Source organism: Pectobacterium araliae (assembly GCF_037076465.1).
Taxonomy (GTDB): Bacteria; Pseudomonadota; Gammaproteobacteria; order Enterobacterales; family Enterobacteriaceae; genus Pectobacterium; species Pectobacterium araliae.
Map to the genome: position 1 here is coordinate 4,149,622 of NZ_AP028908.1, position 115,343 is coordinate 4,264,964.

Below are 115,343 nucleotides of genomic sequence, written 5' to 3' on the forward strand. Positions count from 1 at the left end.
CCCGCGTGATGAAGGACGCATCGTCATTGACGACGATGACATCAGCCTGCTTCCTTTGCACGAACGTGCGCTGCGCGGCATCGGCTATCTGCCGCAGGAAGCCTCTATTTTCCGTCGCTTAAGCGTTTATGACAACCTGATGGCGGTGTTACAGATCCGTAAAGATCTGACGACCGAGCAGCAGGAAGATCGTGCCAATGAGCTAATGGAAGAATTCCATATTATTCATTTGCGCGATAGTCTGGGACAATCGCTGTCCGGTGGAGAAAGACGCCGCGTAGAGATTGCGCGTGCGCTGGCAGCGAATCCGAAGTTCATCCTACTGGATGAACCGTTTGCGGGCGTAGACCCGATCTCCGTACTGGATATAAAAAAAATCATTGAACATCTGCGTGACAGCGGGCTGGGCGTGTTGATTACCGATCATAACGTCCGCGAAACGCTTGATGTCTGTGAACGAGCCTACATCGTGAGTCAGGGCAACCTGATCGCCCACGGTTCACCGACCGATATTCTGACCGATGAACAGGTAAAACGCGTGTATCTGGGCGAAGGCTTCCGACTCTGATAGGGTAATATTTTCTCTTTGCAGTACTTATGGGACGTTAGCGCGATTTATGAAGCAAGGTTTGCAACTCAGGCTTAGCCAGCAACTGGCCATGACTCCACAGCTCCAACAGGCGATCCGCCTGTTGCAACTGTCCACGCTTGAATTGCAACAGGAGATTCAACTGGCGTTAGAAAGTAATCCGTTGCTCGAACAAACGGATCAGCACGACGAAATCGAGTCATTTGAAAAGGCAAACAGCGATTCACTGGATACCGGTGAAGCCCTTGAGCAACGGGATATGCCGGAAGAATTGCCGCTTGATGCCACCTGGGATGAAATCTACTCTGCAGGCACGCCGTCGGGCACCGGCACCGACTATCGCGATGAAGAATTGCCAATTTATCAAGGCGAAACTACGCAAACACTTCAGGATTACCTGATGTGGCAGGTTGAGCTGACGCCATTTTCCGACACCGACGCCGCTATCGCGACCTCTATCGTCGATGCGGTGGACAACACCGGTTACCTGACCGTACCGCTACAGGACATTCTTGACAGCATCGGTGACGACGACGTGACGCTGGAAGAAGTTGAAGCCGTACTCAAACGCGTGCAGCGCTTCGATCCCGTTGGCGTCGCCGCCCGCGACCTGCGCGATTGTCTGCTGGTGCAGCTTTCCCAGTTCGCTGACGACACGCCACGCCTGACCGAAGCTCGCCTGATCGTCAGCGATCATCTCGATCTGTTAGCCAACCATGATTTCCGCAGCTTGATCCGCATCACGCGCCTGAAAGAAGAGGTGCTGAAAGAAGCTCTGGCGCTGATCCAATCACTCGATCCCCGTCCAGGACAATCGATCAACACCGGTGAATCTGAATACGTTATCCCTGACGTACTGGTACGTAAAATTCAGGGAATCTGGTCCGTTGAATTGAACACCGACAGCGTTCCCCGTTTGCAGATTAATCAGCAGTATGCCGCGCTGGGTAACAGCGTGCGCAACGACAGCGACGGACAGTTTATCCGCAGCAACCTGCAAGAAGCGCGCTGGCTCATCAAAAGCCTGGAAAGTCGCAATGACACGCTGCTGAAGGTAACCCGCTGCATCGTCGAGCAGCAGCAGGATTTCTTCGATCAGGGTGAAGAATTCATGAGGCCCATGGTACTGGCAGACATCGCGCAGGCGGTGGATATGCATGAATCCACCATCTCACGCGTGACGACACAGAAGTTCCTGCACAGCCCACGCGGCATTTTTGAGCTAAAATATTTCTTCTCCAGCCACGTTAATACCGATAGCGGCGGAGAAGCCTCGTCAACGGCAATCCGCGCGTTGGTGAAGAAGCTTATTGCAGCGGAAAACCCGGTGAAGCCACTGAGCGATAGCAAGCTGACGGCGCTGCTCTCCGATCAGGGCATTATCGTGGCGCGGCGAACCGTTGCAAAATACCGAGAGTCTTTATCTATCCCACCATCGAATCAGCGTAAACAACTGATTTGATCTCAACAGAGAAGGAAGACACTATGCAGCTCAACATTACCGGACACCACATCGAGATCACTGAACCACTGCGTGATTTTGTGAATGGCAAATTCGCCAAATTAGAGCAGTATTTTGACCGGATTAATCAGGTCAATGTGGTATTGAGAGTGGAAAAAGTTCAGCAAATTGCCGAGGCCACGCTCCATGTTAATGGTGGGGAGCTGCATGCAACCTCCGAAGCGGCAGATATGTACGCCGCGATAGATTTATTGATTGATAAGCTGGCAAGACAGCTCAATAAGCACAAAGATAAACTCAAGCAGCACTAATCTTCTCCTTTGCCATTTGGCAAAGGAACAAACCCACGCTATCCGATGGATGGCGTGGGATCACCAGAAGTGAAAGCGTCGTTAAGTGAAAATAAAATGAGCCACGATCCCGTATTGCAACTCAGCACCGTCTTACGTCCTGAGTGCACCCGAAGCACCGTCCATTGCCAGAGTAAGAAACGGGCATTGGAAATTATCAGCGAGCTGGCCGCCTGGCAGCTTAACATTCCTTCGCAGATTATCTTTGATGCCATCCTGACCCGGGAGCGGATGGGCAGCACGGGAATCGGCGGCGGCATTGCCATTCCTCACGGCAAGCTGGAAGACGATAATGCGCTAGGTGCCATCGGTGTTTTCATCCAGTTAGAGCAACCGATCGCTTTCGATGCCATTGATAATCAGGCCGTTGATCTGCTTTTTGCCTTGCTGGTTCCGGCGGAACAATGTAAAACCCATCTGCATACCCTGTCGCTGGTTGCCAAGCGACTGGCGGATAAAACGGTTTGCCGACGCCTACGCGCAGCGCAAAGCGATGAAGAGCTGTACCAGATTATGACGGAAGCGGGTTAAACCAAACGATCATCATACTCACGATGACGGGCGATTCGCGGTAGAACGAGAGAATACTTGCAATCCGTGCGTTAAGCCGTCATTTTTTAGCGATACATCATAAAAATCATGGCAATGAAAATTCGCCATCACGTTGCCAGAGGGGAGTCGTCAGATGGTGCTGATGATTGTCAGCGGTCGCTCAGGTTCAGGAAAATCTGTCGCCCTGCGTGCATTGGAAGATATGGGATTCTACTGCGTAGATAACCTGCCTGTTGTTCTGCTGCCAGAACTGGCGAATACGCTTGCGGCGCGTAACATTTCCGCAGCGGTCAGCATTGACGTGCGCAATATGCCGGAATCGCCAGAGATCTTCGAGCATGCGATGGAGCAGTTGCCATCAAGTTTCTCGCCTCAGTTGCTGTTTCTGGATGCCGATCGTAACACGCTGATCCGTCGCTATAGCGATACTCGCCGCCTGCACCCGCTGTCCAGTAAGAATCTGTCGTTGGAAAGCGCGATTGATGAAGAAAGCGACCTGCTGGAACCACTGCGTTCACGCGCCGATCTGATTATCGACACCTCAGAGATGTCGGTGCACGAACTGGCCGAAATGCTGCGTACCCGGCTGCTCGGCAAGCGAGAACGCGAGCTCACGATGGTGTTCGAATCGTTCGGATTCAAGCATGGTATTCCTATCGACGCGGATTACGTCTTTGACGTGCGTTTCCTGCCAAACCCGCACTGGGACCCGAAACTGCGCCCGATGACCGGTCTGGATAAACCCGTTGCGTCCTTCCTCGATAGACATACCGAAGTTCACAACTTCATCTACCAGACTCGCAGCTACCTGGAGCTGTGGCTACCGATGCTGGAAACCAATAACCGTAGCTACCTGACTGTCGCCATTGGCTGTACCGGCGGTAAACACCGCTCAGTGTACGTCGCTGAGCAGTTAGCTGACTACTTCCGCTCACGCGGTAAGAATGTACAGTCACGCCACCGTACGCTGGAAAAACGTAAACCCTCGTGATAGTCGGCGAACCAGTAGAGCCAAGTAACTCATGACAGTCCGGCAAACGGTTGAAATCAAAAATAAGCTCGGTATGCACGCTCGCCCCGCGATGAAGCTGTTCGAGCTAGTGCAGAGCTTTGATGCACAAGTGATGTTGCGTAATGACAGCGGCACCGAAGCCGAAGCTAGCAGCGTGATTGCCATGTTGATGCTGGACTCGGCCAAAGGGCGTCTCATTGAGGTGGAAGCCACTGGCCCAGATGAAGAACAGGCGCTTGCCGCCGTCATCGGGCTGTTTGAAGCTGGGTTCGACGAGGACTAGCTATTTCCTTAGCGAGCTATCGACAAGCCTTCGTGACAAGGATCGCTTCACTTTCCTCCCCGAACCTCCTACTATCCACATATATCATATTTTCTTATACCCCCCTGCTCCTTTGAGCGCGGGGGTTATTTTTATATCATCTGAAAACATCAACTGGAGAGGAGTATGACGAAACCTAACCTGACCATCAGTGAACTGGATGCAGAACGTCTGGATAAGTTATTGGAGCAGCCCGCATTCGCGGACAGCGCTATCGCACAGGCGTTGAATGAGGAGCTGGATCGGGCAGACATTCTGCCTTCGGCATCGATTCCTTCACATGTCGTCACCATGAATAGTCGGGTGCGTTTCCGCGATCTGAATACCAACGAAGAGCACATCCGCACGCTGGTTTATCCAACCGCCGTGAAGGACAGTAAAGAACCGCTGTCGGTAATGGCTCCGCTGGGCGCGGCACTATTGGGAATGCATGTAGGAAATTCTATCACCTGGCAGTTGCCAAACGGTGAAGAAACGCGAATTGAAGTAGTAGAACTACTCTATCAGCCAGAAGCTGCGGGCGAATACCACCGCTAAGCCAGAGATAGAGTAACAGCCGTCGGACATTGCCGACGGCGACGGTTACTTATGCAGAACAGGCTTATTCCCCTGCAATCTTCATTTCTGGCAGCAACACAGAACCACACTGGATATTACTTCGGGTTTCGATATCGTTCCCTACCGTCACAATATTGCGCAGCATGTCTTTCAGGTTACCCGCAATCGTAATCTCGCTGACCGGGTATTGAATTTCGCCGTTTTCGACCCAGAAGCCGGATGCCCCACGGGAATAATCCCCCGTTACACCGCTTACACCCTGCCCCATCAGTTCGGTTACCAGCAGGCCTTTGCCCATCTGTTTCAACATGCCGTTGAAATCTAAACCTTGTCCGGCAATCCGCCAGTTATGAATCCCGCCCGCGTGACCGGTGCTTTGCATTCCCAACTTACGTGCGGAGTAGCTCGTCATGAGCCAGGTCTGCAACACGCCCGCCTTCACAATTTCACGCGCCTGCGTCCGCACGCCTTCGCTGTCAAACGGCGTAGAGGCCAGCCCTTTCAACAAGTGCGGCAGTTCCTCAATCGTCAGCCACTCCGGCAGAATCTGCTGACCCAGTTTATCCAGCAGGAAGGTCGATTTACGATAAACGCTGCCGCCGCTGATAGCCCCCACTAAATGACCAAACAGACCTGTCGCGACTTCCGCAGAAAACATCACTGGTGCCTGCATGGTGGGCAGTTTACGCGGTGACAAGCGGGATAACGTGCGGCGCGCGCACTCTTCGCCCACCCATTCCGGGCTGCGCAAGTCGTCCAACGCACGGCCAACGGTATAGGCATAATCCCGCTCCATATCGCCATTTACTTCGGCAATCACACAACTGGACATAGAATGACGGCTAGAGCAGTAGCTTTTCAGCAAGCCGTGGCTATTGCCGAACACCTTCACGCCGTAGTGACTGTTAAAGCTGCCGCCTTCGGTGTTAGTGATGCGCTTGTCAGCCTGTAACGCCGCCTGTTCTGCGCGAGCGGCTAATTCAATGCCGCGATCCGCATCCAGCTCGGTGGGATGAAACAGATCCAGATCCGGCGCGTCGAACGCCAGAAGATCCCGATCCGCCGGACCAGCAAAAGGATCGACAGAGGTATAACGCGCAATATCCAGCGCGGCCTGTACCGTACGGGCTATCGCATCCGGGCTGAGATCGGTAGACGATGCGCTGCCTTTACGTTGTTGGTGATAAACCGTGATGCCCAACGCACCATCGCTGTTGAATTCAACATTTTCAACGTCACCATAACGGGTACTGACGCTAATGCCCGTCGTTTTTGACACCGCAACCTCTGCCGCATCAGAACCGGCACGCGCCAGTTCCAGTGCCTGAGCAACCGCGAGTTCCAGCGCTTTACGCTGCTCTGCAACCTGAGTAGTTATCGTCATTGTTCTGCCATAATGAGTGGAAGAAAGCTCACCATCATCATCCCCGCAACGAGCACAAAAGGGGCGTATACTCTATATACTGCGCGCAGCCAACACACAGGCAACGTGAAGTATATAGAGCATAAAAAGGTGTAGCATAATGCTTTCTAGTCTAACAGGATCTACGGACAATTTCGCACAAAGCCCAAACCTGTTAGTATCAGCCTCTTTTTTCTGGTGGGCACGTTGTTCACCATCCCGGAGCCGCTACGCGTAGCGTTACGAATTGCTCCTGGACACTTTTTAGGAGCCAACCATGAAGCAAAAGTACGAAGACTGGCTGAACGATGCCCCAGATAACCAAGAAGACGATGAAGATGATGAAATTATCTGGGTCAGCAAAAGCGAAATAAAGCGCGATGCCGAAGCACTGAAAGATCTTGGTGCGGAACTGGTTGATCTGGGCAAAAACGCCCTGGAGAAGATCCCGTTGGACGACGATCTGCGTGCGGCAGTAGAACTGGCGCAGCGGATCAAGAAAGAAGGCCGCCGCCGTCAGCTACAGCTGATTGGTAAAATGCTGCGCGCCCGCGATCCAGAGCCAATCCAAACCGCACTGGATAAGCTGAACAACCGTCATAATCAGCAGGTGGCGTTGTTCCACAAGCTGGAACAGCTGCGCGACCGTCTGATTGAAGAGGGTGACGATGTGGTCCCCGATATTCTGGCGCTGTATCCCCATGCTGACCGTCAGCAGTTGCGTTCTCTGGTGCGTAATGCGCAGAAAGAGAAAGCGACGAATAAACCGCCGAAATCCGCCCGCCAGATCTTCCAGTATCTGCGCGAACTGGCTGAGACCACAAACTAACGGCGATCATGGGATGAGAAGTATGTCTCACTCATCCCATGTATTATCGGTAGCTCGTTGAGCTCACGATCCATTCCGATCGCGACAGCATCCCAGATTACAACCCGCCCAGATGCCAGGTTTTCACTTCCAGAAACTCATCCAGCCCCAAAACAGAGCCTTCGCGGCCTAATCCTGACTCTTTCACGCCGCCGAAGGGGGCTAATTCAGTTGAAACCGCGCATTCGTTAATGCCAATCATGCCGCTCTCCAACGCTTCTGCTACGCGGAACACACGCTGCAAATTCTGGCTGTAGAAGTACGCCGCCAGACCAAACGGCGTATTGTTGGCGCGATGAATCACCTCTTCTTCCGTTTTGAAACGGAAACAGGGAGCAACCGGACCAAAGGTTTCTTCCTGCGCCAGCAGCATCGCTTCGTTGGCATCAACAATCACTGTCGGCTCAAAGAAGCTGTGGCCCAGCTTGTGCCGTTTACCACCAACAAGCGCCTTGCCTCCCTTTTCCACCGCGTCATTGACGTGCTTTTCCACCTTCTCAACGGCAGCATCGTCAATCAGCGGACCGAGTACGACACCGTCATCCATCCCGTTGCCGACCTTCAGCTTCTTCACTTCTTCCGCGAGCAGAGAGACAAACTCATCGTAGACGCCATCTTGAATATAAAACCGGTTGGCACTGACACAAACCTGACCCGCATTGCGGAAGCGGTTAGTTATCGCACCTTTCACTGCGGCCTGGATATCCGCGTCATCAAACACGATATAAGGCGCGTTGCCGCCCAGCTCCATCGACACTTTCTTCATGGTATCTGCGGCGTTGCGCACCAGCGTTTTCCCTACTTCTGTCGAACCCGTGAAGGAAATTTTGCGCACTTTATCGCTCGCCATGACCGTATCGCTAATCGCCTGCGTGTCACCCGCCACACCGTTGAGCACGCCATCCGGCACACCCGCCTGCTGTGCCAGCGCCAACAGCGCAAACGCAGACAGCGGCGTGTTGTTCGCGGGTTTGATGACGCCAGTACATCCCGCAGCTAGCGCCGGCCCCAGCTTACGCGTCAGCATCGCCAGCGGGAAATTCCACGGTGTAATAGCAACAACGACGCCAACGGGTTCACGCGTGGCGTAAATCTTCGATCCGAGTTTCGCAGGCGGAATAATCTCACCGTTAGCCCGTTTTCCCTGCTCAGCAAACCACTGAATAAAATTCGCCGCGTAAACCACTTCGCCTTCAGCTTCCTGCACTGGCTTGCCCTGCTCGGCGGTCATCAGCTCCGCCAGATAGCGTTTATTTTCCAGAATCAGTTCGTACCAGCGATACAGAATTTCAGACCGTTCCTTCGCGGTTTTACGCTTCCAGCCAGGAAAGGCGGCATAGGCGGCGTCAATCGCCGCCTGCGTCTCTTTCTTTCCCGCTTTCGCCACGCTGGCAATCGACTCACCCGTCGCCGGATTCACAACCTCGAAGGTGGCTCCGCCCTGCTGCCATTTTCCCGCAGCAAAGTAGCCGATTTTAAACAGTTCATGATTCTGCAAATTTTGTCCTGACATCGTGTTACCTCCTGAAAAGGTCATATTCCATGACGTTATGAGGGAAGCTATGGATAATTCAGTATAGAAGGGATGGGCACCGCCTGCGGCACTCTCGGATTAATCGTTAGTGTTATCGCACCGTCTCGCCCACTAAGGCTAGTTGCTCAGCGCATGCTGATAATCACGCAGAATCCCGGTTAGTCGCCCGACAGGCGCCGTCACGCTCGGAGGAAGTTGCTGTTCTGTCAGCATCTGTTGATAACGTTCAAGCTCATCCAACAGCTGCGTGAAATAGCGGCTGCGCGTGGTATCACGTCGGGCTGAAATTACCTGCTCCGCGGTTGCACGAATCTGACGATGAAAAGCAGACAGCGCCGCGTTTTGCGGAATATCCAACGTTCTCAAACGTTGGTGCATGATGATCAGCCACAGCGCAAGGCGATACTTGGCAATGTCGTCAGGGAAACGGCTCAGCAGCAGGAACAGCTGTTGATACAGCGCTGGCAGGTGATTTTCTTTTCGCCGCGCGGTATTGGTCGTCAGCGCCGAGACGGCACCATACACAAAGCGGTTCAACAGCGTTCTCCCCGTATGTGCCTTGGTGTTATCCCGGATCAGCAGGATCACCATCAGCGCCAGAAAACAGCCGATGATCTGGCCAATCGCGCTGTCCAGAAACTGACTGATGTGGAACGTCATCGGGTTATCCAGTACCAGAATATTGATCGTGCTGGCTAATGCGCCCAGCGAACCCAGCCGACGTTTTTGTACCTCAATCCCAAGGAAGAAAGCCATCGCCCCCAGACTCAGGCACAGCAGCAGCATACTTTGCTGCGTTGACGGCATAATAAACATGAACATCAGCGCTCCCAGCGGCAGCGCGTAGATCGTCCCAAACAGAAAATCCTTCGCCATCATCTGTGGATTCGGCAAACGCATGGCAAGCGATGTCACCACCGCAATCATCACCATACACACACTGCCGGAAGTCCAGCCAGTGCTCAGCCAGAACAGGCAGCCCAGCGCCGTCGCCACGCCAGTACGTAAGCCGTTAATCATGGCATGGTGGGTTTCAGCTGAAGGCGCTTTAATTTCAACATCGCTGTTCAGCACATCAGCTTCAATCGCCGTGATACGCCCGTTGGTCCGCACGCCCTTCGCCAGCAGCAGATAGCGCGTTGCCGCTCCAACCCAACTGACCAACGTAGGCGGCACATCGCGGCTATCCGCCGCAATCAGATGGCGTAATGCTTTCACACGACAATGCACAGCGTGGGATGACTCAACGGGCTGATCCAACACCAGTTTCAGGCTGCTTTTTACCGGGGTCGGGACATCCTGCAACATCAGGTAGGTTTCACACGCCTGTGTGATCATCGTGAGTGATTGCGTATGCAGCGATGTTAAGCGGCGATTGCTGTTCTGCCAGCGTGAAGACTCCAGCATCAGGCTACTGCGCATGCCGTTTAGCGCGGTCGTTTTACGCACCAACGCATGCCATGCCGTATCTATCGCTTCTTTCTCCGCCCCGCTCATGCTGAGTTGCAGTAGCCGATACTGATCCACCAGCAGTTCACCGATGCTGCGGTCAACATCCTGCTTGATCGAGCGTGGCGAAAACAGTAAATCTGCCAGAATGGCACAGACGATGCCCAGCACAATCTCGCTACAGCGCTCCACGGCAAACTGCGGCGTCAGCAGCGGCGTTCCCTGTGTTGATACAATAATAATCAGCGCGGTATAACCTGCCAGCCCGAAGATATAGGCGTTTTCGACTTTAACCAGCGAGGAAACCCAGGTGCAGAGGCCTGCCCAAATACAGCACAGCATCAACATCACGACGGGCGCACGAACGGTGGCGATAATGATAATAAGTGCACCGATACAGCCGATAAACGTGCCGATGATGCGAAGAATACCACGATGGCGAATTGCACCGGAAAACGGTTCACCACCTGCGGCAAAGGCTGGACCGGCGGCAACAATTGCCGCCGTCAGCACCGACCAGCGCGGGGTTTCCAACTGGAGGTGGAAACCCAGAAACAGGGATAGCACAATCGCGAAGCTCAGCTTGAAAGCGAAGCGAAAACGCGCAAACTTCGGTGTCGCATAGAATCTGGATACTGTCAACGACGGGGTTTTCATCATCGCCTCACTTAGCCAAACTCACGCAGGCGATAAAGCAGACGAATGAGCGGCGACGGTTTTTTGTCGTTGTTGACCTGCTCGCCGGTAATCACCACGGTCGCCGTCGTGCCAGCCGGATAGAGATCGCCCATTTGTCGATCGAGACGGATTTTTACCGGCACACGCTGCGCCAAACGCACCCACTCCAGATTGGAATCCACGTTAGCCAGGCCTTTCGTGTTCGCACTGTTGCTGCTGTTATTGACCCCAGCCGCCACGCTATCCACCGTGCCGTAGAATATCTTTTCGCTACCCAACGGGGTGATTTCCGCACGATAACCACGGCGAACACCTTCAAGTTTGGTCTCTTCCATGTACGCCAGCAGGTAAAACGAATCCTTTTTCACCAGCGCCACCGCCGTATTACCGCGTTCGATAAACTCACCGCTTTGCACATGAAGGTTAGTGACCCAGCCATCGGCAGGGGCGCGTACCACGGTGCGCTCCAGCTCCAGCTTCGCCAGCGATAATACCGCTTGTGCTTTAGCAAGCTGGTGCGTGGCGGTTTCTAACGCATTACTGGACTGATCGATATTTTCCTGCGACATCGCGCTAACGCCCAGCCGTGCCCGACGCCCTGACTCCCGGCGTTTTTCCGTCACCAGCGCCTGATAGTAAGCAACATCGGCTTCCGCCTGCGCCACGGCCTGGTGGTAACGCGGCTGATCGATGACAAACAGCACATCACCTTTATTTACCAGTTGATTGTCCGTGACGCGAACATCGGTCAGCAATCCGCTGACGTCTGGCGCAATCGCCACGACATCCGCGGTAAATTTGGCATCACGCGTCCAGGGCGATTCGGTATAAAACGCCCAGACACGAAAAATGGCCACAATCGCACACAGCACAATCACCAGCGTGATGACCACACGGCTCATTTTTTTGATCAGCACGGCCTGTTGTCTAAACAAGGGTAAAAAGAACGCTTTCACAGACACCTCACAGACCGTAACGGAACAGTAAATAAAACAGACAGCAGAACAGCGCGCTGTTAAACAGCGCAGGGTGCCAGACGAAGTCATAGATCCCCGTCGGTTGCAGTAGGCGATTCACGACAAAAAACAGGGTCAGCGATACCAGCAAGACAAAAAATACGGGGGGAAATGACAGCCCGAACAGCACCATAACCGGGAGTGAACTCATCCTCTTTTCCTTTTTCTCGTAGGTCGCGGTAGCGAGCAGGTGTGCTACCGAGCGTTAAATCAATTGAGTGGTGCCGCCATTCAACGCAGACAGCGCTCGTTGCCAATACGAAATACGACAACAATGCCGAGTCCCAAAGGCGAACAGCCAACGGATGAAATAGCGTTAAACTAGTGAATAGCGATGTAATCAGAGACTGACTAACGATAGGAAATCATGGACGCCCGTAAGGACTATGCCTGCCCGCTTTCACCGTCAAGCAACGCTGTCACTTGAACGATGGCGGACAATGTTCCACCCGGCACCACCGGATAGGCTATATTATGGATGCTAATTATCACCTTATCTACATAGTGTGATCTAAATCACTTTTAAGCCAGAGTGAATAATGGAAAGACTAAAGAGTATGTCAGTGTTTGCCCGCGTGGTGGAATTTGGTTCTTTTACCGCCGCCGCTCGCCAGTTGCAGATGAGCGTATCCGCCGTCAGCCAGACTGTCACCAAGCTTGAAGATGAACTACAGATTAAACTACTTAACCGCAGTACGCGCAGCATTGGTTTGACGGAAGCGGGGAAAATTTACTATCACGGCTGCCGCCGCATGCTGCATGAAGCGCATGAAGTTCATGAACAGCTTTACGCCTTCAACAACACGCCAACCGGCACGTTGCGCATTGGTAGCTCGTCTACCATGGCGCAGAATGTGTTGTCCACCATGACTGCCGCGATGCTAAAGGAATACCCCGGTCTATCCGTCAATTTGGTCACCGGAATTCCCGCTCCCGACCTGATTGCCGACGGACTGGATATCGTTATCCGCGTCGGTCCACTACAGGATTCTAGTCTGTTTTCGAAACGCTTAGGCTCGATGCCGATGGTAATCTGTGCCGCGAAAAGCTATCTGGCGCAGCACGGCATACCGGATAAACCAGCCGATATGGTGAATTTTTCCTGGTTGGAATACAGCGTAAGACCCGACAGCGAATTTGAGCTGATCGCGCCAGAAGGTATTTCGACCCGCGTCACGCCACAAGGGCGTTTTGTCACTAACGACCCGCAAACGCTGGTGCGCTGGCTCAAGGCCGGAGCGGGCATCGCGTACATTCCGCTTATGTGGATTGTGGACGAAATCAATCGCGGCGAAATCGAGATTTTGTTCAACCGCTACCACTCCGATCCGCGTCCGGTCTACGCGCTCTACACCCGCAAAGACAACCTACCGCTGAAAGTACAGGTCTGTATTAACTACATGACGGAATACTTCAAAAACGTCGCCCTGACATATCAGGGCTATCGGCAGAATTATAGCGAGGAAAAAAACCGCGCGAATAAAGCGCGGTTCTGAAGGGAACTCAGGGTACAGAACGAATTACGCAGTGCCGCCGACGGTCAGGCTTTCCAGCTTCAGCGTAGGCTGACCCACGCCGACAGGCAGGCTTTAACCTTAATGACTACGGGTATATCAAGATTGTTTTTCGATCACTTCGTGGCATAATAAATATTCCCTGTACACATAAACAAGGATAGTTGAATGAAAAATATGTTTTGCGATATAAACTCAACATCAACATTCCCAAAATGGAATTTTATTGATGCTGGATTATGGTATTTATTTCCTGATGATGAAAGATATGTCACTGGTAATCCTAGGTTGTGGGCATATAAAGCCGCATATCTTCAGTATAATAAGGATAAGATAATTAGCCATGCTCATCGTGAAAAAATACCAGTGTTACTATTGGCTGGAGTTGCTGTCTCTGAAGTAGCGGGAACACCGGAAAGATTTAAAGCATATGGGGTTTTACAATACTATCAGATTAGAGATTATTTCAATAATAGCGGAAACACCATATCGAATAGAACTTCTGTCGGTAGTTTAGCTATTCAATTAAGAGCAGCAGCAGAAACACTCGGGATTGACCCATCTAAATTATCAACAACACAACAACTTCAATTATCCAATTGCTTATTAGATGATGATTTTAACATTAACATTGTTGCCAAACATCTTAAATCATTAATAATTTTTGACAATCCTAACATAAAAGATACGTTAAACATAAGCGATGAGCAATTAATAATAGCCGCATCTAAATAGCTTTCCGAAATAATAGATCATATATGGACGTCCCGTGGCGTACAAGTACTGACGTGATACGGTTTGCTGTCATATATCCGGCGTCTTTTTGGGAAAATTTTCCCGCGCCATGATGTCATCCGCACCCTGTTTCCTTATCACTTGACCGGTATTTTCTACCTGGATCTACTTCAGGTTATTACAGGGTTGGTTTACCGTTTTCTCATCAGTGCCTGCAAACTCAGGAAATCTTTTACTTTGTGCCGAACTAAATCATTACTTCATCGCAAATGCCTTATCCATATTGAAATCAACCGGTTCAGACAGCAACCGCCAGACAATACGTGTTAACTTATTTGCCAGCGCCACGGTGGCTTTCATTTTTCCCCGTCGCTCAGTGACATGATTAAGCCATCTTCCAAGACGGTCATCCCGCTTTTGGGCACAGCGCATGACCGCTCTGGCTCCATGAATGATGAGTGTCCGAAGGTCGCAGTTACCATTTTTAGTCATCGAAGTGAGGATGTGTTTCCCGCCGGAACTATGTTGCCGGGGAACCAGACCACACCAGGCGGAAAGTTGTCTTCCGTTAGCAAATTGTTCTGCATCAACCTCACTTAAAAAAGCGGCGGCGATGAGCGGGCCAACACCCGGTATAGTCATCAGTGCTCGATACCGGGGTTGCTGTTGACACAATGCTGCGATTTCATATTCTGTTGAACGAATATATTCATTCAGTGTGTGGATGTTTTCCAATAAAGTGGAAAGCAAATGGCGTAATACCGGAGACACAGGCTTTTCCGCATCTTCAATCAAATCGGGTAATCGCTGTTGCAAAGTGTGTATCCCAACCGGGAACTCGAAGCCCTGCTCAGCGGCCAGAGCACGAATTTGATTGGCGGCGGCGGTGCGCTGTTCGACCATCAACTGACGGGCACAACGCAGCGCTTTGATATCTTGCTGCTCAAGAGTTTTTACAGCAACAAAGTGAATCCCCGGACGAAATGCCGTCTCACATATTGCTAGAGCATCATTGGCATCATTTTTCTGATGACGAGTTAACGCCTTTACATGTTGGGTTGGAATGAGCCGGATGGCGTATCCCATGGATTGGAAAGTCCGCCCCCAGTAATGCGAGGTTGCACAAGCTTCCATTGCGATAAGTGTATCCGGCGGGAATTGACGAACAGTATCTAACAGCTTGCTGCGAGAAACTTTTCGATTCCAGGCAACGGTCCCATCATTCATCCAGACACAAAGCTGAAAAACGGATTTAGCCAGATCGATACCGACGACTTTTATCGTGTTCATGATGTTGTTCCTCTATAAATGGGACGGCTCAACATAAGTGTGGCAGGATTATGTTGAGGAGGGACGTCCATCACATCACTTGGGGGGGAACTCAGTCCAAGTTGAGCGATCTGATCAATCGCTGAATATCCCAAATCACCAACCGGACTGAGTCATGCCGATCATAACACCTATCCAACCCGACGAGCGTCAATTGATGCAGAAAACCATGCAGACGACACGCGACAAGAACCATTATCGCAGGCTTGCCGCTCTACTAATGCTTGATGATGGCATCTCCGTTTCCGATGTGGCTAAACACCTTCAGGCTGCTCGTTCCACCGTCGGACGCTGGATAAACTGGTTTACCCAAAGTGGCGCCGAAGGACTGGAAAGCCGACCCGCAGGACGACCGCCGAAATGGTCGCCAGAGCCTGTATTGCCGCTGCTATCTCATCTGGTTGATTACTCGCCACAGGATGTCGGATGGCTACGCTCGCGCTGGAGTCTGGAATTGCTGACCATGGAGATAAATGGTTTTTTCAACATTAATGCCTCACGAAGTACCCTGTATCGCTGGGTTAAGATGGCCGGTCTTGTCTGGCGTCGGGCTGCCCCCACACTGAAGCTCTCCGACCCAGATTACGATGAAAAAATGACCGCTATTCAGGCCGCGCTGGCTGTCAACAGTTCGGAACATCCCGTGTTTTATCAGGATGAGGTTGATATTGCCCTCAACCCGAAAATCGGCGCTGACTGGAGCCAGAAAGGTAACCAAAAACGGATAGTGACGCCGGGCCAGAATCAGAAACATTATCTGGCTGGCGCACTGCACGCGGACACAGGAAAGGTGACCTATATAGGCGGAATAAAGAAGACATCAAAATTGTTTATAAATCTGTTGGTTAAACTGAAACGCACATACCGGCACGCCAGCATTATCACACTGATAGTAGATAACTACATCATTCATAAAAGTAAGGAAACCCAGCGCTGGCTGGCAGTGAATCCGAAGTTCAACCTGCTGTTTTTGCCGACTTACTCGCCCTGGCTGAACAGAATAGAAGGGCTCTGGCATAAGTTGCATGAAACGGTAACACGAAATCATCACTGTCATTACATGTGGCAGTTATTGCAGAACGTAGCCCAGTTCATGGAGGCTGCTTCGCCTTTCCCTGGAAATGCACCGGGAAAGGCAAGGGTGTAGCAGTATTATGAAAAGCTATTTAGATATTCATTATCAGATATAGCCATTCCAAATAGTGGAGACGACTTGTCTATTGGTTTGACAAATGATATAGGCCCATGAGAAACATTATGGTCTCTTGTTATTCCATGTTCAAAAGCCAATACCATTATTTGATCTTCATGGCCATTTTGATACTTATTACCAATAGAGCTAAAAGTTGAACATCCAGCAGAAATAAGTCCCTGTTTTTTACCATTAACAGTCGCGTAAATTATATTTACCATAAAAATCCTTTTAAGATGTTATTTTACTTGTAACTATAGTTACGTTAAAAATCTCTAAGACCAAGTTAATTAACGTCTATACCTCTCATACTTAAAGCTGCTTATGCGTTGGCCGCCCTTGCTCACCCCAATCACTTACTTGCAGCGTATCCGCCAAAAACATAAAATAGATTTAATTCAATCAATTATAAACAATTTTGCCTTTGAATGACTAAACTGCCACGATTCAGACGTTTCAGCCGCGCTCATGAAGCGCGGTCTTAAAGGTAACTCAGGATATCAGAACGAATTACGCAGTGCCGCCGACGGTCAGGCTTTCCAGCTTCAGCGTAGGCTGACCCACGCCGACGGGCAGGCTTTGCCCTTCTTTACCGCACACGCCGACGCCGTTATCCAGCGCCAGATCGTTGCCGACCATCGAGATCTGCTGCATCGCTTCAATGCCGGAGCCAATCAGCGTTGCGCCTTTAACCGGCGTGGTGATACGGCCTTTTTCGATCAGGTATGCTTCAGATGTCGAGAAGACGAATTTGCCAGAAGTGATATCGACCTGGCCGCCGCCAAAGTTTGGCGTATACAGACCGTATTCAACGCTGGAGATAATCTCTTCCGGCGTGGATTTCCCAGCCAGCATGTAGGTGTTCGTCATGCGCGGCATCGGCAGATGCGCATAAGATTCGCGGCGACCGTTGCCCGTTGGCGCAACGCCCATCAGACGAGCATTCATCTTGTCCTGCATATAGCCTTTCAGAATCCCGTTTTCGATCAGGACATTGTATTGCCCCGGAACGCCTTCATCGTCCATCGAAACTGAACCGCGACGTCCGGTCAGCGTGCCGTCATCCACCACCGTGCACAGCTCTGACGCAACGAGTTTCCCCATCTGTCCGCTGAACACTGACGTACCGCGACGGTTAAAATCGCCTTCCAGACCGTGTCCTACCGCTTCATGCAGCAACACGCCCGGCCAGCCAGCACCAAGCACTACAGGCATTGGCCCCGCAGGTGCCGCCACCGCCGACAGGTTAACCAGCGCCATACGCACGGCTTCTTTTGCCCAGGCATCGACGCGCGCTTCGCCGTCAGCCACTTCCCAGAAATAGTCATAGCCGCCACGCAGGCCGCCGCCGCTGGAGCCGCGTTCACGTTTGCCCTCGGCTTCGACCAACACGCTGATCGACAAACGCACTAACGGTCGCACATCCGCCGCCAGCGTACCGTCCGTCGCCGCCACCAGCACCAGCTCATACACACCGGTCAGGCTGGCTGACACTTCCTGCACGCGCGCATCTGCGGCACGCGCGACCGTGTCGGCACGCTGCAACAGCGCAATTTTATCCTCACGCGTCAGGCTATCCAGCGGGTTCAACGTTGGATAAAGCGCATGATGCGATACCGCTCCCAACGTGTGCGCCGTGCCTGTACCCTGTTCCCGCACAATGCTGCGTGCTGCCTGCGCACTCTGGTGCAATGCGTTCAACGTGATCTGGTCGGCATACGCAAACCCGGTCTTTTCACCGTCAATCGCACGGATACCCACACCCTGATCGATATTGTAAGACCCGTCTTTGATAATGCGATCTTCCAGTACCCAAGATTCATGGTAGCTGGATTGGAAATAGAGATCGGCATAGTCCAGCCGGCGTTCATTAAGCGACCCCAGCACAGCGGCGAGATCGTCAAGATTCAATTTGCTGGCGGTGAGTAACTGCTCACTAACAAACGAAAGGCTCATAGTTTTTCACTCTTTATCAGATAATCGGCTGAGTACGCTGCGCTGCCCTAATGGCATTATTCGCCTTTCTTCTTGTTCGGCTCACGCAGCACTTCCTGAATCTTTGGCTGATCGAGGCTACCGGAAATCTGGTAGCGAATCAGCGAAATCTTGTTCCATAGCGGTGCCAGCACTTTACTGGCAGCAAACACCGCGGCCCCGACAACCGGGTTAACGGCAAATGCGGTCGCCACCCCCACCGTCGCGGAAATTTCTGGGGCGATAACCGCTTCCATATTGACCTGTCGCTTAGCAAGATCGAGATCGCCTTTTATCGCGATATCGGCCTCCAAACCGTCGACCAACATATCATCAGTATGCAGCACGCCGTCTTTAATCCATGCGGTACTGCGAATCGAGTCGAAATAAAACCCCCGACCAAACGTATCGCTAAAATCAAACCGCAGCTTACGCATCAGCGCATCGAAGCTCAATAAACGCAGCAGTTGCCCGGCCTGACCGGCACCGACTTCGGCAATTTCACCTTTACCGATGCGCGTGTGCAATATTCCGCTCAGGCTGGCAATATCCGGTGCCCAAGGCGTACCGCGCCAGTACAGATCGTAGTCCACATCGAAAGAACCGGCTTTCAGCGGTGAATCAACGCCAAACCAGTTGGCATTCTGCTCCAAACTCTCCCCCGTCAGACGGCCTTTTAGCGCCGTCCGCACGCCTTCTGCGTTTTCCTGCCAGGAGCCGTTTACTGTCAGACGCGCCTTGCCCGTATCAATAATGCCGTCCGTCAGCGTTAATTTTTCCTTTTCTGGCAGCAGCGTTCCCTGAATACGTCCCATATTCTGCCCGATAATCCAGCACTGGCGGCAGTTAACCGCCAGCGACGGCCAGTCTTCAAAGCTGATATTCGGGTCGTTCAGCGGCGATTTTTTCTCCGCCAGAGCCACCGGATTGGTCGCTTCATTCCCTTTCCACTGAGGATTGTAGTAGAGATAATTGATGTCGCTGCGCCACATGCCGCGATTGGGAATCGCAACCGTTCCGTCAATTTCGCGTCCTTTCGCCCGCACTTCACTGCCGCCAAGCGTATTTTTACGCGTGATTTCCAGATCGTGCCACTGCTGTCCCAACAGTTGCAGCTCAGGCGTCCGCAGCGTCACTACTTCAGGAAAACGCAGGGAACTATGTGCCTTTTTCCCTTCAGCTGGTGTCGAAGCACGCAGTGAAGGCAGAAGCCCCAGCCAGCTTTCAGCATCCAGCGGCGGAAGATCGAGCACCAGCGAGGAATCCCCTGGCAATGCAGGCGCCGCCGTTGCCCCGTTCTGCCAGCTTGCCCGTGCCAACGTCACGTTATCGCCTTTCAGCAGCCATTGGCTATTGAAGCGGTTATCCTTACCCAGCCGTCCCTGCATAGTAAAACCATTCAGGCCACCGCTGGCGTTGACTTCCAGCGGCAGGCTCTCGCCAGCAGGTTTATTGAGCGGGTTAGGTAAGTGACTACTCACTTTATTTAAATCAGATTGTACATCAATATGATAGGTTGTTTTACCCGAGTGCGGCAGGTTGACAGCAACCGTACTCTTCCAGCCTGCCGTGCCGGACAGCGCTTTGCTTACCGATGCCGGTAAACCGGGCAAGAGCGCAGGCTGCCAGTCACCCTGCAGGCCCACATTCACCAGAAAAGCCTTCGCTTGCTCTTCTGTTGTGAAGTTGACGGTCATCGGCTGATTCATCCAGTTCGCCTGGAGCGTTTCACTGCGTAAGTTACCGTTTTCATAGCGGAACTTACCCGTGAGATTCTTAATCGTGGTATCCAGCGGTTTGATATACAGGCTGTTATTGTTCAGCGCAATATCACCACTGGCGCGGACGTCATCACCAACAAGCGGAATATCCAGATGCAACGTACCTTTCACCGGCCCGCCAATGTTCAACTCGTCTAGCGCCGTACCCAGCGAGGATTTCAGCGGCGTCTGATGAAAATAGTTCCCCACTTCAGGCCCCGAACCGTCCAGTTCGCCATCAATGAGCAGCATCTCTTTTTCATAATCGGGAATGACCGCACTAATATTTTTACCTGCTACCTTGCCCAGCCAGATTTGCGGCGCAAACATCCACAGACCGTTGTTAGCAAAATCCAGATTGATATCCAGTGGCGTCAGCGCGGGCCAGCCCGGCTGAAACTCAAAGGTGGCCTCTTTAACCGGAACCCAGACTTCAAACTGGCCTTCGTTGTGGGTATACGGAAAATGCTGCGGATTGCCGGCAAAGATCAGCGTCGCGTTATCGACACGCCCCCCCTTCAGCGCACCGCTCAGATAGTCCACCAGTTCGGTGCCCATAAACCGTTCGGGATAATAGCGCCAGGTATCCGATGCATCGGTCAGCCGGATGCCTGCCAGAATATCCAGCTTCGGTTCTTGTTTGGCTGGCTGTTCATAGCGGAAATCACCATTAGCCCACAGTGATTTCGCCTGCACATCCAGCCCATGGCTCCAGAACGCCAGACCCTGTGCGTCGTCACGCCAGTCAATCGTGCCGCTGGCCTGCTTGATTTCCAGCGGTGCGCGGAACATATCCACATAGGGCAGCATGCTCTGTTTTAACGCGATGCTGACTTGACCACGCTCGGCGCTACCGCGCGCAGAACCGGAAAAATGATCGACACCCGGCAGCAGTTTCCACTGCTTCCAGCTCACATCCTGCCAGTTGGCGTGAAAGCGGCTTCGTTCCGGCTGTTGCAGGGGGATATCGACAGCAACGGTATTCAGCGTGCCCGTCGGGTGCAGTTCAGCCCAGCGCGCCTTCAAGGCTGGCGTCGTGGCGGACAGCAGTGGAAGCAGCGTGCTTACCCGCTCTAGCGCCAAATTGCTGGCTCGAATGCGGAGTTCTTCCTGCCGATCGGGTCCCAGCATGTGTTCATTTTTCGGCAGCCAGAGTGCGGAGAGCCGACCTTTCGGCCAGGTGATGCCATCCGTTGCCAAATTCAATTCAGGAACCTCCACCTGCCAGCCGTTTTCCTGACGACTAACATGTAGCGTCATGTCCTCGACATTCAGGCGATGTGCATCGCTACCTTCTCCCCAGCTTGCCGTCCCCTGATTGAGGAGCACATCACCACTGTGGATGCCACCATCACGGACGTTGAGCCACGCCGCCAGACTAAAATCAGCACTTTCCAGCCCAGTATTGTTTTTCATCCAGCGACTGAGCCAGGGCTTCATGTCGATATTGTCCGCTTGCAGGTAGAACGTGCCGTTGCCAAGCAGCCCCCGCTCATCATGCAAATCCATACGCATCTGCACGACACCATGCTGGCCGTTAAAGCTCGACAGGCTGATCAAACCTTCTGCACGGTGGCGTTTTTCGGAGTTCAACCAAGTCAGTTGAGGAATACTCAGCTCTGCACGGGAACCGGAGGGGGTAAGAAAGGTAATCTGGCTATCACGCAGGTCAAAGTGGTCAAACTGGCGCAGGAAAAGATCGCTGACCTTCCCTGACTCCATCAGTTTGCTATCCTGCTTTTGTCCGTTAAATTGGCTATTAAGATCGAGTTTTAATTGATGAAACGTGAGATCGCGAAACTGCCAGCGCCCGTGCAACAGCGACTGCCACACATCTAGTGCCAGCGTAATGCGGGCAACCTGCCAGTCTGACTCCGGCAGAGACGTACGAAATTGTTCAATTTCCAACGTAGGGCCAAAGGACTCCCAACGCCCCGTCATTGAGCCAATTTCTAGCGGGACGCCAGCAACAGACTGCGCCCAGGCCACCAGCTGTGGCCGAAAATGATCGAGCTGTGGCAGCACCAGTCTTAAGCCGCTGACTAACAGCGCAACCATCACGACAAGCGTGGCACCCGTGATGACTACGATTCCGGGCAGTCGCCTCACTAATTTCTCCTTCTTTCGTCGCCGACGACGAGCCCACGAATTTACATCATTACGACGTCAAACTGCTCCTGGCTATACAGGGGTTCGATTTGTACTTTGACCTGCTTGCCAACGAAAATTTCAACCTCAGCTAACGCGTGCGATTCTTCACTTCTCAGCGCTTCCCCGACAGCCGGTGAGGCATAGACCAGGAAACGGTCGGTGTCATAAGCGTGGTGGACGCGCACAATTTCACGCATGATTTCATAGCAGACGCTTTCTACCGTCTTCACCGTGCCACGACCATGACACGTCGGGCATTCATGACACAACACGTGTTCGATACTCTCACGCGTGCGTTTACGCGTCATCTCGACTAATCCTAGTTGAGAGAAGCCGTTTATACTGGTTTTGACCCGATCTTTACTCAGCGCCTGCTCCAGTGAATGCAGCACTCGTCGACGGTGCTCTTCGTTATTCATATCGATGAAATCGATAATGATGATGCCGCCAAGGTTACGCAGCCGCAGTTGTCGTGCTATCGCCTGCGTCGCTTCCGTATTGGTATTGAAAATGGTTTCATCCAGATTGCGGTGACCTACGAATGCTCCCGTATTGATGTCGACGGTCGTCATCGCTTCGGTCTGGTCGATGATCAAATAGCCACCGGACTTCAATTCAACCTTTCGGTCCAGCGAACGCTGAATCTCATTTTCCACATCAAACAGGTCAAAAATCGGCTGCTTGCCCGCATAGTGTTCAAGTTTACGGGTCATCTCTGGGATATATTCGGAGGTAAATTCCAGCAGCGCTTCATACGTCAGTCGGGAGTCAATTCGAATACGATCCAACGCTGCCCCGGCGAAATCACGCAAAATTCGCTGTGCGAGCGCCACTTCGCCGTAGAGTTTACATTTGGTCTGGTTGCGCTTTTTGCGTTCCATCACCTTGCCCCACAGACGCTTCAGGAACGCGGCATCCTGCGAGAGCTCTTCTTCACCGATCCCTTCCGCTGCGGTGCGAATGATGAAACCGCCATCATCATCACAATAATCAGCCACCGTTTTCTTTAAGCGCTCGCGTTCCGCTTCGCTCTCAATGCGCTGCGACACCCCAACGTGCGAGGCTCCAGGCATAAACACCAGATAGCGCGATGGCAGCGTGATATCGGTAGTCAGACGCGCGCCTTTGGTTCCCAGCGGATCTTTAACCACCTGAACCATGAGATCCTGCCCCTGACGCACCAGTTCGGCGATATCACGGACGTGAAAATTCTTCTGTTCGTCACCAGCAACGCATTCAGTATGCGGCATAATATCGGACGCGTGCAGGAACGCCGCTTTATCCAGACCGATATCCACAAACGCCGCCTGCATACCTGGCAGAACGCGACTCACGCGGCCTTTATAAATGTTACCGACAATTCCGCGTTTCGCATCACGCTCAATGTGAATTTCTTGCAGAATGCCGCCGTCGATATAGGCAACGCGCGTTTCTGACGGTGTGACGTTTACCAGTAACTCAGCAGTCATGTTTTCCTCTTGCACTCCGCAACGCAGCAAAATTACTGAATAGTTCGTGAGTTTCTACCAACGGTAGTCCAACCACCGCGTAATAGCTCCCGTTAAGCGACCGGACAAAGCACCCACCTTTGCCCTGAATACCGTAAGCCCCAGCTTTATCCATCGGTTCACCGCTGGCAATGTATCGTTCGATATCCTGCGGCGAGAGCGGACGGAAGATAACATCGGTTATCACCAGACAGCTCAAAATATCGTCTTTATCTGCCAGCGCGACGGCCGTCATCACCTGGTGTTGTTTCCCGGACAGGTTGCGCAGCATCTCTGCCGCATGGGTTTCGTCGTGCGGTTTTTCCAATACCTGTCCGTTCAGCACCACGATGGTATCTGCCCCCAGCACGGGCAAATCTAACGGTGCAATCGCGACGCCTGCGGCCGCTTTCTCATGCGCCAGACGCCGAACGTAAACGTCCGCCGCTTCCTCCGGTAAACGCTGTTCTTCCACCGCCGCATTCAGTACAGAAAAAGGAATATCAAGCTGCGCGAGCAGTTCGCGGCGACGGGGAGAAGCGGAAGCCAGGTAAAGCTGGGTCATGAATCACCTTATTGCACAGTAAACTGACGACGAATTTTACGCATCAGCAGGAACAGCCACGGCCAGAGTACCCCATCAACGACGCTGTTCCAGAGCGTTTCCGGTCGGAAAGAGACATTAATAACTAAAAATTCCGCCCAGAACACCGTGAGATCCATCAACAGCGACAGTAGCATGACGATTAATGCCTGCTGCCATAGCGCCATATTACGGAACAGTTGAAATTTAAAGGCCACCAGATAAGCAACAATGCTCAACGCCAGCGCCCGTACTCCCAGTGTAGATCCAAGAATCAGGTCCATAATCAGACCCAATATAAATCCTGTGCCGACATTTACCCGATGCGGCAATGCCATCACCCAGTAAATAAGAAATAGCGTCAGCCAAGAGGGGCGAAACATGTAGATTTCATCCGGCCACGGCATAATCTGCAACACCATGGCGATCAGAAAAGAAAGCCAGATAATCCAATTGCCATGTCTGCGATAACGGTTCATTGGCGACCTCTCTGCGACTCGGCAGTGGGCGCAGCGATATCAGGTGGAAGCGGCGGCCCCATTTCATCAGGTGAAGGTAACACCTGCGGCATCATCTGCATCAGGCGTTCATTAGCAACCCGATGCACTTCCGCTGGCGGCAGCGACGTATTGGCGTTATTTTCCACGCCCCACAGCAGCAATAGATAGCGTAGGCGCTGTAGCCCCGCCGTCGGACGTGCCTGAATAATCGTATAGGCTCGCTGCGTATCAGCCTTGACCGATGACACAACACCAACGGGATACCCTTCAGGGAAACGCCCGCCCAGACCCGATGTGACTAACACGTCACCCACTCGGATATCGGTATTATTAGGCAAGTGCTCAAGTTGCAGATCGTCGGTACAACCATTACCAGCGGCAATCACGCGGATATCATTGCGCAGCACCTGAATCGGCAACGCATGGGAAACATCACAAATCAATAAAACCCGGCTGGTAAATTGGCCAACCGCCACAACCTGACCCACCACGCCTTTATCACTAATAACCGGTTGCCCTTCATACACGCCGTTCGCCAGGCCTTTATCAATCACCACCTGATCGCTATAAGGATCAGTTCCGGTAGACATCACCTGCGTGACCATCTTCTGCTCATCCTGACGCAGCGGCGAGCCCAGCAGTTCGCGTAGCCGTGCATTTTCCTGTTTGAGTTGACCTAACAGCAACAGGTCACTGTTTTTCATCAACAGTTCCTGACGCAGCGCGGTATTTTCAAGGCCTAATTGCTCGCGAGTTGCCAGTGAGGCAGACATGTTGTCCAGAGCCTGACGCGGCCCATTTGCCAGAAAATAGAATGGGCTGACGGCGGTGTCCATGTACGTTCTGATTTTGGCGAACGAACCGAGCCGACTGTCCGCAACGATCACGACAATCGCGGTAACGACAGTAAAAAAAAGTCGTAATTGCAGGGAAGGTCCCCTGCTAAAAAGCGGCTTCATAAAGTTTGCGTATTCCTCGACAGCAACCTCAAATCGCTCCTGGCGATTTTTAACGTCACAAAGCAGCGCCCCATAGGGCTACAGGCAAATAAAAAAGGGGTAACCACGAGAGATGAAAAACGCAGGCGTTCATCCATCCGGTCCCCCCCTTTTTCCAGACAAGATTACTCTTCGCTGAACAAATCGCCACCGTGCATGTCGATCATTTCCAGCGCCTTACCGCCGCCACGGGCAACACAGGTCAACGGATCTTCAGCCACTACAACCGGAATGCCGGTTTCTTCCATCAGCAAACGATCCAAGTTACGCAACAGTGCACCGCCGCCAGTTAACACCATACCGCGCTCGGAAATATCGGAGGCCAGTTCTGGCGGGCACTGTTCCAACGCGGCCATGACGGCGCTGACGATACCCGTCAACGGCTCTTGCAGCGCTTCCAGAATTTCATTGGAGTTCAGCGTGAACCCACGTGGAACACCTTCAGCAAGGTTACGGCCACGCACTTCAATCTCAAGGACTTCGTCGCCCGGATAAGCAGAGCCAATTTCATGTTTGATACGTTCTGCCGTCGCTTCACCGATCAGTGAACCATAGTTACGACGAACATAGTTGATGATCGCTTCATCAAAGCGGTCACCACCAATACGAACGGAAGAGGAGTACACCACGCCGTTCAGTGAGATCACCGCCACTTCCGTCGTACCACCACCAATATCCACCACCATGGAACCGGTCGCTTCAGATACGGGCATGCCAGCACCGATCGCAGCCGCCATCGGCTCTTCGATCAGGAACACTTCACGGGCACCAGCACCCAGCGCAGATTCGCGAATGGCGCGACGCTCAACCTGTGTCGCACCGACCGGCACACACACCAGTACACGCGGGCTTGGGCGCATAAAGCTGTCGTTATGCACTTGCTTGATGAAGTGCTGCAACATTTTTTCTGTGACCTGGAAATCGGCAATAACGCCATCTTTCATCGGGCGAATCGCCACGATATTCCCAGGGGTTCTGCCCAGCATCTGCTTGGCATCATGGCCGACTGCTGCCACGCTTTTTTGGGAACCAGCACGATCCTGACGGATCGCAACCACAGAGGGTTCATTCAGTATGATGCCCTGCCCTTTAACATAAATTAGGGTATTGGCGGTACCCAGGTCGATGGACAAGTCGTTGGAAAACATGCCACGAAATTTCTTAAACATAACGAAAGGATAATCCTGCAAGCTGGGGGCGAAAAATAAATCCGCCTACTTTACCAACCACACGAAGCAGCGACAAGGCACGAAAAGGCTCTGCTTCGGTGAAAAATAAGTCTGCATTGCGCACATCGACATCAGAGAGAAGACACAGAATGCTGTCTCCTCAGGCAGCAAGGCATTTTACCCCTGCCCACCCGACAAAATTGCACTAACACAGGACATAAAATCTAACATTTAATCGGATTGGCGCTAACGTGAGCACACACTAACCGATTTAACAAACGCCTCATTCTACGTCAATTTGAACAGGACGTTTATACTAAACACGATGCTGCGGTGAATATTTTTTCAGCTCATCCGTTATGGGGACTGATGCGACAAAAAAATCGCCTTGCCCGCCATAAACCCCTTTGCCCAACAGCATCCGCCACTCCTCTTTGGTACGTACACCGGAGGCAAACACCCGGGTTTGCGTGCCTTTACAGGCCTCGGTCAAACTTTGCACAAAAAGCTGATTTTCCGGGCGACGCTCAAGACTGCGGACCAACGCGGGGTGAAGCTTGATGACCTCCACAGGGAGCGACTTGATATACATCGTGCTGACCAGCGTCAAACCCGCCTGCGTGACCGCCAGGCGACAGCCTAAGCCCAGGATCACAGTGAGAACCGGACGCAGGCGACCGATATATTGACAAACATCTGCCTCAGCAAGTTCAAATAAAATGCACTGCCGCTGCGTTTTCGGACATTGCAGTAATGTTTCTTTCAGCCAGCGCAAGAAAGGCTTTTGCAAAAGTGAGTCCACACTTATCGGTAAAGCCAGCGTTTCTCCGGGCCAGTTCGCCGACAAATCAACAATACGAGCGACAAGTTGGCGATCATAGCTGGTCGCCAACCCCAACTGTTGAACCAGAGGCATGTACTCTGCGGCAAGCAATTCCTGTTCTCCGTCATAAATCCGGCTCATCATTTCACGATGATGTACCACGCCCTCTTTGGTGACCGCAGGTTTCTGGTAAAGCCGCGGACCACCGCGCGCCAATGTTTGTTCCAACAACGTCCGCCATTTCACGCTGCCACGCCCTTTATCCGGCACCTTCCTGTCAAACACGCACCAACTGTTACCCCCTTGCAATACCGCATTACGCGTTGCGTCCTCCACGCTTTCCATGACCTGCTCAGCGCTTTGTCCGCCGCGATAGGCGCAAATACCAATGTGGAGAACCTCCTCCCGATCGATAAATGGACAAGCGGGGAGAATATCGATGGCTTTCACCAGTTGCGTGGCAATCGCATTGGCATCCTTTAGCGTACTGTGAGGGAGTAATACGGTGAAGTCGCTGCTGAAATAACGTGCCAGCAACGCAGAGGGATAACGCATGACAAACGTCGACAGCAGGTTGACTAGCGTAAAACGGTATTCCTGAAGGATATTGTTATCACCATGCATCTCCTGCAACGTTTCAAAATCTGGCACGCGGATCATCATAACAATACCGTGTGTCCCCACTTCTTCACCATCTTCCAACTGCGTGGTCAGTTGGTTGTCAAAGAACAGACGATTGTTCAGTCCGGTTTCGGCATCCTGTGCGGCAAAGGCACGGATTAAGGTATCGACCCGCCCGCGTTCCTCACGCGCTTCCACTAAATCGGACAACAGTTGATCGAGTGCCCCGCTGGTATTGACAGGCCATTCACGTACCGACCCCTGCATCACCGATTCACGTTCGCCTTTGAGGATACGCTGCGCCCGCTTTTCCAGCTCTTCCTGCCCCGCAGTTTGCTGGCGGAGCCATCGGATGGAGAAATACAGCATCAGGAGCATCACGCCAGCTGCCAGCAACACCGACAGCGTAGATACCACAAAGCGCGGTAAACCCATCAGCGGATCGGCATATTTTAAGGCGATCGCCATGTTCGTATGTTGCATCAGCGGAAATTCGACCTCATGGTAGAGGTGCGTACGTTCCCAGTTGGCCTCGGGCAGCTGTATTGAATAGAGAGCCGAATCGTTATCCTGAATCTCCAGCACGATAATGCCCGCCGTTTTCATCATCCCCGGCAGCCAATACTGGATATTTTCAGGCGATTGCACTAACAGCGCCTGATCGATACTGGCCGTGACCTCGCGTAGCTGCTGCTCGGTTCGCAACTGACTATAATAACAGAGGCTAAATATGCTACTGAAAAGCATAAGCAAAATGGCGAGAACCGTCTGCAATACTATGAGTATCGAGAACCTGGTCGTAAATCCCATCCCTGCGTCCTATTCCAAATAATTGTTATTTCTGCGAGTTTGTTGTTTTTTATCAGTTCGCCTAGGCCAGCTACATAGTACCTTCATTAACAACAGTACCTTCTTAACAAATAGTACCTGTAATAACTATACCCTAAATAATTCGAGTTGCAGGAAGGCGGCGAGCGAGGGCATCCCGATGAGCTTACTCAAGTAAGTGATTCGGGTAACTCAGCGATGCCAACACACATGCGGCTTGAAGTATGACGGATATATAGTCGTTAATGACTTCCCCATTTTAATCCTGCTACAGGAGATAGCCCATGCAGGCTTTAGTTCTTGAACAGTCAGACGGACTGACCCACGCTCAGATTCGCGAGATTGACGCGGAGCAGCTTCCCGCCGGGGATGTGACTGTTGATATCAGTTGGTCCGGTATTAATTATAAAGATGCGCTTGCCATTACGGGTAAAGGCAAAATTATTCGTCACTTCCCGATGGTTCCTGGGATCGACTTCGTAGGTACAGTACGCCACAGCGACAGCGATCGGTTTAGCGTCGGCCAACCCGTCATCCTGACGGGTTGGGGCGTAGGTGAAAACCACTGGGGCGGGTTGGCACAACAGGCGCGCGTGAAAAGCGAGTGGCTGGTCCCTCTGCCCGCTTCGCTGGATGCGCGTAAGGCTATGATTCTTGGGACCGCAGGCTTTACTGCGATGCTGTGCGTGATGGCGCTGGAAGACGGCGGCATCACCCCGGAAAGCGGCGACATCATTGTGACGGGCGCCAGCGGCGGCGTCGGCAGCACGGCAGTCGCCCTGCTTGCGGAGCTAGGCTATCTGGTTACTGCCGTCAGCGGCCGTGCTGACAACACTGATTATCTGAAAAAGTTGGGTGCCAAACAGGTGCTGGACCGCAGCGAATTCAGCGGCAGCCCTCGCCCGCTAGAGAAACAACGTTGGGCTGGCGCGGTTGACACCGTCGGCGATAACGTGCTGGCAACGCTGCTGGCGCAAATGGATTACAACGCGACGGTCGCCGCATGCGGTCTGGCTGGTGGTGTTGCACTGCCAACGACCGTGATGCCATTTATTTTACGTAATGTTCGTCTGCAAGGCGTGGATTCCGTGATGGCACCGCTGGCTCGCCGTCAGCAAGCGTGGGAGCGTCTGGCAGCCATCCTGCCTGAGTCGTTCTATCAGCAGGTCACGCAGGAAATCGGGTTGGAAGACGTCCCTGCCGTTGCCGCTGCGCTGCTGGAAAACAAGGTCACTGGCCGCACGCTGGTGAAGATCAGCTAACACTTTTCGTTGACGTCCCCAGCCACCTTTATGGTGGCTGTAACACCCTGCAAAAAAGTATTTCCTCTCTCCTGCCGCAGTTTCTACCGCAAGTCATCTATAACTAAGTGAACGGTAAGCATTAAAAACGCCACTTTGTGTCAACAATAATAATGACTGGCGGGAGTTCACATGCACAAACATCGCAAATTCACGGAAGCCGACGTTACCCCAGAGGCCCTCTTCTATCAGCGTCGGCGCGTATTAAAAGCACTGGGTATTTCTGCGGCGGCGCTCTCATTGCCGCTTTCCGCACAGGCTGACCTGCTGGCCTGGTTTAAAGGCAGTGATAAACCCAAAGCCCCGCTGGGTAAACCGCTCACGTTTAGCCAACCCGCTGACTGGAAGCGCGATCTGCCGCTCACACCAGAAGATAAGGTCACGGGCTATAACAACTTCTATGAGTTCGGGCTGGACAAAGCCGATCCGGCGGCCAATGCGGGTGGATTAAAAACCGAAGGTTGGACCATCAAAATAGACGGTGATGTCGCCAAACCCCTCACGTTGGATATCGACGATGTACTCAAACGCTTTCCGCTGGAAGAGCGGATCTACCGTTTTCGCTGCGTAGAAGCGTGGTCAATGGTCATTCCGTGGGTTGGATTTGAGTTAGCCAAGCTGATTAAATTCGCCGAACCCACCAGCAACGCACGCTATGTGGCGTTTCAAACGCTTTACGATCCGGAGCAGATGCCGGGGCAAAAAGATCGCTTCATGGGCGGTGGGCTGGACTATCCCTATGTAGAAGGGCTGCGGCTGGATGAAGCCATGAACCCTTTGGCGCTGCTGGCCGTCGGCGTTTACGGCAAAACTCTGCCGCCACAGAACGGTGCCCCCATCCGGTTAGTTACACCGTGGAAATACGGCTTCAAAAACATCAAATCCATCGTACATATCCGCTTCACCCGCGAAAAACCGCCCTGCACATGGAATCTGGCGGCCTCGGACGAATATGGTTTCTATGCCAACGTTAATCCACAGGTGGATCACCCGCGCTGGTCACAGGCGACAGAACGCGTCATCGGTTCAGGTGGTTTGCTTAACGTTGAACGTCAACCCACGCTGTTGTTCAACGGCTATGCCGATCAGGTCGCCTCGCTGTATCGCGGCCTGAATCTGCGCGAAAACTTTTAGCTAATTACACAAAATTTTAGCTAATAACACAAAACTTCTCGCTACAGCATCCTGTCAGGATAGGGATCCACATCAGCATGAGACTGACATTACAACATATTAATCGGCTAAAAGTGCTATTCCATCTGGCGGGTTTTGTGCCGCTGCTGTGGCTGATATTATCAGTCGACCAAGGGGGATTCAGCGCCGATCCGGCCAAAGATATCCAGCATTTTACTGGCAGAATGGCGCTGAAATTGCTGCTGGCGACGCTGTTGGTCACGCCACTGGCGCGCTACGGTAAACAGCCGCTGCTGATTCGCTGCCGACGCCTCCTCGGGCTGTGGTGCTTTTTCTGGGCGACGTTACATCTGGTGAGCTATGCGCTGCTGGAGTTGGGTCTGGATCATCTAGCGCTGCTGGGTAACGAACTGATATCCCGCCCATATTTAACGCTGGGAATCATAAGTTGGCTGATTTTGCTGGCGCTGGCGATAACCTCACCACAAATCATAATGCGCAAGTTGGGATCGCAATGGCAAAAATTGCATAATTTCGTCTATTTAGTCGCCATCCTTACGCCCATCCACTATCTTTGGTCAGTTAAAACGCTCTCCCCGCAGCCTATTTTGTATGCGATCGCGGCGCTGATATTGCTGCTGCTGCGTTATAAGACATTTCGCCAATGGTGGCGCTAAGCGCAGTATTAACACAGGAAAACCGGTTGCTAGCCACCGTAAAATTCACGCTTACTCACGAACTGACGCCGGAATATCTCCGCAGATAAGACCAGTATTTAGCTGCGAATTGCCGCGATATGGTTATAATGCACGACTTTACTTTCTCGGACCGGACAATTTGCGTCACGAAAGGTGACAAACGAATAGCTTCGCGCTATTTTGTGCGACACGGTTTTGGCAATCTTGGTCAATCGCGGGAGATAGCAGCACAATGGCAGAAAATTTTCACATTTTGCTCTTGAATGGTCCAAACCTGAATCTGCTAGGTACCCGAGAGCCAGACAAATACGGCAAGACGACATTAGCAGACATTGTCAGCGAACTGGAAACACAGGCGCAGGCATTGAACGTGAAGTTTTCCCATCTGCAATCCAATGCGGAACATGTCCTGATCGATACCATCCATCAGGCCAGAGGAAACACGGACTTCATTCTGATTAACCCAGCGGCATTTACCCACACCAGCGTTGCGCTGCGTGATGCCCTGCTGGCGGTCGCGATTCCGTTTATCGAAATTCATCTGTCCAACGTGCACGCACGTGAGCCTTTTCGTCACCACTCCTATCTTTCTGATGTTGCGGTAGGCGTGATATGTGGCCTGGGGGCAGAGGGTTATCAGTATGCTTTACAGACGGCGGTAAAACGCCTGTCAACTTCCAATTAAACAAAAGAGTACGGAACCACATCCATGGATATTCGTAAAATCAAAAAACTGATCGAACTGGTTGAAGAGTCCGGCATCGCCGAACTGGAAATTTCTGAAGGTGAAGAATCAGTACGTATCAGTCGTGCCCCAGCAGCGGTTAACTACCCGATGATGCAACAAGCCTACGCGACGCCGATGATGCAGCCACAGCCTGCTCTGGCCGCCGCCGTTGCACCAGCGCCAGTGGAAGCTGCCGCCGCACCGGCTGCCATCAGTGGACACATCGTTCGTTCTCCAATGGTTGGAACCTTCTACCGCACCCCAAGCCCAGATGCTAAAGCGTTTGTGGAAGTGGGTCAGCGCGTCAACGTTGGCGATACCCTGTGCATCGTCGAAGCCATGAAAATGATGAACCAGATCGAAGCCGACAAAGCCGGCGTGGTTAAAGCCATTCTGCTTGAGAGCGGCCAGCCGGTCGAATTTGACGAGCCACTGGTTGTCATCGAATAACGAGGCTTATCATGCTAGATAAAATCGTTATCGCTAACCGCGGAGAGATCGCGCTACGTATTTTGCGTGCCTGTAAAGAGCTAGGCATCAAAACCGTCGCCGTTCACTCCAGTGCGGATCGCGATTTGAAACACGTATTGCTGGCGGACGAAACCGTGTGTATCGGCCCTGCTCCGTCAACAAAAAGCTATCTGAACATCCCAGCGATTATTTCCGCTGCGGAAATCACCGGTGCCGTCGCGATTCACCCTGGCTACGGTTTCCTGTCCGAAAATGCGGATTTTGCCGAGCAGGTTGAACGTTCTGGCTTTATCTTCATCGGCCCACGCGCAGAAACCATTCGCCTGATGGGCGACAAAGTGTCTGCCATCACCGCAATGAAAAAAGCGGGTGTGCCAACCGTACCTGGCTCTGATGGCCCGTTAGACGGTGACATGGATGCTAACCGCGCCCATGCAAAACGCATCGGCTATCCGGTCATCATCAAAGCCTCTGGCGGCGGCGGTGGTCGTGGTATGCGCGTCGTGCGCAGCGACAAAGAGCTGGAACAATCCATCAACATGACCCGTGCGGAAGCCAAAGCGGCTTTCAACAACGACATGGTCTACATGGAAAAATATCTGGAAAACCCACGTCATGTGGAAATTCAGATTCTGGCTGACGGTCAGGGCCACGCCGTCTATCTGGCCGAGCGTGACTGCTCCATGCAGCGTCGCCACCAGAAAGTGGTGGAAGAAGCGCCAGCACCGGGCATTACGGACGAACTGCGTCGTAATATCGGCGAGCGCTGCGCCAAAGCCTGTATCGATATCAACTATCGTGGTGCGGGTACGTTCGAGTTCCTGTACGAAAATGGTGAGTTCTACTTCATTGAAATGAACACCCGTATTCAAGTGGAGCATCCGGTTACCGAGATGATTACCGGCGTGGATCTGATCAAAGAGCAGCTGCGCATTGCTGCTGGTCAACCGCTGTCCATCAAGCAGAAAGACGTCAAGGTTCGCGGTCATGCGGTGGAATGCCGTATCAACGCGGAAGACCCGAACTCGTTCCTGCCAAGCCCGGGTAAAATCACGCGTTTCCACGCACCGGGTGGCTTTGGTGTTCGTTGGGAATCGCATATTTACGCCGGTTATACCGTACCGCCGTATTACGATTCCATGATCGGCAAGCTGATCACCTACGGCGAAACCCGCGAAATCGCGATTTCCCGTATGAAGAACGCGCTGGCTGAACTGATCATCGATGGCATCAAAACCAACATCGAACTTCAGATGAAGATCATGAGCGACGAAAACTTCCAGAGAGGTGGCACTAACATCCACTATCTGGAGAAGAAACTCGGCTTGCAGTAAACCCCACGCAATCGAGTCAAAAGGCCAGCCGATGCTGGCCTTTTGTTATTTTATTCCTGTGTATATTCCTTAAATAATCCAATTAAGAGTCGAACATCCAGATCACATTTTCAGCGATACCTGACATTGGCTATTTAAACGGGAAATAAGAAATATTTGAAGTCGCTAAAGCAAGCCGCAATTATTTCCGTGTAGCCAAAATAATACTGAAAGCCTTAACCAGAGCGATCAATTCACTGCCGACATCAATGTGCATGTCTTCCAGGCTTTCATTGGTCACGGTTGAGGTCAGCGTCAATCCACCAGCGGTAACCAGTTGCACCGTCGAGTTTGCGGCACCTTCCCCTGAGAAAATTATGCGATGTGACTTCCATCATTAGCCAATTACCTCAATATCAATAAGAAAATATACCCACTTGGTATTATTTTTTAGAGAGATGTCTTCTATTTCCGCTCTGATAAGTTGCTCAAAAAACCGAAATAAAATAGGTAAGGCAACACGCTGCCCCCTCTTTTCACCCCCCAATGGTAGCCCTGGTATCTCGATTCTTACACGATCGGTATGACCGCATGGCTGGCTTTTACGCTTCTGGCGTAATTCTTACTAGTCAATTGGCCCACATGCCGTAAAATTCCCGCTTTCGTCATCACGACGTTCATAACGATGCCAATCCTCCCATTTACGGTGGAGAAGAACATGGATACACGCTTTCCTCAGGCGCACAAAGAGGCTCGCTGGGCTTTCGGCCTGACGCTGGTTTATTTAATGGCCTGGGTGCTTGCCGCCTATTTGCCTGACAACACACAAGGGATCACCGGTCTTCCACACTGGTTTGAGATGGCCTGCCTGCTGCTGCCGCTCGTATTTACACTGCTGTGTTGGCTGATGGTGCGCGTTATTTTCCGCGATATCTCACTGGAGAGTGACGATGCAAATTGAAATTTTATTGCCGCTGATTGGCTACCTGCTGCTGGTCTTCGGGCTGTCGGTCTATGCGTACCGTCGCCGTCAGGCGGGTAACTTTCTTAACGAGTATTTCCTCGGCGGCCGTTCAATGGGCGGGTTTGTCCTAGCGATGACGCTCATCGGCACTTACGTCAGCGCCAGCTCCTTTATCGGCGGGCCGGGTGCAGCGTATAAATATGGGCTAGGCTGGGTGCTGCTTTCGATGATCCAGCTTCCCACCATGCTGCTGTCGCTCGGGATTCTGGGGAAAAAGTTCGCCATTTTGGCGCGGCGTTACAACGCCATCACGCTGAATGACATGCTGTACGCGCGCTACAACAGCCCGCTGCTGGTCTGGTTCGCCAGCATCAGCCTATTGGTCGCGTTTATCGGTGCGATGGCTGTACAGTTCATCGGCGGTGCCCGTCTGCTGGAAACCGCAGCGAACATCCCTTATGACATCGGTCTGCTGATTTTCGGCGTCACCATCGCGCTATACACCACGTTTGGCGGTTTCCGCGCCAGCGTGCTCAATGATGCGATGCAGGGCATCGTGATGTTGATCGGCACCGTCATCCTGCTGGTAGGCGTAATTTATGCCGCTGGCGGCTTGCACAGCGCGGTGGATAAACTGCAACAAATCGACCCGATGCTGGTGTCGCCACAGGGCAGCGGCGGCATCCTGTCGATGCCGTTTATGGCCTCATTTTGGGTGCTGGTCTGCTTCGGTGTTATCGGCTTGCCGAACACGGCCGTGCGCTGTATTTCTTATCGTGACAGCAAGGCGTTGCACCGTGGAATTATCATCGGCACCATCGTCATCAGCATCCTGATGCTCGGTATGCATCTGGCCGGTGCGCTGGGGCGTGCGGTTATGCCGAATCTGACGATTCCCGATCAGGTGTTACCCGCGCTGATGATTACCGTGCTACCGCCGCTGGCCGCAGGGATCTTTCTCGCTGCGCCAATGGCCGCTATCATGTCCAACATTAATGCGCATCTGCTTCAGGCCTCCGCCACGATCATCAAAGATCTCTATCTCAGCGTACGCCCGCAGCAGATCCATAACGAACGCCGTATCAAGATCCTATCCAGCATGACGACCCTACTATTGGGCCTGCTGGTGCTACTGGCCTCCTTACGGCCACCGGATATGATCATCTGGCTGAACCTGCTGGCGTTTGGCGGGCTGGAAGCGGTGTTCCTGTGGCCGCTGGTGTTGGGCCTGTATTGGGAGCGCGCGAATGCCGCGGGGGCGCTTAGCGCCATGTTCATTGGCGCAATTTGCTATACCTTACTGGCCAGCTTCAATCTTCAGCTAGCTGGGTATCACCCTATTGTGCCATCGCTGTTACTCAGTCTGATGGCGTTTATTATTGGCAACCGCTTTGGTCATAATCCACCAGCGCCGGTTACCGCTTCATCTTCACTTTAAATGTAATAGAGACTGCTATGCCGTGGATTCAACTGAAAATAAACACCTCAGGAAATGTTGCTGAACAACTGGGTGACGCCATGATAGAAAGCGGTGCGGTATCCGTTACGTTTCAGGATACGCACGATAACCCCGTATTTGAACCACTACCGGGTGAGACTCGCCTGTGGGGCGATACTGACGCCATTGCGCTGTACGATGCCGAAACCGATATGAACACGGTTATCGCCATACTGGAGCAGGAACCGCTGTTGGGCGCGGGTTTTAAACACAAGATCGAACAACTGGAAGACAAAGACTGGGAACGCGAGTGGATGGATAACTTCCATCCGATGCAGTTCGGCAAACGTCTGTGGATTTGCCCAAGCTGGCGTGACATTCCTGACCCGAATGCCGTCAACGTGATGCTCGACCCTGGCCTGGCGTTCGGCACCGGCACCCACCCAACAACCGCGCTGTGCCTGCAATGGCTCGATGGGCTGGATCTGGAAGGGAAAACCATCATCGATTTCGGCTGCGGCTCCGGCATTCTGGCAATTGCGGCTCTGAAACTGGGTGCTGCACGCGCCATCGGGATTGATATCGATCCGCAGGCGATTCAGGCCAGCCGGGATAACGCGCAGCGTAACGGCGTTTCCGAGCGTCTTGAGCTTTATCTGCCGAAAGATCAGCCTGCCGATCTGTCTGCCGATGTCGTCGTTGCCAACATCCTTGCTGGCCCGCTGCGCGAACTGGCACCGCTGATTAGCGATTTACCAAAAGCAGGAGGCCACCTTGGACTGTCCGGCGTACTGGCGACGCAGGCCGAAGGCGTCGCAGAAGCCTACGCAGACAATTTCGCGCTTGATCCGGTGACTGAACGCGAAGAATGGTGCCGCATTACTGGTATCCGAAAAGCCGTTTAACACCGCTGTTATATGTCGCTCACCGTATGTATAACGGTGGGCGCACATCTTCCTTGTTATACCTCATTATTTATCCCGAAAAGCTCGCGTATGATGCCGATCGGCATTTGATCGGATTCATCCGCTCAACGATGCCATGTCATTATTTTCAAGGGATGAAAAATGAAAGGTAAAAAACTCTCTATCGTATTTATGCTGTCGGCCTGTTTTTCCGCTTTGGCGGCCGATCCGGTGCACTGGGGTTATGAAGGCAACGGCGATCCCGCACACTGGGGAAAACTTTCTCCAGACTTCTCGTTATGTGAAACGGGTAAAAACCAATCGCCCATCAATATCCGTCAGGCACTGAACGCTCAACACGCCCCCTTACAGCTGGCTTTCCAGCCTGGGGCACAGCACATTATCAACAACGGGCATACTGTTCAGGTTAACGTCAGTGCGGGGAATACGCTATTGCTGGATAACGAAACATTCACCTTGCAGCAGTTTCACTTTCATGCACCGAGCGAGAATGAAATTGACGGTAAACAGTTTCCACTGGAAGGCCATTTTGTCTATAAAGACGCAAGCGGTGCGCTAACCGTTATTGCACTGATGTTTCAGGAAGGAGAGGCCAATCAGCCGTTAGCCACGATATGGCAGCAGATTCCGGCTCAGGTTAATCAGGCGATGGAGATGCGCACGCCAATCGCGATTCAGGCCTTGTTACCTTCGTCGTTAAACTACTATCGGTTCAGTGGCTCACTGACGACACCACCGTGCTCGGAAGGCATTCGCTGGCTGGTACTGGATCATCCCGTCACCGCCTCTGCCGAACAAATAAACCAGTTCAGCCTGGTCATGCATCACGCCAACAATCGCCCCCTACAGCCGCTTAATGGCCGAATCATCATCCATTAAGCCACTTCGCGAGGCTGGCAAGGCCATTCGTCGGCCAGCCTCAGACAAATCAACGTTCTTTTTAGCCGCACAAACCAACGCATTTCACTAATAAAACATTGATAGCCTGCTGTATCTCCACTAAAAATGACCGCGCCTACAGATAAAATTCTGTAAGCAGATGAATATTTTACCGAGCAAAAAACCAACACAAAAACATAACACACTGTTAAATATGAATAATATTTTTATATACCTCTACGAACTGCATTTTCATTGATCGACAGCCGTAAATTGGTCAAAGTTTGGCCTTTCATCTGACGTAAAAAATGCGTAATATACGCGCCCTTGCAGGCACAGTATGGTCAATTTTTGTCTATGCATATTGGACAATTTCAGCTTAGTAATCGCTTGATAGCAGCCCCAATGGCTGGTATTAGCGATCGCCCATTTAGAGCACTCTGTCATGCGATGGGCGCTGGAATGACCGTGTCTGAAATGCTTTCTTCCAACCCGGAAGTGTGGCGTTCAGACAAGTCGCGTTTGCGAATGGTACATAGCGATGAACCGGGTATCAGAGCCGTGCAAATTGCCGGTTGTGACCCCGATGAGATGGCGGCGGCAGCGAGAATCAACGCTGATTCCGGCGCGCAGATCATCGACATCAATATGGGCTGCCCGGCGAAGAAGGTGAACCGCAAGATGGCAGGATCTGCGTTATTGCAGTATCCGGATTTGGTCAAACAGATCCTCTCTACGGTAGTGAAAGCGGTAGACGTACCGGTAACACTGAAGATCCGAACCGGTTGGGCACCAGAGCACCGCAACTGTGTAGAAATTGCCAAATTGGCTGAAGACTGTGGCATTCAGGCGTTAACCATTCACGGACGCACCCGTGCGTGCCTGTTCAATGGTTCCGCGGAATACGACAGCATTCGGGCAGTTAAGCAGGCCGTTTCCATTCCTATTATTGCGAATGGCGACATTACAGACCCGCATAAAGCCAGAGCGGTTCTGGACTACACCGGGGCTGACGCCCTGATGATAGGACGAGCCGCTCAGGGAAGACCCTGGATCTTTCGGGAAATCCAGCATTATCTGGACACAGGGGAGTTGCTGGCGCCGATGCCACTGGCAGAGGTCAAGCGCTTGTTGATCGAGCACATACGGGAATTGCACGACTTTTATGGTCCAGGCAAGGGATTTCGTATCGCTCGTAAGCACGTATCCTGGTATCTCCAGGAGCATGCCCCAAACGACCAGTTTAGGCGCACATTCAACGCCATTGAGGATGCCAGCGAGCAGCTGGAGGCGTTGAAGGCATATTTTGAAAATCTTGCGTAAACAGAAAAAGAGCTGACAGAACTATGTTCGAACAACGCGTGAATTCTGACGTACTGACCGTTTCCACTGTAAACTCTCAGGCTCAGGTAACCCAAAAACCCCTGCGCGACTCGGTTAAACAGGCACTGAAGAACTATTTTGCTCAATTGAACGGTCAGGATGTAAGTGACCTGTATGAGCTGGTACTGGCTGAAGTTGAACAGCCACTGTTGGACATGGTGATGCAATACACCCGCGGTAACCAAACCCGCGCGGCCCTGATGATGGGCATCAACCGCGGTACTCTGCGTAAGAAATTGAAAAAATACGGCATGAACTGATACTAATCAGTTAAGCATTTGAAAAAAGGCGCTTTACCTCTTGGGTTAAGCGCCTTTTTCTTTGCCTTCTATTTAGGCAGCAGCCTGAACGTGGACAGTCTGAGCAGTGGCATCTGTGAGTTGAGGAATTCGTTGTTAATGACTCATCCCTTCTTGTTTGTCCGTTTCTGACGCGTGAAAGAGTCGGTGCAGGTTATCCAGTCGTTCCGCTAACACGAACGTTAAAATCTCTTTCGATTCTGGGTTGTCCAATTCAACAATCGCATAAGCCAGCGCACGACACTGATCGAGCGCTTCTTCTGGCTCTAACGGCGTGTTATCAAACATGGTGCACCTCCTGAACAGGCAGGCGACCAGCGAAGACCATGACATGACCATCAGGGGAATGCTCCCGCGCCTGACGTTCGGTGGTAGCGATAATATGCACGACACGTTGGGAGGATGTTCCCAAAGCAAGAAAGCGATACTGAAATTCGGGGCGAGTTTGGGTAGACTGGATATCAGCCATAGTGTTAGCTCCAATAACATTGTGGTTAGAGGCTCGTAGGTGTTGGTAGCACCTGCGAGCTTCGCTTTTTTAACCTTGAATTACTCAAGGTGTCAGCCACTATAAAATTAAGTGTCAGCCACGTCAACGCTATTTTTTGTGCTTTATTGTGTATACTGTCTGCCACCAACCAGCATTAGGAATAGTCATGGCAACGAAAGCAGTAAATGCAAAATCAAGAAAGCTTGAGGCAAGAGTTCCACATGATGTTGCTGAAGCAATGGAACAAGTAAAAGAACCGAATGAAAGCACAGGGCAATTTATCGTTTCTGCCATGCAAGGTGAGATCAAACGCCGCCAGCGAAAGCAGCCTAAAGAAGAATCCAAAGACTGACTGGTGTTGTGGGTAGAATAAGCTATTCCGGCTAGTGCTTAGTTTGGCAGTTAGCTCACATCAGAAGCACGTATTACTAAGATCGCAGTATGTTAGCTAACGAGGAGCAAAGCAAACCTTTACATATCTAACTTACTATCTAACGATTTTTAGTTATCTATATAGAGTGTATTCTTCCATATAAAATGAAAATTATAGGAGTCAAAATGGATCTATTCTCACCAATACCTGGTATTCCATTACATAAATATTTCCAGTATTTAGCTGAACGGGAAGATCTTGGTCCTGTAAGGGATGTCATTAATTCATGGGGGATAGGGCTTTTAGACAGGCGTAATGAAAAAGAAAAATTTGTGAAAGAGTTCCAGACAACATTTAATTCATCATTTTGGGAATTGTACTTGAACAAAGTTTTCAAGGAACTTGGCATGAATGTTGACTACACTAAAGAAAGTCCAGATTTTTGTGTAAGCACGCCTGATGGTTATGTCGTAAACATAGAAGCCGTTGTAGCTGATCCACCGGTAATTACCACCCAACCTATCGATAAAGCTCATGAGGACCATCAAAATCCACTTGATGATGATGCATTCATAGATGATTGTACTATAAAACTTCTTGGTAGGCTAAAGAGCAAGCTAGATCTTTATAAAGGAGTAGGTGGAAAAAAACACCCTTATAGTTCCCTAGAGCATGTAAAAGATAACCCATTCGTAATTGCTATTGCCCCATTTAACCAGCAGTTTTCATTTTCGCAAAATAACATTTCTATTAACCAAGTTCTGTTCGGAATAGATAGGCCAAGATTAAATAGTGATAAAAATTTAGTCGTTGCCGAAAAGAACTCCATCATAAAACCTACGGGCACAAAGTTGGAACTAGGTATTTTTACAAATGATTCCTTTAAAGAGATTAGTGCTGTTATATTTTCCTCTACAGGTATGCTTGGAAAAGCCATAGTTGAAAGTGGTATTTCTTCCTACATTAGAGCTACTCGTTATCGCCAAATTTATAAATATGACTTCTATAAAAATGAAGGGGCTGATAATTTAGGAAAAAAACATCATCAATTAACACCAACTCATGATGTATTCTCTATACGATTTATAGATGGAAATTTCATTTGTGGTTCTGATATGCATCTTTGTAAATCAGAGGAATACAGAGAATCACACGTGGACGGATTGCATATATATTTCAACCCTTACGCAACCATTCCTCTCGAACCTTCTTTTTTCGATAATTATGATATTACACATAATTTTTTCAACCCTGAACTAAGGGAGTGCATCATGGAACATCATGATCAGTCATTGGTCTCACGTCAAATAATCGGTTACTAATAATTGATAACTTAAATTACTATCAATAACCAGCACTACTCTCCAAGAGTACAATATCCCCGCACCTCACTCATATCCGACTGTGAAATTTAGCCACACATTCCCACAAAACACATTCGGGTTTATCAGCGACCAACCCAGAATCAAAACACCTCAATCAGCTCAAACTCTTCAAACACCAGCAGCATATCTGGGGCGAAGGTGCCTTCTCGTTCGAAAAATGTCTGATGGCCTTCGCGCCAGAAAGCCAGGCTTTTATCCCCTTCGCCCTCTTTCGCCGCCATCTCAGCGGTGATATCGCAGTAGCGCACCAGCGTTAACGAGCGCGTGCGAATCACGCAGGAAGGCTGTCCGGCGCCGTCCAGAACGATGTTGTAATCACCGACCTGCGGCGTTTGCTCGTTTTTGAACGCGTGATACGAGCTACAGGTTGCCGTTTTATGCCCTTCCCGCACCAGTTGCAGCAGCTCATTCGCCAGTTCGGGGCTGTCGCCAAATGCCCAACGCAGCGCGTCTGGGTAGTTATCTAATCCTTGTTTATGGCTCATCATCTTCCTCAATATTACGGTAATACCGCACAACGGATTACTTTTAACTATTTAAAAATAAAAACTATTTATATAAATACAGACTGTTTAATAGACGTAAAAATGGCGGAACGCATCACAGGCATGATCCCCCTGACACATCCAATACTTGCCCCGTCACCCAACGCCCCTCTATAGATGCGAGAAACACGGCCATCGCGGCAATATCATTGGGTTGGCCGAGACGAGAAAATACCGAATACCGCTCTGCACGTTCGCGCACTTGGGTATCGGATAGCATCTCCTTCACCATTTCAGTGTCGATAACACCGGGAGCGATAGCATTAACGGTGATATCTCGTGCACCATATTCCGGTGCCAGAGACAGCGTTAACACGTTAATCGCGCCTTTTGACGCGGCATAAGCCACTCTGTTTGATGCCGCGATGCGTGTGCGTGCAGAAGAGATATTGATGATACTTCCCCCTGACCGCATCTCTGCACCCGCGGCTTGAATGAGGAAAAAGGGGGCTGTCACATTAACCGCCATGATCTTGTCATAAAGCTCATCAGAGGTATCAGCAATCGTCGCCAGCGGAGATATCCCTGCATTATTCACCAGAATATCCAACCCGCTCCCCGTCTCACTCAACACCTGACTGAATTGTGCCCAGAGTCTTCGACTGCCCTGTTTTGGATTACTCGCAAAATCAGCTGGGATGACGACAGCCTGTGTGCCGAGCTGACGCACGCGTTCCGCCGTTTCCTCAGCAGCATCGGAATATTCAACATCATGAATGCCGATCAACGTTGCCCCTTCCGCCGCAAACCGTTCAGCTATTGCTTTTCCAATTCCACGCGCACTACCAGTGATCAACGCGGTTTTACCTTTCAGCCTACTGTGACTTTCCATACTCACTGTCTCCAAGGTAACAATCTCAGCAACATAATATATTGTGACCAACGGTATATAGCTACGGCAACCACGCGTTACTCCCTTTATGACTCGACACCGCCATTAACGCTGTCATCCTCAATTACGTCCATCCTCACGAGTAACCGATTTCCCTCGGTCTCTTATGCAACGTGGTGAAAATGGCTTAAGCGCACTATATTCAGAACAAAAGTTCTATATTCACTTCTGATATAAATCATCACACAACGTGATTTATAAACAGATGTCTTGTAGAGTAGATTCGTTATCAGCAAAAGTTATAAGCGCATCACTGCACACTACTCACAGGAATTCATAATGAAAAAAATACGTTTTGCTTTACTGACCAGCGCCCTGCTTGCTACCAGCGTATTCGCTCATGCAGATGACCTTAGCACCATCAAGTCCGCAGGGGTTATCAAGATCGGCACAGAAGGCACCTACGCGCCTTACACTTATCATGATAAATCAGGCCAACTGGTTGGCTTCGATGTGGATATTGGCCGTGCAGTGGCAGAAAAGCTTGGCGTGAAAGCCCAGTTCATTGAAGGACGTTGGGACGGTTTAATCGCCGGTATTGATGCCAAACGCTATGATGCAGTCATCAATCAGGTTGGCGTAACCAAAGAGCGTCAGGCTAAGTATGATTTTTCCAAGCCTTACATTGATTCCAAAGCGGTGCTGGTTGTCCGCGGCGATAACACCACTATCAAAGATTTCAGCGATCTGAAAGGCAAAAAATCCGCCCAGAGCCTGACCAGTAATTACTCTAAGCAAGCCACCAGCTACGGTGCGGAAATTGTACCAACGGACGGCTTTAACCAGTCTCTGGATCTGGTTCTCAGCGGTCGTGCCGATGCCACGTTGAACGATAACCTATCCTTCCTGGATTTCAAAAAGCAGAAGCCGGATGCCAACGTGAAGATTGCGGTAACCTCAAAGGACGGCGAACCTTCCGCGATTCTGGTACGTAAAAATCAGGCGCCTCTGGTGGAAGCATTGAATAAAGCGCTGGATGAAATCAAAGCAGACGGCACCTATAAAACGATATCTGTGCGATACTTCGGGGAAGATATTTCTCAATAATCGCACGGTTACCAGAGCGCGTTGTTATAAAAATGATGGTTATCAACATGATAATTATCAAAATAACGGGTATCAACGCGCTCTGTAATTAGAGCATATCTTTATCGGAGCTCGTTTTCATGCCGCCTTGGCTACAACTCATGGCAGACTCCTTCTGGAGCCTGCTGTCTGCGGGACTGAAATTTACCGTCCCTCTGGCTATTTTGTCTTTCATCTTTGGCTTAGCTCTCGGCATTATCATCGCGCTGGTTCGCCTCTATGGTCCAAAGCCGCTGAAATGGGTGGGTGATTTCTACGTTTGGGTCATCCGTGGAACGCCATTATTGGTACAACTTTTCCTAATTTTTTATGGACTGCCCAGCGCAGGTATCACTCTGGATGCCTTTCCGGCTGCGCTTATTGGTTTCACCATCAGCGTGGGCGCCTATAGCTCGGAGATCGTCCGTGGGGCAATATTGTCTGTCCCGAAAGGCCAATGGAATGCCGCCTATTCTCTCGGCATGAATGGAAGGCAAGCGATTCGTTGGGTCATCTTCCCGCAATCCGTTTTCGTTTCGCTGCCGCCGCTCTCCAATACGTTTATCTCCTTAATCAAGGATACGTCGCTGGCCGCCGTCATCACCGTACCAGAAATGTTTTTATCCGCTCAGCGCATTGTTTCGGTTACCTATGAGCCTCTGATTCTGTATGTCGAAGCGGCGCTGATTTATCTGATGTTCAGCACGGTACTAAGCCAGTTACAGGTTAAGCTCGAAAAATATTATCAGCGCCACATCACACAGTAACGCTTCCTGCATCAGCCCACGCAATTCGCGGGGCTGATGACGCTACCACGCTCCTCATTTCTCCCTGCCTAACAGCTAACCCACACCTGAAAATATGCGTACAGACTGAAGATGTCCCACTCTCGATTCTGACGCACCAAAAAAGGGCGCGCTGGCCTCTTTGCATTTGTCACGGTGCGAGAATACCTATTTAGAATTACCCACTTAGATCAATAACTCTTTCCTTTCGCCTTAATTATCAAACAAATAGAAAATTGGCATTTTATTTGCTTCGCTCTGCTCACGTCGGCATCCCGACAGACAAGTAGGGTGCACCTTATTGTGTACTTCAAAAACAGCAAATAACTCTAGACGCTAGGATGATTATGAAAAGAATAGTGATTTCTACTCTGGTTGCTGGCGCGTCACTCTTTGCCGCCATCAACCAAGCCCACGCGGGTGCAACGCTGGACGCCATTCAGAAGAAAGGGTTTGTACAATGTGGAATCAGCGATGGCTTGCCCGGCTTTTCCTATGCGGATGCCAGTGGCAAATACTCTGGTATTGATGTTGACGTGTGTCGCGGCCTAGCTGCCGCCGTATTCGGTGATGCCAATAAAGTCAAATACACGCCGCTGACGGCGAAAGAGCGCTTCACTGCGCTACAATCCGGCGAAGTTGACGTGCTGTCACGCAACACCACCTGGACGTCTTCCCGCGACGGCGGCATGGGCATGCTATTTACCGGTGTCACCTACTACGACGGCATTGGCTTCCTGACCCACAACAAAGCAGGCTTAACCAGCGCCAAAGAGCTGGATGGTGCAACCGTCTGTATTCAGGCCGGAACCGATACTGAGCTGAATGTCGCCGACTATTTCAAAACACATAAAATGCAGTACACCCCCGTCACGTTCGACCGCTCCGACGAAAGCGCTAAAGCGCTGGAATCTGGCCGCTGCGATACGCTGGCATCAGACCAGTCACAGCTGTACGCACTGCGTATCAAGCTGAGCAAACCTGCTGAATTCATCGTTCTGCCAGAAGTGATTTCCAAAGAGCCACTGGGCCCGGTGGTACGCCGTGGTGATGAAGAGTGGTTCTCGATCGTCCGCTGGACGCTGTTCGCCATGCTGAATGCGGAAGAGATGGGCGTGACCTCGAAAAACGTCGACCAACTGGCAGAAAAACCTACCACGCCAGATATGTCTCACCTGCTGGGTCATGAAGGCAGCTACGGTAAAGATCTCAAATTACCGAACGATTGGGCATTCAAAATCATCAAGCAGGTCGGCAACTACGGCGAAGTCTTTGAACGTAATGTCGGCATGGGCAGCGAGCTGAAAATTAAACGCGGCCTGAACGAACTGTGGAGCAAAGGCGGGATTCAGTACGCGCCAGCGGTACGTTAATTATCAGAACAACTCGGCGCAGTGTATTACTGCGCCCCTCAGTACCCCCGTATCGAGGTTCCAGCATGCTACAACGCTCAACCGTAAAAGGTGATTTATCACTGACTAATCCAGCGGTGCGCGCCTGGCTGTATCAAATTGTCGTTGTTATCGCTGTATTGGCTGTCGCAGCCTACTTGTTACACAACACCGTGACCAATCTGTCGCAAAGAGGTATCACCTCTGGCTTCGACTTTCTGAATAAAAGCGCCGGCTTTGGCATCGTCCAACACCTGATTGACTATCAACAAGGTGACACCTACGCCCGTGTTTTTCTTGTTGGGCTATTCAACACGCTGCTGGTTTCAGCATTGTGCATCGTGTTTGCTTCAATTCTCGGCTTTACCGTTGGCCTTGCCCGGCTGTCCGATAACTGGTTATTACGGAAAATATCTAATATTTACATCGAGATATTCCGTAATATTCCGCCGTTATTGCAGATCTTCTTCTGGTACTTTGCCGTATTACGCAACTTGCCAGGCCCACGCCAGTCAATCAGCGCGTTTGATATCGCCTTCCTTAGTAATCGAGGCTTTTATCTGCCCTCCCCAGAAATGGGGCCGGGCACAGTTGTATTTTTTCTTTCTCTGCTGATCACCGCGATCGTGACATGGGTCGTCTTTCGGCGTAATCAACGCTATCACGCCTTAACCGGTCAACCACGCAGAACATGGCCGCTGACGTTAGGCTTATTACTGGTACTGTGCCTATTGAGTCATCTGATTTTCGGCCCCGCTTTTCACTGGAATGTGCCGGAATTAAAAGGATTCAACTTCCGTGGCGGTATGGTACTCATCCCTGAGCTGGCGGCATTAACCGTCGCACTGTCGGTCTATACCTCATCGTTTATCGCCGAGATCATTCGTTCAGGCATTCAATCGGTTTCCCACGGTCAACACGAAGCCGCGCGTTCTCTCGGTTTACCCAATCCCATTACGTTACGCAAAGTGATCCTCCCACAGGCGCTGCGCGTCATCATTCCGCCACTGACCAGCCAGTATCTCAACATCGTGAAGAATTCATCATTGGCGGCTGCGATTGGCTATCCCGATATGGTGTCACTGTTCGCGGGGACTGTGTTGAATCAGACGGGTCAGGCGATCGAGACCATCGCGATTACCATGTCGGTCTACCTCATTATCAGCCTGCTAATCTCGCTGCTGATGAATCTGTATAACCGCAAAATCGCGTTAGTCGAACGCTAAGAGGACATTATGACGATGCACCAGTATACGCAAGGCCGTCAGTCCCCTCTTTCCAAAGCGATGTTGTGGGCTAGACGTAATCTCTTCTCAAGTATCAGCAATAGCCTGTTAACGCTGTTTTGCCTTTGGTTGCTGTGGGTTGCCATACCACCGCTGCTCAATTGGGCGATCTTTCAGGCTAACTGGATTGGCACAACCCGTAATGACTGTACGCGTGATGGCGCTTGTTGGGTCTTCATTCATGCCAGATTTGGTCATTTCATGTATGGGCTGTATCCGGCAGAGGAAGTCTGGCGTATCAATTTTGCACTCGCCATCGGGCTACTCAGCATTCTGCCGATGTTCCTGAAAACCATTCCTTATCGCGGACGTTATATCGCCGTCTGGACGGTCGCTTATCCACTCATTGCTTGGTGGTTGCTCTACGGTGGTTTTGGTGGGCTCAGTCGAGTGGAAACGTATCAATGGGGCGGGTTAACGTTGACGTTGATCATCGCCGCTGTAGGTATCGCTGGCGCGTTACCGCTTGGCATCTTACTCGCATTAGGCCGCCGTTCTACGCTACCGATTGTCCGTATGCTTTCCGTCGTGTTCATCGAATTCTGGCGTGGCGTACCACTCATCACCGTGCTTTTTATGTCATCCGTGATGCTACCGCTGTTTTTAACGGAAGGCACCACGATCGATAAACTGCTGAGGGCATTAGTCGGCGTTATTTTATTCCAGTCCGCTTATGTCGCTGAGGTGGTTCGCGGTGGCTTGCAGGCACTGCCGAAAGGACAGTATGAAGCCGCTGAATCCCTGGGCTTAGGCTATTGGCGCATGCAGGGGCTAGTCATTCTTCCTCAAGCGCTGAAAATGGTGATTCCGGGTTTGGTGAATACGATCATTTCTCTTTTTAAAGACACGAGTCTGGTCATCATCATCGGCCTTTTCGATCTCTTCAGCAGTATTCAGCAGGCAACCGTCGACCCTACCTGGCTGGGTATGTCGACAGAAGGCTATGTTTTTGCCGCTATGGTCTATTGGGTTTTCTGTTTCAGCATGTCGCGTTATAGCCAACATCTTGAAAATCGTTTTAACACCGGACACAAGTCACACTGAGGCCATCCATGAATCAGACTGCATTCACTCAATCAACCGATCACATGATTACCTTAGAAAATGTGAGTAAGTGGTACGGGCAATTTCATGTGCTTAAAGACATCAATCTGCAGGTCAGGCAAGGGGAACGGATTGTGCTGTGCGGCCCTTCCGGGTCGGGGAAATCGACCACCATACGCTGCATTAATCATCTTGAAGAACATCAGGCAGGGCGGATTGTCGTTGATGGTATCGAAGTGAATAATGATTTACGCAACATCGAAAAAATTCGTACTGAAGTTGGCATGGTTTTCCAACACTTCAATCTTTTCCCACACTTAACCGTATTGCAGAACTGCACGCTGGCACCATGCTGGGTGCGCCATACACCGAAAAAAGAAGCGGAAGAGTTGGCAATGCACTATCTGGAACGGGTGCGTATTGCCGCACATGCGCATAAATTTCCGGGGCAGTTGTCTGGAGGCCAACAACAACGCGTGGCCATCGCGCGTTCGCTGTGCATGAAGCCCAAGATTATGCTGTTCGACGAACCGACGTCCGCCCTGGACCCTGAGATGGTGAAAGAAGTGTTAGATACTATGCTGGGGCTGGCTCAGGATGGGATGACGATGCTGTGCGTAACGCATGAGATGGGGTTCGCGAGAACTGTCGCTGACCGGGTGATCTTTATGGATCAGGGGGAGATTGTAGAACAAGCGCCACCGGATATTTTCTTCTCCAGCCCTCGTTCAGAACGCACGCAGGCATTTCTTTCACAAATACTGCACTAATCCAAAGTAGCCTGCCTGCATGCTTAGGCGGGTTTTCCCCAACATCACCATGATGAGGGATCTCGCAGCTCGCGTTATCACATAACTAACGCGAACTGAATAAAGCAGGAAGGTTTCTGCATCCTAAAAAACATCCTCATCTTCCATAACTGTCAGGTTATCTGCCGGATACGCCGCAATAAATGCACAGCGAGCAAATATATTGGGTACGAATCGCCCATCTCTCAACGCAACGCATAGCAAAAAGCCCCTGTCTTTCGACAGGGGCTTTCCACGTGTTTGATGCCTGGCAGTTCCCTACTCTCACATGGGGAGACCCCACACTACCATCGGCGCTACGGCGTTTCACTGCTGAGTTCGGCATGGGGTCAGGTGGGACCACCGCGCTATCGCCGCCAGGCAAATTCTGTTTCATTCCAACCGTTATGCTTCGCTCTCGCTCTCGCACAACCATCAGAACCAATCCTAAAACAAGCTAAATATCAAAACATGTCTCTATGAGTCATCATCACTCAAAACACCTTCGGTGTTGTAAGGTTAAGCCTCTCGGGTCATTAGTACTGGTTAGCTCAACGTATCGCTACGCTTACACACCCAGCCTATCTACGTCGTCGTCTTCAACGGCCCTTCAGGGGCATCAAGTGCCCAGGGAAGACTCATCTCGAGGCAAGTTTCCCGCTTAGATGCTTTCAGCGGTTATCTCTTCCGCACTTAGCTACCGGGCAATGCAATTGGCATCACAACCCGTACACCAGTGGTGCGTTCACTCCGGTCCTCTCGTACTAGGAGCAACCCCTCTCAATCTTCCAACGCCCACGGCAGATAGGGACCGAACTGTCTCACGACGTTCTAAACCCAGCTCGCGTACCACTTTAAATGGCGAACAGCCATACCCTTGGGACCTACTTCAGCCCCAGGATGTGATGAGCCGACATCGAGGTGCCAAACACCGCCGTCGATATGAACTCTTGGGCGGTATCAGCCTGTTATCCCCGGAGTACCTTTTATCCGTTGAGCGATGGCCCTTCCATTCAGAACCACCGGATCACTAAGACCTGCTTTCGCACCTGCTCGAGCTGTCACTCTCGCAGTCAAGCTAGCTTATGCCTTTGCACTAACCTCCTGATGTCCGACCAGGATTAGCTAACCTTCGTGCTCCTCCGTTACGCTTTGGGAGGAGACCGCCCCAGTCAAACTACCCACCAGACACTGTCCGCAACCCCGATTAGGGGCCCACGTTAGAACATCAAACATTAAAGGGTGGTATTTCAAGGTCGGCTCCATGCAGACTGGCGTCCACACTTCAAAGCCTCCCACCTATCCTACACATCAAGGCTCAAGGTTCAGTGTCAAGCTATAGTAAAGGTTCACGGGGTCTTTCCGTCTTGCCGCGGGTACACTGCATCTTCACAGCGAGTTCAATTTCACTGAGTCTCGGGTGGAGACAGCCTGGCCATCATTACGCCATTCGTGCAGGTCGGAACTTACCCGACAAGGAATTTCGCTACCTTAGGACCGTTATAGTTACGGCCGCCGTTTACCGGGGCTTCGATCAAGAGCTTCGCCTTGCGGCTGACCCCATCAATTAACCTTCCGGCACCGGGCAGGCGTCACACCGTATACGTCCACTTTCGTGTTTGCACAGTGCTGTGTTTTTATTAAACAGTTGCAGCCAGCTGGTATCTGCGACTGGCTTCAGCTCCATCCGCAAGGGACTTCACCTACGCGCCAGCGTGCCTTCTCCCGAAGTTACGGCACCATTTTGCCTAGTTCCTTCACCCGAGTTCTCTCAAGCGCCTGAGTATTCTCTACCTGACCACCTGTGTCGGTTTGGGGTACGATTTGATGTTACCTGGAGCTTAGAGGCTTTTCCTGGAAGCGTAGCATTGGTTACTTCATCACCGTAGTGACTCGTCATCACGCCTCAGTGTTAACGATGACCCGGATTTACCTAAGTCACCCACCTTCACGCTTAAACCGGGACAACCGTCGCCCGGATAACCTAGCTTTCTCCGTCCCCCCTTCGCAGTAACACCCAGTACAGGAATATTAACCTGTTTCCCATCGACTACGCTTTTCAGCCTCGCCTTAGGGGTCGACTCACCCTGCCCCGATTAACGTTGGACAGGAACCCTTGGTCTTCCGGCGTGCGGGTTTTTCACCCGCATTATCGTTACTTATGTCAGCATTCGCACTTCTGATACCTCCAGCAGCCCTCACAGGCCACCTTCGACGGCTTACAGAACGCTCCCCTACCCAACAACGCCTAAGCGTCGCTGCCGCAGCTTCGGTGCATGGTTTAGCCCCGTTACATCTTCCGCGCAGGCCGACTCGACCAGTGAGCTATTACGCTTTCTTTAAATGATGGCTGCTTCTAAGCCAACATCCTGGCTGTCTATGCCTTCCCACATCGTTTCCCACTTAACCATGACTTTGGGACCTTAGCTGGCGGTCTGGGTTGTTTCCCTCTTCACGACGAACGTTAGCACCCGCCGTGTGTCTCCCGTGATAACATTCTTCGGTATTCGTAGTTTGCATCGGGTTGGTAAGTCGGGATGACCCCCTAGCCGAAACAGTGCTCTACCCCCGAAGATGAGTTCACGAGGCGCTACCTAAATAGCTTTCGGGGAGAACCAGCTATCTCCCGGTTTGATTGGCCTTTCACCCCCAGCCACAAGTCATCCGCTAATTTTTCAACATTAGTCGGTTCGGTCCTCCAGTTAGTGTTACCCAACCTTCAACCTGCCCATGGCTAGATCACCGGGTTTCGGGTCTATACCCTGCAACTTAACGCCCAGTTAAGACTCGGTTTCCCTGCGGCTCCCCTATTCGGTTAACCTTGCTACAGAATATAAGTCGCTGACCCATTATACAAAAGGTACGCAGTCACCTAACGAGTAGGCTCCCACTGCTTGTACGTACACGGTTTCAGGTTCTATTTCACTCCCCTCGCCGGGGTTCTTTTCGCCTTTCCCTCACGGTACTGGTTCACTATCGGTCAGTCAGGAGTATTTAGCCTTGGAGGATGGTCCCCCCATATTCAGACAGGATGTCACGTGTCCCGCCCTACTCATCGAACTCACAACTTGTGCATTTTTGTGTACGGGACTATCACCCTTTACTGTGCGACTTTCCAGACGCTTCCACTAACACACAAACTGATTCTGGTTCTGGGCTCCTCCCCGTTCGCTCGCCGCTACTGGGGGAATCTCGGTTGATTTCTTTTCCTCGGGGTACTGAGATGTTTCAGTTCCCCCGGTTCGCCTCATTAACCTATGTATTCAGTTAATGATAGTGTGTCGAAACACACTGGGTTTCCCCATTCGGGTATCGTCGGGTATTACGCTTCATATCAGCTTACCGACGCTTATCGCAGATTAGCACGCCCTTCATCGCCTCTGACTGCCTAGGCATCCACCGTGTACGCTTAGTCGCTTAACCTCACAACCCGAAGGTGTCTTTGAGTAATCAAAGTCACGTATCGCGCTGCGATTATTTGAGAGACTCATTGACAGACTGATTCACCATTGACACCCGCAGGTATCAATGTTCATTCAGCTGTCATGTTTCAATTTTCAGCTTGTTCCAGATTGTTAAAGAGCAATATCGTAAACATGACTCCGAAGAATCATCTTTAAGATATTCATGATAATGTCTTTCACTCATTATCGGATTGGCGTCCCCAAGGGGATTCGAACCCCTGTTACAGCCGTGAAAGGGCAGTGTCCTAGGCCTCTAGACGATGGGGACACGAAAAATCCGTACCGGATCATAAACCCGGCACTCTCGCGTCAGCATGAGTTTACACTCATCGCATCAACAGGTGCGCTTGCTCAGTATTTTCATCAGACAATCTGTGTGAGCACTTCACTCAACGCACATCTTTTTGGTAAGGAGGTGATCCAACCGCAGGTTCCCCTACGGTTACCTTGTTACGACTTCACCCCAGTCATGAATCACAAAGTGGTAAGCGCCCTCCCGAAGGTTAAGCTACCTACTTCTTTTGCAACCCACTCCCATGGTGTGACGGGCGGTGTGTACAAGGCCCGGGAACGTATTCACCGTAGCATTCTGATCTACGATTACTAGCGATTCCGACTTCATGGAGTCGAGTTGCAGACTCCAATCCGGACTACGACGTACTTTATGAGGTCCGCTTGCTCTCGCGAGGTCGCTTCTCTTTGTATACGCCATTGTAGCACGTGTGTAGCCCTACTCGTAAGGGCCATGATGACTTGACGTCATCCCCACCTTCCTCCGGTTTATCACCGGCAGTCTCCTTTGAGTTCCCGACCGAATCGCTGGCAACAAAGGATAAGGGTTGCGCTCGTTGCGGGACTTAACCCAACATTTCACAACACGAGCTGACGACAGCCATGCAGCACCTGTCTCACAGTTCCCTAAGGCACCAAAGCATCTCTGCTAAGTTCTGTGGATGTCAAGAGTAGGTAAGGTTCTTCGCGTTGCATCGAATTAAACCACATGCTCCACCGCTTGTGCGGGCCCCCGTCAATTCATTTGAGTTTTAACCTTGCGGCCGTACTCCCCAGGCGGTCGATTTAACGCGTTAGCTCCGGAAGCCACGCCTCAAGGGCACAACCTCCAAATCGACATCGTTTACAGCGTGGACTACCAGGGTATCTAATCCTGTTTGCTCCCCACGCTTTCGCACCTGAGCGTCAGTCTTTGTCCAGGGGGCCGCCTTCGCCACCGGTATTCCTCCAGATCTCTACGCATTTCACCGCTACACCTGGAATTCTACCCCCCTCTACAAGACTCTAGCCTGTCAGTTTTGAATGCAGTTCCCAGGTTAAGCCCGGGGATTTCACATCCAACTTAACAGACCGCCTGCGTGCGCTTTACGCCCAGTCATTCCGATTAACGCTTGCACCCTCCGTATTACCGCGGCTGCTGGCACGGAGTTAGCCGGTGCTTCTTCTGCGGGTAACGTCAATCGGTAAGGTTATTAACCTTACCGCCTTCCTCCTCGCTGAAAGTGCTTTACAACCCGAAGGCCTTCTTCACACACGCGGCATGGCTGCATCAGGCTTGCGCCCATTGTGCAATATTCCCCACTGCTGCCTCCCGTAGGAGTCTGGACCGTGTCTCAGTTCCAGTGTGGCTGGTCATCCTCTCAGACCAGCTAGGGATCGTCGCCTAGGTGAGCCATTACCTCACCTACCAGCTAATCCCATCTGGGCACATCCGATGGCAAGAGGCCCGAAGGTCCCCCTCTTTGGTCCGAAGACGTTATGCGGTATTAGCTACCGTTTCCAGTAGTTATCCCCCTCCATCAGGCAGTTTCCCAGACATTACTCACCCGTCCGCCGCTCGTCACCCAGAGAGCAAGCTCCCCTGTGCTACCGCTCGACTTGCATGTGTTAGGCCTGCCGCCAGCGTTCAATCTGAGCCATGATCAAACTCTTCAATTTAAGATTTGTTTGATTTGCTGAACTCGTCAGCGATGCTCAAAGAATTAAAACTGTTTATTCGTAATGAATTTCACTGTTGTTCACTCTTCAAGACTTTTTATATCGTTAAGATACGGTCTTGTGAGTGCCCACACAGATTGTCTGATTATATTGTTAAAGAGCAGTGCGTTGCAGCCTTAACCGCTTCGCGAGGTGGCGTATATTACGCTTTTCACCTTCAGAGTCAACGTTTATTTTAAAGCGCTTTCTCTTTCTTTATCGACCCGGTTGTGAGTCACAGCGCCGTGTCGATGGAGGCGCATTATAGGGACTTCTCAACCTGCCGCAATAGGTATTTTAAGGAAAAATGACCGTTTGCTGCATTCCACAGCAAAAGCCCACCTTATACCTACTTTTACACAAACTTATCCACAGAAAGCATTCAACTCAAAAATTGACGAGCATCACGCAAACGTTTTCGCTACAATTCACCGCGTTCAAAATCGTCGCGTTTTGGCGAACGCTAACTGAATATTTCTCTTTATTCCGCAATCATTGCTCTAACAAAGACGATATTCACATACCGTTCTTTACTGACTACCCAAATCCAGGGGATAACATCATCATGCAACAACGTCGTCCAATTCGCCGCGCTCTGCTCAGCGTTTCTGACAAAGCAGGTATTGTCGAATTTGCTCAAGCTCTGTCCCAACGTGGCGTCGAGCTCCTTTCTACTGGTGGAACCGCCCGTTTGCTGGCTGATGCTGGCTTAGCGGTGACAGAAGTCTCCGACTACACGGGTTTCCCGGAAATGATGGATGGGCGAGTAAAGACTCTGCACCCGAAAGTGCATGGTGGCATTCTGGGACGACGCGATCGGGATGATGCGATCATGGCGCAGCACGACATCAAACCGATTGATATCGTCGTAGTGAATCTGTATCCGTTTGCTCAGACCGTCGCTCGTGAGAACTGCACATTAGAAGATGCGGTTGAGAATATCGATATCGGCGGCCCGACGATGGTCCGCTCCGCCGCCAAGAACCATAAAGATGTGGCTATCGTAGTCAAGAGCAGCGACTACAGTGCCATCATTAATGAAATCGACGCCAACGAAGGTTCACTGACCTACGAAACCCGTTTCGATTTAGCCATTAAAGCATTCGAACATACTGCCGCTTACGACAGTATGATTGCCAACTACTTTGGTGCACTGGTTCCGCCTTACCACGGTGATACCGATAAACCATCGGGTCACTTCCCGCGCACGTTGAACCTGAACTACATCAAAAAGCAGGACATGCGCTACGGCGAGAACAGCCATCAGCAAGCTGCCTTCTATATAGAAGAGAATATTCACGAGGCCTCGGTCGCGACTTCTATACAGCGACAAGGCAAGGCGCTGTCTTATAACAACATCGCCGATACTGATGCAGCGCTGGAGTGTGTGAAGGAATTTGCCGAACCAGCCTGCGTTATTGTTAAACACGCGAATCCGTGTGGCGTGGCGATTGGTGGCTCCATTCTTGATGCCTACGAACGCGCCTATAAAACCGATCCAACATCTGCATTCGGCGGCATTATCGCTTTCAACCGCGAGCTGGATGAAGAAACGGCACAGGCCATCATCAGCCGTCAGTTTGTCGAAGTCATTATTGCGCCATCTGCCAGTGAAGCAGCTTTGAAGGTTACTGCGGCCAAACAAAACGTCCGTGTCCTGACCAGCGGTAGCTGGCAGCAACGCGTTCCGGCTCTGGATTTCAAACGCGTCAACGGTGGTTTGCTGGTACAGGACCGCGATCTGGGCATGGTTGATGTATCTCAACTGCGTGTCGTAACCGAGCGCCAGCCGAGCGAACAGGAATTACGTGATGCCCTTTTCTGCTGGAAAGTCGCTAAGTTCGTTAAATCCAATGCGATTGTGTACGCACGCGACAATATGACCATCGGGATAGGTGCTGGCCAGATGAGCCGCGTTTACTCAGCGAAAATCGCCGGGATCAAAGCGAGCGATGAGGGGCTGGAAGTAAAAGGTTCCGCCATGGCATCTGATGCGTTCTTCCCATTCCGTGATGGTATTGATGCCGCTGCTACCGTTGGCATTACCTGCGTGATCCAACCGGGCGGGTCTATTCGTGATGATGAAGTCATTGCCGCCGCCAACGAACACGGCATTGCGATGATCTTTACCGACATGCGCCATTTCCGCCATTAATTCTGGAGCTGACCGAAATGAACATTTTAGTAATTGGTAATGGCGGACGCGAACACGCGCTGGCCTGGAAAGCGGCACAGTCACCGCTGGCGAAACATGTTTATGTTGCTCCGGGAAACGCGGGCACCGCACTTGAACCTGCGCTGACCAACGTCGATATCGCCGCAACGGATATTCCAGCGTTAGTCGCTTTTGCGCAGGAAAACCACATCGATCTAACCATCGTTGGCCCAGAATCCCCCTTAGTTATCGGTGTTGTGGATGCGTTTCAGAGCGCTGGTCTAAAAATCTTTGGTCCAACGCAAGGCGCTGCACAGTTAGAAGGCTCTAAAGCCTTTACTAAAGATTTCCTGGCACGCCATAACATCCCGACAGCCGAATACCAGAACTTCACCGAAGTGGAACCCGCGCTGGCCTATGTACGCAGTAAAGGCGCACCGATCGTCATCAAGGCCGACGGATTGGCCGCTGGCAAAGGCGTGATTGTCGCCATGACGTTGCAGGAAGCGGAAAACGCCATTCAGGATATGCTAGCGGGGAATGCATTCGGCGATGCCGGACACCGTATCGTGGTGGAAGAGTTCCTTGATGGCGAAGAAGCCAGCTTCATCGTTATGGTGGATGGCAAGAACGTGCTGCCGATGGCAACCAGTCAGGATCATAAACGCGTCGGGGATAAAGACACTGGCCCGAATACCGGTGGCATGGGCGCTTACTCGCCAGCTCCGGTCGTGACTGATGAAATCCACCAGCGGGTGATGGATCAGGTAATTTGGCCGACCGTTAACGGTATGGCCGCTGAGGGAAATACCTACGTCGGTTTCCTGTATGCCGGTCTGATGATTTCTGCCGATGGCCAGCCAAAAGTGATCGAATTCAACTGCCGCTTTGGCGATCCAGAAACACAACCAATTATGCTGCGCCTGCGCTCCGATCTGGTTGAGCTGTGTCTGGCAGCCTGTGACGGCACGCTGGATCAGAAAGATTCAGTCTGGGATGAACGTCCGTCTCTGGGTGTGGTATTGGCTGCAGGCGGTTACCCGGCTGACTACAATACGGGTGATGTGATTTCCGGTTTACCACAGCAGGATGCCGAAGATGGCAAAGTCTTCCACGCTGGCACCAAGTTGAACGGCATTGATGTCGTCACCAACGGTGGCCGCGTACTGTGCGTCACTGCATTAGGTAATACCGTGGCTGAAGCGCAACAACGCGCTTATGAAATAGCAGCAGGTATTCAGTGGCAAGGGGTATTCTGCCGAAAAGACATCGGCTACCGTGCCATTGAGCGCGAGCAAGCCTGATAAGAAAAAGTTCGGTAAACGATTATCGGATCAATACTGAAGCCCGGAGACATCCGGGTTTTTTATAGCCAGATTCTTTATGGCTAATAGCTATTTAGGCTGCCACTGGCAGACATCATCCACCACCACCAGCAGTAGCTGCGTTCCTTCTGGTGCTTCCAACCACGCGACGTTTAGCGCGCGTGTTGCACGCGCTTTTTGCTGCGCGATCCATTCACGCGAGTCTCTGTCAAAATCAGGACGAACGACCGTACCGTCACAAGACTGAACCTGCCCTTCCAGCCATTTCCCTTGCTTTAGCATAACCTTGCCTGCACGCAAGACATCACTCAGTTCCAGCATACGTTTAGCATCAAACTGGTAGAGTGCAACATCATCATCGGATACCGCTTCACGTCTTTCAGCCAACTGCCGCTGCATAAAGCTGACAGTTCCATCTTCTGCAAAGCGCAAACGTACATCTTCTTGCTGCGCTCCGAGCTGATTACGCTGTATCTCGCGTAGCTTATCCTGCTGGAATGTATAGCGCGTCACCACCAGTGCATTGCCCTGAAGCGGGTTGTACACGGTGGTCAGTGCCGTCGTATTCTGCGCATCATCCTTACGCCACAAACGCACAACACCACGATCGGCAACGTAACCGCTAGCGAACACTTCCGGCGGTGCGGTGCGGCTACTACAAGCTACCACGGCTATAAGCACGAGGCCTGCGCCACACAAACTTCGTAAAAGCAAAAGGGGCGAAAACGCCCCTCTGCTTAAACTTTTAACCGGCATGGGCTTATTTAACAGCGTCTTTCAGAGCCTTGCCAGAAACAAACGCTGGCACGTTGGCAGCAGCAATTTTGATTTCTTTACCGGTTTGTGGGTTGCGGCCAGTGCGCTCATTACGATGGTTCACTTTAAACGTACCAAAACCAACTAATTGTACTGCATCACCTTCTTTCAGAGACTCGGTAATTGCCGCCAAAGTTGATTCCAGAGCTGCTTTAGCCTGTGCTTTTGACAGATCAGCTTTGTCCGCAATTACATCAATCAGTTGAGTCTTATTCATAAGTTATCCTTACAGTGTGTTTATCGCTTGCTAAGCATCGAGTGCGACGGATATGCCCTTTCCCGTTTTAGGGTGTAGTAGCACTCTCCTGCATACACGCACCGACAGCCACTTTTTTTACGCCCCCCAAATGTAGACCAGACAGGGTGCGAATGTGAAGCCTTAAGACAGGCCATTTCAGGCCTTAAATCACGTTTTATCGCGTTATTGATGCAAATTTATCCCGATGTTACTACTTCCGGCCTCGCGCAGATCGGAACGGAGCCCTTTGATCAGCTCAATATCGCGTTCTTCACAGGCCGCCAACAGGCGAAAAATCTCCCATTGGATGTCCCATTCTTCTTCAATCGCAGGCAAAATCTTGAGCTCGTCGTCGGTCATTTCTTTGCCAGCCTGCGTCATTTCCAACATAGCAACCGTACGGATGGACGCTTCACTGATGGCTATCGCATGTTCCAGCGTTTCACCGCTTAAGCGCGAATGAATCAGCTCACCCAGTGCGATGCAGGCATCAATAGCCGGGTAAACACCGTAAAGATCGTAATCTTCCGCGGCGGGAACCGCTTCTTCCAGCTTTTCCAACTGGTTATCGAAATTAACCTTCGCATCTTTAACAACTAATGTTTCCCATACCAAATCGAGAATGCGGCGGTAAACCATCGCGTCTCCGAATTCTGTTTGACGACAAAATTCGTGGTAATTTGGATACATACGTTCACAAAGACATGCCATGAAAGTGACATGTTGCCAGCTCGCCAACTTTTCCAGACGTAAATGAATGGGGTTACGTAACATTTTTATGCTCATTAACGGCGACGGACGGCAGTGTACCTGAAATCACAGTGACGCCCTATGCCTGAATTCCTAAAGTTTTACGACAATACGCTAGCCGCTTGCAGCCGCTGCCAACGCACAAATGCGGGACGATTCGATGCGACAGCATCAGCCCAACGGGTCGGCTCCGGTAAACGGTAGCCGCGCATACAAGATTGCACCCAGTGCAATGCACTATCCTGACTGATCCGATGCCCTGTTGCCACAAACAGCGGATTACAGCGCGCTTTGCTACGCCATACCCAACCAATCTGCTCACTCTTATCCAGCAAGGGCTGTTGGCTACCGACACTCTCAGCCAACGGCTCAAATCGGCCACAAAGCCGACTTTTCGCCACGCCAATCGTGGGAATGTCAACGAGCAGACCAAAATGGCTGGCAACGCCGAGACGACGCGGATGGGAAATCCCATGCCCATCGACAAACAGCAGATCCGGTTTCTGTTCAAGCAACGCCCACGCAGCGAGCAGCCCAGGACATTCACGAAACGAAAGAAAGCCGGGGATATAGGGCATTGTCGTGCTGATACGCGCAATCCTGTATTCTACCAGTTCTAACGAAGGATAGCGCATTACCGCAATTGCGGCGCGAGTGACCGAACCTTCTTGCTCAAAGCCAACATCCGCGCCCGCGATAAACGCAGGCTGTTCAAAAGGTAGATCGTCGTACCGAATCACATCAGAAGCGCGGGCCAGCTGTTCGGCCCGCAGCTGTTGTGTATCAATCACATCACCTCCTGTGAATCATGCGTGATAAGCGCGGGACAACCGATGCACGGCCTCAACAAAAACGCCCGCATGCTCCGGCGGCACATCCTGATGAATGCCGTGGCCCAGATTGAAAATATGTCCATTGCCTTGCCCAAACCCAGCGAGGATCGAGGCGACTTCCTGCTCGATCCGTGCCGGATCGGCATATAACATTGAGGGGTCCATATTTCCCTGTAGCGCAACTTTATCGCCTACACGACGGCGTGCATCGGCAATGTCACTCGTCCAGTCCAGCCCCAGCGCATCGCAGCCTGTTGCTGCCATCGCCTCCAGCCACTGCCCTCCGCCCTTGGTGAAGAGCGTCACGGGCACTCGGCGACCTTCATTCTCGCGCTGTAAACCATCCACGATTTTATGCATGTAATGCAGGGAGAACTCTTTGTAGTCTCGTCCACTCAGCGCGCCACCCCAAGTATCGAACACCATCACCGCCTGCGCACCCGCGCGAATCTGCGCGTTGAGATAAAGAATGACGCTATCTGCCAGTTTATCCAGCAACAGGTGCAGCGTTTTAGGCTCAGCGAACATCATTTTCTTGATGACGGTAAACGCCTTGCTGCTACCGCCTTCCACCATATAGGTGGCCAGTGTCCACGGACTACCCGAGAAACCGATAAGCGGCACGTCACCGGCGAGGTTTTTACGGATCGTCCGCACCGCGTTCATCACATACCCGAGTTCCTGTTCTGGATCGGGAACAGGCAGTTTAACCACATCGGCATGCGACGTGATGGGAGAGTGAAAACGTGGACCTTCCCCCGCGTCAAAATAAAGCCCTAAACCCATGGCATCAGGGATAGTGAGAATGTCAGAGAACAGGATCGCAGCGTCCAGCGCATAACGCCGTAAAGGTTGTAGTGTGACTTCACACGCCAGCTCTGCATTTTTGCACAGTGACATAAAATCACCCGCCTGCGCACGCGTTGCCTTATATTCCGGTAGATAGCGCCCCGCCTGACGCATCATCCACACCGGGGTGACATCGACAGGTTGGCGCAATAACGCCCGCAAATAGCGATCATTTTTCAGGTCGGTCATGTTCTCTTCCTTTCAGCCTCACGACGGTTCTATACCAGATAGATGTGATGAAGCGGATGCGTTATAAAACGAACGTGTTATGAAACCAACACATTAATTAGCGTAAATAGTACCACGTCAGCCTTCGTTCTCGTGATGAGCACGGCACAACACTACTGTATCTTCGATAAGTCGACGTGCCACGGTGCCCAGCGGAGGCAACAGCGGAAGTTGGTCATAGCGGAACCAGTCTGCGTCACGCAACTCTTTCGGATCGTGCTTGATGTCTCCACCCGCATAATCGGCTGTAAATGCCATCATCAGCGAATGAGGGAATGGCCAAGGCTGCGAACTCACGTAACGCAGGTTTTTTATCTGAATTTGGCTCTCTTCCATCACCTCACGTACAACCGTCTGTTCTAGTGTTTCGCCCACTTCCACAAACCCAGCCAGCACGGTGTACATGTTCCCGCGATGCCGATTATGCTGCGCTAGCAAAATTTCATCACCACGGCGAATCGCGACGATGATACAAGGCGCGATCTGCGGATAATAGCGTTCTCTGCAGTGGTGACATAAGCACGCCAGCTCCGTTTTGCTCCGCACCATTTCATGGCCGCAGTAACCACAAAAGCGATGGGAGCGATAGAATTCAGCAAGTTGTACGCCTCGCCCCGCCAGTTGGAATAAGCCCGCGTCTTGATCGAGCAGTTGGCGAACCGATACCATGCCAGTATCCCGCCCCTGGCAAACCAGCCAGACAAGCTGCCCTTGCCATTCACCGATTTGACGAGCTACTTTCCCCTGTAACGACCACGCCGTCGCCGTTCCGCGCGGTAATTCTCCTTGGGGTAGCCAGATTTGTACTGCATCGCTCACTACCCACCAGCCGGTTTCATCACCTTTTAGCGTCTGTTCCATATCTTTTTATTGCTCCACTGCCACTTCACTGGCATTTTACATTCAGAGTGATTACATAAGTTTTATAACTGGGATTTCAGTTATTTCTTACCGTTCACGGAGTCAACAATGCTAAACCAGCTACAAAGTCTGACTGAATACGTTGGTGGCAATAATGCGTTAATCGACCAATGGCTACAAGCGCGTAAGCAGCTTCTGGTGGCTTACTATCATCTGGTTGGCATCAAGCCGAACAAGGAAACGCTTTCTCTTTTGGATGAAGAGGCATTGGATAATTTTTGCCAGAATCTGGTGGACTATCTTTCTACTGGGCACTTTCATTTATACGAAAAGATGCTGCATGAAGCCGCGACGCACAGCGAACAAGTCTTAGCGCTTTCCACCCAGCTCGACCTCGCCCTGCAAAATAATACGCAGCAAATTATGACGTTTTACGATAGCCATCTGGCGGCAGCCATTGACCATGATAACTGCCTCGAATTCCAGCAGGCACTTTCCAGCGTCGGCGAAGCATTAGAAGAGCGTTTTACGTTAGAAGACAACATGATCAAGCAGGTTTACGATAACTAGTCGTCATTTGACGTTATTTAAGAACATCATCACACACTGGAAAGGCAAAAGCGGCACGCTTTGACATCCGCGTTTTGCCGACATACAGTGTAGGGGTTTTATTGACCCGTTTAACAGACGGGCAAATCTTGTCGGAGTGCCTAGCGTGCTCGTGTTTTGTTTTACGAAATCAATCGTTATGACGAAACTTATGAGCGCACAGGCTGAGACCGTTAATTCGGGATCCGCGGAACCTGATCGGGTTAATACCTGCGAAGGGAACAAGAGTAATGCACTTCATTGAGCCCAAGGCTGTGTATTCCCACATACCTGCTCTGACGCTCAATATCATTATTACTCCCTCCGGCTCCAGACAAGCAATCTTCCCTTTACGTCTTACAGGAACTTGCTATGTCTACAGAACCCTTGTCTATAAAAACCTCGTCGGTAAAGACAGAGTTATCTACAGCATCCAAATCTGGTCGCCGTGAACAGCGTGCCGCCGCCCAGCAGTTTATTGAAACCTTACAGGGAACCGCCTTTCCCAATTCCAAACGCATTTACCTTACAGGCTCACGTGACGACATCCACGTACCGATGCGGGAGATTCAGCTTAGCCCGACGTTACTTGGCGGCAGTAAAGACAACCCCCAATACGAACCCAATGAGCCAATCCCGGTTTACGATACGTCAGGGCCTTATGGCGATCCGGCTGCGCAACCCGATGTCCGCGTTGGGCTAGCGAAGCTGCGCGCCAGCTGGATTGCAGAACGTCACGACACCGAAGCGTTATCCGGCGTCAGCTCCGACTTCACCCAACAGCGTCTGGCGGATGCGGGTCTGGATCATCTGCGTTTCGAACACCTGCCACGTCCGCTGCGTGCCAAAGCAGGAAAACGCGTCACCCAGCTCCACTATGCGCGGCAGGGCATGATTACGCCTGAAATGGAATTTATCGCCATTCGCGAAAATATGGGACGCGAGCGTATCCGCGGCGAGGTGCTACGCCAGCAGCATCCGGGGCAAAGTTTCGGCGCTCTCCTGCCGGAAAACATCACGCCGGAATTTGTCCGTCAGGAAGTGGCTGCCGGGCGTGCCATTATTCCCTCAAACATCAATCACCCCGAATCGGAACCGATGATTATCGGCCGTAATTTTCTGGTGAAGGTTAACGCCAATATCGGCAACTCCGCCGTGACATCTTCCATCGAAGAAGAAGTGGAAAAACTGGTCTGGTCTACCCGCTGGGGCGCGGATACCGTGATGGATCTCTCGACTGGCCGCTATATTCACGAAACGCGCGAGTGGATTCTGCGTAACAGCCCCGTACCCATCGGGACAGTACCGATCTATCAGGCGCTGGAAAAAGTGAACGGCGTGGCGGAAAACCTGAACTGGGAGATGTTCCGCGATACGCTGCTGGAGCAGGCGGAACAGGGCGTGGACTATTTCACCATCCACGCGGGCGTGCTGCTGCGCTATGTGCCGATGACCGCCAAACGCCTGACTGGCATCGTCTCACGTGGCGGTTCCATTATGGCGAAGTGGTGCCTGTCGCATCACAAAGAGAGCTTCCTGTACGAACATTTCCGCGAAATTTGTGAAATCTGTGCGGCTTATGACGTCGCGCTGTCGCTGGGTGACGGCTTACGTCCCGGCTCCATTCAGGATGCCAACGACGAAGCCCAATTTGCCGAACTGCATACGTTAGGTGAGCTGACCAAAATTGCCTGGGAATATGACGTACAGGTGATGATCGAAGGCCCCGGCCACGTTCCGATGCAGATGATCCGCCGCAACATGACCGAAGAGCTGGAACACTGCCACGAAGCGCCATTCTATACGCTCGGCCCGCTGACGACCGATATCGCACCGGGTTACGATCACTTCACCTCTGGCATCGGTGCTGCCATGATCGGCTGGTTTGGCTGCGCGATGCTCTGTTACGTCACACCGAAAGAGCATCTTGGTTTGCCGAACAAAGAAGACGTCAAACAGGGGCTGATTACCTATAAGATCGCCGCCCATGCCGCCGATCTGGCGAAAGGCCATCCCGGCGCGCAGATCCGTGATAACGCCATGTCAAAAGCGCGCTTTGAATTCCGCTGGGAAGATCAGTTCAATCTGGCGCTCGATCCGCAAACCGCACGCGCCTACCACGATGAAACGCTGCCCCAGGAATCCGGCAAAGTCGCCCACTTCTGTTCCATGTGCGGCCCTAAATTCTGCTCGATGAAAATCTCACAGGAAGTACGCGACTACGCCGCGAAACAGGAAGCAGAAGCCAAACCAGTTGAAGTGGGTATGGCGCAGATGTCGCAAGAATTCCGCTCGCGCGGTAGCGAGCTTTATCACAGCGCCACCAGCCTACAAACCGAGGAAAGCAAATGACGGGCTCGACGCCTTTTGCCCCAACGGCACAGCGGCTGGGGCTTTATCCCGTCGTCGATAGCGTGGAGTGGATCGAGCGATTACTCAGCGTCGGGGTGAACACGATCCAGCTCAGGATCAAAGATCGGGCAGATGAACAAACCGAAGCCGATGTGATCCAGGCGATCGCATTGGGTCGCCGCTATCAGGCGCAGCTCTTCATCAATGACTACTGGAAATTAGCGGTAAAACATCAGGCATACGGCGTACATCTGGGTCAGGAAGACCTGGATACTGCCGATCTGGCCGCCATTAAAAAAGCGGGTCTGCGCTTAGGCGTCTCTACGCATGACGATCGTGAACTGGCACGCGCGGTGGCGATCAATCCGTCCTATATTGCGCTGGGGCATATTTTCCCCACGCAAACCAAGGATATGCCATCAGCGCCGCAGGGGCTGGCTGAACTAACGCGGCACATAACCGATCTGCAAGACCGTTTTCCTACAGTTGCAATTGGCGGCATCAGCATCGACAGAGTACCTGCGGTGCTGGCAACGGGCGTCGGCAGCATTGCCGTCGTCAGCGCCATTACTCAGGCACCAGACTGGCGGCAGGCCACCACGACGCTGCTCAAAATGATTGAAGGACGGGAGGCATGACATGGTAACGACTCACCATCCAGCGCCTGCCGGACTGAGCGATAGCGAATTCATGCGCTATAGCCGTCAACTGATGCTGGAGGATATTGGCCCGGAAGGTCAGGAGAAACTCAAAGCCGCCCGCGTTCTGCTGGTTGGGCTGGGTGGGCTGGGGGCGCCCGCCTCGCTCTATCTGGCTGCCGCTGGGGTCGGCACGCTACTGCTTGCCGACGATGACTCACTGCACATCAGCAACCTGCAACGCCAGATTCTGTATCGCACCAGCGACACCGACAAACCCAAAGCCGTGTTGGCGCAGCGTCAGCTACAGGCATTAAATCCGCACTCAGAAGCGATTGCGATTACCGAAAGGCTCAGCGGTGACACGTTATACAGCGCCGTCAGCCGCGTCGATGTCGTGCTGGATTGCAGCGACAACATGGCCACTCGCCATGCGGTTAACGCTGCCTGCTTTAACGCCGGCAAACCGCTGATCAGCGGGAGCGCCGTCGGTTTCAGCGGCCAACTCGCTGTTTTCACACCGCCTTATCACGCCGGCTGCTACGCCTGCCTGTACCCCGATACGTCCGAACCACAGCGCAACTGCCGCACCGCCGGCGTGCTGGGTCCGGTGGTTGGCGTGATTGGTACGCTTCAGGCACTGGAAGCGATCAAACTGCTGGTCGGTATACCGTCCGCGCTAGACGGCAAGCTGAGGATGTTCAATGGTAAACAGCAGAGTTGGAACACGCTCCAGCTGACGCGTGCGCCCCATTGCTCGGTATGTGGAGGGGTGCATGAAAATCACGCTGAATGATGAACCCTTTGAATGCCCAGAAGCCACCACGGTTGAAGCACTGCTGAGCCAGATCAATCGGCTCCAGCCTGGCACAGCGCTGGCCATCAACCAAACCATTATCCCGCACGCCACCTGGTCACAGCATCAGGTGCAAAACGGTGATGATATTTTGCTTTTTCAGGCAATCGCGGGAGGATGACATGCTGCACATTGCCGATACGACATTAACTTCACGGCTGCTGACCGGCACTGGGAAATTCGCCACGCCAGAATTGATGCTGGCAGCACTTGAGGCTTCTGGTTCTCAGTTAGTCACCATGGCGATGAAGCGCGTTGATCTGAACGGCGGCAACGACGCCATTCTCGCCCCGCTACGCCAGCTCGGTATTAAGCTGCTACCGAATACCTCAGGGGCCAAAACCGCAGACGAAGCCATTTTTGCGGCCCGACTGGCGCGAGAAGCGCTGGGCACTCGTTGGCTGAAACTGGAAATTCATCCCGATGTGAAATACCTGCTGCCCGATCCGATCGAAACCCTGAAAGCCGCCGAACAGCTGGTAAAAGAGGGATTCACGGTGCTGCCCTACTGCGGTGCCGATCCTGTGTTGTGCAAACGGTTGGAAGAAGTCGGCTGCGCGGCAGTGATGCCGCTGGGCTCGCCGATCGGCTCCAATCAAGGACTGCAAACGCGTGATTTTCTCCGCATCATCATCGAACAGGCGCGCGTTCCGGTGATTGTCGATGCGGGCATTGGTGCGCCCAGTCATGCGGCCGATGCGCTAGAAATGGGAGCCGATGCTGTACTGGTCAACACAGCCATCGCGGTTGCCCGCGATCCTGTGGCGATGGCACACGCATTCAGACTGGCAGTCGATGCCGGTGGGCTTGCTCGTCAGGCCGGTCTGGGAAGTAAGCAGTTTGTCGCCAGCGCCACCAGCCCGCTCACCGGTTTCCTGCATCAGCAAACGGAAGGGGCGGAGCGATGAGCGTCGATTTCCAAACCGTCTGGGAACAGCTCGACTGGGATGACCTAACGCTGTGCATCAACGGTAAAACCGCACGTGATGTCGAGCAAGCGCTTGCTGCACCACACCTAACGCGTGACCATTTTATGGCGCTCATTTCACCTGCCGCCAGCGCCTATCTGGAACCGCTAGCCCAGAGGGCACAGCAGCTCACCCGCCAGCGCTTCGGCAATACGGTGAGTTTCTATGTGCCGCTATATCTATCCAATCTGTGCTCCAACGACTGCACCTACTGCGGCTTTTCGATGAGCAATCACATCAAGCGAAAAACGCTGGATGAGGCAGAGATCCTACGTGAATGCGCCGCCATCAAGGAACTGGGGTTTGAGCACCTGCTGCTTGTGACTGGCGAACACCAGCGTAAAGTAGGAATGGATTATTTTCGTCGCGTCTTTCCACTGATCCGACCGCTCTTCAGTTCGCTGATGATTGAAGTTCAGCCGCTGTCGCAAGACGAATATGCCGAGTTGAAAACGCTGGGGTTGGATGGCGTGATGGTCTATCAGGAAACCTATCATCCGGCGACCTACCAACTGCATCATCTAAAAGGACAAAAGCAGGATTTCCATTGGCGACTCGCCACGCCGGATCGACTTGGTCGTGCGGGGATCGACAAGATCGGGCTGGGCGCGTTAATTGGCCTGTCCAATAGCTGGCGAACCGACTGCTACATGGTCGCGGAACATCTGTTGCACTTACAGCAGAGCTACTGGCAGAGCCGTTATTCTATCTCGTTCCCTCGTCTGCGCCCCTGTACGGGTGGCATTGAACCGGCGTCGCTCATGGATGAAGCGCAGCTCATGCAGGTCATTTGCGCATTCCGGTTGCTATCGCCGGATATTGAACTATCGCTTTCCACACGTGAATCGCCTTTCTTTCGCGATCATGCCATTCCTATCGCGATTAACAACGTCAGCGCATTTTCCAAAACCCAGCCGGGTGGCTACGCCGACGACCATCCTGAACTGGAACAGTTTTCACCGCATGATTCGCGACGCCCTGAAGATGTAGCGCAAGCCATCATACGAGCAGGCCTCCAGCCTGTATGGAAAGACTGGGACGGTTATTTAGGCAGGTAGTCATTGAGCGGGTAACGCGGCGATATGCCTGATATTGGTCACTTAAGCGTGAAGTGAGAGGGAAACACGGTGATGAGGTTCCCGCAGGGACACCTCACACCGTGGTAGCCTTCGCATCTCGGGTATGGGCGATACGTATGATTTGGGAGGCGGTTCGCAGGCCGAAATGAGAATTACATAGAAGACAACATTCTCAGGATCGCGCTTCGCAACATGAAATTCACCCTATCGTCACTGATTTCGGTAAAGAATACAGTAGCGTCGTTGGCAAGCCTGAGCGTTACTAAGCTTGTTGACCGGAGCCGTTTGCCACTTATCGGTTCTGCACATCAACCCGCCGATACGGGGCTTATCCTTACCCGTATCGGCCCTTCCCTAAAATTATCAGGGTGCGTTCTGGTCAGGAAAAGTGTGCATCATCTTCGCGACTTCGTTGCCCACAATGCGCAGCCCTTCTCTCATTTCTTCCGTAAAGCGATTGGCATAATTGAGTCGAATACAATTGCGATATTTTCCTGAGGCGGAGAAGAGCGAACCCGCGGCTATCTGTATGCCTGCTTTTCTGACCTCACGACTGAGCTTGAGCGAATCAAAATACTCGGGCAGCTCAATCCACATCAGAAAGCCCCCCTGGGGACGGCTCACACAGATGTTTGACGGAAAATACTCACGCACCCAGCAAGTAAACGTACTCAGATTGGCTTTGTATTGGGCGCGCATCCGGCGTAAGTGAGGCTGATAGTGTCCCTGACGAATAAATTCCGCCACAGCTAGCTGGGGCTGCACCACTGTCGATCCCGTGCTGATGTACTTTGTATGAATCACCCGCTCCAGATAGCGCCCCGGAGCAATCCAGCCAACGCGCAAACCGGGAGCCAGGTTCTTGGAAAACGAGCTGCACAAGAGTACACGTCCATCTTCATCAAATGATTTTATCGCGCGGGGACGCGGATATTCATAAGCCAGCTCGCCATAGGCATCATCTTCAATAATCGCGATATCAAAATGCTGCGCCAGCGTCACCAGCGATTTCTTACGGGCGTCCGGCATGATGAAGCCAAGCGGATTGTTACAGCTCGGCACCAGAAGTACGGCTTTGATCGGCCACTGATCCAGCGCCAGCCGCAACGCTTCAAGACTGATCCCTGTTACTGAGTCGGTTGGGATCTCGATCGCTTTGATATCCAGACCACGAAGGATCTGCATCGTACCCGGAAAAGCGGGGGATTCAACAGCCACGATGTCGCCAGGCTGGCAAACGGCGCGAACGGCAACAAATAAGGCTTCCTGACATCCTGTCGTGATCACAATATCATCTTGCGTCAGTTGGCAGCCGCAGTCGACAGTAAGACGGGCAATCTGTTCACGCAACGCAGGTACGCCATATACGCTGTCATATTGCAGAATGCGGGCGTCCTGATATTGGCAGAGGCGGCTCATCTCTTTCCACAGCGGCTTAATGGTCGGCTGGCTCACATCTGGCATTCCGCTACCAAACTTCAGCACATTAGTTTCCAGACGCACGTTCACCAGCTCCAGCACCGATTCCCACTGCGTGATTTCAACCGGACGTTGGGCAGGACGCGTCAGCGCGGGTACAGGCGGCGTTGCCTTGCGCGGCGTGACAAAATACCCCGAACGCGGCTGCGGCATAATCAACTGTCGGGTTTCCAGCAGATGATAGGCTTGCTGTACGGTACTGATGCTCACACCATGTTCTGTACTGAGTGCTCGAACGGAAGGCAGGCGCTCTCCACTTTGATATAACCCTTGTTCAATCCGCTGCTCTAACAACCCAGCAAGGTGTTGATAACGCGTCATCAGTATCGTTCTCCATCATGATTCACAGCCGTAACCAGTACAGATTAAAATAAAAATCACCATTCAGATGCAATATCACACAATCTGTATGCTAAAAAAATGGATTTTTTGCATCTGTATTGAAAATACCTTTCACCTCATCATAGCGATCATTCACTGGTGAGGGGGAAAATATGGAATTTCATGAGAATCGATCACAAAAACCGTTCCGCGAGTCACCGTTCTGGCTCATGCTGATTTTGCCATACCGCTTGTGGAAAGCCTGGCGGATAAGGACACAAACACTGAAAATACTACGGAACATGAGTGATAACGGGCTTAAGGATATCGGGCTGAAGCGAAGCGATCTCGATCGATTTAGATAACATAACGACAAAAAACAGTAAAAATATTGCCGATACAGATAGTGCATCTGTATCGGTACGCGGGATTAAAAAGATGGAGAGTTTAGTGAGGTAAAGTGTCCGCCGATTTTGCTTTCATCTGCATTCCAACAACCGCCGATAGCAGGCAGCCAATGGCAAGATAGGCCGCCACCGCGTGCCATGAACCATCCATAAACTCCACCAACAGAACGGCGATAAAAGGCGTAAACCCGCCACCGACTACGCTGGCGACCTGGTAACCCACGCCAGCTCCGCTATAGCGGTACGCCGTACCAAATAGTTCGGTAAACATCGGCTGCTGTACGCTAACGATCATATCGTGAGCAGCATTCGCCAGCATGATGGCAAAGAACAGAATTATCAGCGTGTTATGACTTTCCAGCGCCATAAAGAATGGCACTGCACTCACCGCTCCAATCAACGCGCCAGTCACATAGATACGACGGCGGCCAAAGCTATCTGCTAGGTAAGCAAAGAAAGGAATGGACACGCAGCTAATCGCCCCCACCACCAGCCCAATATTCAGAAAAATATCCCGTGATAGCCCAAGATGAGTGGTGGAGTAATTGAGTGCAAATGCGGTGACGATATACATCGTCAGTAGCTCACCCAGCCGTAGTGCAATAATCAGTAAGAATGCTTTCGGATGCTGGCGCAGTGCTTCCATGATTGGGAATGAACGCAGTTTGTTTGCTCTTTCTCCCAACGTTTTATTTGCCTCAAACTCCTGAGACTCATCCATCCCGTTGCGCACCCACCAGGCAATAGCAACCAGAATCAGGCTGAATAAGAACGGTAGACGCCATCCCCAGGTGGTAAATTCTTCATTGGTGGTCAAATTACTCACTACCGATACCGATCCAGTTGCCAGCAACAGCCCGACACCAAAGCCAACCTGAACACCACTGCTGTAAAACGCTTTCTTTTTCTTCGGTGCACTCTCTACTGCCAATAGTGCCGCACCGCCCCATTCGCCACCAACCGCAAAGCCCTGAATTGCCCTCAGCGTAACCAGCAGCACTGGCGCCCACCAGCCAATAGAATCAAACGACGGCAATAGTCCAATCAGCGCAGTAGAAATACCCATCATCCACACTGTAATCATCAACATCCGTTTACGACCCAGCTTGTCGCCGAAATGACCAAATACCATGCCGCCTAACGGGCGGAACAAAAAACCAACACCGAACGTACCAAACGCCGCCAGCGTCCCCATCGTCGGGCTGACCTGCGGGAAAAATTCGGTATTAAATACAAGAGCGGCAATAATTCCGTACAGTAAGAAATCATACCAGTCGACAACGGCACCCACAAAACTGCCCCAGGCCGCACGCTTTGCCCGATGTTGAGAATGTCTTACTGATTGTGTTTGTAGGGATTTATCGGAAGAAAGCGAATCATCCTGATGGGGTAATGAGCCGCCAGGCTGTGAGACTGTTGGCGTAGTTAAGGTGTCCATGTCGGTTCCGTTCTATTTACTTTACACTACTGTACAATAAAAAATTTCTGGAAGATATAAAACGCTGGGAGCGTTTTTTAACAACGCATAGCGTTAACCCGTCAGGGTAGCCGTAAGGAACCCGCCATAAAAAACCCCGACCATAATGGCCGGGGTTCTCGTTATTTACCGCATGGTAGTTCAGCGTACAGAGACTTATTCGTCGTCGCTGCTACCAAAGCCTGCATTCAGCAGCTCGGCCAGGTTAGCAGAAGCTTCATCGGCACTCACTTGAGGCACGACTGGCGCTTCACCCGCCTGACGGCGGCGCATACGATCCTGGTGGTACGCATAACCCGTACCCGCTGGGATCAGACGACCTACGATAACGTTCTCTTTCAAGCCACGCAGTTCATCACGTTTACCGGCAACAGCCGCTTCGGTCAGTACGCGAGTGGTTTCCTGGAACGACGCCGCAGAAATGAAGGACTCGGTCGCCAGAGATGCTTTGGTGATACCCAGCAGATCGCGGCTGTACGTTGCCGTGATCTTGCCATCCGCTTCCAACTGACGGTTGGCAATCTTGATGCGAGACACTTCTGCCTGTTCGCCTTCCAGGAACTCCGTACTACCCGCGCTAACGATGGTGCCTTTACGCAACATCTGACGAACGATAACTTCGATGTGTTTATCGTTAATCTTAACGCCTTGCAGACGGTAAACTTCCTGAACTTCGTTGGTGATATAACGCGTTACTGCATGTACACCACGCAGACGCAGGATATCGTGCGGAGACTCTGGGCCGTCAGAAACAACGTCACCACGTTCCACCACTTCACCTTCGAACACGTTGAGCTGACGCCATTTCGGAATCATCTCTTCGTAAGCATCGCTGCCATCCAACGGAGAAATTACCAGACGGCGCTTACCTTTGGTTTCTTTACCGAAGGAAATGATGCCGCTGATCTCTGCCAGAATCGCCGGCTCTTTCGGACGGCGAGCTTCGAACAGATCGGCTACGCGTGGCAGACCACCGGTAATATCTTTGGTACCACTGGATTCTTGAGGGAGACGCGCCAATGTATCACCGGCACCAATCTGCACCCCATCTTCCAACTGAACAATCGTTTTACCCGGCAGGAAGTATTGAGCAGGCATATCAGTACCTGGGATCAATACATCTTCACCTTTACCGTCAACGATTTTCAGTGCTGGACGCAAGTCTTTACCGCTACCAGTACGCTCTGCGCTATCCAGAACGACGATAGAAGACAAACCAGTCAGTTCGTCGGTCTGGCGAGTAATGGTCTGACCGTCAATCATATCAGCAAAGCGGATGAAACCGCTTACCTCGGTCACCACTGGCATGGTATGCGGATCCCAGTTTGCGACAGTTTCGCCACCGCTAACTTCTGAGCCGTCACCCTTCGCCATCACTGCACCGTAAGGCACTTTATAGCTTTCTTTAGTACGTCCGAATTCGTCGATCAGTTTCAGTTCGGTATTACGTGAAGTAATAACCAATTTACCGTTGCTGTTCATAACGAACTTCGCGTTGTTCAGTTTCAGGCTACCCTTGTTTTTCACCTGAATGCTGGACTCCGCAGCCGCACGCGATGCCGCACCACCGATGTGGAACGTACGCATGGTTAACTGTGTACCTGGCTCACCGATGGACTGTGCCGCGATAACCCCGATAGCCTCACCTTTGTTGATGATATGACCACGAGCCAGATCGCGACCGTAGCAATTGGCACACACGCCAAAGTCGGTTTCGCAACTTACCACTGAACGTACTTTAACGGCGTCAACGGAGTTCTCTTCCAACATGTCACACCACTGCTCGTTCAGCAGTGTGTTACGTGGAACCAGAATATCCGCGGTGCCCGGTTTGATCACGTCTTCAGCCGTTACACGACCCAGTACGCGCTCACGCAGTGGTTCTTTAACATCACCACCCTCGATAACCGGCGTCATCATGATACCTTCATGGGTACCACAATCGTCCTCGGTCACAACCAGATCCTGCGCGACGTCAACCAGACGACGAGTCAGATAACCGGAGTTCGCTGTTTTCAGTGCGGTATCCGCCAGACCTTTACGCGCACCGTGCGTCGAGATGAAGTACTGGAGTACGTTCAAACCTTCGCGGAAGTTCGCGGTGATCGGTGTCTCGATGATGGAACCATCAGGTTTCGCCATCAGACCACGCATACCCGCCAGCTGACGAATCTGTGCCGCAGAACCACGCGCACCGGAGTCGGCCATCATAAAGATGCTGTTGAAAGAAACCTGCTGCTCAACCACGCCATCACGGTTAACCACATTCTCAACGGACAGGTTTTCCATCATCGCTTTCGCAACACGTTCGTTCGCCGCGGCCCAGATATCGATCACTTTGTTGTAGCGTTCGCCCGCGGTAACCAGACCAGACTGGAACTGCTCCTGAATCTCGGCAACTTCGGTTTCGGCTTCTTCGATAATCTCGGCTTTTTTCTCCGGGATAACCATGTCATCGATACCTACGGAAGCACCAGAGCGCGCTGCATAAGCAAAACCGGTGTACATAGTCTGGTCAGCGAAGATAACTGTCGGTTTCAGACCCAAAATGCGGTAACAGGTGTTCAGCATTTTGGAGATCGCTTTCTTGCCCAGAGGCTGGTTAACAATCGAGTACGGCAGACCTTTCGGTACGATCATCCACAGGATAGCGCGGCCGATAGTCGTATCGATAATCGATGTCTGATGTGTAACATCGCCTTCGATACTCTTGATCTCTTCCGTGATACGCACTTTAACGCGCGCATGCAGAGAGGCCAGACCGGCACGATAAACACGTTCAGCTTCTTTAGGACCCGTGAGCACCATGCCTTCGCCTTTGGCGTTAACACAGTCACGCGTCATGTAATACAGGCCCAATACCACGTCCTGAGAAGGAACGATGATTGGCTCACCATTCGCAGGAGACAGGATGTTATTGGTCGACATCATCAACGCACGCGCTTCCAACTGGGCTTCCAGCGTCAACGGTACGTGTACAGCCATCTGGTCACCATCGAAGTCGGCGTTATAGGCCGCACAAACCAATGGGTGCAACTGGATCGCTTTACCTTCGATCAATACCGGTTCAAACGCCTGGATACCCAAACGGTGCAGTGTTGGTGCACGGTTCAGCAGTACCGGGTGTTCGCGGATAACTTCGTCCAGAATATCCCATACGACGGCTTCTTCACGCTCAACCATTTTCTTGGCGGCTTTGATGGTGGTAGCAAGACCACGCAATTCCAGCTTGCCGTAGATGAATGGTTTGAACAGCTCCAGTGCCATTTTCTTCGGCAGACCACACTGGTGCAGACGCAGGTATGGACCAACGGTGATTACGGAACGACCGGAGTAGTCAACACGCTTACCGAGCAGGTTCTGACGGAAACGACCCTGTTTACCTTTGATCATATCAGCCAAAGATTTCAGAGGACGTTTGTTAGAACCGGTGATCGCACGACCGCGACGGCCATTATCCAGCAGGGCATCAACCGCTTCCTGCAACATACGTTTTTCGTTACGTACGATGATATCCGGCGCAGCCAGATCCAGCAGACGTTTCAAACGGTTGTTACGGTTGATCACGCGACGATACAGATCGTTCAGGTCGGAAGTCGCGAAACGGCCACCATCCAGCGGAACCAACGGACGCAAATCTGGTGGCAGTACTGGCAGAACGGTCAGGATCATCCACTCTGGCTTGTTACCAGACTGTACGAATGCTTCCAGCAGCTTAATGCGCTTAGTCAGCTTCTTACGTTTGGTTTCAGAGTTGGTTTCGGTCAGCTCTTCACGCAGCTGCTCGCATTCCTGCTCCAGATCCATGTTCTTCAGCAGAGCCTGGATCGCTTCGGCGCCCATTTTCGCGTCGAACTCATCACCAAACTCTTCCAGCGCATCCAGATACTGCTCTTCAGTCAGGATCTGACGGCGCTCAAGGTTGGTCATGCCGCCTTCAACCACGACATAAGATTCAAAATAAAGCACGCGCTCAATATCACGCAGCGGCATATCTAACAGCAAACCGATACGGGAAGGCAGTGACTTCAGGAACCAGATGTGCGCAGTCGGAGAAGCCAGCTCGATGTGACCCATACGCTCACGACGTACTTTAGTTTGGGTCACTTCAACGCCGCACTTCTCACAAATAACACCGCGGTGTTTCAGGCGCTTATATTTACCGCATAAGCACTCATAATCTTTTACTGGCCCAAAGATACGGGCACAGAAAAGGCCGTCACGTTCAGGTTTGAACGTACGGTAGTTGATGGTTTCTGGCTTTTTAACTTCACCAAAAGACCACGAACGGATCATGTCTGGCGAAGCCAGAGCAATTTTGATCGCATCAAACTCTTCGGTCTTAGTTTGCGCTTTCAGAAACTTTAATAAGTCTTTCACGGATTGGCTCCTGTCGGAGTTAGACCTGATAGACACCTGATCTATGCCGTTAACAACATAGTTCAGGTGTCCCTATGACGAATGCCAGCAATACAACGAGCTGGGATTACTTTTCTTCCAGCTCGATGTTGATACCCAGCGAACGGATTTCTTTCAACAATACGTTAAAGGATTCCGGCATGCCTGGTTCCATCTGATGATTGCCATCCACGATGTTCTTATACATCTTGGTACGGCCGTTCACGTCATCAGACTTAACGGTCAACATCTCTTGCAGGGTATAAGCTGCACCATAAGCTTCCAGCGCCCACACTTCCATCTCACCGAAGCGTTGACCACCGAACTGCGCCTTACCACCCAGCGGCTGCTGAGTAACCAGGCTGTAAGAACCGGTGGAACGAGCATGCATCTTATCGTCAACCAAGTGGTTCAGTTTCAGCATGTACATGTAGCCCACGGTAACCTGACGCTCAAATTGCTCACCGGTACGGCCATCGTACAGGGTAATCTGACCGGAGGTAGGGATACCGCCCATCTGCAACAGTTCCTTGATTTCTTTCTCTTTTGCACCGTCGAATACTGGCGTTGCAATTGGCATACCTTTCTTCAGGTTTTCAGCCAGACGCATAACTTCTTCGTCTGAGAAAGTGCTCAGGTCGACTTTTTGACGCACATCGTCGCCCAGATCGTAGGCTTTCTGGATAAATTCACGCAGCTTAGTCACTTCTTCGTGCTGCTTAAGCATGGCGTTGATTTTCTCGCCAATACCTTTTGCAGCCATACCCAAGTGGGTTTCCAGAATCTGACCAATGTTCATACGTGAAGGTACGCCCAGCGGGTTCAGTACGATATCGACCGGCGTACCGTTCTCATCGTAAGGCATATCTTCGATCGGGTTGATCTTGGAGATAACACCTTTGTTCCCGTGACGACCTGCCATCTTGTCACCCGGTTGAATCTGACGTTTAACGGCCAGATAAACCTTAACGATTTTCAGCACACCTGGTGCCAGATCATCGCCTTGGGTGATTTTACGGCGCTTAGCTTCGAGTTTTTTCTCAAACTCGTGCTTCAGTTCGTCATACTGTTCTGCAAGCTGTTCCAACTGATTCTGCTTATCTTCATCAGTCAGACCCAGTTCCAACCAGCGCTCGCGCGGCAATTTGTCCAGTTTGTCAGCTTCTACGCCGCCAGAAATCAGCACTGCGTGGATACGTCCAAACAGACCCGCTTCCAGAATCTGCAGCTCTTCAGTCAGGTCTTTCTTCGCCTGCTTCAACTGCATTTCTTCGATTTCCAACGCACGTTTGTCTTTTTCCACGCCATCGCGGGTAAAGACCTGTACATCGATAATCGTACCGGAAACACCGTTTGGTACACGCAAAGAAGAGTCTTTAACGTCAGACGCTTTCTCACCGAAGATCGCACGCAGCAGTTTTTCTTCTGGCGTCAACTGGGTTTCACCTTTCGGCGTCACCTTACCAACCAGAATGTCACCACCGGTCACTTCTGCACCGATGTAAACGATGCCGGACTCATCCAATTTAGAAAGTGCTGCTTCACCCACGTTCGGAATGTCCGCAGTAATTTCTTCAGGCCCCAACTTGGTGTCACGAGACACACAGGCCAGCTCCTGAATATGGATGGTCGTAAAGCGATCTTCCTGAACCACACGCTCGGAAACGAGGATGGAGTCTTCGAAGTTATAACCATTCCACGGCATGAATGCCACGCGCATGTTCTGACCCAGTGCCAGTTCACCCAGATCGGTGGACGGGCCATCTGCCAGAACGTCACCACGTTCTACCGGCTCACCCAGAGACACACACGGCATCTGACTGATGCAGGTGTTCTGGTTAGAACGGGTATATTTGGTCAGGTTATAAATGTCGATCCCAGCTTCGCCCGGATACATTTCATCGTCATTAACGCGGATTACAATACGCGATGCATCCACGTACTGTACTGTACCACCACGTTTGGCTACGGCAGTTACACCGGAGTCAACCGCAACAGCGCGTTCCATACCCGTACCAACCAGCGGCTTATCAGCGCGCAAGGTCGGAACAGCCTGACGTTGCATGTTCGCACCCATCAAGGCACGGTTGGCGTCATCGTGTTCCAGGAACGGAATCAGGGATGCACCGACGGAAACCACCTGCTGTGTGGAAACGTCCATGTATTCAACCTGATCGCGGCTGAACAAGCTGGACTCACCTTTGTTACGGCAGGTAACCAGTTCGTCGATGAAGCGGCCTTCTTCGTCCAAATTGGTGTTTGCCTGTGCGATAACGAAGTTACCTTCTTCAATCGCAGACAGGTAATGGATCTCATCCGTCACCACGTTTTCACGCACACGACGATATGGGGTTTCAAGGAAACCGTATTCGTTGGTTTGTGCATAAACGGACAGGGAGTTGATCAGACCGATGTTCGGACCTTCCGGCGTTTCGATAGGACAAACGCGGCCGTAGTGAGTCGGGTGTACGTCACGAACTTCAAAGCCAGCACGTTCACGCGTCAGACCACCTGGGCCCAATGCAGAGATACGGCGTTTGTGCGTAATCTCAGACAGCGGATTGTTCTGGTCCATAAACTGTGACAGTTGGCTTGAACCGAAGAACTCTTTCACCGCGGCCGAAATCGGCTTGGCGTTGATCATGTCCTGTGGCATCAGCGTATCGAGGTCGCCCAGAGACAAACGCTCTTTTACAGCACGTTCTACACGCACCAGGCCAACGCGGAATTGGTTTTCTGCCATTTCGCCGACGGAGCGGATACGACGGTTGCCGAGGTGGTCGATGTCATCCACTTCGCCTTTACCGTTACGGATATCAATGAGCTTCTTCATCACTTCGATGATGTCATCTTTGCTCAGGATACCGGAACCTTCGATCTCATCACGCAGCAGAGAACGGTTGAACTTCATACGGCCAACCGCAGACAGATCGTAGCGGTCTTCAGAGAAGAACAGGTTCTCAAACAGCGTTTCCGCTGCTTCGCGCGTTGGCGGCTCACCAGGACGCATCATGCGATAGATTTCAACCAGCGCGCTAAGACGATCGTTTGACGGATCGACGCGCACGGTTTCAGACATGTATGCACCATGATCGAGATCGTTGGTGAACAGTGTCTCAATGCGCTTGTGACCAGACTGGCTCAGTTTCGCCAGCAGATCCAGCGACAGCTCCATGTTGGCTGCGCCGATCAGTTCGCCAGTGCTCTCATCGATATAATCTTTGGACAATATTTTGCCAGCAATATATTCAACAGGCACTTCAATGCGCTCAATACCGTCTTTCTCTAACTGACGAATATGGCGCGCAGTGATGCGGCGACCTTTTTCGATATAAACTTTACCGTTCGCTTCGATATCAAACGACGCGGTTTCACCACGCAGGCGCTCAGGAACCAGATCCATCTGCAATTTATTGCCATTGATTTCATAGACAATTTTATCGAAGAAAAGATCCAGAATCTGTTCGGTGGAATAACCCAGCGCGCGCAGGATAATGGTCGCAGGTAATTTGCGGCGACGGTCAATACGGACAAACAGGTTATCCTTCGGATCAAACTCGAAATCCAACCAGGAACCACGGTAAGGAATAATACGTGCGTTATACAGCACCTTACCTGAAGAGTGGGTTTTACCTTTGTCGCTATCGAAGAACACACCTGGGCTACGGTGCAACTGAGACACGATGACACGCTCAGTACCGTTGATCACGAAGGTGCCGTTATCGGTCATGAGCGGAATCTCGCCCATGTACACTTCTTGTTCTTTGATGTCTTTAACGGTGCCTTCAGGCGCTTCGCGCTCGTAGATCACCAGGCGCAGTTTAACGCGTAGCGGCGCAGAGAACGTGACACCACGAATTTGACATTCTTTAACGTCAAATACTGGTTCGCCCAAGCGATAGCTAACGTATTGCAGCTCTGAATTGCCGCTATAGCTTTTTATAGGGAAAACAGAACGGAATGCAGCTTCCAAACCGTACTGACCTTCCGGGTCTTGCTCGATAAATTTCTGGAACGAGTCAAGTTGGATAGAAAGGAGATAAGGTATGTCCAAAACTTGTGGACGTTTACCAAAATCCTTACGAATGCGTTTTTTCTCGGTATAGGAGTAAACCATAGGGTTCCTCAGCTAGCTGACAAGTCGAACCACTCTGTCTGCCCTAACAAGGACAGTTCATGCAACACTATTTATGTTGGTCGGAAAATAGAGAACTTTCCGTAATACGTCTTTCTATTACTCTTAAACCATTTCGTTGCTCTTGCTTAGGCAAGGAACCTATGCTGGAAAGCAGTATATTAAGTCGTCAATAGAAAAAAATATTGGGTAAATCAATGGCTAAACAGTGTGAAATCCCATTGATGCCCTACAGCGCAAAAAGGCTGGTGACTAAAAAGCCACCAGCCATCAGCCTAGTAAATCAGGCTGCAACCTGAAAGGTTGGCTTATTTAACTTCAACTTCTGCACCAGCTTCTTCCAGTGATTTCTTCAGTGCTTCAGCGTCATCTTTGCTCACGCCTTCTTTCATAACTGCAGGTGCAGATTCAACCAGATCTTTGGCTTCTTTCAGACCCAGACCAGTTGCGCCGCGAACAGCTTTGATTACAGCAACTTTGTTAGCGCCGATAGCTTTCAGTACAACGTCGAACTCAGTTTTTTCTTCAGCAACTTCAGCTGGGCCAGCAGCAACAGCTACAGCAGCAGCAGCAGAAACACCGAATTTTTCTTCCATAGCGGAAACCAGCTCAACAACATCCATTACAGACATAGCGGCTACTGCTTCCAGAATTTGATCTTTAGTGATAGACATAACAATTGTTCCTAAGAATCAGAAATAGTTTATACGTTAGCAAGTACGTTAGAAAAGAAAGTGCTATTACGCCGCTTCTTTTGCATCGCGAACAGCAGCCAGAGTGCGGACCAGTTTGCCTGCAGCGGCTTCTTTCATGGTCGACATCAGACGTGCCAGTGCTTCTTCGTAAGTCGGCAGCGTTGCCAGACGGTCAATTTGAGCCGCCGGGATCAGCTCGCCTTCAAAGGCTGCAGCTTTGACCTCAAATTTTGCATTCGCTTTCGCGAACTCTTTGAACAGACGAGCAGCAGCGCCCGGGTGTTCCAGAGAATATGCAATCAGGGTCGGACCAACAAACGTGTCTTTCAGGCATTCAAATTGAGTGCCTTCAACGACGCGGCGCAGCAGGGTGTTACGAACAACACGCATGTAAACGCCAGCTTCACGACCTGCTTTACGCAGTTCGGTCATTTTATCAACGGTAACGCCACGGGAATCCGCAACAACCGCAGACAGCGCACCTTTGGCCACTTCGCTGACTTCAGCAACAATCGCTTGTTTGTCTTGAAGATTTAATGCCATTAGCTTTTGCTCCTGGATTTAGCCGGAGAAACTCTCCGGAACTCACTTCACTTATCGCCAAAATTAGAGATAAGCGTTGAAACACGGTGAGCAGAATCCAGTAAAAAAATTATTCTTTATAAAAAGAAAAACGTTATTTAGGCTCTGTCACCGTCTACGCAGGAGAATTAAGTTTCTTTCGAAACACCTGCGGTCTTGGACGGAGGCCTGGATAGGCCAGGCTCCAACCGAAAAATTCTTGAGTCGATCCACTTAAGGAACAACGGGCGTAAAATTATAGGTAAATCTCACACCCGAGTAAAGCGGAACAAAAGCTATTAGTTAGCAGCAGCGTTCAAGCCGCTTTGGTCGATGGCAACGCCAGCGCCCATAGTGGTAGACAAGCTAACTTTCTTGATGTACACGCCTTTCGCCTGAGATGGTTTTGCTTTTTTCAGCGCAACCAGCAGAGATTCCAGGTTTTCTTTCAATTTGTTAGAATCGAAATCAACCTTACCGATAGTGGTATGGATGATACCGTTCTTGTCGTTACGGTAACGAACCTGACCCGCTTTAGCATTATTAACTGCCTCAGCAACGTTAGGGGTTACCGTACCCACTTTCGGGTTTGGCATCAGGCCGCGTGGACCCAGAACCTGACCCAATTGACCAACAACGCGCATTGCATCTGGAGATGCAATAACAACGTCAAAGCCCATTTCGCCTTTTTTGATCTGATCAGCCAGATCTTCCATGCCCACAAATTCAGCGCCAGCAGCTTTAGCAGCTTCAGCGTTTGCACCTTGGGTGAAGACAGCAACGCGAACAGAACGACCGGTGCCGTGAGGCAGAACAGTTGCACCACGAACATTTTGGTCAGATTTACGTGCATCGATGCCGAGGTTAACAGCTACGTCTACACTTTCTACGAACTTAGCAGTGGCCAGCTCTTTGAGCAGAGCAACAGCTTCGTTGATGTCATACTGTTTAGTTACATCAACTTTGTCACGGATCACGCGCATGCGCTTGGTCAGCTTAGCCATTTATTAATCCTCCACTACCAGGCCCATGGAACGAGCAGTACCTGCGATAGAGCGCGCCATGGCGTCTACATCAGAACCAGTCATGTCCGCAGCTTTAGTTTCTGCGATTTCACGAACCTGAGCGCTCGTTAATTTACCGACTTTGTCTTTGTTCGGCTTACCAGAACCAGACTTGATACCAGCCGCTTTCTTCAGCAGAACTGCTGCTGGAGGCGTTTTGGTAACGAAGGTGAAAGAACGGTCAGAATAAACGGTAATAACAACCGGAGTCGGTAGACCCTTCTCAAGGCTTTCCGTTTTAGCGTTGAACGCCTTACAGAATTCCATGATGTTAACACCTTGTTGACCCAAAGCCGGACCTACTGGTGGGCTCGGGTTAGCCATACCAGCTGCAACTTGCAGCTTGACATAGGCTTGTACTTTCTTGGCCATTTAGCTTTCCTCAGTTGGGTAATAGCGCCTAGTAAAAGGCTCCCCGTGGTTTGTATTACGTTTCAGTCGCCGCTGAGGCCACTGAAAAACAAAAGGCGCGAAATTATAGGTTAATTTCGCGCCATAGGCAAGTCGCTATTTTCAGCAAGTCTTGTCAGGCAATTAGCCTTTTTCGACCTGAGCAAAGTCCAGCTCAACAGGTGTCGCACGACCAAATATAGAAACGGACACCTTCAGGCGGCTCTTCTCATAGTCAACTTCTTCGACAACACCGTTAAAGTCAGCAAATGGGCCGTCGTTAACGCGAACCATTTCACCCGGTTCAAACAGCGTTTTAGGACGAGGTTTATCACCAACTTGTTGGAGGCGATTCATAATCGCATCCACTTCTTTGTCACTAATTGGAGCAGGACGATCAGACGTGCCGCCAATGAACCCCATAACCCGAGGGATATTGCGCACGAGATGCCAGCTAGCATCTTCCATCACCATCTGAACCAAGACATAACCTGGGAAAAACTTGCGCTCACTCTTGCGACGCTGACCACCACGGATTTCGACTACTTCTTCAGTAGGAACCATGACTTCGCCAAACAGTTCTTCCATATTATGGAGTTTGATGTGTTCACGCAGTGATTGTGCTACGCGACCCTCAAAACCAGAAAACGCCTGAACGACGTACCAACGTTTCTTTGGAGCTTCAGACATCTTAGAACCTCAGGCCAGTGATAAACGATACCAAACGAACCAGAATACCATCCAGTCCCCACAAAATCAGTGACATCACGGCAGTCACCGCGGCAACGATTAACGTGGTGTGTAACGTTTCCTGACGAGTCGGCCAAATTACTTTGCGCACTTCAGTACGCGCTTCGCGAGCAAACGCTACGGTTGCTTTGCCTTTCGTGGTCAGCAATGCCACACCACCAGCTGCGGCGATCAGGATAACAACAGCCAGTGCACGCAGAGGAAGACTAAATTCGCGGTAATAATAATTGCCAACAATCGCAACAACCAGCAAGGCACCTACTACTAACCACTTAATCACTTCCAGGCTACGCCCACTATCCTGAGCTTCGGTATTCGCACTCATAAACCAACCTGTCACAATGATTCAGACAAATAACTTTGCCCCGCAACTACGGAGCAACCAAACCGAAAGATGTTCTGTGAAACGAATAATTCGGTATTTACGCCGTATCTACAGAGCCTATCTCACCAATGATTATATCTCACAATCGCTGATGAGATAGGTTCTACCATGACAGCGTAGAAAAAGGGCATCAAATGATGCCCTTTTATCGCGTGTCGCGTCAAACGTTATCAGCGATTAAGCGATAACTTTAGCAACAACGCCCGCGCCTACAGTACGGCCGCCTTCACGGATTGCGAAACGCAAACCGTCATCCATCGCGATCGGGTGGATCAGGGTAACAACCATTTTGATGTTGTCGCCCGGCATTACCATCTCTACGCCTTCTGGCAGTTCGATGGTGCCCGTTACGTCAGTCGTACGGAAGTAGAACTGAGGACGGTAGCCTTTGAAGAACGGAGTATGACGGCCGCCTTCATCTTTGCTCAGGATATACACTTCGGATTCGAACTGAGTGTGCGGCTTGATTGAACCCGGCTTAGCCAGTACCTGACCACGTTCGATTTCTTCACGTTTGATACCACGCAGCAGAACACCAACGTTCTCGCCTGCACGACCTTCGTCCAGCAGTTTGCGGAACATTTCTACGCCAGTACAGGTAGATTTCGCCGTATCTTTGATACCAACGATTTCAACTTCTTCACCGACTTTAACGATACCGCGCTCTACACGACCGGTAACAACGGTACCACGACCGGAGATGGAGAAAACGTCTTCGATTGGCAGCAGGAACGGCTTGTCAATCGCACGCTCTGGTTCTGGGATATAGCTATCCAGGTAACCAGCCAGTTCGATGATTTTGGCTTCCCACTCAGCTTCGCCTTCCAGCGCTTTCAGCGCAGAACCACGAACTACTGGCGTATCGTCGCCTGGGAAGTCGTACTGAGACAGTAGCTCACGCACTTCCATCTCAACCAGTTCCAGCAGCTCTTCGTCATCAACCATGTCACATTTGTTCAGGAACACGATGATGAAAGGAACGCCAACCTGACGACCCAGCAGGATGTGCTCACGAGTCTGAGGCATTGGGCCGTCAGTCGCAGCAACAACCAGGATCGCGCCGTCCATCTGGGCAGCACCGGTGATCATGTTTTTCACATAGTCGGCGTGTCCTGGGCAGTCAACGTGCGCGTAGTGGCGAGACGGGGTATCGTATTCAACGTGAGACGTGTTGATGGTGATACCACGTGCTTTTTCTTCTGGTGCGTTATCGATCTGATCGAATGCACGTGCGCTACCACCGTAGGTTTTAGCCAGAACGGTAGTGATTGCAGCGGTCAGCGTTGTTTTACCATGGTCAACGTGGCCGATAGTACCGACGTTAACGTGCGGTTTTGTACGTTCAAATTTTTCTTTAGACATCGATTGTCCCTCTAAGACACGGATAAATCGGTGGTATCACCACATCAACCAAGCGATAGCTTGCTGAATTTATTCACAGAAAGAAAATCAGGAGGAGGAAAAGGAAGTGGTGCTGATAGGCAGATTCGAACTGCCGACCTCACCCTTACCAAGGGTGCGCTCTACCAACTGAGCTATATCAGCACATCTTGGAGCGGGCAGTGGGAATCGAACCCACATCATCAGCTTGGAAGGCTGAGGTAATAGCCATTATACGATGCCCGCATCCTGGAACTCGGCTACCTAATTTTTCTGTAGATTTTGAATTTGGGGAATAAGGATTTATACACCCCGCCTTCATCGATCCGGTTTAATCTGACTACCGTATCGAATATCCTGTTACCAGGATTGAATTTGGTGGTGGGGGAAGGATTCGAACCTTCGAAGTCTGTGACGGCAGATTTACAGTCTGCTCCCTTTGGCCGCTCGGGAACCCCACCTGATTGTGTACTTGATGGTGCCGGCTACCGGAATCGAACTGGTGACCTACTGATTACAAGTCAGTTGCTCTACCTACTGAGCTAAGCCGGCATCAAGTGCTGCGCATTCTAGGTAGACACAGCGCTCGATGCAACAAAAAAATTGCGTAAAATGCACCATCGCTTAGATTTCATCCAAATCACCCCATAAATCTAGCGCAACAGCAAGAATTAGCACAAAGAACCACCAATTCCATCCAGTAAAGTGGAGGTTTCGCCATCAAACTTCCGCCTATGCCTCTTGCACCTAAAATACGGTTTTGCTCTTTAGAAGAGCACGCACTGCACTGACCGATGCTATTTTGCTCGCTTTTCTAAGGGAATGAACCTGGAATGCATTTTGCTTGGTTAGAAATAAATTTCTGTCGAAGAGGAAAAATACGATGAAAACCGTTCAACTCAATGCCGCAACCTTACCTGTCTATCGTGAGGAACTGGCTAGCCTATTGATAGATGCTGTAGAAAAAGGAGCTTCTGTTGGGTACCACTCGCCACTGTCCCACAAAGAAGCCACAGAATATTTTCATAGTTTGCAAACATCCGTCGCCAGCGGTGAACGCATGTTATGGGTAGCGCGTGATGAGGATGGTGTCGTCGGAAGCGTACAGCTTGAGTTGTGTCAAAAGCCAAATGGGAAAAACAGAGCTGAAATTCAAAAATTATTGGTTCACAGTCGCACAAGAAGAGCAGGAATAGGCCGACTGCTCATTCAACTATTGGAACAGAGCGCGCTTTCACAACAGAGGGGATTACTCTACTTAGATACTCAAGCAGGTTCCCCCGCAGAAACGTTCTACCGTACATTGGGCTATCGCCATCTGGGAGAATTACCAGACTATGCCTGCACACCCGATGGCTATTATCACCCAACGGCCATTTATTATAAGCGCCTCTTTGCCGTGAATGGTTTAGGTAAAGCCATCGCTAGCTAGCAAGTGCCCGATGCGTAAACATAGAAGCATCGGATACAGCACCGATTTTCTCTTCTTCTTTCTAGCAGCAAAGTGTTAACCTGCCCATTATCAAAAATTTATTACATAAGAGAAGGTGCCGCGATCATCGCGTTGGCTAAACTAATAGCCCGTTTTCTTCGCTGGGCTGAGAGTCCCTTTTCTTACCTGTGAAGCAGGCAGAACACGACTTATGAGCAATAGAGAGCAATCCCTGGCCACGCCATATCTACAATTTAACCGCAGCCAATGGGCCGCCTTGCGCGATTCCGTCCCGTTAACGCTGACAGAGGAAGAAATCGTTAAGCTCAAAGGGATTAACGAAGACCTTTCATTAGATGAAGTCGCGGAAATTTATCTGCCGCTATCTCGCCTGCTCAATTTCTATATCAGCTCTAATTTACGACGTCAGGCTGTGCTTGAGCAGTTCTTAGGAACTGATGGCCAAAAGATACCTTACATAATCGGTATTGCAGGCAGTGTCGCTGTAGGGAAAAGTACTACAGCTCGTGTGCTTCAGGCGTTATTAAGCCGCTGGCCGGAACACCGCAGTGTAGAACTTATTACAACCGATGGGTTTCTTCATCCAAATAAAGTGCTAAAAGAGCGCGACTTGATGAAGAAAAAAGGCTTTCCGCAGTCATACGATATGCATAGCTTGGTGAAATTTGTATCTGATATAAAATCAGGGACACACAAAGTCACCGCCCCAACGTATTCCCATCTGACATATGACATCGTCCCTAATAACAATAAAGTGCTGGAGCAACCTGACATTTTAATATTAGAAGGCTTGAATGTCTTACAAAGCGGAATGGATTATCCACATGATCCACATAGAGTTTTTGTTTCTGATTTTGTGGATTTTTCTATTTACGTGGATGCACCTGAAACACTGTTACAGACATGGTATATAAATAGATTTTTAAAATTCAGGCAAGGTGCATTCTCAAATCCAAATTCATATTTCCATAATTATGCAAAATTGACGGAAGAAGAAGCTGTCGGCATTGCATCTCAATTATGGAAGGAAATTAATGGACTTAATCTAAAAGAAAATATCCTCCCTACCCGAGAGAGAGCTAGTCTCATTATGACTAAAAGTGCTAACCATGCCGTTGAATGTGTTAGATTAAGAAAATGAATATGCAAAGGGGGATATCCCCCCCTTTTTTATGCACCGCGCAGAGAAATTTCCCCACCAATGTACGGTGTTATCAGACCATCGCTTTCTAATAACAATGCCCCCTGATGATCTATTCCTCGGTCTATCCCATGTATTTCGCGATTACCGATAATCAAACGGACCGAGCGATTAAAATAATTATCCAATTTTTCCCATCTGGAAATGAATGGTTCAAGACCTTGTAGTTCAAAGATAACCAAAGCACTTCTTAATTCAGAAATAAGAGTCGAAGCAAGAGTATTACGATTAATCTCTATACCTGCCTCTTGTAAATTTATCCAACCTTGATTAATCGTATCTGGAGCAGGTTCTCTCATTTGTAAATTAATGCCTGCACCAATGACTAAATTAGCAGCATCTCCCGTTTTTCCGGTAAGTTCAACAAGAATGCCAGCCAGCTTTCTATCCTTCAGATACAAATCATTCGGCCACTTGACTCGAACACCATCAGCACCAAGCTTATGTAGCACTTCGGCCATTACAATACCGATAACTAGACTCACCCCAACAGCTGCAGCTGGTCCCTGTTCTAGACGCCAATATAAGGATAAATACAAATTCGCACCAAAGGGTGAAAACCATTGCCGCCCCCGACGACCACGCCCAGATTGCTGATACTCAGCAAGGCATGCATCACCGGATGACAGCGTATCCAATCGTTCTAAAATGTACTGATTCGTAGAATCAACGACAGGTAAAACTGTCACGCCACCTTCTGGTAGGTGCTTAAGAATAACTTCTGCATCTAATAACTGCATAGGCGCTGGTAAAGAATAGCCCTTACCCGTTACAGTAAAAACATCAATTCCCCAATCACGTATAGTTTGAATATGTTTATTAATCGCAGCTCGGCTCATTCCCATCATTTCGCCAAGTAGCTCACCGGAAAAAAACTCACCATCAGAGAGGATTTTAATTAATTTAAGAGGAACCGTAATATCTTTCATGATAATACCTCGATGGCATTGACCTCTCCACACGCAGCAATAAAGCGAACTTCAGGCTCCAGCTGTATGGAGAATTTTTCAGCAACCTGATTGCGGACGTAACGAGCTAATTCAACAATATCTGAGCTTTTTGCGTTATTCTTATTAATCAGAACTAATGCCTGTTTCTCGTGAACAGCTGCACCACCAAGCTGGAATCCTTTAAGCTTACACTGGTCGATTAACCACCCAGCGGCCAATTTAACGTTACCATCGGCTTGTAAATACTGAGGCGCATTCGGATACTCTTGTAAAATATCTTTAGCATGCTGCTGTGTAACTATAGGATTTTTGAAGAAGCTACCTGCATTACCTGTCACTATTGGGTCAGGGAGTTTGCTTCGGCGCATATGGCATACAGAATCAAAGACCTGCTGCGACGTGACAGTCTTAGGATTCAGTTTTGCCAAATCACCGTAACTCAGTATTGGGCTCCACTCTTTCTTTAAAAAAAGCCCTACTGCAGTGATCGCAAACCCAGAACGATATTGATGCTTAAATATGCTTTCACGGTAACCGAATTGGCACGCCTCAGCACTAAGGCGTATCGTTTTATCTTCTTTTAGATCCAACAATTCAACATAATCGCAGACATGTTGTAACTCGATACCATATGCACCAATATTTTGTATTGGTGCCGATCCCACACATCCGGGAATTAACGCTAAGTTTTCTAACCCAGTAATGCCACATTTAAGCGTATATTCAACTAATTGGTGCCAATTTTCACCAGCACCAACATGAAGGTACCAGCCATCGCTTTCTTCGCGAATATCGATACCTTTGAGTCGATTTAACAGAATTGTGCCTAAAAAATCTTCCAGGAAAAGAACATTACTCCCTTCACCTAGCAATAAAACTGGTTCTTGAGATTCACTGGCGACACGCCACCCTTCAATCAATTTATCCTTAGTATCCGCAATCGTAATGCAAGATGCAGAAACAGATAATGAGAAAGAGTTATGAGACTTCAATGAAATAACGCTTGGCGCCATGATAGAAATACCGACTAATTTAGATATCACATAGTCTACCTGATCTACGTAAGATACCGACGGCATTTTACTAACCGGAAGATGTAAATCCGTCCCAATTTCTCCATAGCAAAAATCCCCCGTCTTTCGACAGAGGCTTTCCACGTGTTTGATGCCTGGCAGTTCCCTACTCTCACATGGGGAGACCCCACACTACCATCGGCGCTACGGCGTTTCACTGCTGAGTTCGGCATGGGGTCAGGTGGGACCACCGCGCTATCGCCGCCAGGCAAATTCTGTTTCATTCCAACCGTTATGCTTCGCTCTCGCTCTCGCACAACCATCAGAACCAATCCTAAAACAAGCTAAATATCAAAACATGTCTCTATGAGTCATCATCACTCAAAACACCTTCGGTGTTGTAAGGTTAAGCCTCTCGGGTCATTAGTACTGGTTAGCTCAACGTATCGCTACGCTTACACACCCAGCCTATCTACGTCGTCGTCTTCAACGGCCCTTCAGGGGCATCGAGTGCCCAGGGAAGACTCATCTCGAGGCAAGTTTCCCGCTTAGATGCTTTCAGCGGTTATCTCTTCCGCACTTAGCTACCGGGCAATGCAATTGGCATCACAACCCGTACACCAGTGGTGCGTTCACTCCGGTCCTCTCGTACTAGGAGCAACCCCTCTCAATCTTCCAACGCCCACGGCAGATAGGGACCGAACTGTCTCACGACGTTCTAAACCCAGCTCGCGTACCACTTTAAATGGCGAACAGCCATACCCTTGGGACCTACTTCAGCCCCAGGATGTGATGAGCCGACATCGAGGTGCCAAACACCGCCGTCGATATGAACTCTTGGGCGGTATCAGCCTGTTATCCCCGGAGTACCTTTTATCCGTTGAGCGATGGCCCTTCCATTCAGAACCACCGGATCACTAAGACCTGCTTTCGCACCTGCTCGAGCTGTCACTCTCGCAGTCAAGCTAGCTTATGCCTTTGCACTAACCTCCTGATGTCCGACCAGGATTAGCTAACCTTCGTGCTCCTCCGTTACGCTTTGGGAGGAGACCGCCCCAGTCAAACTACCCACCAGACACTGTCCGCAACCCCGATTAGGGGCCCACGTTAGAACATCAAACATTAAAGGGTGGTATTTCAAGGTTGGCTCCATGCAGACTGGCGTCCACACTTCAAAGCCTCCCACCTATCCTACACATCAAGGCTCAAGGTTCAGTGTCAAGCTATAGTAAAGGTTCACGGGGTCTTTCCGTCTTGCCGCGGGTACACTGCATCTTCACAGCGAGTTCAATTTCACTGAGTCTCGGGTGGAGACAGCCTGGCCATCATTACGCCATTCGTGCAGGTCGGAACTTACCCGACAAGGAATTTCGCTACCTTAGGACCGTTATAGTTACGGCCGCCGTTTACCGGGGCTTCGATCAAGAGCTTCGCCTTGCGGCTGACCCCATCAATTAACCTTCCGGCACCGGGCAGGCGTCACACCGTATACGTCCACTTTCGTGTTTGCACAGTGCTGTGTTTTTATTAAACAGTTGCAGCCAGCTGGTATCTGCGACTGGCTTCAGCTCCATCCGCAAGGGACTTCACCTACGCGCCAGCGTGCCTTCTCCCGAAGTTACGGCACCATTTTGCCTAGTTCCTTCACCCGAGTTCTCTCAAGCGCCTGAGTATTCTCTACCTGACCACCTGTGTCGGTTTGGGGTACGATTTGATGTTACCTGGAGCTTAGAGGCTTTTCCTGGAAGCGTAGCATTGGTTACTTCATCACCGTAGTGACTCGTCATCACGCCTCAGTGTTAACGATGACCCGGATTTACCTAAGTCACCCACCTTCACGCTTAAACCGGGACAACCGTCGCCCGGATAACCTAGCTTTCTCCGTCCCCCCTTCGCAGTAACACCCAGTACAGGAATATTAACCTGTTTCCCATCGACTACGCTTTTCAGCCTCGCCTTAGGGGTCGACTCACCCTGCCCCGATTAACGTTGGACAGGAACCCTTGGTCTTCCGGCGTGCGGGTTTTTCACCCGCATTATCGTTACTTATGTCAGCATTCGCACTTCTGATACCTCCAGCAACCCTCACAGGTCACCTTCGACGGCTTACAGAACGCTCCCCTACCCAACAACACCTAAGTGTCGCTGCCGCAGCTTCGGTGCATGGTTTAGCCCCGTTACATCTTCCGCGCAGGCCGACTCGACCAGTGAGCTATTACGCTTTCTTTAAATGATGGCTGCTTCTAAGCCAACATCCTGGCTGTCTGTGCCTTCCCACATCGTTTCCCACTTAACCATGACTTTGGGACCTTAGCTGGCGGTCTGGGTTGTTTCCCTCTTCACGACGAACGTTAGCACCCGCCGTGTGTCTCCCGTGATAACATTCTTCGGTATTCGTAGTTTGCATCGGGTTGGTAAGTCGGGATGACCCCCTAGCCGAAACAGTGCTCTACCCCCGAAGATGAGTTCACGAGGCGCTACCTAAATAGCTTTCGGGGAGAACCAGCTATCTCCCGGTTTGATTGGCCTTTCACCCCCAGCCACAAGTCATCCGCTAATTTTTCAACATTAGTCGGTTCGGTCCTCCAGTTAGTGTTACCCAACCTTCAACCTGCCCATGGCTAGATCACCGGGTTTCGGGTCTATACCCTGCAACTTAACGCCCAGTTAAGACTCGGTTTCCCTGCGGCTCCCCTATTCGGTTAACCTTGCTACAGAATATAAGTCGCTGACCCATTATACAAAAGGTACGCAGTCACCTAACAAGTAGGCTCCCACTGCTTGTACGTACACGGTTTCAGGTTCTATTTCACTCCCCTCGCCGGGGTTCTTTTCGCCTTTCCCTCACGGTACTGGTTCACTATCGGTCAGTCAGGAGTATTTAGCCTTGGAGGATGGTCCCCCCATATTCAGACAGGATGTCACGTGTCCCGCCCTACTCATCGAACTCACAACTTGTGCATTTTTGTGTACGGGACTATCACCCTTTACTGTGCGACTTTCCAGACGCTTCCACTAACACACAAACTGATTCTGGTTCTGGGCTCCTCCCCGTTCGCTCGCCGCTACTGGGGGAATCTCGGTTGATTTCTTTTCCTCGGGGTACTGAGATGTTTCAGTTCCCCCGGTTCGCCTCATTAACCTATGTATTCAGTTAATGATAGTGTGTCGAAACACACTGGGTTTCCCCATTCGGGTATCGTCGGGTATTACGCTTCATATCAGCTTACCGACGCTTATCGCAGATTAGCACGCCCTTCATCGCCTCTGACTGCCTAGGCATCCACCGTGTACGCTTAGTCGCTTAACCTCACAACCCGAAGGTGTCTTTGAGTAATCAAAGTCACGTATCGCGCTGCGATTATTTGAGAGACTCATTGACAGACTGATTCACCATTGACACCCGCAGGTATCAATGTTCATTCAGCTGTCATGTTTCAATTTTCAGCTTGTTCCAGATTGTTAAAGAGCAATATCGTAAACATGACTCCGAAGAATCATCTTTAAGATATTCATGATAATGTCTTTCACTCATTATCGGATTGGCGTCCCCAAGGGGATTCGAACCCCTGTTACAGCCGTGAAAGGGCAGTGTCCTAGGCCTCTAGACGATGGGGACACGAAAAATCCGTACCGGATCATAAACCCGGCACTCTCGCGTCAGCATGAGTTTACACTCATCGCATCAACAGGTGCGCTTGCTCAGTATTTTCATCAGACAATCTGTGTGAGCACTTCACTCAACGCACATCTTTTTGGTAAGGAGGTGATCCAACCGCAGGTTCCCCTACGGTTACCTTGTTACGACTTCACCCCAGTCATGAATCACAAAGTGGTAAGCGCCCTCCCGAAGGTTAAGCTACCTACTTCTTTTGCAACCCACTCCCATGGTGTGACGGGCGGTGTGTACAAGGCCCGGGAACGTATTCACCGTAGCATTCTGATCTACGATTACTAGCGATTCCGACTTCATGGAGTCGAGTTGCAGACTCCAATCCGGACTACGACGTACTTTATGAGGTCCGCTTGCTCTCGCGAGGTCGCTTCTCTTTGTATACGCCATTGTAGCACGTGTGTAGCCCTACTCGTAAGGGCCATGATGACTTGACGTCATCCCCACCTTCCTCCGGTTTATCACCGGCAGTCTCCTTTGAGTTCCCGACCGAATCGCTGGCAACAAAGGATAAGGGTTGCGCTCGTTGCGGGACTTAACCCAACATTTCACAACACGAGCTGACGACAGCCATGCAGCACCTGTCTCACAGTTCCCTAAGGCACCAAAGCATCTCTGCTAAGTTCTGTGGATGTCAAGAGTAGGTAAGGTTCTTCGCGTTGCATCGAATTAAACCACATGCTCCACCGCTTGTGCGGGCCCCCGTCAATTCATTTGAGTTTTAACCTTGCGGCCGTACTCCCCAGGCGGTCGATTTAACGCGTTAGCTCCGGAAGCCACGCCTCAAGGGCACAACCTCCAAATCGACATCGTTTACAGCGTGGACTACCAGGGTATCTAATCCTGTTTGCTCCCCACGCTTTCGCACCTGAGCGTCAGTCTTTGTCCAGGGGGCCGCCTTCGCCACCGGTATTCCTCCAGATCTCTACGCATTTCACCGCTACACCTGGAATTCTACCCCCCTCTACAAGACTCTAGCCTGTCAGTTTTGAATGCAGTTCCCAGGTTAAGCCCGGGGATTTCACATCCAACTTAACAGACCGCCTGCGTGCGCTTTACGCCCAGTCATTCCGATTAACGCTTGCACCCTCCGTATTACCGCGGCTGCTGGCACGGAGTTAGCCGGTGCTTCTTCTGCGGGTAACGTCAATCGGTAAGGTTATTAACCTTACCGCCTTCCTCCTCGCTGAAAGTGCTTTACAACCCGAAGGCCTTCTTCACACACGCGGCATGGCTGCATCAGGCTTGCGCCCATTGTGCAATATTCCCCACTGCTGCCTCCCGTAGGAGTCTGGACCGTGTCTCAGTTCCAGTGTGGCTGGTCATCCTCTCAGACCAGCTAGGGATCGTCGCCTAGGTGAGCCATTACCTCACCTACCAGCTAATCCCATCTGGGCACATCCGATGGCAAGAGGCCCGAAGGTCCCCCTCTTTGGTCCGAAGACGTTATGCGGTATTAGCTACCGTTTCCAGTAGTTATCCCCCTCCATCAGGCAGTTTCCCAGACATTACTCACCCGTCCGCCGCTCGTCACCCAGAGAGCAAGCTCCCCTGTGCTACCGCTCGACTTGCATGTGTTAGGCCTGCCGCCAGCGTTCAATCTGAGCCATGATCAAACTCTTCAATTTAAGATTTGTTTGATTTGCTGAACTCGTCAGCGATGCTCAAAGAATTAAAACTGTTTATTCGTAATGAATTTCACTGTTGTTCACTCTTCAAGACTTTTTATATCGTTAAGATACGGTCTTGTGAGTGCCCACACAGATTGTCTGATTATATTGTTAAAGAGCAGTGCCACTTCATCGGTGGCGCGGGCTGCATATACTATGCTTTTCCGCTGTGAAGTCAAGTCATTACTGACCGCCTTCGTTGAATCTTTTTTCCTGACACCGCAATCGCGTGCCGCTGTTGCCGTGTCAGTGGAGGCGGATTATAGGGACTTCTCGCACGCTGACAAGTGCTAAATGCAAAATAATTACCGAGTGAGTTTTTTTTCAGCAAAGCGCATTAAAAGACAGCGTTATGCCGGGTTTTTCGCCACTAATTGAGCGAAATCTTGTGCGAAACGGGCAACCTGCTGCCAGTCCGTATATTCAATTTCTTTCGTGCTATCCGTTTCGCCGCCCGTCATACGCATAATAAGCTGAATCATTACCCGATCGAACCAACGATAACGCGGATAACGCAGGGCACCCGCGAACACACAACACAGATCGGGTTGCCAAGGGGAATTCAGCAAAAATTTACGCGTATAGGCATTGGTTTGTATTGTGCGCTTTTCTGGCTTACGCGCAGTGAGGTTCACGGAAAAGAATGCGCTGGGTAGCTGTTGCAGAGAAGTCAGATGCTTATGGATAAATTGATTTACCACAGGATGAAAGCGCCCGTACCGAATCGACGCCCCAATCAGGACCCGATCGTATTGGCTCAGATCGATATCATTCGCATTGAGTACGTTAACCACATCGCACTCCAAGGTTCCTTTCAGCGTATTCGCAATAGAGGAGGCAATCGCTCTTGTTTGCCCATCCCGACTCGAAAACACGATCAAAGCTTTCATTGTTCTTTATCCTTATGGGGACTATTCCCGCCAGAAGGTTGGCGTAAACAGCACTAAAAGCGTGAAGACTTCTAAACGACCAAACAGCATTGTCAGTATCAGAATCCATTTTGCCGCATCATTCATCGAGGTAAAATTCTCCGCGACAACCCCCAGCCCCGGCCCCAGGTTATTCAATGTGGCGGCGACCGCCGCAAACGCAGAGAAATCATCAACGCCTGTCGCAATGACGGCTAGCATACTGACAATAAAAACCAGTGCATACGCGGAAAAGAATCCCCACACGGCTTCAAGAATACGTTCTGGCAGCGCCCGATGGCCCAATTTAATGGTGTAAACCGCATTCGGGTGTACTAAACGCTTAAGCTCACGCGATCCTTGTAAGAAAAGCAGCAGGATACGAATCACTTTCAAGCCGCCCCCGGTTGAGCCCGCACACCCGCCAATAAACGCGGAACACAGAAGCAAAACCGGCAGAAAAAGCGGCCACGATGCAATGCTATCCGTCGTAAACCCTGCCGTTGTCGCCATCGAGACAACCTGGAAAAATGCCTGATTGATCGTCTGCATTCCGCTGTCATAAACGTGGTGGAACCACAGAACCATCGTACACACGGCCACCAGCGACAGTTGAACAAAAATGAACATGCGGAATTCTGGGTCACGCCAGTATACCTTCAGGCTGCGGCCGCTCAGCAGGGCAAAGTGCAAACCAAAGTTACAGCCGGAAATCAGCAGGAATATCGCGATGATGGTGTTAATCGTTGGGCTATTAAAATAGCCGATACTCGCATCATGAGTAGAGAACCCCCCAACGGACACCGTAGAGAAACTGTGCCCAATTGCATCAAATATCGGCATGCCAGCCAGCCAAAGCGCGACGGCACAGGCAATCGTAAGTAAGAGATAAATCAGCCACAGCGTTTTTGCCGTATCGGCAATACGCGGGCGCATTTTGTTTTCCTTCAGCGGCCCCGGCATTTCTGCACGATAAAGCTGCATCCCACCGACACCAAGAATCGGCAGGATAGCAACGGCGAGTACGATGATCCCCATCCCGCCAAACCATTGCAGCATTTGTCGATAAAACAGAATGGCTTTAGGCAGTGAATCCAACCCGACCAGCGTAGTGGCGCCCGTTGTCGTTAACCCAGAGAACGATTCGAAAAAAGCATCCGTTACGCCCAAATTAGGATGTTCAGCAAACAGGAAAGGCAGCGCACCGACGCTGCCCAGCACCGTCCAGAAGAGGACTACAATCAGGAATCCTTCACGAGATTTCAGTTCATGCTTCTGTTTTCGGTTTGGTAGCCACAGCATGATGCCAATCGCCAACGCGACAATAAATGTCTGCGTAAACGCCCGGCCTGCGCCATCACGGTAAATTAACGCCACCAGTCCGGGAATAACCATCGTCCCGGAAAAAAGGATAACCAATTGGCCGACAATACGGGTTATGGCGCGCAAGTGCATCGCAGGGAATTCCTTAATGATTCATAAAAAGCGCTGGGATTATTATGGAACCGGCAATAAATGCAACGCACCGCGACTTAAATCACGTAATTTCGTTGCCGCTTCTTCGGTTCCCCTTACGGGGATAGAGAACCGCAATACAACTTCCACGCCATATTCACTATGCAGCACTTTCCCGCCAAGCTGGAAAATCAGGGATTCAACCTGAGGCAACAGCGCATAGTCACAGTGTAAGCCATACTCTTTTTGCAATACTTTCTCTTGTAGCGATATCAGTTTCAGCGCTTGCTGAACACCACCGCCATAAGCCTTCACTAACCCGCCAGTGCCCAGCGGGATGCCGCCATAGTAACGCACCACTACTGCCGTAATCTCACCGATACCGCTTCCCATCAACTGTGACAACATCGGTTTGCCCGCCGTGCCGGATGGCTCGCCATCGTCAGAAAAACCAAGCTGCTGGGAATCGTCGGGCGCACCTGCAACAAACGCCCAGCAGTGATGCCCCGCCGAGGCATGCTCTTCCCGGACGTGCTGGATAAACGCTTTTGCCGCGTCGATTCCCGGCGTTGCCGCCAGGATCGTCGTAAAGCGGCTTTTCTTGATTTCCTCGCTGAAGCTCACTGGCGCAGCAGGAACGGGATACGCTTGCATCAGGCCAGATTCAGGTCGCGCGTCATGTTCTCCACACGCCCTTCATGAATGACAATATTATCTTCGATACGGATACCGCCAAACAGTTTCAACGCCTCGATTTTTTGCCAGTCAAAGTACTGACTCAATTCGCCCTCACGCCACGGAGCAAGCAAGGATTCGATGAAATAGATTCCCGGCTCGATCGTCATGACCATGCCAGGTTCAAGCACGCGGGTACAACGCAGGTAAGGATGCTGCGACGGCGCAGCCAAGTGTGTACCGCGATCGTCTTGCATAAATCCGGCGACATCATGCACTTGCAAGCCCAGCGGGTGACCAAGACCATGTGGCAGAAAAGGCGATGTGAGCCCCTGCTCCACCATGGCTTCTTCGCTGATATCCCGCACCAACTGATGCGATTTCAGCAGCTTCGCAATCCGCTGATGCATCTGAATATGGTAATCGGTATAACGCACGCCCGCCTGAACGGTATCAATCAATGAAAGCATTTCCTGATTGAGATCTTTAATCAGCAGGGCAAACGCGCCATCGCTCTGTGCGGAATAGGTACGCGTAAGATCGGCGGCATAGCCGTTATATTCCGCCCCTGCATCAATCAGGAAGCTGCGGACATCGGAAGGCACCTGATGATCGAGCTGGGTATAGTGCAACACCGCCGCATGTTCATTGAGCGCGATGATATTGCCGTAAGGGACATCGATATCACGATGACCAGTGGCCGTCAGATACGCCAGATTAATATCGAATTCGCTCATGCCGGACAGAAATGCTTCATGCGCGGCACGATGACCGATAACCGCGGTCTTCTGCGCTTCACGCATGCAGGCCAATTCGTAATCTGTTTTGTAAGCGCGATGATAGTGCAGGTAATCCAGCACGCCCTGAGGATTGATATTATCCGCACGAATGCCCAAATCCTGCGCACGCTGCGGGGCGTAGCCGATATAGGCAACACGATCGCGCTGCGATGGAAGCAGTTGCCCGATATCATCGGCATTCCGTAGCACGGTAATCTCAATCTCTTCAGTCCAGAAACTCTCGGGGACTGGCGCAACGTTATGCCAGTAATCGACTGGCGAATAGAACCACAGCTTCGGCGGATTAACGCCGTCAACCCAGAGCCAGCAGTTCGGCACCTGCGTGACGGGCACCCACGCTTTAAACTGCGGGTTAACTTTGAAAGGATAGTAGTGATCGTCGAGAAAAACGGTCAACAGCTCACCAGAGTGAATCAGTAATGCGTCAAGCTGATGGCGCGCTAAAACCGCCTGAGCACGCGTTTGCAGCGTCGCCAGATGGTGATGATATAAAGAAGCCAGCTTTTCCATGAGTATCCTTGTACGTCACGACATGATCCCTTCATTTTAACACAGGCATTCCCCAAGGGCAGCGTCCGGTGCTTTGTGATCGATTCGGCAAAAAATTAATCTCTCGTTTGCAAAAAATTAACATTAAAACCACAATTCGATTATCTGGTCATACCAGATCACTCACACAAACAGCGGAGATGAACATGCTTTATCAAGGTGAATCCCTCTACCTTAACTGGCTTGAGGACGGCATTGTCGAGCTGGTATTTTCTGCCTCAGGCTTCGTAAACAAGCTAGATACCCGCACGGTTGCCAGCCTGGGTAAGGCGCTGGACGTTCTGGCGGAACAGCCGAACCTGAAGGGCTTACTGTTACGCTCTGACAAACCGGCATTTATTGTCGGTGCCGACATCACGGAATTCCTTTCTCTTTTTGCAGTACCGGCCGAAAAGCTGCATGAATGGCTTGTCTTCGCCAACCGCATTTTCAGCCGCCTTGAGGATTTACCCGTTCCCACACTGTCCGCAATCAATAGCTATGCGTTGGGCGGTGGGTGTGAGTGCGTACTGGCAACCGACTTTCGTTTAGCAACGACGGATGCACGCATCGGGCTGCCTGAGACCAAACTGGGGATTATGCCGGGCTTTGGCGGCACAGTCAGGCTACCACGCCTGTTGGGAGCCGACAGCGCGCTAGAGATCATCGCCGCAGGCAAAGATATCAGCGCAGCCGATGCCTTAAAAGTGGGACTCGTGCAGGCCGTTGTCGCCAATGACAAACTTGTTCCCGCTGCCATCAAGATGTTGAAACAGGCGATTGACGGCTCACTGGACTGGCAGGCTTACCGACGTCCGAAACTTGCCCTGCTGAAGCTCAATAAGATTGAAGCCATGATGAGCTTTACCACCGCCAAAGCGATGGTGCTGCAAACCGCTGGCAAGCACTATCCCGCACCGATGCTAGCGGTAAAAACCATCGAGGCCGCCGCGACTATGACGCGCGACGACGCATTGCAGCTCGAAACGCAGCATTTCGTTCAACTGGCGCGTTCAAATGAAGCTCGCGCCCTCGTTGGCATTTTCCTAAACGATCAATATGTTAAAGGCAAAGCGAAGAAACTGATTGGCGAGACATCCGTGCCGCAGCAGGCCGCCGTGCTAGGTGCTGGCATTATGGGTGGCGGCATTGCCTATCAATCCGCGTTCAAAGGCGTGCCGATTCGGATGAAAGATATCAATGAGAAGCCGCTCGCGCTGGGGATGAATGAGGCAGCCAAGCTACTGAATAAACAGATGGAGCGCGGCAAGCTGGACGGAATGAAAATGGCGACGATTCTGGCGAGCATTCAGCCAACGTTGGATTACGCCGGGTTCGAGCGCACTGACATCGTCGTTGAAGCCGTGGTTGAGAACCCGAAAATCAAAGCCAGCGTATTAGCGGAAGTCGAATCGCACGTTAACGAGAAGACGATTCTGGCGTCGAATACCTCAACCATCCCGATTGCTACGCTGGCGACATCGTTAAAACGACCGCAAAACTTCTGCGGAATGCACTTCTTCAACCCGGTGCATCGCATGCCATTGGTCGAAATTATTCGCGGCCCTAAAACCAGCGATAGCACCATCGCCAGCGTGGTGGCTTACGCCAGCAAGATGGGCAAAACACCGATAGTCGTGAACGACTGCCCCGGATTCTTCGTGAATCGGGTGCTGTTCCCCTACTTTGCTGCATTCAGCCTACTGCTCAGAGACGGTGCCGATTTCCGTGAGATCGATAACGTCATGGAGAAAAAATTCGGCTGGCCGATGGGCCCCGCCTATCTGCTGGATGTGGTTGGCATTGATACCGCTCACCATGCCCAGGCTGTGATGGCAGAGGGCTTCCCACAGCGCATGGCGAAAGATTATCACGATGCGATTGATGTACTGTTTGAACACCAGCGCTTCGGACAGAAGAATGGCCACGGCTTCTATCGTTATCAAACCGATGGCAAAGGGAAACTGCGTAAAGAGCAGGATGACGCTGTAGATACGTTCCTTCAGGACATCAGCCAACCGAGAAAAACATTCAGCGCGGAAGAGATTATCGCTCGCATGATGATTCCGATGGTTAATGAAGTCGCGCGCTGTCTGGAAGAAGGTATCGTCGCCAGCCCTGCCGAAGCAGACATGGCGCTGGTGTACGGGTTAGGTTTCCCACCCTTCCACGGTGGAGCCTGCCGCTATCTGGATACATTAGGCAGCCAACGTTATGTCGAGATGGCGCAACAGTTGGCGCACCTCGGTGCAATCTATCAAGTGCCAAGCGACTTACAGCAAAAGGCCAAAAGTAATGAAGGCTATTATCCATCGGTCGCGCCACACGCGGGCGTTTCTTACGGTCAACCGGCATGAGGACAGGAAATATGGAAAAGGTAGTGATTGTTGATGCCGTACGCACGCCGATGGGACGATCCAAAGGCGGAGCCTTCCGTCAGGTGAGAGCCGAAGACCTGTCCGCGCACCTGATGCGCAGCTTATTAAGCCGTAACGCAGCGCTAGACGCCCATGAGATCGACGATATCTATTGGGGATGTGTACAGCAAACACTGGAGCAAGGCTTCAACGTGGCTCGCAATGCCGCGTTGCTGGCTGAAATCCCGATGAATGTCCCCGCGACCACGGTTAACCGACTGTGCGGTTCCTCCATGCAGGCGCTTCACGATGCTGCCCGCGCGATTATGGTCGGTGACGCGAACGTCTGCTTAATCGGTGGTGTTGAGCATATGGGACATGTGCCGATGAATCATGGCGTCGATTTTCATCCGGGGCTAAGCCGCACCATAGCTAAAGCCGCAGGAATGATGGGGCTGACGGCCGAAATGCTAGCACGTATGCACAATATTGGTCGTGAGATGCAGGATCAATTCGCCGCCCGCTCACACCAGCGAGCGTACAACGCCACCCAATCTGGCGCATTCCGTCATGAAATCATCCCCACGACGGGGCATGACGCAGACGGCGCGCTGCAACGTTTCGATTATGATGAAGTGATTCGTCCAGACACCACCGTCGATAGCCTTGCCGCACTCAAACCAGCATTTGATCCGGTTAACGGCACGGTGACAGCAGGGTCATCCTCAGCGTTGTCCGACGGCGCAGCGGCCATGTTGATCATGAGCGAATCCCGTGCGGCATCGTTAGGGCTACCCGTGCGAGCACGCATTCGGGCGATGGCCGTGGTGGGCTGCGGTCCGTCGATTATGGGTTACGGCCCCGTCCCGGCGACCAAACTGGCGCTGAAACGAGCAGGGTTGAGCCTCACCGATATCGGTATCTTTGAGCTGAATGAAGCATTCGCCGCCCAGACGCTGCCCTGTATTAAAGATCTGGGTCTATTGGAACAGCTTGATGAAAAGATCAATCTCAACGGCGGCGCGATTGCGCTGGGTCACCCGCTCGGCTGCTCAGGCGCACGTATCTCTACTACGTTGATTAATCTGATGGAAAGTCGCGATACCCAGTTTGGCGTGGCAACGATGTGTATCGGGTTAGGACAAGGTATTGCAACCGTGTTTGAGCGCGTCTAAACACAGGAAAGCGCTGTCAGAGGACGGCTAGAAACCAAAAATCCCACAGCCGTGGGATTTTCATTTTTACTGCTGATGTCTTACTGCATCGACCATTTCAAATAAACGAAAACGCGTCGCCGAACATATGGGCAGCCAGCGCACCGCGCTCATTACAAAAACGCTCACGCGCAATTTTCGCCATTTCAAAGCGCCCGGCAATGTAAATATCCTGTTCTGCCAGTGAACCGTAATCCTGCAAGACCGCGCTCAGAACGGTGCCCGTTCTGCCATTCCACCCTTCTTCCGGCTGTTCGACTACCGGCACCACACGCAGAGTCGGGTGCTTAGCCGCAAACCCCTCAAGCTCCGTTAAGTCATACAGATGCTGGGATTCACGTCCGCCCCAGTAAATGGAGATATCGCGCTCAGGTTGCTGTGCCAGCGCGGTCAGAAGAATAGAACGCACATACGAAAACCCCGTTCCGCCCGCAATCAATACCAGCGGTCGCGTACTCTCCTCTCGCAGCCAGGCTTCACCATGCGGAATATCGACCGTCAGGTTTTTTTCCTTGTGAATACGTTCCATCACGGCCATCGCGTAAAGGTTCAGTTCGGACGCCCCAATATGCAACTCAATAAAATCTTTATCCATCGGGGTTGATGCCAGTGAGAAAGGGCGTTTATCTCGGTCGCCCATCACCACCATCAAATATTGGCCAGCCCGAAAGGAAAAAGGCGCTTCAGGTAACAAACGAACGCGATAAACCGTATCGGTTATGGCTTCGACCGAAGTCACTTTACAGCTCAATGTTGTCATGCATTCCCTCTATAGGGTCATAAAAGCAAAACTGAGAACAGAGCAGGCGTTAACGCTGGGGCTCTCTGTCACTAAAAATGGCCAATTCGTCCCATATTTCATCAATGCGGGCACAAACCTGCGGGTCTTTCTTAATGGGGTGTCCCCACTCACGCTGCGTTTCGCCAGGCCATTTATTGGTGGCATCCAGACCCATTTTTGAACCGAGGCCAGAGACCGGCGAGGCGAAATCAAGATAGTCTATCGGCGTGTTTTCCACTAATACCGTATCGCGCGCCGGGTCCATACGCGTCGTGATCGCCCAGATCACGTCTTTCCAGTCGCGCGCGTTAACGTCATCATCGCAGACAATAACAAATTTCGTATACATGAACTGGCGTAAAAAAGACCAGACGCCCATCATGACGCGTTTCGCATGGCCCGCGTACTGTTTCTTCATGGTAACGACCGCCAGACGGTAAGAGCAACCCTCCGGTGGCAAATAAAAATCGACAATCTCAGGAAACTGCTTTTGCAGGATTGGTACAAAAACTTCATTCAACGCCACACCGAGTACCGCGGGCTCATCCGGCGGACGCCCGGTGTAAGTCGAGTGATAAATGGCATTTTGGCGTTGAGTAATATGTGTGACGGTAAAGACCGGAAAGTGATCAACTTCATTGTAATAGCCAGTATGGTCACCATACGGCCCTTCTGCCGCCATTTCTCCCGGCTCAATATAGCCTTCCAGCACAATTTCGGCACTGGCGGGGACTTCTAAATCGTTCGACAGGCACTTCACCACTTCAGTCTTATGCCCACGCAGCAACCCCGCAAAGGCATATTCTGACAGCGTGTCGGGGACAGGTGTCACCGCACCGAGGATCGTCGCTGGGTCAGCCCCCAGCGCGACAGCAACGGGAAAACGCTGCCCCGGATGTTCCTGACACCACTCCTGAAAATCCAGTGCGCCGCCGCGATGCGATAGCCAGCGCATAATCAGTTTGTTTTTATCCAGCACCTGCTGGCGATAGATCCCCAGATTCTGCCGCTCTTTATGCGGCCCCCGCGTCACGGTAAGTCCCCAGGTAATCAGCGGCGCAGCATCTTCCGGCCAGCACTGCATCACCGGAATTCGACGCAGATCAACATCATCACCTTGCCAAATCTGTTCCTGACACGGTGCAGAAGATAACCGCTTCGTCGGCATATTCAGTACTTGACGAAACTTCGGCATTTTATCTACCAGATCGCGGAACCCTTTCGGCGGCTCTGGCTCTTTCAAAAATGCCAGCAGTTTGCCTACGTCTCGCAATGCGCTGACCTCTTCCTGTCCCATTCCCAATGCAACACGTTTCGGCGTACCAAATAAATTGCACAGCACCGGCATGTCATAGCCTTTGGGGTTCTCAAACAGGAGGGCTGGACCTTCCGCACGCAGCGTCCGGTCGGCAATTTCCGTCATTTCAAGGTAGGGATCGATGGGCTGGGTAATGCGTTTCAACTCCCCTCTCTCTTCCAGCAGTGAGAGGAATTCGCGTAAGTCACGGTATTTCATGCTATTCATCGGAGGCAGTCTATCGTTCTGGCTATTATAAAGTCTCTTAGCCAACCTGTCGCTTCCCGCAATGCCTATTTATGGCAAGAATCTAATCACCATCAAGAATTCGCTTGTCATAATGTGGTAGCAAAAATATTTGCCGAAAATTTTTTATCCTTGCTCGCTTTTGTTATGCTTGCGCGTCGGAATCATAAGTCTGCGAAATTATGGAAGCCTGGTACTTACTGTATTGTAAACGTGGTCAACTGCTGCGAGCGAAAGAGCATCTGGAACATCAGGATGTCACCTGTGTGAGCCCGATGATCACATTGGATAAGATCGTTCGTGGTAAACGGACGGAAGTGTGTGAGCCGTTGTTCCCGAACTACCTGTTTGTGGAGTTCGATCCCGAACGCATCCACACCACCACCATCAGCGCGACGCGTGGGGTGAGTAACTTTGTGCGATTTGGCGCACTACCGGCGACCATTCCGCAACAGGTTATCGATGAATTATCACTTCGCTCTATGCAAGAGATCATCATTGACCCGTTAACGCCACAACCCGGTGATAGCGTAGTGATAACCGATGGTGTCTTCTCTGGTCTTCAGGCTATCTACACCGAACCTGATGGTGAAGCTCGCTCAATGTTATTGCTGAATATGCTAAACAAGCAGGTCAAACACAGCATAGATAACCGAGAATTTCGTAAAACCTAGTCCAACACCGCCTTATTGCTCTATCCGGCGCATTTATAACACGCCGGATGAGAACGGGCCTAGCGTTGCATATGCTGATCCTGCAGCCACTGTGCGACACGCTTAGCAAAATAGGTCAGCACTCCATCTGCACCCGCGCGTTTAAAGCACAACAGAGACTCCATCACGACGGGTTGCTCCTGCAACCAACCATTCTGAATTGCTGCCATGTGCATCGCATATTCGCCAGATACCTGATAAGCAAACGTCGGCACGCCGAACGACTCTTTGACGCGACGCACCACGTCCAGATAAGGCATCCCCGGTTTGACCATCACCATATCCGCGCCTTCCTGCAAATCCTGTGCAATTTCCTGCAAAGCTTCATCGCTGTTGGCCGGGTCCATCTGGTAGGTTTTCTTGTTGCCACCTTTCAGGTTACCCGCTGAGCCCACGGCGTCACGGAAAGGTCCGTAATAGCACGATGCATATTTAGCCGAGTACGCCATGATCTGGGTATTGATCAGGTTTTGTGCTTCAAGGGTGTCACGAATCGCGCCGATGCGGCCATCCATCATGTCGCTGGGCGCAATAATTTCTGCGCCGGCTTCTGCATGGGACAGCGCCTGACGTACCAAAATCTCTTTGGTGACGTCGTTAATCACATAACCATCCGCATCGATAATCCCGTCCTGCCCATGTGTAGTATAGGGATCGAGCGCCACATCCGTCAGCAACCCCAGCTCAGGAACAGCGTCTTTCAGCGCGCGGATCGTGCGAGGAACCAGACCATCCGGGTTATAGGCTTCTTCGGCATAGAGTGATTTTTTATCCGCTTCAATGACGGGGAACAGTGACAGCACCGGAACGCCGAGCTTAGCGATCTCTTCGGCCTCTTTCAAAAGCACGTCGATAGTCATCCGGTATACCCCCGGCATTGAGGGAACTTCCTGACGATGATTTTTCCCTTCCATCACGAAAACGGGATAAATCAAATCATTCACCGTCAGTTGATTTTCAGCAACCAGGCGACGGCTGAAATCATGGCGGCGAATACGGCGCATACGTCGGCCGGGGAACGTGCCGGGAAAAGCAGTGCTCATGTCATTATTCTCCTGAATCAGGCCAGCCGGAAAACCCGGCGGGCATTTTCATCTGTAACCTGCCCCAACCACGTGGAATCTTCTCCACGCCACGCCGCAATTTGGCGAATAATATGAGGCAGATAACAGGGTTCGTTACGGCGAGAGGCCGGTTTAGGGCGTAAATCCCGAGGTAACAGATAGGGTGCATCGGTTTCCACCAACAGCCGATCGGCAGGAATATGCGGCAATAAGGTTCGCAGCTCAAGTCCGCGACGCTCATCGCAAACACAGCCGGTAATGCCGATCATCAGCCCCGCAGCCAGACACTCATCCAATTCATGACGGTTACCGGTAAAGCAGTGAACCACAGCGGCAGGTAACTGATTCAGCCAGGGAGTCAACAGAGAAATAAAGCGGGAATGGGCATCGCGGCAGTGAAGGAAAACGGGCATAGACAGCTCAGCAGCAATCGCCAGCTGTGCGCTAAATGCCCGTTCCTGTTCTTCTGGCGTCGAGAAGTTACGGTTGAAATCCAACCCGCATTCGCCAATGGCAACCACGCAGACAGCATTTGCCATGTGGTGAATCTGTTCGGCAACAGCGTCATTCCATTGGCTGGCATCATGCGGATGAACACCCGCCGTTGACCAACAGTAATCGGGATAGGCTTGCGCCAGTAACATCGCCTGATGGCTTTCCTGAACATTGGTTCCGGTGATCAAGGCACCACTGACCCCCGCTTGCATTGCCCGGATGACGACCTGATCCCGGTCTTTTGCAAACTGATAACTGGTTAGGTTGACACCGATATCAAACATGACTTTCACTCTGGCGAATAATCGAGTAGGAGGCGAGATTACTCCCGCCGTCCTCTCACACCACCGTACGTGCGGTTCCGCATACGGCGGTTCATGTTAACTCTGGAACTGCCGTTGCTGCTCCACTAGTGATATCAAGCCGAGTCGTCTGAACTGCGCCGTCTTTATCGCATCATTCATGTGACTCGACCCCGCGTTCCACCACGCTCCTCGCTGGTTACTCGCCGACCTCCACGCTCGCTTTTCACACAAGCCCGCTCGCATTAGCATTCGGGCTCGCGTATACGTTCGTTTCCATTGCCGCCACAGTAGACTGCGCAGTTTACGCCTGACCCAGCCGTCAATCTTCTCCAGAACTCCTTTTACTTCCGTGTATCTGAAGTAGCTCATCCAGCCTCGCAGTATCGGTGTGAGTTCATTGATTACGCCTTTCACTGATTTCGTCGCGTGCCCTGTCGTCAGGCTACGGATCTTCTCCTTCAGCCTCTCGACACTGCTCCCTGCGATCTTCAGTCGGGTCTGTTTGTGCCGTGTCACGCTGTATCCCAGGAACTTACGCTCCCACGGTCGCGACACCGAACTCTTCTGCTCATTGACCTTTAGCTTCAGTATGTCTCTCAGGTACACCCTGATTGCCCTAAAGATATGCTCGCCTGCTTTGCGACTGCTCACGTAAATGTTGCAGTCATCCGCATAGCGACAGAAGCTGTGACCTCGACGCTCCAGTTCTTTATCCAGTTCATCCAGCAGAATGTTCGACAGTAGCGGCGACAACGGTCCGCCCTGCGGCATTCCCTTACCTCGCTTCTCTGTCTCGCACCCGTTCGTCATTTCCGCTTCAAGGTAGCGACGTATCAGTTTCAACAGCCGTTTATCCCTGACATGCCTCGCCAGACGTGACATCAAAATGTCATGATCCACCCGGTCAAAGAACTTTTCCAGATCCAGATCGACCACCCAGCGTTTCCCGCTTTGTATGTAGCGCTGTGCCTGTTGCACTGCCTGCCACGCATTGCGGTTACTTCTGAACCCGTAACTCGATTCGCAGAAGTGCGGCTCCACGACCGGACTGAGTTGTTGTGCTATCGCCTGCTGGATAAGCCTGTCCACTACCGTCGGGATACCCAGGGTTCTCACGCCGCCGTCCGGCTTTGGGATATCCACTCTGCGTATCGCCTGCGGCTGGTAGGCGCCCGTAATCAATGCCTGCCTGATACTCGCCCAGTTCTGTTTCAGCCACGGCTTCAACTCCGTCACTTTCAGGTTATCTACCCCTGCCGCGCCGTTGTTTTCCACCACGCGCTGATAGGCCAGCATCAGGTTCTCTCTCGTTATCACCGTTTCCATCGTCAACGGCATTTCCGCTTTCGTTTGCCCACCGACCGCCGTGGGGATTTCAGCACCCTCATGCAGCACTGACGGATACTGTCCGTCTCCTCTGCCGCTGGCCGCAGTGCTCTGCGCTTGTGCCTCATTAATTCCCATCGAGTATCGGTGTCCTAATCACGGTTAATCATGTTCAGCCCTTCATGCTGCCAGTTATGCAGCACTACTACGGCTTCGGCTGACTGCTGCACGTTCATCCCGTCGCCTCTCGACGCTCGGTAGCCCTGAAGCAAACGTGCAGCCCTCCCGGGGTAATTCGCGCGACCTTCCTGCTTATGCCTGTCAGCTTTACGTCACAGCGTTCTGTGCAAGTATTGGGCTTTGATGATATTTGCCACCTTACCCCGCTGTGCCGCCTAAACTGCTTCCTGTTCGTCAGGCCAGCATTTTGCCTTCAGCTTCCTTCAGATCCCACCTCGCGGTGGGCACCCTTGCCGTTCGGCTAACACTTCCCCTTGCCGGGTGTGTAGAGGACTTTCACCGCCAAGTCGCCCCTTGACCACTACAGTCAACGGACAGCGCCCGTCAAGGCGCTACGCGCCATGCCCGGCGCACAAAAATAAGACCTCTCAAAGAGAGGTCATTTTACCGTCCTGCCGCAGGGAACTGTTCGTTACTACGATGGCTCTTCCGTCTCAGCCCGTCGGCCTTTGCCAACATAAAACCGCGCGAAGAAGACACCGATCTCAAACAGTAGATACATCGGAATCGCCAGTAGCGTCTGTGAGAAAACGTCCGGCGGCGTCAGCAGCATCCCGACAACGAATGCGCCCACCAAAATATAAGGCCGCTTTTTCTTCAGGTCTTCTGGCGTCACCACACCACTCCAGCAGAGCAGTACAATGGCAACGGGCACCTCAAACGATACGCCAAACGCCATGAACAGCGCCATAACAAAATCGAGGTAGTTATTGATGTCGGTCGCGATCAACACGCCAACAGGTGCCGTTTTCGCGAAAAAACCGAACGCCAGCGGGAACACCACAAAGTACGCAAATGCCATGCCCGAATAAAACAGCAGGCTGCTGGATACCAGCAACGGCATCATGAGGCGACGCTCGTGTTTATATAGAGCAGGAGCCACAAATGCCCACACCTGATACAGCACCAACGGCGCGGCGACAAATACTGAGACAATCATCGTCAGCTTTATCGGCGTAAAGAAAGGCGAGGCGACATCCGTCGCGATCATGCTAGCACCGGCAGGTAACTGCTCGATGAGCGGCGCAGAAACCACTTGGTAAATGTCATTGGCAAAGAACACCAGCACAACAAATACCGCCAGCACACAGAGAATGCTGTTCAGTAGCCGCTTGCGTAGCTCAATCAGGTGGCTAATTAGCGGTTGAGTATCTTCATCGGCCATAAACTAACGACTATCGCTCGGTTGGCGGGCAGAAACAGCAGAAGACTGGGACTGCTCAGGTTTGACATTATCGTTGCCGACAGCTTCATCACTCGTAGCATTGCGGCCATCATGGTGATGTTCAGCAGCAGTACCGTTTTCAGATTTAGGTTGGCTGTCTGCCGGACGTACTGCGGTTTCCGCTTCAATCACCCCGTCGTAGGCCGCTTCGGGATCGTTCAGCCGGGTATTGTGTTGCGGTTCCATCGTCACACTATGCCCATCCAATTTTTGGTGGTCATCTGATTTTTGCAGTGACAATGGCTCGGTATAGCCACGTTTCATCGCGTCTGCTGCTTCTTTGAGTTCATCCATTGAGGCTTTCAACTCAGGCGACAGATTCTGCAAACTGGCTTTTTCGACTTTCTTCAGGCTTTCCTGAAACTCCTGGAGTTTCAGCTCCTGCGACAGTTCATTCTGAACCGTAGACGCCAGCGAACGCAGCGTCCTGATCCAACTTGCAACCGTTCTGACTGCCACAGGCAAGCGCTCGGGTCCGAGAACAATCAGGCCGAGGACCATCACCAATAGCAATTCACCAAAACCGATATCGAACACAGATTACACCTGCTCTTTATGCTGGCTCTTCGTGTCGCTCTGCTTAACGTCTGATTGGTTGTCAGCGATAGACTTGGTAGAGAAATCAGCATCTGGCTGCGTTTTATCTGCACTAGTGGACGACTGATCGTCACCCATCGCTTTCTTAAAACCCTTGATTGACGCGCCCAAATCCGAACCCAGAGTTCTCAGTTTCTTAGTTCCGAACAGCAAGATGACGATAACTGCGATAATCAGCAGGTTCCAGAGACTAATACCACCCATAATATTTACCTCTTTGCAAAAGGGGAACGACAGAATTCTCGTTATTATATCGGTTAATTCTGACGTGCATCATGATCTGTTTCAACGAGTTCGACGCCAGCCGATAATCCAGACAACTATTCCTGCTGCCATCAACCCTGCGGGAACCATATCGGCTTCAACACAGCTGATAAGTAACAACGTACCACTGATTAGCAGGGTTGCGCCAATACCCAAAAGATATCGTGACTGCCCTTGACGCGCCTGCTGCGTTTTCAACTCATGGGTCAACTTATCAACACTTTGTTTTAACATCTTATTCTGACGCAATCCGTCATAAAACAGTTCAGGGATTTCCGGCAATTTCTCAGCCCAAAACGGTGCTTTTTCTTTGAGTGCACGGAAAACCGCAGGTAAACCGACCTGTTGCTTCAGCCAGCTCTCCAGAAACGGCTTGGCGGTTTTCCACAGGTCAAGCTGCGGATAAAGCTGCCGACCAACGCCTTCAAT

At 51.4% G+C, this 115,343-nt stretch carries 97 protein-coding genes, 6 tRNA genes, 6 rRNA genes, 1 pseudogene and 1 riboswitch (2 of these 111 only partly in view); of the genes and pseudogenes, 46 read left to right on the plus strand and 64 right to left on the minus strand.

All coding sequences use genetic code 11. The annotated features are described in order from the left end of the window. The 7 genes from lptB to rnk form a co-directional block, all read left to right on the plus strand. Positions 1-568, plus strand: the 3' portion of a protein-coding gene (gene lptB / locus AACH44_RS18830) for an LPS export ABC transporter ATP-binding protein (RefSeq protein WP_261849051.1). It extends 158 nt beyond the left edge of the window; 568 of the gene's 726 nt are visible here — the last part of the coding sequence; the start codon falls outside the window, past its left edge; the stop codon is at positions 566-568. A gap of 49 nt (positions 569-617) precedes the next feature. Further along, positions 618-2,051: an RNA polymerase factor sigma-54 gene (gene rpoN, locus AACH44_RS18835; protein WP_338659407.1), complete on the plus strand. Its 1,434-nt coding sequence runs from the start codon at positions 618-620 to the stop codon at positions 2,049-2,051. Positions 2,052-2,074: 23 nt separating this feature from the next. Continuing rightward, positions 2,075-2,362, plus strand: coding sequence for a ribosome hibernation promoting factor (gene hpf, locus AACH44_RS18840; protein ID WP_005975449.1), 288 nt, complete (start codon positions 2,075-2,077; stop codon positions 2,360-2,362). A 96-nt stretch (positions 2,363-2,458) separates the two neighbouring features. Continuing rightward, positions 2,459-2,932 carry a PTS IIA-like nitrogen regulatory protein PtsN gene (gene ptsN, locus AACH44_RS18845; protein ID WP_261849049.1) on the plus strand — a complete coding sequence of 158 codons (474 nt, stop codon included), beginning with the start codon at positions 2,459-2,461 and terminating at the stop codon, positions 2,930-2,932. A 154-nt stretch (positions 2,933-3,086) separates the two neighbouring features. Next, positions 3,087-3,944, plus strand: coding sequence for an RNase adapter RapZ (gene rapZ / locus AACH44_RS18850; protein ID WP_012822088.1), 858 nt, complete (start codon positions 3,087-3,089; stop codon positions 3,942-3,944). Positions 3,945-3,975: 31 nt separating this feature from the next. Continuing rightward, the gene (npr, locus tag AACH44_RS18855) at positions 3,976-4,248 is read left to right on the plus strand and encodes a PTS phosphocarrier protein NPr (protein WP_261849048.1); all 273 of its coding nucleotides are present in this window, start codon (positions 3,976-3,978) and stop codon (positions 4,246-4,248) included. A gap of 165 nt (positions 4,249-4,413) precedes the next feature. Further along, entirely contained in the window at positions 4,414-4,824 is a 411-nt protein-coding gene (gene rnk, locus AACH44_RS18860) for a nucleoside diphosphate kinase regulator (protein WP_261849047.1), read from the plus strand. Positions 4,825-4,888: 64 nt separating this feature from the next. Here rnk and pmbA read toward each other — a convergent pair whose 3' ends face one another. Further along, on the minus strand, positions 4,889-6,229 hold the full coding sequence (gene pmbA, locus AACH44_RS18865; protein WP_261849046.1) for a metalloprotease PmbA: 1,341 nt from the start codon (positions 6,227-6,229) through the stop codon (positions 4,889-4,891). Positions 6,230-6,524: 295 nt separating this feature from the next. Between pmbA and yjgA the strand changes: the two genes are divergently transcribed. Continuing rightward, positions 6,525-7,076, plus strand: a complete 552-nt coding sequence (yjgA, locus tag AACH44_RS18870) for a ribosome biogenesis factor YjgA (RefSeq protein ID WP_261849045.1) — start codon at positions 6,525-6,527, stop codon at positions 7,074-7,076. A 97-nt stretch (positions 7,077-7,173) separates the two neighbouring features. On the opposite strand, the gene AACH44_RS18875 is transcribed toward yjgA, so the two are convergent. From AACH44_RS18875 to aaeX, 4 genes are all read right to left on the minus strand, one after another. Continuing rightward, positions 7,174-8,628, minus strand: a complete 1,455-nt coding sequence (locus AACH44_RS18875) for an NAD-dependent succinate-semialdehyde dehydrogenase (RefSeq protein ID WP_261849044.1) — start codon at positions 8,626-8,628, stop codon at positions 7,174-7,176. A gap of 138 nt (positions 8,629-8,766) precedes the next feature. Continuing rightward, the gene (aaeB, locus tag AACH44_RS18880; protein ID WP_261849137.1) at positions 8,767-10,755 is read right to left on the minus strand and encodes a p-hydroxybenzoic acid efflux pump subunit AaeB; all 1,989 of its coding nucleotides are present in this window, start codon (positions 10,753-10,755) and stop codon (positions 8,767-8,769) included. 11 nt (positions 10,756-10,766) lie between these two features. Then, the gene (gene aaeA / locus AACH44_RS18885) at positions 10,767-11,732 is read right to left on the minus strand and encodes a p-hydroxybenzoic acid efflux pump subunit AaeA (RefSeq protein ID WP_261849043.1); all 966 of its coding nucleotides are present in this window, start codon (positions 11,730-11,732) and stop codon (positions 10,767-10,769) included. Positions 11,733-11,739: 7 nt separating this feature from the next. Further along, positions 11,740-11,943 (minus strand): p-hydroxybenzoic acid efflux pump operon protein AaeX, encoded by a 204-nt coding sequence (aaeX, locus tag AACH44_RS18890; protein WP_005975424.1) that lies wholly within the window; start codon positions 11,941-11,943, stop codon positions 11,740-11,742. 388 nt (positions 11,944-12,331) lie between these two features. Between aaeX and aaeR the strand changes: the two genes are divergently transcribed. Further along, on the plus strand, positions 12,332-13,288 hold the full coding sequence (gene aaeR / locus AACH44_RS18895; RefSeq protein ID WP_261849042.1) for an HTH-type transcriptional activator AaeR: 957 nt from the start codon (positions 12,332-12,334) through the stop codon (positions 13,286-13,288). A gap of 186 nt (positions 13,289-13,474) precedes the next feature. Further along, positions 13,475-14,041 carry a hypothetical protein gene (locus tag AACH44_RS18900; RefSeq protein ID WP_261849041.1) on the plus strand — a complete coding sequence of 189 codons (567 nt, stop codon included), beginning with the start codon at positions 13,475-13,477 and terminating at the stop codon, positions 14,039-14,041. A 255-nt stretch (positions 14,042-14,296) separates the two neighbouring features. On the opposite strand, the gene AACH44_RS18905 is transcribed toward AACH44_RS18900, so the two are convergent. Next, complete coding sequence (locus AACH44_RS18905; RefSeq protein ID WP_261850241.1) at positions 14,297-15,331, minus strand: IS110 family transposase; 1,035 nt, start codon at positions 15,329-15,331, stop codon at positions 14,297-14,299. Positions 15,332-15,485: 154 nt separating this feature from the next. Between AACH44_RS18905 and AACH44_RS18910 the strand changes: the two genes are divergently transcribed. Next, positions 15,486-16,517 carry an IS630 family transposase gene (locus AACH44_RS18910; RefSeq protein ID WP_338659408.1) on the plus strand — a complete coding sequence of 344 codons (1,032 nt, stop codon included), beginning with the start codon at positions 15,486-15,488 and terminating at the stop codon, positions 16,515-16,517. Positions 16,518-16,534: 17 nt separating this feature from the next. Here AACH44_RS18910 and tssD read toward each other — a convergent pair. From tssD to csrD, 9 genes and pseudogenes are all read right to left on the minus strand, one after another. Continuing rightward, positions 16,535-16,783, minus strand: a pseudogene (tssD, locus tag AACH44_RS18915) (type VI secretion system tube protein TssD); the annotation flags it as partial. Positions 16,784-17,072: 289 nt separating this feature from the next. Continuing rightward, on the minus strand, positions 17,073-18,518 hold the full coding sequence (gene tldD, locus AACH44_RS18920; protein ID WP_261850032.1) for a metalloprotease TldD: 1,446 nt from the start codon (positions 18,516-18,518) through the stop codon (positions 17,073-17,075). Positions 18,519-18,574: 56 nt separating this feature from the next. Further along, a complete protein-coding gene (gene yhdP, locus AACH44_RS18925) occupies positions 18,575-22,405 on the minus strand; it encodes an AsmA2 domain-containing protein YhdP (protein WP_261850031.1) in 3,831 nt (1,276 codons plus the stop codon). 41 nt (positions 22,406-22,446) lie between these two features. Next, a complete protein-coding gene (gene rng / locus AACH44_RS18930; protein WP_261850030.1) occupies positions 22,447-23,916 on the minus strand; it encodes a ribonuclease G in 1,470 nt (489 codons plus the stop codon). Further along, positions 23,906-24,499 carry a Maf family protein gene (locus tag AACH44_RS18935; protein WP_261850029.1) on the minus strand — a complete coding sequence of 198 codons (594 nt, stop codon included), beginning with the start codon at positions 24,497-24,499 and terminating at the stop codon, positions 23,906-23,908. The genes rng and AACH44_RS18935 overlap by 11 nt, the downstream gene beginning before the upstream one ends. An 8-nt stretch (positions 24,500-24,507) precedes the next feature. Further along, a complete protein-coding gene (gene mreD, locus AACH44_RS18940; protein WP_107170719.1) occupies positions 24,508-24,996 on the minus strand; it encodes a rod shape-determining protein MreD in 489 nt (162 codons plus the stop codon). Beyond that, positions 24,993-25,976: a rod shape-determining protein MreC gene (mreC, locus tag AACH44_RS18945; RefSeq protein WP_261850028.1), complete on the minus strand. Its 984-nt coding sequence runs from the start codon at positions 25,974-25,976 to the stop codon at positions 24,993-24,995. Before mreC ends, mreD begins: the two co-directional genes overlap by 4 nt. A gap of 164 nt (positions 25,977-26,140) precedes the next feature. Next, positions 26,141-27,184, minus strand: a complete 1,044-nt coding sequence (gene mreB / locus AACH44_RS18950) for a rod shape-determining protein MreB (RefSeq protein WP_107170717.1) — start codon at positions 27,182-27,184, stop codon at positions 26,141-26,143. A 316-nt stretch (positions 27,185-27,500) separates the two neighbouring features. After that, positions 27,501-29,438, minus strand: coding sequence for an RNase E specificity factor CsrD (gene csrD / locus AACH44_RS18955; RefSeq protein WP_261850027.1), 1,938 nt, complete (start codon positions 29,436-29,438; stop codon positions 27,501-27,503). Positions 29,439-29,740: 302 nt separating this feature from the next. On the opposite strand from csrD, the gene AACH44_RS18960 reads away from it, so the two are divergent. The 6 genes from AACH44_RS18960 to accC all read left to right on the plus strand — a co-directional run bounded on the left by AACH44_RS18960 (position 29,741) and on the right by accC (position 35,121). After that, positions 29,741-30,718 (plus strand): MDR family oxidoreductase, encoded by a 978-nt coding sequence (locus tag AACH44_RS18960; protein ID WP_261850026.1) that lies wholly within the window; start codon positions 29,741-29,743, stop codon positions 30,716-30,718. A 171-nt stretch (positions 30,719-30,889) separates the two neighbouring features. Continuing rightward, positions 30,890-31,891 carry a protein-methionine-sulfoxide reductase catalytic subunit MsrP gene (gene msrP / locus AACH44_RS18965; protein WP_261850025.1) on the plus strand — a complete coding sequence of 334 codons (1,002 nt, stop codon included), beginning with the start codon at positions 30,890-30,892 and terminating at the stop codon, positions 31,889-31,891. A 77-nt stretch (positions 31,892-31,968) separates the two neighbouring features. Then, positions 31,969-32,568 carry a protein-methionine-sulfoxide reductase heme-binding subunit MsrQ gene (gene msrQ, locus AACH44_RS18970; protein ID WP_261850024.1) on the plus strand — a complete coding sequence of 200 codons (600 nt, stop codon included), beginning with the start codon at positions 31,969-31,971 and terminating at the stop codon, positions 32,566-32,568. Positions 32,569-32,821: 253 nt separating this feature from the next. Further along, the gene (gene aroQ, locus AACH44_RS18975; RefSeq protein WP_261850023.1) at positions 32,822-33,274 is read left to right on the plus strand and encodes a type II 3-dehydroquinate dehydratase; all 453 of its coding nucleotides are present in this window, start codon (positions 32,822-32,824) and stop codon (positions 33,272-33,274) included. Positions 33,275-33,298: 24 nt separating this feature from the next. Continuing rightward, positions 33,299-33,766: an acetyl-CoA carboxylase biotin carboxyl carrier protein gene (gene accB / locus AACH44_RS18980; RefSeq protein WP_261850022.1), complete on the plus strand. Its 468-nt coding sequence runs from the start codon at positions 33,299-33,301 to the stop codon at positions 33,764-33,766. A gap of 11 nt (positions 33,767-33,777) precedes the next feature. After that, positions 33,778-35,121: an acetyl-CoA carboxylase biotin carboxylase subunit gene (gene accC, locus AACH44_RS18985; protein WP_261850021.1), complete on the plus strand. Its 1,344-nt coding sequence runs from the start codon at positions 33,778-33,780 to the stop codon at positions 35,119-35,121. Positions 35,122-35,302: 181 nt separating this feature from the next. Here accC and AACH44_RS18990 read toward each other — a convergent pair whose 3' ends face one another. Then, positions 35,303-35,443 (minus strand): TOBE domain-containing protein, encoded by a 141-nt coding sequence (locus AACH44_RS18990; RefSeq protein WP_425606607.1) that lies wholly within the window; start codon positions 35,441-35,443, stop codon positions 35,303-35,305. Between the two features lie 375 nt (positions 35,444-35,818). On the opposite strand from AACH44_RS18990, the gene AACH44_RS18995 reads away from it, so the two are divergent. The 6 genes from AACH44_RS18995 to fis all read left to right on the plus strand — a co-directional run bounded on the left by AACH44_RS18995 (position 35,819) and on the right by fis (position 40,950). Then, complete coding sequence (locus AACH44_RS18995; protein WP_261850020.1) at positions 35,819-36,061, plus strand: YhdT family protein; 243 nt, start codon at positions 35,819-35,821, stop codon at positions 36,059-36,061. Continuing rightward, a complete protein-coding gene (gene panF / locus AACH44_RS19000) occupies positions 36,051-37,502 on the plus strand; it encodes a sodium/pantothenate symporter (RefSeq protein WP_261850019.1) in 1,452 nt (483 codons plus the stop codon). Before AACH44_RS18995 ends, panF begins: the two co-directional genes overlap by 11 nt. A 17-nt stretch (positions 37,503-37,519) precedes the next feature. Then, a complete protein-coding gene (prmA, locus tag AACH44_RS19005) occupies positions 37,520-38,407 on the plus strand; it encodes a 50S ribosomal protein L11 methyltransferase (RefSeq protein ID WP_261850018.1) in 888 nt (295 codons plus the stop codon). Positions 38,408-38,569: 162 nt separating this feature from the next. Then, the gene (locus AACH44_RS19010) at positions 38,570-39,307 is read left to right on the plus strand and encodes a carbonic anhydrase (RefSeq protein ID WP_261850017.1); all 738 of its coding nucleotides are present in this window, start codon (positions 38,570-38,572) and stop codon (positions 39,305-39,307) included. 357 nt (positions 39,308-39,664) lie between these two features. Beyond that, positions 39,665-40,630, plus strand: coding sequence for a tRNA dihydrouridine synthase DusB (gene dusB / locus AACH44_RS19015; protein ID WP_205567459.1), 966 nt, complete (start codon positions 39,665-39,667; stop codon positions 40,628-40,630). 23 nt (positions 40,631-40,653) lie between these two features. After that, positions 40,654-40,950: a DNA-binding transcriptional regulator Fis gene (fis, locus tag AACH44_RS19020; protein ID WP_005975342.1), complete on the plus strand. Its 297-nt coding sequence runs from the start codon at positions 40,654-40,656 to the stop codon at positions 40,948-40,950. Positions 40,951-41,085: 135 nt separating this feature from the next. Here the strand turns inward: fis and AACH44_RS19025 are convergent, their stop codons facing one another. Both AACH44_RS19025 and AACH44_RS19030 read right to left on the minus strand, forming a co-directional pair. Further along, entirely contained in the window at positions 41,086-41,277 is a 192-nt protein-coding gene (locus AACH44_RS19025) for a hypothetical protein (RefSeq protein WP_039278980.1), read from the minus strand. Continuing rightward, positions 41,270-41,458, minus strand: coding sequence for a host cell division inhibitor Icd-like protein (locus AACH44_RS19030; RefSeq protein ID WP_261850016.1), 189 nt, complete (start codon positions 41,456-41,458; stop codon positions 41,270-41,272). Before AACH44_RS19030 ends, AACH44_RS19025 begins: the two co-directional genes overlap by 8 nt. Positions 41,459-41,645: 187 nt before the next feature. Here AACH44_RS19030 and AACH44_RS19035 point away from each other — a divergent pair, with 187 nt between their 5' ends. Both AACH44_RS19035 and AACH44_RS19040 read left to right on the plus strand, forming a co-directional pair. Further along, a complete protein-coding gene (locus AACH44_RS19035; protein ID WP_261850015.1) occupies positions 41,646-41,831 on the plus strand; it encodes a YlcI/YnfO family protein in 186 nt (61 codons plus the stop codon). 206 nt (positions 41,832-42,037) lie between these two features. Next, positions 42,038-43,174, plus strand: a complete 1,137-nt coding sequence (locus AACH44_RS19040; protein WP_261850014.1) for a hypothetical protein — start codon at positions 42,038-42,040, stop codon at positions 43,172-43,174. A 143-nt stretch (positions 43,175-43,317) separates the two neighbouring features. Here AACH44_RS19040 and AACH44_RS19045 read toward each other — a convergent pair whose 3' ends face one another. After that, positions 43,318-43,722, minus strand: a complete 405-nt coding sequence (locus AACH44_RS19045; RefSeq protein ID WP_261850013.1) for an ASCH domain-containing protein — start codon at positions 43,720-43,722, stop codon at positions 43,318-43,320. Positions 43,723-43,837: 115 nt separating this feature from the next. Continuing rightward, positions 43,838-44,614, minus strand: a complete 777-nt coding sequence (locus AACH44_RS19050) for an SDR family NAD(P)-dependent oxidoreductase (protein WP_151243201.1) — start codon at positions 44,612-44,614, stop codon at positions 43,838-43,840. Positions 44,615-44,953: 339 nt separating this feature from the next. On the opposite strand from AACH44_RS19050, the gene AACH44_RS19055 reads away from it, so the two are divergent. From AACH44_RS19055 to AACH44_RS19080, 6 genes are all read left to right on the plus strand, one after another. Next, complete coding sequence (locus AACH44_RS19055; RefSeq protein ID WP_261850012.1) at positions 44,954-45,721, plus strand: amino acid ABC transporter substrate-binding protein; 768 nt, start codon at positions 44,954-44,956, stop codon at positions 45,719-45,721. Between the two features lie 119 nt (positions 45,722-45,840). Beyond that, positions 45,841-46,506 (plus strand): amino acid ABC transporter permease, encoded by a 666-nt coding sequence (locus tag AACH44_RS19060; RefSeq protein ID WP_010300238.1) that lies wholly within the window; start codon positions 45,841-45,843, stop codon positions 46,504-46,506. Positions 46,507-46,871: 365 nt separating this feature from the next. Then, entirely contained in the window at positions 46,872-47,897 is a 1,026-nt protein-coding gene (locus tag AACH44_RS19065) for an amino acid ABC transporter substrate-binding protein (RefSeq protein ID WP_261850011.1), read from the plus strand. Between the two features lie 65 nt (positions 47,898-47,962). Further along, the gene (locus tag AACH44_RS19070; RefSeq protein ID WP_261850010.1) at positions 47,963-49,141 is read left to right on the plus strand and encodes an amino acid ABC transporter permease; all 1,179 of its coding nucleotides are present in this window, start codon (positions 47,963-47,965) and stop codon (positions 49,139-49,141) included. A gap of 9 nt (positions 49,142-49,150) precedes the next feature. Continuing rightward, positions 49,151-50,245 carry an amino acid ABC transporter permease gene (locus AACH44_RS19075; RefSeq protein WP_261850009.1) on the plus strand — a complete coding sequence of 365 codons (1,095 nt, stop codon included), beginning with the start codon at positions 49,151-49,153 and terminating at the stop codon, positions 50,243-50,245. Between the two features lie 8 nt (positions 50,246-50,253). Next, positions 50,254-51,015: an amino acid ABC transporter ATP-binding protein gene (locus tag AACH44_RS19080; protein ID WP_338659409.1), complete on the plus strand. Its 762-nt coding sequence runs from the start codon at positions 50,254-50,256 to the stop codon at positions 51,013-51,015. A 284-nt stretch (positions 51,016-51,299) separates the two neighbouring features. On the opposite strand, the gene rrf (AACH44_RS19085) is transcribed toward AACH44_RS19080, so the two are convergent. The 4 genes from rrf (AACH44_RS19085) to AACH44_RS19100 all read right to left on the minus strand — a co-directional run bounded on the left by rrf (AACH44_RS19085) (position 51,300) and on the right by AACH44_RS19100 (position 56,447). Beyond that, a 5S ribosomal RNA gene (gene rrf / locus AACH44_RS19085) occupies positions 51,300-51,415 on the minus strand. Between the two features lie 133 nt (positions 51,416-51,548). Continuing rightward, a 23S ribosomal RNA gene (locus tag AACH44_RS19090) occupies positions 51,549-54,456 on the minus strand. A gap of 233 nt (positions 54,457-54,689) precedes the next feature. Then, a tRNA-Glu gene (locus tag AACH44_RS19095) sits at positions 54,690-54,765 on the minus strand. A 140-nt stretch (positions 54,766-54,905) separates the two neighbouring features. Next, positions 54,906-56,447: ribosomal RNA gene (locus AACH44_RS19100) — 16S ribosomal RNA — on the minus strand. Together the 16S, 23S and 5S rRNA genes with 1 tRNA gene alongside form the textbook arrangement of a ribosomal RNA operon. A gap of 604 nt (positions 56,448-57,051) precedes the next feature. On the opposite strand from AACH44_RS19100, the gene purH reads away from it, so the two are divergent. Next, positions 57,052-58,641, plus strand: coding sequence for a bifunctional phosphoribosylaminoimidazolecarboxamide formyltransferase/IMP cyclohydrolase (purH, locus tag AACH44_RS19105; RefSeq protein WP_261850006.1), 1,590 nt, complete (start codon positions 57,052-57,054; stop codon positions 58,639-58,641). A gap of 17 nt (positions 58,642-58,658) precedes the next feature. Next, positions 58,659-59,945: a phosphoribosylamine--glycine ligase gene (gene purD / locus AACH44_RS19110; protein ID WP_261850005.1), complete on the plus strand. Its 1,287-nt coding sequence runs from the start codon at positions 58,659-58,661 to the stop codon at positions 59,943-59,945. A 90-nt stretch (positions 59,946-60,035) separates the two neighbouring features. Here purD and AACH44_RS19115 read toward each other — a convergent pair whose 3' ends face one another. The 6 genes from AACH44_RS19115 to nudC form a co-directional block, all read right to left on the minus strand. Next, on the minus strand, positions 60,036-60,722 hold the full coding sequence (locus AACH44_RS19115; protein ID WP_261850004.1) for a DUF1481 domain-containing protein: 687 nt from the start codon (positions 60,720-60,722) through the stop codon (positions 60,036-60,038). A 4-nt stretch (positions 60,723-60,726) separates the two neighbouring features. After that, the gene (hupA, locus tag AACH44_RS19120) at positions 60,727-60,999 is read right to left on the minus strand and encodes a nucleoid-associated protein HU-alpha (protein WP_005970302.1); all 273 of its coding nucleotides are present in this window, start codon (positions 60,997-60,999) and stop codon (positions 60,727-60,729) included. Positions 61,000-61,203: 204 nt separating this feature from the next. Then, positions 61,204-61,794, minus strand: a complete 591-nt coding sequence (locus AACH44_RS19125; RefSeq protein WP_261850003.1) for a YjaG family protein — start codon at positions 61,792-61,794, stop codon at positions 61,204-61,206. Between the two features lie 77 nt (positions 61,795-61,871). Beyond that, the gene (nfi, locus tag AACH44_RS19130; protein WP_261850002.1) at positions 61,872-62,561 is read right to left on the minus strand and encodes a deoxyribonuclease V; all 690 of its coding nucleotides are present in this window, start codon (positions 62,559-62,561) and stop codon (positions 61,872-61,874) included. Positions 62,562-62,576: 15 nt separating this feature from the next. Beyond that, positions 62,577-63,641, minus strand: a complete 1,065-nt coding sequence (gene hemE / locus AACH44_RS19135; protein ID WP_261850001.1) for a uroporphyrinogen decarboxylase — start codon at positions 63,639-63,641, stop codon at positions 62,577-62,579. Between the two features lie 117 nt (positions 63,642-63,758). Further along, complete coding sequence (gene nudC / locus AACH44_RS19140) at positions 63,759-64,541, minus strand: NAD(+) diphosphatase (protein ID WP_261850000.1); 783 nt, start codon at positions 64,539-64,541, stop codon at positions 63,759-63,761. Positions 64,542-64,649: 108 nt separating this feature from the next. Between nudC and rsd the strand changes: the two genes are divergently transcribed. The 7 genes from rsd to thiH all read left to right on the plus strand — a co-directional run bounded on the left by rsd (position 64,650) and on the right by thiH (position 71,001). Next, entirely contained in the window at positions 64,650-65,111 is a 462-nt protein-coding gene (gene rsd, locus AACH44_RS19145) for a sigma D regulator (RefSeq protein WP_261849999.1), read from the plus strand. A gap of 122 nt (positions 65,112-65,233) precedes the next feature. Next, positions 65,234-65,388, plus strand: a riboswitch (TPP riboswitch). A gap of 113 nt (positions 65,389-65,501) precedes the next feature. Then, positions 65,502-67,481, plus strand: a complete 1,980-nt coding sequence (gene thiC / locus AACH44_RS19150; protein WP_261849998.1) for a phosphomethylpyrimidine synthase ThiC — start codon at positions 65,502-65,504, stop codon at positions 67,479-67,481. After that, a complete protein-coding gene (thiE, locus tag AACH44_RS19155; protein ID WP_261849997.1) occupies positions 67,478-68,119 on the plus strand; it encodes a thiamine phosphate synthase in 642 nt (213 codons plus the stop codon). Before thiC ends, thiE begins: the two co-directional genes overlap by 4 nt. Position 68,120: 1 nt before the next feature. Beyond that, entirely contained in the window at positions 68,121-68,915 is a 795-nt protein-coding gene (locus tag AACH44_RS19160; protein WP_261849996.1) for a HesA/MoeB/ThiF family protein, read from the plus strand. Continuing rightward, complete coding sequence (gene thiS / locus AACH44_RS19165) at positions 68,896-69,096, plus strand: sulfur carrier protein ThiS (RefSeq protein ID WP_261849995.1); 201 nt, start codon at positions 68,896-68,898, stop codon at positions 69,094-69,096. The genes AACH44_RS19160 and thiS overlap by 20 nt, the downstream gene beginning before the upstream one ends. 1 nt (position 69,097) lies before the next feature. After that, positions 69,098-69,883: a thiazole synthase gene (locus AACH44_RS19170; protein WP_261849994.1), complete on the plus strand. Its 786-nt coding sequence runs from the start codon at positions 69,098-69,100 to the stop codon at positions 69,881-69,883. Next, positions 69,880-71,001 carry a 2-iminoacetate synthase ThiH gene (thiH, locus tag AACH44_RS19175; protein WP_261849993.1) on the plus strand — a complete coding sequence of 374 codons (1,122 nt, stop codon included), beginning with the start codon at positions 69,880-69,882 and terminating at the stop codon, positions 70,999-71,001. Before AACH44_RS19170 ends, thiH begins: the two co-directional genes overlap by 4 nt. Before the next feature lie 384 nt (positions 71,002-71,385). Here thiH and AACH44_RS19180 read toward each other — a convergent pair whose 3' ends face one another. Further along, positions 71,386-72,822: a PLP-dependent aminotransferase family protein gene (locus AACH44_RS19180; RefSeq protein WP_261849992.1), complete on the minus strand. Its 1,437-nt coding sequence runs from the start codon at positions 72,820-72,822 to the stop codon at positions 71,386-71,388. Positions 72,823-73,052: 230 nt separating this feature from the next. Between AACH44_RS19180 and AACH44_RS19185 the strand changes: the two genes are divergently transcribed. Continuing rightward, the gene (locus AACH44_RS19185; protein WP_261850008.1) at positions 73,053-73,187 is read left to right on the plus strand and encodes a DUF1127 domain-containing protein; all 135 of its coding nucleotides are present in this window, start codon (positions 73,053-73,055) and stop codon (positions 73,185-73,187) included. Between the two features lie 82 nt (positions 73,188-73,269). Here the strand turns inward: AACH44_RS19185 and shiA are convergent, their stop codons facing one another. From shiA to AACH44_RS19255, 14 genes are all read right to left on the minus strand, one after another. After that, positions 73,270-74,667, minus strand: coding sequence for a shikimate transporter (shiA, locus tag AACH44_RS19190; protein ID WP_261849991.1), 1,398 nt, complete (start codon positions 74,665-74,667; stop codon positions 73,270-73,272). A gap of 195 nt (positions 74,668-74,862) precedes the next feature. Then, positions 74,863-79,086, minus strand: coding sequence for a DNA-directed RNA polymerase subunit beta' (gene rpoC, locus AACH44_RS19195; RefSeq protein WP_261849990.1), 4,224 nt, complete (start codon positions 79,084-79,086; stop codon positions 74,863-74,865). A 106-nt stretch (positions 79,087-79,192) separates the two neighbouring features. Then, positions 79,193-83,221, minus strand: a complete 4,029-nt coding sequence (gene rpoB, locus AACH44_RS19200; protein WP_261849989.1) for a DNA-directed RNA polymerase subunit beta — start codon at positions 83,219-83,221, stop codon at positions 79,193-79,195. Positions 83,222-83,547: 326 nt separating this feature from the next. Next, a complete protein-coding gene (gene rplL, locus AACH44_RS19205) occupies positions 83,548-83,913 on the minus strand; it encodes a 50S ribosomal protein L7/L12 (RefSeq protein WP_005970331.1) in 366 nt (121 codons plus the stop codon). A gap of 66 nt (positions 83,914-83,979) precedes the next feature. Continuing rightward, positions 83,980-84,477 carry a 50S ribosomal protein L10 gene (rplJ, locus tag AACH44_RS19210; protein WP_005970333.1) on the minus strand — a complete coding sequence of 166 codons (498 nt, stop codon included), beginning with the start codon at positions 84,475-84,477 and terminating at the stop codon, positions 83,980-83,982. Positions 84,478-84,794: 317 nt separating this feature from the next. Further along, positions 84,795-85,499: a 50S ribosomal protein L1 gene (gene rplA / locus AACH44_RS19215; protein ID WP_039494851.1), complete on the minus strand. Its 705-nt coding sequence runs from the start codon at positions 85,497-85,499 to the stop codon at positions 84,795-84,797. 3 nt (positions 85,500-85,502) lie between these two features. Continuing rightward, positions 85,503-85,931, minus strand: a complete 429-nt coding sequence (gene rplK, locus AACH44_RS19220) for a 50S ribosomal protein L11 (protein WP_261849988.1) — start codon at positions 85,929-85,931, stop codon at positions 85,503-85,505. Between the two features lie 162 nt (positions 85,932-86,093). Further along, on the minus strand, positions 86,094-86,639 hold the full coding sequence (gene nusG / locus AACH44_RS19225) for a transcription termination/antitermination protein NusG (protein ID WP_261849987.1): 546 nt from the start codon (positions 86,637-86,639) through the stop codon (positions 86,094-86,096). Position 86,640: 1 nt separating this feature from the next. Beyond that, a complete protein-coding gene (secE, locus tag AACH44_RS19230) occupies positions 86,641-87,024 on the minus strand; it encodes a preprotein translocase subunit SecE (RefSeq protein WP_011091855.1) in 384 nt (127 codons plus the stop codon). A gap of 237 nt (positions 87,025-87,261) precedes the next feature. Further along, positions 87,262-88,446, minus strand: a complete 1,185-nt coding sequence (gene tuf, locus AACH44_RS19235; protein ID WP_261846679.1) for an elongation factor Tu — start codon at positions 88,444-88,446, stop codon at positions 87,262-87,264. A 107-nt stretch (positions 88,447-88,553) separates the two neighbouring features. Then, a tRNA-Thr gene (locus tag AACH44_RS19240) sits at positions 88,554-88,629 on the minus strand. 6 nt (positions 88,630-88,635) lie between these two features. Further along, positions 88,636-88,710 (minus strand) — tRNA-Gly (locus AACH44_RS19245). 130 nt (positions 88,711-88,840) lie between these two features. Beyond that, a tRNA-Tyr gene (locus AACH44_RS19250) sits at positions 88,841-88,925 on the minus strand. A gap of 15 nt (positions 88,926-88,940) precedes the next feature. After that, positions 88,941-89,016, minus strand: a tRNA-Thr gene (locus AACH44_RS19255). Positions 89,017-89,347: 331 nt separating this feature from the next. Here AACH44_RS19255 and AACH44_RS19260 point away from each other — a divergent pair. After that, positions 89,348-89,896 carry a GNAT family N-acetyltransferase gene (locus tag AACH44_RS19260; protein ID WP_261849986.1) on the plus strand — a complete coding sequence of 183 codons (549 nt, stop codon included), beginning with the start codon at positions 89,348-89,350 and terminating at the stop codon, positions 89,894-89,896. 211 nt (positions 89,897-90,107) lie between these two features. Beyond that, positions 90,108-91,058, plus strand: coding sequence for a type I pantothenate kinase (coaA, locus tag AACH44_RS19265; RefSeq protein ID WP_012772929.1), 951 nt, complete (start codon positions 90,108-90,110; stop codon positions 91,056-91,058). A 29-nt stretch (positions 91,059-91,087) separates the two neighbouring features. On the opposite strand, the gene birA is transcribed toward coaA, so the two are convergent. The 10 genes from birA to pepQ form a co-directional block, all read right to left on the minus strand. After that, positions 91,088-92,047 carry a bifunctional biotin--[acetyl-CoA-carboxylase] ligase/biotin operon repressor BirA gene (gene birA, locus AACH44_RS19270; RefSeq protein WP_261849985.1) on the minus strand — a complete coding sequence of 320 codons (960 nt, stop codon included), beginning with the start codon at positions 92,045-92,047 and terminating at the stop codon, positions 91,088-91,090. Next, on the minus strand, positions 92,044-93,081 hold the full coding sequence (gene murB / locus AACH44_RS19275) for a UDP-N-acetylmuramate dehydrogenase (RefSeq protein WP_261850007.1): 1,038 nt from the start codon (positions 93,079-93,081) through the stop codon (positions 92,044-92,046). The genes birA and murB overlap by 4 nt, the downstream gene beginning before the upstream one ends. Before the next feature lie 153 nt (positions 93,082-93,234). Then, positions 93,235-93,350, minus strand: a 5S ribosomal RNA gene (gene rrf / locus AACH44_RS19280). Between the two features lie 133 nt (positions 93,351-93,483). Beyond that, positions 93,484-96,391: ribosomal RNA gene (locus AACH44_RS19285) — 23S ribosomal RNA — on the minus strand. Positions 96,392-96,624: 233 nt separating this feature from the next. Further along, a tRNA-Glu gene (locus AACH44_RS19290) sits at positions 96,625-96,700 on the minus strand. 140 nt (positions 96,701-96,840) lie between these two features. Then, positions 96,841-98,382: ribosomal RNA gene (locus tag AACH44_RS19295) — 16S ribosomal RNA — on the minus strand. A gap of 392 nt (positions 98,383-98,774) precedes the next feature. Further along, entirely contained in the window at positions 98,775-99,314 is a 540-nt protein-coding gene (hemG, locus tag AACH44_RS19300) for a menaquinone-dependent protoporphyrinogen IX dehydrogenase (RefSeq protein ID WP_338659411.1), read from the minus strand. Between the two features lie 21 nt (positions 99,315-99,335). Continuing rightward, a complete protein-coding gene (gene trkH / locus AACH44_RS19305; RefSeq protein WP_261849860.1) occupies positions 99,336-100,787 on the minus strand; it encodes a Trk system potassium transporter TrkH in 1,452 nt (483 codons plus the stop codon). Positions 100,788-100,829: 42 nt separating this feature from the next. Then, a complete protein-coding gene (locus AACH44_RS19310; protein WP_039533218.1) occupies positions 100,830-101,441 on the minus strand; it encodes an IMPACT family protein in 612 nt (203 codons plus the stop codon). Continuing rightward, positions 101,441-102,772 (minus strand): Xaa-Pro dipeptidase, encoded by a 1,332-nt coding sequence (pepQ, locus tag AACH44_RS19315; protein ID WP_261849859.1) that lies wholly within the window; start codon positions 102,770-102,772, stop codon positions 101,441-101,443. The genes AACH44_RS19310 and pepQ overlap by 1 nt, the downstream gene beginning before the upstream one ends. 185 nt (positions 102,773-102,957) lie before the next feature. Between pepQ and fadB the strand changes: the two genes are divergently transcribed. Together fadB and fadA are read left to right on the plus strand one after the other, a co-directional pair. Then, entirely contained in the window at positions 102,958-105,147 is a 2,190-nt protein-coding gene (fadB, locus tag AACH44_RS19320) for a fatty acid oxidation complex subunit alpha FadB (protein WP_338659412.1), read from the plus strand. 11 nt (positions 105,148-105,158) lie between these two features. Further along, the gene (fadA, locus tag AACH44_RS19325; RefSeq protein ID WP_261849857.1) at positions 105,159-106,322 is read left to right on the plus strand and encodes an acetyl-CoA C-acyltransferase FadA; all 1,164 of its coding nucleotides are present in this window, start codon (positions 105,159-105,161) and stop codon (positions 106,320-106,322) included. A gap of 97 nt (positions 106,323-106,419) precedes the next feature. Here the strand turns inward: fadA and fre are convergent, their stop codons facing one another. Both fre and ubiD read right to left on the minus strand, forming a co-directional pair. Continuing rightward, entirely contained in the window at positions 106,420-107,121 is a 702-nt protein-coding gene (gene fre / locus AACH44_RS19330; protein WP_261849856.1) for an NAD(P)H-flavin reductase, read from the minus strand. 49 nt (positions 107,122-107,170) lie between these two features. Then, positions 107,171-108,667 (minus strand): 4-hydroxy-3-polyprenylbenzoate decarboxylase, encoded by a 1,497-nt coding sequence (gene ubiD, locus AACH44_RS19335; protein WP_261849855.1) that lies wholly within the window; start codon positions 108,665-108,667, stop codon positions 107,171-107,173. A gap of 200 nt (positions 108,668-108,867) precedes the next feature. Here ubiD and rfaH point away from each other — a divergent pair, with 200 nt between their 5' ends. Beyond that, a complete protein-coding gene (rfaH, locus tag AACH44_RS19340; protein ID WP_261849854.1) occupies positions 108,868-109,359 on the plus strand; it encodes a transcription/translation regulatory transformer protein RfaH in 492 nt (163 codons plus the stop codon). 59 nt (positions 109,360-109,418) lie between these two features. Here the strand turns inward: rfaH and hemB are convergent, their stop codons facing one another. From hemB to ubiB, 7 genes are all read right to left on the minus strand, one after another. Next, positions 109,419-110,441, minus strand: coding sequence for a porphobilinogen synthase (gene hemB / locus AACH44_RS19345; protein ID WP_261849853.1), 1,023 nt, complete (start codon positions 110,439-110,441; stop codon positions 109,419-109,421). A 17-nt stretch (positions 110,442-110,458) separates the two neighbouring features. Beyond that, the gene (tatD, locus tag AACH44_RS19350; protein ID WP_261849852.1) at positions 110,459-111,241 is read right to left on the minus strand and encodes a 3'-5' ssDNA/RNA exonuclease TatD; all 783 of its coding nucleotides are present in this window, start codon (positions 111,239-111,241) and stop codon (positions 110,459-110,461) included. 96 nt (positions 111,242-111,337) lie between these two features. Further along, positions 111,338-112,726 carry a group II intron reverse transcriptase/maturase gene (gene ltrA / locus AACH44_RS19355; RefSeq protein WP_338659413.1) on the minus strand — a complete coding sequence of 463 codons (1,389 nt, stop codon included), beginning with the start codon at positions 112,724-112,726 and terminating at the stop codon, positions 111,338-111,340. Between the two features lie 517 nt (positions 112,727-113,243). Beyond that, entirely contained in the window at positions 113,244-113,993 is a 750-nt protein-coding gene (tatC, locus tag AACH44_RS19360; RefSeq protein WP_261849851.1) for a Sec-independent protein translocase subunit TatC, read from the minus strand. A 3-nt stretch (positions 113,994-113,996) separates the two neighbouring features. Next, positions 113,997-114,590 carry a Sec-independent protein translocase protein TatB gene (gene tatB, locus AACH44_RS19365; RefSeq protein WP_261849850.1) on the minus strand — a complete coding sequence of 198 codons (594 nt, stop codon included), beginning with the start codon at positions 114,588-114,590 and terminating at the stop codon, positions 113,997-113,999. A 3-nt stretch (positions 114,591-114,593) separates the two neighbouring features. Further along, positions 114,594-114,854 (minus strand): Sec-independent protein translocase subunit TatA, encoded by a 261-nt coding sequence (gene tatA, locus AACH44_RS19370; protein ID WP_261849849.1) that lies wholly within the window; start codon positions 114,852-114,854, stop codon positions 114,594-114,596. Positions 114,855-114,935: 81 nt separating this feature from the next. After that, positions 114,936-115,343 carry the end of a ubiquinone biosynthesis regulatory protein kinase UbiB gene (gene ubiB, locus AACH44_RS19375; RefSeq protein ID WP_261849848.1) on the minus strand. The gene runs 1,233 nt beyond the window's last position, so only the last 408 of its 1,641 coding nucleotides appear in the window; its start codon lies off the right edge, out of view — the gene reads right to left on this strand; the stop codon is at positions 114,936-114,938.

Coding starts and splice junctions, on each gene's coding strand:
- rpoN (WP_338659407.1), top strand. CDS start 618: ATGAAGCAAGGTTTGCAACTCAGGCTTAGCCAGCAACTGGCCATGACT.
- hpf (WP_005975449.1), top strand. CDS start 2,075: ATGCAGCTCAACATTACCGGACACCACATCGAGATCACTGAACCACTG.
- ptsN (WP_261849049.1), top strand. CDS start 2,459: ATGAGCCACGATCCCGTATTGCAACTCAGCACCGTCTTACGTCCTGAG.
- rapZ (WP_012822088.1), top strand. CDS start 3,087: ATGGTGCTGATGATTGTCAGCGGTCGCTCAGGTTCAGGAAAATCTGTC.
- npr (WP_261849048.1), top strand. CDS start 3,976: ATGACAGTCCGGCAAACGGTTGAAATCAAAAATAAGCTCGGTATGCAC.
- rnk (WP_261849047.1), top strand. CDS start 4,414: ATGACGAAACCTAACCTGACCATCAGTGAACTGGATGCAGAACGTCTG.
- pmbA (WP_261849046.1), bottom strand. CDS start 6,229: ATGACGATAACTACTCAGGTTGCAGAGCAGCGTAAAGCGCTGGAACTC.
- yjgA (WP_261849045.1), top strand. CDS start 6,525: ATGAAGCAAAAGTACGAAGACTGGCTGAACGATGCCCCAGATAACCAA.
- AACH44_RS18875 (WP_261849044.1), bottom strand. CDS start 8,628: ATGTCAGGACAAAATTTGCAGAATCATGAACTGTTTAAAATCGGCTAC.
- aaeB (WP_261849137.1), bottom strand. CDS start 10,755: ATGAAAACCCCGTCGTTGACAGTATCCAGATTCTATGCGACACCGAAG.
- aaeX (WP_005975424.1), bottom strand. CDS start 11,943: ATGAGTTCACTCCCGGTTATGGTGCTGTTCGGGCTGTCATTTCCCCCC.
- aaeR (WP_261849042.1), top strand. CDS start 12,332: ATGGAAAGACTAAAGAGTATGTCAGTGTTTGCCCGCGTGGTGGAATTT.
- AACH44_RS18900 (WP_261849041.1), top strand. CDS start 13,475: ATGAAAAATATGTTTTGCGATATAAACTCAACATCAACATTCCCAAAA.
- AACH44_RS18905 (WP_261850241.1), bottom strand. CDS start 15,331: ATGAACACGATAAAAGTCGTCGGTATCGATCTGGCTAAATCCGTTTTT.
- AACH44_RS18910 (WP_338659408.1), top strand. CDS start 15,486: ATGCCGATCATAACACCTATCCAACCCGACGAGCGTCAATTGATGCAG.
- tldD (WP_261850032.1), bottom strand. CDS start 18,518: ATGAGCCTTTCGTTTGTTAGTGAGCAGTTACTCACCGCCAGCAAATTG.
- rng (WP_261850030.1), bottom strand. CDS start 23,916: ATGACTGCTGAGTTACTGGTAAACGTCACACCGTCAGAAACGCGCGTT.
- AACH44_RS18935 (WP_261850029.1), bottom strand. CDS start 24,499: ATGACCCAGCTTTACCTGGCTTCCGCTTCTCCCCGTCGCCGCGAACTG.
- mreD (WP_107170719.1), bottom strand. CDS start 24,996: ATGAACCGTTATCGCAGACATGGCAATTGGATTATCTGGCTTTCTTTT.
- mreC (WP_261850028.1), bottom strand. CDS start 25,976: ATGAAGCCGCTTTTTAGCAGGGGACCTTCCCTGCAATTACGACTTTTT.
- mreB (WP_107170717.1), bottom strand. CDS start 27,184: ATGTTTAAGAAATTTCGTGGCATGTTTTCCAACGACTTGTCCATCGAC.
- csrD (WP_261850027.1), bottom strand. CDS start 29,438: ATGGGATTTACGACCAGGTTCTCGATACTCATAGTATTGCAGACGGTT.
- AACH44_RS18960 (WP_261850026.1), top strand. CDS start 29,741: ATGCAGGCTTTAGTTCTTGAACAGTCAGACGGACTGACCCACGCTCAG.
- msrP (WP_261850025.1), top strand. CDS start 30,890: ATGCACAAACATCGCAAATTCACGGAAGCCGACGTTACCCCAGAGGCC.
- msrQ (WP_261850024.1), top strand. CDS start 31,969: ATGAGACTGACATTACAACATATTAATCGGCTAAAAGTGCTATTCCAT.
- aroQ (WP_261850023.1), top strand. CDS start 32,822: ATGGCAGAAAATTTTCACATTTTGCTCTTGAATGGTCCAAACCTGAAT.
- accB (WP_261850022.1), top strand. CDS start 33,299: ATGGATATTCGTAAAATCAAAAAACTGATCGAACTGGTTGAAGAGTCC.
- accC (WP_261850021.1), top strand. CDS start 33,778: ATGCTAGATAAAATCGTTATCGCTAACCGCGGAGAGATCGCGCTACGT.
- AACH44_RS18995 (WP_261850020.1), top strand. CDS start 35,819: ATGGATACACGCTTTCCTCAGGCGCACAAAGAGGCTCGCTGGGCTTTC.
- panF (WP_261850019.1), top strand. CDS start 36,051: ATGCAAATTGAAATTTTATTGCCGCTGATTGGCTACCTGCTGCTGGTC.
- prmA (WP_261850018.1), top strand. CDS start 37,520: ATGCCGTGGATTCAACTGAAAATAAACACCTCAGGAAATGTTGCTGAA.
- AACH44_RS19010 (WP_261850017.1), top strand. CDS start 38,570: ATGAAAGGTAAAAAACTCTCTATCGTATTTATGCTGTCGGCCTGTTTT.
- dusB (WP_205567459.1), top strand. CDS start 39,665: ATGCATATTGGACAATTTCAGCTTAGTAATCGCTTGATAGCAGCCCCA.
- fis (WP_005975342.1), top strand. CDS start 40,654: ATGTTCGAACAACGCGTGAATTCTGACGTACTGACCGTTTCCACTGTA.
- AACH44_RS19025 (WP_039278980.1), bottom strand. CDS start 41,277: ATGTTTGATAACACGCCGTTAGAGCCAGAAGAAGCGCTCGATCAGTGT.
- AACH44_RS19030 (WP_261850016.1), bottom strand. CDS start 41,458: ATGGCTGATATCCAGTCTACCCAAACTCGCCCCGAATTTCAGTATCGC.
- AACH44_RS19035 (WP_261850015.1), top strand. CDS start 41,646: ATGGCAACGAAAGCAGTAAATGCAAAATCAAGAAAGCTTGAGGCAAGA.
- AACH44_RS19040 (WP_261850014.1), top strand. CDS start 42,038: ATGGATCTATTCTCACCAATACCTGGTATTCCATTACATAAATATTTC.
- AACH44_RS19045 (WP_261850013.1), bottom strand. CDS start 43,722: ATGAGCCATAAACAAGGATTAGATAACTACCCAGACGCGCTGCGTTGG.
- AACH44_RS19050 (WP_151243201.1), bottom strand. CDS start 44,614: ATGGAAAGTCACAGTAGGCTGAAAGGTAAAACCGCGTTGATCACTGGT.
- AACH44_RS19055 (WP_261850012.1), top strand. CDS start 44,954: ATGAAAAAAATACGTTTTGCTTTACTGACCAGCGCCCTGCTTGCTACC.
- AACH44_RS19060 (WP_010300238.1), top strand. CDS start 45,841: ATGCCGCCTTGGCTACAACTCATGGCAGACTCCTTCTGGAGCCTGCTG.
- AACH44_RS19065 (WP_261850011.1), top strand. CDS start 46,872: ATGAAAAGAATAGTGATTTCTACTCTGGTTGCTGGCGCGTCACTCTTT.
- AACH44_RS19070 (WP_261850010.1), top strand. CDS start 47,963: ATGCTACAACGCTCAACCGTAAAAGGTGATTTATCACTGACTAATCCA.
- AACH44_RS19075 (WP_261850009.1), top strand. CDS start 49,151: ATGACGATGCACCAGTATACGCAAGGCCGTCAGTCCCCTCTTTCCAAA.
- AACH44_RS19080 (WP_338659409.1), top strand. CDS start 50,254: ATGAATCAGACTGCATTCACTCAATCAACCGATCACATGATTACCTTA.
- purH (WP_261850006.1), top strand. CDS start 57,052: ATGCAACAACGTCGTCCAATTCGCCGCGCTCTGCTCAGCGTTTCTGAC.
- purD (WP_261850005.1), top strand. CDS start 58,659: ATGAACATTTTAGTAATTGGTAATGGCGGACGCGAACACGCGCTGGCC.
- AACH44_RS19115 (WP_261850004.1), bottom strand. CDS start 60,722: ATGCCGGTTAAAAGTTTAAGCAGAGGGGCGTTTTCGCCCCTTTTGCTT.
- hupA (WP_005970302.1), bottom strand. CDS start 60,999: ATGAATAAGACTCAACTGATTGATGTAATTGCGGACAAAGCTGATCTG.
- AACH44_RS19125 (WP_261850003.1), bottom strand. CDS start 61,794: ATGTTACGTAACCCCATTCATTTACGTCTGGAAAAGTTGGCGAGCTGG.
- hemE (WP_261850001.1), bottom strand. CDS start 63,641: ATGACCGACCTGAAAAATGATCGCTATTTGCGGGCGTTATTGCGCCAA.
- nudC (WP_261850000.1), bottom strand. CDS start 64,541: ATGGAACAGACGCTAAAAGGTGATGAAACCGGCTGGTGGGTAGTGAGC.
- rsd (WP_261849999.1), top strand. CDS start 64,650: ATGCTAAACCAGCTACAAAGTCTGACTGAATACGTTGGTGGCAATAAT.
- thiC (WP_261849998.1), top strand. CDS start 65,502: ATGTCTACAGAACCCTTGTCTATAAAAACCTCGTCGGTAAAGACAGAG.
- thiE (WP_261849997.1), top strand. CDS start 67,478: ATGACGGGCTCGACGCCTTTTGCCCCAACGGCACAGCGGCTGGGGCTT.
- AACH44_RS19160 (WP_261849996.1), top strand. CDS start 68,121: ATGGTAACGACTCACCATCCAGCGCCTGCCGGACTGAGCGATAGCGAA.
- thiS (WP_261849995.1), top strand. CDS start 68,896: ATGAAAATCACGCTGAATGATGAACCCTTTGAATGCCCAGAAGCCACC.
- AACH44_RS19170 (WP_261849994.1), top strand. CDS start 69,098: ATGCTGCACATTGCCGATACGACATTAACTTCACGGCTGCTGACCGGC.
- thiH (WP_261849993.1), top strand. CDS start 69,880: ATGAGCGTCGATTTCCAAACCGTCTGGGAACAGCTCGACTGGGATGAC.
- AACH44_RS19180 (WP_261849992.1), bottom strand. CDS start 72,822: ATGACGCGTTATCAACACCTTGCTGGGTTGTTAGAGCAGCGGATTGAA.
- AACH44_RS19185 (WP_261850008.1), top strand. CDS start 73,053: ATGCTGATTTTGCCATACCGCTTGTGGAAAGCCTGGCGGATAAGGACA.
- shiA (WP_261849991.1), bottom strand. CDS start 74,667: ATGGACACCTTAACTACGCCAACAGTCTCACAGCCTGGCGGCTCATTA.
- rpoB (WP_261849989.1), bottom strand. CDS start 83,221: ATGGTTTACTCCTATACCGAGAAAAAACGCATTCGTAAGGATTTTGGT.
- rplL (WP_005970331.1), bottom strand. CDS start 83,913: ATGTCTATCACTAAAGATCAAATTCTGGAAGCAGTAGCCGCTATGTCT.
- rplJ (WP_005970333.1), bottom strand. CDS start 84,477: ATGGCATTAAATCTTCAAGACAAACAAGCGATTGTTGCTGAAGTCAGC.
- rplA (WP_039494851.1), bottom strand. CDS start 85,499: ATGGCTAAGCTGACCAAGCGCATGCGCGTGATCCGTGACAAAGTTGAT.
- rplK (WP_261849988.1), bottom strand. CDS start 85,931: ATGGCCAAGAAAGTACAAGCCTATGTCAAGCTGCAAGTTGCAGCTGGT.
- nusG (WP_261849987.1), bottom strand. CDS start 86,639: ATGTCTGAAGCTCCAAAGAAACGTTGGTACGTCGTTCAGGCGTTTTCT.
- secE (WP_011091855.1), bottom strand. CDS start 87,024: ATGAGTGCGAATACCGAAGCTCAGGATAGTGGGCGTAGCCTGGAAGTG.
- tuf (WP_261846679.1), bottom strand. CDS start 88,446: ATGTCTAAAGAAAAATTTGAACGTACAAAACCGCACGTTAACGTCGGT.
- AACH44_RS19260 (WP_261849986.1), top strand. CDS start 89,348: ATGAAAACCGTTCAACTCAATGCCGCAACCTTACCTGTCTATCGTGAG.
- coaA (WP_012772929.1), top strand. CDS start 90,108: ATGAGCAATAGAGAGCAATCCCTGGCCACGCCATATCTACAATTTAAC.
- birA (WP_261849985.1), bottom strand. CDS start 92,047: ATGAAAGATATTACGGTTCCTCTTAAATTAATTAAAATCCTCTCTGAT.
- murB (WP_261850007.1), bottom strand. CDS start 93,081: ATGGCGCCAAGCGTTATTTCATTGAAGTCTCATAACTCTTTCTCATTA.
- hemG (WP_338659411.1), bottom strand. CDS start 99,314: ATGAAAGCTTTGATCGTGTTTTCGAGTCGGGATGGGCAAACAAGAGCG.
- trkH (WP_261849860.1), bottom strand. CDS start 100,787: ATGCACTTGCGCGCCATAACCCGTATTGTCGGCCAATTGGTTATCCTT.
- AACH44_RS19310 (WP_039533218.1), bottom strand. CDS start 101,441: ATGCAAGCGTATCCCGTTCCTGCTGCGCCAGTGAGCTTCAGCGAGGAA.
- pepQ (WP_261849859.1), bottom strand. CDS start 102,772: ATGGAAAAGCTGGCTTCTTTATATCATCACCATCTGGCGACGCTGCAA.
- fadB (WP_338659412.1), top strand. CDS start 102,958: ATGCTTTATCAAGGTGAATCCCTCTACCTTAACTGGCTTGAGGACGGC.
- fadA (WP_261849857.1), top strand. CDS start 105,159: ATGGAAAAGGTAGTGATTGTTGATGCCGTACGCACGCCGATGGGACGA.
- fre (WP_261849856.1), bottom strand. CDS start 107,121: ATGACAACATTGAGCTGTAAAGTGACTTCGGTCGAAGCCATAACCGAT.
- ubiD (WP_261849855.1), bottom strand. CDS start 108,667: ATGAATAGCATGAAATACCGTGACTTACGCGAATTCCTCTCACTGCTG.
- rfaH (WP_261849854.1), top strand. CDS start 108,868: ATGGAAGCCTGGTACTTACTGTATTGTAAACGTGGTCAACTGCTGCGA.
- hemB (WP_261849853.1), bottom strand. CDS start 110,441: ATGAGCACTGCTTTTCCCGGCACGTTCCCCGGCCGACGTATGCGCCGT.
- tatD (WP_261849852.1), bottom strand. CDS start 111,241: ATGTTTGATATCGGTGTCAACCTAACCAGTTATCAGTTTGCAAAAGAC.
- ltrA (WP_338659413.1), bottom strand. CDS start 112,726: ATGGGAATTAATGAGGCACAAGCGCAGAGCACTGCGGCCAGCGGCAGA.
- tatC (WP_261849851.1), bottom strand. CDS start 113,993: ATGGCCGATGAAGATACTCAACCGCTAATTAGCCACCTGATTGAGCTA.
- tatA (WP_261849849.1), bottom strand. CDS start 114,854: ATGGGTGGTATTAGTCTCTGGAACCTGCTGATTATCGCAGTTATCGTC.